Source organism: Acinetobacter sp. 12966 (assembly GCF_031196995.1).
In the GTDB taxonomy this organism is placed as follows: domain Bacteria; phylum Pseudomonadota; class Gammaproteobacteria; order Pseudomonadales; family Moraxellaceae; genus Acinetobacter; species Acinetobacter geminorum.
In genome coordinates, this window is sequence record NZ_JAVIMC010000030.1 from 1 (window position 1) to 115,343 (window position 115,343).

Consider the following 115,343-nt stretch of genomic DNA (forward strand, 5'->3'; position numbering starts at 1 on the left):
AGATCTTCATCAAGAAGTTTTCGTGCTGTCTCGACACCTGCAACTGGTAAGCCTGTTGGGTCTAATAAACCAATTTGAACAAGTACAGACGCTTGGTCCCAGTAAATATGCTCATGGCACAACTTTGACCCTCTAAACTGGATCACACCTAACATTGGAATCTCGACGTATTTACCGGTTGGTTTTACACCCGGTAATAACCAGTCAATTTCAGCGTCGTGGGTAAAGCTCATAATGAACTCGTCTACTACTTGCGTTGAGCCAACCGTACGAGAGATCGAGGTGATCTTCATATCTTTCGGGTTTTGGTGAACAAAATGATATTGATAAAAACGAGCAAGCTGGCTTTGGCCTACACCACCAGTTAAGGTTGGAATATGGTTGACATAAGGTTCTGCGACCATTGTTGCCATGGTTGCTGGGACATCACGCGTATCGAACTCATGACGAATATGCTCTTCCCATAGCGCCACTAGGTCATATTTCGGCCCAATCGTTTCATGTAGTGCTGTTACTGTACGCTCGTGAGCAAAGCGTGCTGAAGGTTTGTGGTAATGGTTGCTTTTTGGTCGTGCAAAGGCATGATCAACACCTTCGTAAACATAAGCTTGTACATTTGAATATCGGTTAGCTGCATCGACAATCGTTTGTCTCGCATCTGGCGGTGTAAATTGGTCCAGTTCTGCAATATGTAAAACCAAACGCCCTTTTACGTTAGCTAACTCATCTAAGGCTTTTTCAATACCTACACCGTAATAACCTACGGCACATGCTACTTCAGAAAGTCGACAGCCTGCCAAGTAAGCTAGCTTTCCACCTAAACAATAGCCCACCACGCCGAGACCTGTAGAGGTATCACATTCTGGTCGTGTCTTTAAAAAAGCTAAGCTGTCTTGAATATCTTCAACACCGAGGTTTTCGTCATATTGCTGATAAAGTTCAAAAGCTTTTTGAAAATCTTCTGGTGTGTAACCCAGTTCAATATTAGGTGCTACACGCCAAAATAAATCAGGTACTAAAACGGTATAGCCTTCTTCTGCAAGAAAATCTGCCTTTTCCCGCATTGCTGCATTCACCCCAAAGATTTCCTGACAAAGCACCACTCCAGGTCCTTTTCCTGTTTCTGGCGTCGCTAGATATGCACTGAACTGCTTTCCAGATGCAGTTTTAATTTGAATGGTTTGACCAGCCATATTGTCAACTCCTGACATTGTTATGGCTTTATCTTCTATCTGAAATTTTTTTTAGACTGTCCAAAAGCTGCAATCATTATCCAATCTCTGCGCAATTATCAAAATCAATCAAACTGGATAAAAATTAGAAACAAAGAAACATCTATATTTCAAAACTTAAATTAAAAAATTAAATTACTGCTTTTTATCTAATTTGGAAAATATGGATGAAGATTAGGACTTATTGGATAGTGAAGACTGGCTAAAAATAGTTCAATCAAAGATACAGGTTTTGTAACGAATACATTGAATTACTCAGGGAATTAAATAATTTTAAGAAGGAATACATATGAAAACGATAGATGCAAACACGATTATCAATCGCGAAAAACTGTCTCCATTACAGTGGATGGTTTTTATCCTAGGCTTTTTTGTCTTCTTCTGTGATGGTCTAGATACAGGAATTATTGGTTTTGTTGCTCCAGCATTGCTCGACGATTGGGGAATTACCAAGCCTCAGCTTGCTCCAGTTTTAAGTGCTGCTTTAGTTGGTATGTCGATTGGTGCAATTATTTCTGGGCCTCTATCCGATAAGTTTGGCCGTAAAGGCGTTATTGTTGTTACAAGCCTTTTATTTTCCATATTTACGATTTTGTGTGGCTTTGCTAATTCAACTCAAGACTTAATGATTTATCGCTTTATTACAGGTATTGGTTTAGGCGCAGCCATGCCCAACATCAGTACGATTGTTTCTGAGTATATGCCTGTAAAACGTAAAGCATTCCTTACAGGCCTTGCTGGCTGTGGATTTATGCTGGGTATTTCTTGTGGCGGTGTCCTGTCAGCTTATCTGTTAGAAAGCTATGGCTGGGCAAAAGTGATTATTGTTGGCGGAAGCATTCCTCTAATTTTAGTGGTTGCTTTGTTGTTTAAATTACCTGAATCAACTCAATACTTAATCACACGTCATCAACAAGACAAAGCACAGCGTATATTAGAGAATATTCAAGGTCATTCTTTTCAAGAGCCGGTAAAACTTGTTATAACTCAAGCTGAAACTGCATCAGATGAAAATCCGGTTAAAGTGGTTTTAGGAAAATATCTGTGGGGTTCAAGCATGCTTTGGCTTTGCTGCTTTACCAGTCTTTTGGTGTTCTATCTTTTAACAAGCTGGATGCCAACGATTTTAAAAACAGCAGGTTTTAGTACTCAACAGTTTAGTTTAATTGCTGCGATTTTCCCTTTTGGTGGTGTGATTGGCGCAACCATTATGGGGTGGTATATGGATAAACTGAATCCAACCACAGTCATTAAATATTCATATCTGATTGCCTTCGGCCTATTCATTGTTGCAGGTCTAGTAAGCTCAAATATTTTATTATTAGGTCTTACTATTTTCTTAATTGGTGCATTACTCGCAGGCGCTCAATCTTCATTACTGCCACTTGCAGCTATGTTCTATCCAGCAGTGTGTCGTGCAGTTGGTGTTTCATGGATGCATGGTATTGGTCGTATCGGTGCAATTTTAGGCGCTTTCTTTGGCTCGCTCATTTTCACTTTTAACTTAAGCTTAAGCGGTATTTTCTTTATTCTCGCACTACCAACCTTCATCTCATTTATTGCACTTAGCCTGAAAGTGATTTATGAGAAATCTAAAAACAAACAAGTGTTAAAGCTAGAAAAAAGTCTATAAATATCAATCGATAAATAAAAAACTGATTTAGGCAACTAAATCAGTTTTTTTAATGGGAAAATTAAATATCAGAAAATTTTGCCTTTGGTCTCACTTGGATTTTCACCAAACTCTTCACGATATTCTTGAGAAAAACGACTTAAATGGTTAAAGCCCCAGTCATAGGCAAGCTTTGAAATAGAAACCTTTCTATCTGCACCTGTTGTGCTCAGGATTTTGTAAATTTGTTGGAGGCGATATTTTTTTAAATACGACATTGGGCTGGTGCCATAGTATTGTTGAAATTCATCATACAATTTTGATTTTGAAACCCCAGCCAGACGCTGCAAGTCTTCTGCACAGATTTCTTCATGTGCATGTTCAATAATAAAATTACGAACCTTACGGATATAAGCAGGCTCATCCTGATGTGAAAGTGACTTTAAAGCTTCAGAATAGTTGTTTTCTTGAGACAACAATAACGCTTTAATTACAAAATTTTCATAGTCTTCAGATAACATCTGCAAACCATAAAAATTACTATATTGCGATTTTAGCTGTAAAAAATTCTGAATATTTTTCCACCACGCACCAATAAGTTGCTCAGAGTCTAAGTGCATTTCAGGATTAAAAATAATGGGAGCTTCTATAGGTTTATTCAGTAGATCTGCAAGAACAATCTGCATACTTCGCTCAGGAATAACCACCTGAAATTTTCTGCAATCTTTATCGATAATCAAATCTTGCTGATCGTTATTAGAAACAATAAGGCCCCTGTTTTCATCAGATTGATAATGAGCGCCACGAATATTAAGAGCTTGTCGACCTTGTATAGGTAAACTAATGCTATACGCTTTTAAATTTGAGATGTTGATGGCAACGTTTGCACCATAACTGATTGTACCGATCGCCATTTTTTTATTAGGCAAACGCATTCCGTCATAGTGAAAATCGAGAGTGTCTTTGTAAATTGTGTCTAGACGGTGTTCACCACAAATTGTGGACATCAAATTCTGCGCAAATTCAGCTTTGCGTGAATAATGATTGAGTTCCATCTGTTGGCTGAGTGATATCATATCCTTTTCACCTAGCTAAATAACTTATTGCTTAAAAAGCAACTTGTATGCCAATTAATATCCTTTAATTGACGAGTTTTCCTGAAAAATATCGAATCAAGAAAGAGAGTAAAGATTACTTTCTCATACTCTATTAAATTTTAAAAATAGAAATAAGTTAAATACCTTTAAAGTATAATTTCATACCTTAACGAATTTATTTTATTAGATTTTTTATAAGCAAATAGAGTAGAGATAAATCATTATTTTGAACAGGAGACTATCGTAAATTTTTAACGAATAAAAAAACCGCCTATTTTAAATAAGCGGCTTTTATAAAATACTTAAATTATTGGGCGGTGTAACCACCATCCATAACAACAGCTTGGCCTGTTACCCCACCTGCTTTGCTACTCGCAAGGAAAATCGCATAGTCAGCAATTTCTTCAACAGATAGCAAACGCTTTTGAGGAACCATTGCCAAAATTACATCTTCAAGTGCGCTGTCTAAACTCACATTACGGGTTTTAGCCAAATCTGCAATTTGACCACGGACCAATGGTGTATCTACATACCCCGGACATAAAGCATTTACCGTAATACCATCACGTGCACATTCCAAAGCTGCAACTTTTGTTAGGCCAATTACGCCGTGTTTAGCACTGTTATAACCTGCCTTTCCAGCGAAACCAATCAAGCCATTAATTGAAGCCATATTAATAATACGGCCATATTTTTGAGCTTTCATAATTGGAAGAACATGTTTAATTCCAATAAATGCCCCCGTTAACATGACTTGAACTAACTTTTGAAAAACAGCAGTTGGAAACTCTTCAATAGGCGCAACATGCTGGAAACCAGCATTATTAATTAAGATATCAACTGTACCAAAGGTCTTTTGAGTGAGCTCAATGGCTTGTTCATAAGCATCTTCATCGGTCACATCACATGGTGCAGATAATGCATCAAAACCTTGCTCTTTAAGTGAGTTCGCCGTTTCTTGACACTTTTCAGCATTCATATCAGAAATAACAACTTTGGCACCTTCTTGAGCAAATTTCTTAGCAATCTCTAGACCGATACCACTTGCAGAACCTGTAATAAAAGCGACCTTACCGTCTAAAAGTTTTGTCATTTATTTACTCCTTAATACTTATAACGTGCTGACTTAAACAATACCCGTTACGGTAAAGACCGTAATCACCACAAATACCGCTACCGTTTTAATTACCGTAACTGCAAAAATATCTTTATACGACTGTTTATGGGTTAAACCCGTAACAGCGAGTAAAGTGATAACAGCACCATTATGCGGTAAGGTATCCATACCACCCGATGCCATTGCAACCACACGGTGCATGACTTCTGGTGGAATACCCGCGGCTAAAATCGCGGCGTTATATTGTTCAGCCATGGCACTTAAAGCGATACTCATACCACCAGAAGCGGAACCGGTAATACCTGCTAAAACGGTTGTGGTCACAGCCCCATTCACTAAAGGATTTGTAAAGGTACTGCTCATTGCATGGCTAATCAGGGCAAAGCCTGGTAATGACGCAATAATTGCACCGAAACCATACTCAGAAGCTGTATTCATCACCGCTAAAAGTGAACCACCAATACTGGCATTAATGCCTTCTTTGAAGTTCGTCACTACACGCTGATAATCAAATAAAATTGCAGAAATAATCCCGACAATAAGCGCAAGGCCCACCGCCCAGATTGCACCAGTTTTTGCAACATCTACGGTGTAATCAGCAAGACCAACTGCGGCAAAATCAAAGCCATTTGGATACCACTCTTTGATTGCTTTAGACAAATATTTGTTCATTACAGCAACAAGAATGAGGGGTACAAATGCTAAAAACTGACGAGCCGTACTTCCATTATTTTGCAAGTTCATATCGGCTTCAATCTCTTGAGACGGCGTATTATCTATACCAAAACCAGAGTATCCCTCACCAGCTTTTACAGCTGCACGGCGACGCCATTCCAAGTAAGCCAAACCCATGCATAGAACAAAAATTGCACCGATAATTCCTAGAAAGGGTGCGGCATAAATATTGGTGCCAAAGAATGTAGTTGGAATTACGTTCTGTATTTGTGGCGTACCCGGCAAAGCATCCATGGTAAATGTAAATGCACCGAGCGCGATGGTTCCCGGAATTAAGCGTTTGGGAATGTTTGCTTGTCTAAAAAGCTGGTTAGCAAAAGGATAAATGGCAAATACAGCAACAAATAAACTTACACCGCTATATGTTAAAATTGCACCTAACAATACAACGGTTAAAATTGCTTTTTTTGCTCCAATCCATCTCACAATGGTTCGTGCAATAGACTCAGCAATTCCTGACATTTCAACAACTTTACCGAAAATTGCCCCGAGCAAAAACACAAGAAAGTAATCTTTAATAAAGTTCACCATTTTGGGCATAAATACACCCGAATAAAACGGTAAGACATTGGCTGGGTTAATGAGTAAAACAGCAAGTAAGGCACAAATGGGTGCCATGAGAATGACAGAAAAGCCCTTGTAAGCTGTATACATTAACAGCCCAAGTGAAAGTAGAATTACAAATAATTCCCACATATATTCTTTCTCCCTAAAGAATAGATATTAGGTTCAATAAAATTACCAAAAGATATTTAGGTTATCCCAAACCTATAATGATAAAAATCACAACATCTATGATTGGTAATAGGTAAATGAGCTTAAAAATAAAATATCACTAAAATATTTAAAAACAATGTAATTTATTTAAATTTTAAAATAACAATAAAATACAATGACTTATATTATTTAAATGGTAGAATACCAGCATTTTAAAAGCCATTACTTTTTAATAAAACTTATTAATTATTGAGTAAATTAAATTAATATCTCTACATTATTTAATAAAGACAATTAAATAATATATTTTTTAAAATAATTTGATAAATATAATTCATCTTATTCTTTTGAAATATTACGCAGATAATTTTCTATCTTTATTTGAATAAATCAATTTGAAGCTTAATCATCAAAAGATTAGAACAGGAATATAGAGTCGTGTTTTTTAATAGTCTCATCTTTACTCAAAAACGGCGTTTGGTTTATTAAAAGTAAAGAAAAAAGCTTATATGAAAATACAACTCTTAGCTTGTTTAATGACTATTAATGTTATCTTGCATGGAAAAGCCTATGATAGCTAATAACAAAGAGGCCTCTATAACTCTTTGACACACTTTAATGAAGCTGCCTTTAAGTCATCATCGGCTTCGTAGATCATATTTGAAGTGGAGGCACTTAAAATTGTTCTCGCTTCGAGTATATCTTTGTTAAGTAACCTAACTTCTAGAACCATACCATTTTGAATGTAAATCATATTATTTGCATACTTAACTTTGTTTAATACAATATGACCGCTAGTATCTTCACAAAGTATTCCATTACCGTCTGAGTCAAGTCTTATTGTTGATATGTTAGGGTCGATCGAAAACGTCCATATACCTGATACCGAAGGTATTGATGGTTGTACTTCACTAAATTTATTATTAATGATTTGAGTTGTTGGGGTTACACATCCACTTAATGAAAAAATTAAGCTTAATGAAATTATCTTTTTCATGAAATTACTCCTTTTAATTATGACTAAAACTTAACAGTTCAGAAAATAAAAAACTATCAGTTCATATAGCACCCTACTCCATACACACTAGAACTGATTGAACCAATATGAGATGTTTGATATGCATCAATACCTACAATAGAGACCACAAAAGATTGCACGACCTCCATAGTGATTTTCTTTACCTTATCTTCATCTTCTACTTATTTTGCCACACCAAGACTAGAACTAATCGGCTTATCCTTTTCCAGCCCACATATATCTCTGAAAAATTTAATATTTAATTGATATCCATATTCCGGAAACAAAACTAAAAATTAGATAAATAAATGCAGCAATAATTACGGAAAAAAGGACTATGATGACTCCGTTAGTGATATGGTCTCCATTGGTATCATTCTCAGTGTTTTCCTTGGGATTAATTATCATTGGGGTATTTAAAGATTTTTTTGCCTCATAGAATCCCCAGCCTATACCCAGCAAAACAATTAGTACCGCAAAACCAACTCCAATATCATAAATAACTTCCTCAGCAGCATATTTATCATTTGAAGCTGAAACACACTTTTCAAAGTATTTTTTTTCAATTTCAGACAGTGTGGAGATTGATTTTTGATCTTTAAACATATCTTTAAAATGGATATTGCATGTCTCAATAAATTCTTCTTTATCGTCAGTTCCATCTCCCTCGTAATTACTTGGACGTGAAATATATATTGAACTATGTGTAGTTGTAGCCATCTAATTACAGTAATTTATATACAAAATGATAGTTTAATTGATAGTAAAAAATATTCAATTTAGGCCTTACTCAAATGAATCAAAAACCAATGGCAATGACATGTTCAAACCTTTCATATGATTTTTATAAAGCCTTATCTCAAAATAGTAAAAATTAATATATTCTTTTGATACTTACTAACTAAATTATAAAAGTGCCGTTCACTCATTAAGGCTTAAAAGTTGCTCCTCAAGCAATCTGGTTAGGTCATTTATTTTTTCATTTAGTTGGAATGGCTCTATATTTTGCTAATAACACAGATGAGTTCTGTTGGGAAAATTTACTGAAGTAGCTCATCTTATTGCTCTTTATTTCTTTTTCTTAATTTTTTTCAAAAAACATCATATTAGACAAATTTTCGTATAAATTACCCTTCTAGATGAGTTGGGCAATCCAAAGGAAAGAAATGACGCTTAAACAATTAAAAGCTTTTTTAGCTCTTGCGCGTACCCTCAACTATGCCAATGCTTCCTTAGAGTTACATCTAAGCCAGTCTGCTTTAAGCCTCACTATCAAAAGCCTAGAAGAAGAATTAGGCGGAAAATTATTTAATCGTAATACACGCCGAGTTGAGCTTACACAGGAAGGCAAATCTCTCATTCCCTATGCTAAAAAGTTACTTGCCAATTGGGATGAAATGGAGAATGACGTTAAACAACGCTTTAAACTCAATCGAGGAACATTAAGTATTGCTTCAATGCCCTTTGTGACTCATGCAATTTTGCCTGAGGTGATTCATCAATTCTTAGAACTTCATCCCAATCTTAACTTTTCAATTCACGATATTCCCAACGAGAACATTATAGAAAAAGTACAAGATGGTATTTTCGAGCTTGGTATCTGCTTTGAACCTGATCTCACCGAAGGCTTAGAATTTAGACCTTTGTTTGAAGAAGATTTCTTAGCTCTATTACCTAAGACTCACCCACTTGCTCAATCACCTTCTATTACATGGTCGGAGCTTTGTTCAAACCCATTCGTGACCTTGCAAAAACCTTCAATTGTTCGATATTTAGTTGAACAAAATTGTTTGCGAAATAATATAACGCTCGATTTAAAAGTTGAATGTCATCAAATTTCATCACTCTCAAGTTTCGTTGCTTATGGAATTGGGGTAAGTGCGATTCCAAGGCATTTTGCTAAACACATTGATAAAGAACATAACGTCCTCATTGAATTAAAGGATGAAGCTATTCATAAAACTGTGGGAATTGTTTATAAAAAGAATTTTGAAATTTCAAATATTTCGACTCAATTTATTGAGGCTTTGGTGCAATATAAATTTTAAAAAATTAAAGACTGCATTTTAGGATGTGCTAAGCATACGCTTAAACCAAGTTTATTAATTATTATAACTTTCAATACATTAATGCAAATTCATGAAGATTTTAGCATTCTATACATCTAATTTTTTGTTGTTAATTTGATAGCATTCATTGAATATACTCATTAATCCTTTAAAAAAATTAACTTCTATAACGCAAAATGTGATGCTAAAACTAAGATTACTAAGGGATATAGGATAACAATAGAATGAATAAAGTTTATGCCAATGCAGAGGCAGCAATAAAAGACGTTATTGCAGATAATCAAACACTTGCCGTAGGCGGTTTTGGTCTATGTGGAATCCCAGAAAACCTGATTGTTGCAGTTAAACAAAGTGGTGTGACTGGTCTCACATGTATTTCAAATAACGCTGGTGTAGATGATTTTGGTTTAGGTATATTGCTTCAAACCAAACAGATCAAAAAAATGATCTCTTCTTATGTTGGTGAAAACAAAGAGTTCGAGCGCCAATATTTAAATGGTGAATTAGAAGTTGAACTAACCCCACAAGGCACCTTAGCAGAAAAGTTACGTGCTGGAGGTGCTGGAATTCCAGCATTCTACACACAAACTGGCGTAGGTACACTCATTGCTGATGGTAAGGAAGAACGTACCTTTAATGGCAAAAACTACATTTTAGAAGAATCTTTAACAGCAGATGTAGCTCTTGTTAAGGCCTATAAGGCAGACAAGGCCGGTAACTTAGTATTCCGTAAAACTGCTCAGAATTTTAACCCTGAATGTGCGATGGCTGGCAAAATTACAATCGCCGAAGTTGAACAGGTTGTTGAAATTGGTGAATTAGATCCAGATGAGATCCATTTAGCGGGTATCTATGTAAACCGCATTGTACTTAATGCGTCACCTGAAAAACGTATTGAGCATAAAACTTTAAGCACGGAGGCAGTATAAAATGGCTTGGTCACGTAATGAAATGGCACAACGTGCTGCAAAAGAACTTGAAGACGGTTTTTATGTCAATTTAGGTATTGGCTTACCTACCCTCGTTGCTAATTATATTCCTGAAAATATTAATGTTTGGCTTCAATCTGAGAATGGCCTATTAGGTATTGGTGAATTTCCGACAGAAGAAACTGTCGATGCCGATTTAATTAACGCCGGTAAACAAACTGTTACAGCTCGCCCTGGTGCTGCTTTTTTCTCAAGTTCAGAATCTTTTGCCATGATTCGCGGTGGCCATGTCAACATTGCAATTTTAGGCGCAATGGAAGTTTCCGAAAATGGTGACTTAGCGAACTGGATGATTCCGGGTAAGAAAGTCAAAGGTATGGGCGGTGCAATGGACTTGGTTGTTGGTGTCCAAAAAGTTGTAGTGCTTATGGAACACTGTGCAAAAGATGGTACGCCAAAGATCGTGAAAAACTGTAGCCTACCTTTAACAGGTAAAGGTGTGGTTCACCGCGTCATTACTGACTTAGGCGTAATGGACATTACACCTCAAGGTGTAGAGCTCATTGAACTTGCTAAAGATGTCACGCTTGAACAGATTCAAGCTGCTACAGGTGTCGAGTTTTATAAAACCTTAGTTGCGTAAATTCTAATTTTTAGTTAGCCAGATAAGACTTAAGTTACAAAGTTAGCTTAAGTCTTAGCCCTTTTAAGCACCGGATGTGCTGTTTATAAATAAGAACGAGAAGGATTTTTTCAGCTATGGAAAAACAACAAGGAATTTTTGAAAGATTTGCCCTTCGGATTAGTGACTGGTCTGAAAAATGGTTTCCTGATTCATATATTTTTGCATTACTTGGCGTCATTATCGTGTCAGTTGCCTCTTTAGGTATTGGTGCACCTATTCACGATGTCGCGACTTCCTTCGGTAACGGTTTCTGGAGTCTTATTCCCTTTACCCTGCAAATGACGATGCTCATTATTGTGGGTTATGTCGTTTCTGTATCTAAGCCCGTAAAATTCCTAATCCAAAAAATGGCACGTATTCCAAATTCTGGACGTGGTGCTATTGTTTTAGTTGCAACTGTCAGCTTGTTAATTTCATTAGTCAATTGGGCAGTAAGTACGATTCTTACTGCACTTTTAGTGATTGCATTAGCAAAACGTAAAGAGCTGAACATGGATTACCGTGCAGCAGCGGCGGCGGCAATTATTGGTATGGGAGCAACTTGGGCACTTGGAATTAGCTCTTCGGCAGCACAGCTTCAAGCGAATAAAACCAGTTTACCTGAGTCAATTTATAACCTAACAGGGGTTATTCCATTTACCGAAACGATTTTCCTTTGGCAATCAATTGCGATGACCATTATTTTGGTCATTGTATCTATCGCAATCGCTTACTGGTCAGCTCCAAAAGGCAATAATGTTAAAACAATTGATAGTTTTGATGTTCAATTTGAAGAAGACAAACCACATGAGGAAAAATCGACGCGTCCGGGTGATTGGTTAGAAAACTCGCCTATCTTAACGATTATTGTGGTCGTATTAGGCTTAATCTGGATGTTTTTTGAATTTTCAAAAAGCAATCCAATCATTGCTATTTCAAGTTTAAACACATACAACTTTGTGTTTTTAATGCTTGGGTTAGCCTTGCATGGAACACCAAGAAACTTCTTAAATGCTGTTTCAAAGGCAGTTCCAGCTGTATCAGGAATCTTAATTCAGTTTCCACTTTATGGAAGCATCGCTTTTATTATGACGCAAGCTTTAAACAGTCAAGATTTATCGCTGTCGCATTATATAGCTGAGTTTTTCGTTTCAATCGCTTCAAAAGAAACCTTTGCAATCGTGATGGGGATTTACTCTGCGATTCTTGGGTTCTTTGTACCGTCTGGTGGTGGAAAATGGATTATTGAAGCCCCATATGTTATGCAAGCAGCCAATGATTTGAAAGTTCATTTAGGCTGGTCTGTACAAATTTATAATGCAGCCGAAGCTTTACCGAACTTAATTAATCCATTCTTTATGCTTCCAATGTTAGGCATTCTAAAACTAAAAGCAAAAGATGTGATTGGTTTTACAGTCACTCAACTCGTTGTGCATTTTCCGTTAGTTTTATTTTTATTATGGTTCTTTGGAAGAACGCTTAGCTATACCCCACCTACTTTTTAATTTACCGGCGCCTTTAGTTTCGGCTAAAGGCAAATTTAGCAAATACATTAATAAGAGATATTAAGATGAGTTCAATTGTTATAGTTTCAGGTAGCCGTACTGCAATGGGCGGTTTTCAAGGCAGCCTATCGGCTTTAACTGCACCAGAACTTGGCGCTGCTGTTATCCGTGAATCGATCCAACGTGCAGGTGTTAAACCTGAACAAGTAGATGAAGTTATTTTTGGTTGCGTATTAAGTGCGGGTATTGGCCAAGGTCCTGCTCGTCAGGCGATGCGTAAAGCTGGTGTACCTGATCATGTCGGCGCTGTCACCATTAATAAACTTTGTGGCTCTGCCATGAAAGCGGTGTTAATGGCATCAGATACTCTAAAAGCAGGCAGTGCCAATATTATTGTGGCTGGTGGTATGGAATCTATGACCAATGCGCCTTATATTTTACCCAAAGCTCGTGGTGGTTACCGTATGGGTCACGGTGAGATTAAGGACCATATGTTTTTAGATGGCCTTGAAGATGCAGAAACAGGCCGTTTAATGGGTTCTTTTGCTCAAGACATGGCAAATACCAAAGGCTTTACCCGTGAGCAAATGGATAACTTTGCGATTTCTTCACTTAAAAAAGCGCAAACTGCCATTACCGAAGGTTACTTCAAAGAAGAAATTGTTCCTGTTGAAGTCAAAACACGTAAGGGTGTCGAAGTTATCGATCAAGATGAGCAACCATTAAAAGCAAATCTTGAGAAAATTCCGACTTTACGTCCTGCTTTTAGCAAGGACGGTACAATTACAGCTGCAAACTCAAGCTCAATTTCTGATGGTGCTGCTGCGTTAGTACTCACCACTGAAGAATATGCTCAAAGTCATGGTTTAAATACTTTGGCAAAAATTGTTGCAACTTCTACTCACTCACAACATCCAAGCGAATTTACCATTGCTCCGATTAGTGCAATTCAGAAAGTACTTGAGCGCGCTGGCTGGTCTGTTGATGAAGTAGATGCTTGGGAAATTAATGAAGCTTTTGCAATGGTAGCAATGGCACCGATTCATGAACTCGGCATTGATGAAGCAAAAGTAAATGTACATGGCGGTGCTTGTGCTTTAGGCCATCCAATTGGCGCAACTGGCTCAAGAATTATTCTTTCTCTTATCTATGCTTTAAAACGCCTTGGTAAAAAGAAAGGTGTTGCTGCATTATGTATCGGTGGTGGTGAAGCTACAGCTGTCGCAATTGAAGTCTAAAAATCAAACCACGCAGAAGGTGTAAGAATTTTTCTTACCCCTTCTTTTTTTAAACTTTAAAAAGTTCATAACAGGTTTGACGGAACCATTTATGGCTACTTTTATGATGGCAAGACATATGCCAATGTTGTTTAACATCATAAGTTGGGAAGTCTAGAGGTGCTGGTAAAATCTGTAAATTTTCTCTCACCAATAAGACTTGGCTTAAATAATAAGGCACGGTTGCGATCGCATCTGTTTCTTGAACGACTAATCCCACTCCAAGATAGCTCGGTAATCGAATTAAAATATTTCGATCCAATCCTTTGTTCTGTAATTCATTTTTAATATGGTAGTGCCCGATTCCCGCATCAATATCGATATGATACTCGCGCATATAATCATCTAAAGTAAAATTATTTGGGTCTAAACGAGGATGGCTCTTAGAGCTAATCACAACATAATGTTGTTTAAAAAACTTTTGTTGATAAAAGCCTTCTTCTAACTGCGGTAAAAAGCCAATTGCAAGATCAATCTCACCATTTGCCATTTGATAGCTAGTTTCTGGCGTAATCGGCCTAATATTCAAGCGAATTAAAGGGGCTTTCTCTTTTAAATAGTTTGTTAATTGCGGTAATAAAACCAGATGAGATACATCTGTCATCGCAATTGTAAAAAGCTGATCTGAAGTTAGCGGATCAAAGTTCACACTAAAGTTATTAATGCTTTCTACTTTATCAATAACTTCACTAATGAGTGGAAAAATCTCCTTTGCTAATTCAGTTGGAATCATTTCATTCCCAACACGAATAAAAAGTGGATCATTAAAATGCTGACGGATTTTGTTCAGTCCATTACTAACGCTCGGTTGTGTAAGGCCAATCGCATCAGCAGCCATTGAAACACTTTTAAACCGATAAATATGATAAAAAATATTTAGTAATCTACTATCTAGATCAAACAAAATTGTCTCCGTCTGGATCAAATAATCCATTCAAAAGGAATAAAATCAGGTACAGCATATATAAAAATGCCTACTAAATTTCTGAATTATTGATATATGGTCTAAATTAACAAAGAATCTAGACCATGAGCAATGCTTTATAAAGCCTTTCATCACAAAGACAAAGGTACGAGTTATTTAATTGATTACTTTGTATGTAAATATCTTGAAGACATCACATATCATTATAAATTTTAATCATGCTGAGTTTGGAAGCCCTTCCAGATTTGCTGAACTGATTTGTTATCACTCAAATTATTTTTAAAAATATAAATATCCTGTGGCAGACAATATTCGTTATGGTCCAACATAACCAATTTTTCGGTAGCGAGATCTTCCTCTACATTAATTTTTGGAATCCATGCCACACCTAAACCTTGTAATACAAGCTCTTTCAAGTTGGTGGCGTTGTCAGTTTCATATAAGGTTTTATAGATCAGTTTACCTTCAATCAATTGATCGACCAATTTGCGTAAATAAGCATGTTTACTATAAGCAAGTAATGAAAAGTTACTCTGAATTGTATGCTTAGGCGTATGGTCAGCCTCGGTAGCTGACACAGGAACAATTTCTGTTTCGGCGATCTTGATACCACTTAAAATATCATCACCAACTCGATTAATATTAGATCGATCTGCATAACAAATCATAAAATCGCAGGCTCCTTCTTTTAAAAGAGATAAGCCTTCTCCACTATTCGTTGCGACAATTTCGATTTTTAAATCACGCATAAATGTTGGGAATTTTTTTAAAAAAGTGGTCAAAAAACCCGATGCTAATGAATGAACAACACAGAAACGAATCGTAGATTCGGTTTCATTTTTGATATTTTTAATCAGCTTGGCTGTTTCTTCTACCTGCTTCTCAATATTTTTAGACATCACCAGCATAATTCGCCCAATGTCAGTAAATTCAATATTATTTTTATTATTTCGAATAATAACTTCAGCTCCAATCATCTCTTCTATTTGCTGAATTCTACGCGTAAACGCAGATTGACTAATAAATCGTTTTTCGGCTGCTTTTGAAATAGAACGCTCACGTTCTAGTGTTAAAAGGTCTTCTACCCAACGTACTTCTAAGTTCATTTTATGCATTCCCTTTTTATATTTATGTCCTTAATTTGTCTGGTTGGGAAGCTGAATAAATAGCTGAATCGATGAATAAAAATTATAAAACATGGGAGTACCTGCAAAAATGCGATGGAGGATTGGCAAAGCCAAACAATAAAAATAAGTATTGAATAATTCTGACATAGAAACGAGCGTAAGAGAATAAAAGACTTTGATTTAACTCAATAACTCAAACAAATATAAAATTATTGTTCTAAAAATTATTTTAAATCAAATAGTAAGGTTAATATAACTTAAGTAAATAACCAATTTCCCCTTAATAAAAAACAGAAATAATCACAAGATTTACTCAAGTTTTATTTTTAATAAAAAAAGTCCGCACCTTGGGGAAGAATACGGACTGTAAAACAGAAAAATTAATATCTTGTCTATTTCAGGACTTAAGCTCTCTGACCTAATAAATTCATTTAAATCAGAAGATATGCTTGCAGTATAGCTCAACCCAAAAAACCTGACTATTCTACTAAAGTATTTAACCTAAGACTGAATACATATGAATTTCTAATATTCACCAATGAGGTAATATAGCTTTCTTGAAATTTCAACCATCATATTAGAAGTATATTGAGTAATTTCAAAAACTTGCTTTTTCTGTGGATTGAACACCATATTGTCTTTTTCATCACTAAAAAAGATATAAGTAGTGTATTTATCCATGTGGTGAATATGCTCTTTTAAGTTTAATTTTTCCCCAGAATTGGGATCATAGGCGATAAACTTCATTCTCATGAATTTTGTCTCTATACATACAGTCTTTTACCTAAACTTAAAAAAGTCTAAGTAAAACAATATTTTGTTGAAAGATATAAAAGATTAACCTAAGAGCTGTAGCTACTTATAAGATATGGGTACAATACTATTGGCCTTATTTACAGAAGTTTCAGCAGAAGCGATAGATTGCTCTGCTTCTTTAAGCAGACGAGAAGTTTTAGACTCACTTTTCTCTTCACCATGGAAAAGTACATAGTATGTAAAACTTCCCAAGATAATTAATGCGGCTGTGACTTTTAACATAAACTTAAAACTAAAATTTTTTCATATTATAGTGGTTTTTATGTGAAATGCATCACATTTTTATGTAAATTTGTTAGATAAGCTACACTTTAAAAGCTAATAATAAAGATAATTAAGTTGATATTTCACTTAAATTAATCAGTCTTAAATTTTGTAATAGGTTTCTTCTCAAAAATTAGATGACATTTCACTGTATCAAGCAATTTTTTTAATTAACCCTATCTTAATATTAAGATATTAATTTAAATAATAAAATTTAAGTTAAATTAGGAGATGTAAGTTAAATCTCCTCGTTAGTTCTCTATAACATTAAAAATTTGATATGCAAAAAATGCATAATTAACTTGATAAATGCATTAGAAGTGAAGCATTTCGAAATCTAATATGAATTATCTTCTTTACTAATTCGAAGTTTAATGATGAACGCTGAAATTACCACCCGTATTGAGAAGGATCTTATTGGTTATAGAGAGATCAATAATAACGACTACTACGGAGTTCAAACATTACGTGCTCTAGAAAACTTTAATTTAACTCAAAGCAAGGTCGGAAATTTCCCTCACCTTATTAAAGCTTTAGCAATGGTAAAGCTTGCTTGCGCTGAAGCGAACTATAATCTCAAAAGCTTAGATCAGACTAAATTTGAAGCAATTGAATACAGCTGTAATCAGCTAATTCGCGGTAATTTTCATGACCAGTTCCCGATTGATATGATGCAAGGCGGTGCTGGTACTTCAACCAATATGAATGCAAATGAAGTATTGGCGAATGTTGCTTTAGAATATATGGGACATTCTAAAGGTCAATATCAATATCTACATCCAAATAACGACATTAACATGTCACAGTCAACAAATGACGTGTACCCTACTGCGATTCGCTTAGGTTTGTTATTAAGCTTAGATGAACTAAATCTTCCTTTTAACAATTTAATCTTAAGTTTCCGCAATAAATCTCAAGAATTTGCTCACATCCTAAAAATGGGCCGTACGCAGTTACAAGATGCGGTTCCTATGACATTAGGTCAAGAGTTTGGTGCTTTTGCAGTAACTCTACAAAAAGATCTTGAACAAATTAATACGCTTATTCCAAATGTTCTAGCTTATATGAACCTTGGTGGTACCGCGATTGGTACGGGAATAACCACTGAATATAGTTACCGTGAACTCGCTATTCAAGCACTTGCAAAAATTTCTAGTAAGAAAATTAAGTCTGCTCCTGATCTAATCGAAGCAACTTCAGATATGGGTGACTTTGTTCTTTTATCTGGTTTATTAAAACGTACTGCAACTAAACTTTCAAAAATTGCCAATGACTTACGTTTACTTTCAAGTGGTCCACGTACTGGCATTAATGAAATTAACTTAGAAGCACGTCAACCGGGTAGCTCGATCATGCCGGGTAAAGTAAACCCAGTTATTCCTGAAGCGATGAACCTTGCTTGTTTCCAAATCATTGCAAATGACTTAGCTGTAACTTTAGCTGCTGAAGCTGGCCAATTACAGTTAAATGCAATGGAACCACTTATTGCATTCAAACTGTTTGAATCTATGGATTTGCTTGGTAAGGCAATGGCAATGTTCCAAAGTAAGTGTATTGATACAATTACGGCGAACCCTGAGCATTGTAAAGCTTTGGTTGAAAACTCGATTGGTATCGTGACTGCACTTAACCCATATCTAGGTTATGAAACTACAACTCGTATTGCTAAAACTGCAAACGAAACTGGACAAAGCGTATTGGCTTTAGTTCAAAATGAAGGTTTATTATCGGCACAAGTGCTTGATGATATCTTGTCGATTAATAATATGGTTAAACCAAAAATGTCGGCTTAATTCCTGAAATAAAAAAGGAGCTTTGAAAAGCTCCTTTTTTATTTGCTCTATAACTTTTAAAAACTAAAAGTTGTAGAGAGCTGAGCTGTACGTGGATTACCTAAGAATAGATAGTCATCACCCATAAATGCGCCTACATCACGCCAATATTTCTTATTAAATAAGTTGTCAATATTGAATCTAAAAGTTGTGTCATGCCCAGCAAAATTTGTTTTATAGGCAGCACCAACATTAAAAACGCTGTAACCGCCTACTTTTACAGTTCCCTCTTTGTTTGCATATTTACTGCTACTGTATTGCATGCCACTGAGCAATCTTAATCCTTCAACTGAAGGTACTTTATAAGATAACTGTGCAGTTGCGCGTATTTTCGGTACATTTTGAGTTTGATGATCTTTGTAGCTATCACTATCAATATCAACTAGACGAGATTTGGTATAGGTAATGCCAGAGCTTACGTCAACTGTATCGGTTAATGCACCAGTTAAACCTAATTCAATACCTTGATTGTGCTGTTCACCTTGTTCAATAAAATCGAAAGTTCCATCAGCATTTACTTTGCTATATTGATTGTCTTGTTTTAAATCAAAAATAGCTGCTGTTAATAAGAAGTTTCGTATTTGTTGCTTAACACCAATTTCATATTGTTCAGAATTTCTAGGTGATAATATCTGGGGACCAGTGCCATACATGACATTGTTTGTATACCAAGGTGCTTCACCACCATCCGATAATCCTTTGGCATATGAAGCATAAAGATTAGTCTTAGCAGTTGGGCTATACATAAGCGCTAATTGTGGTAAGAACTTATTTAAATCTGTGTCTCGGCTTTGATGGCCATCTGGCTTATAGGCTTGTTCGTCAAGATGAATAAGTTTTCCACCCAATAAAGTTGACCATTGATCGTTAAACTGAACTCGGTCAGATATGGTAAAAGCAGTCTGATCGCTTTCTAGAGCTTTAAAGCGATTGCCTAATTTTTCTGGTGGCATTTTAAAATCTGATGAATCAGTATAAATATTGCCAATTTCATTCTCAATAAGTTGATTACTCGGATCATAACGCTTCAGGTTTTTACGTGTATTTTGCAATTCAAAAGCTACCTGATGCTGAATATTGCCAGTATTGAATTGACCCTCTAACCCAGCAGAAAACTGATTAGTTATACGTGTGTCATCTGGGCTACGATAGTCATAAAGATCATAGTTTCCATCTTTGTCAAATACTGCAAGTGGATTACCCGATGAATAATAACTTCCATAAGGAAACACAATATAATCATCAATCACAACACGGCTTTGAGACGCACTTAAGCTACCATTCCATTGCTCGTTAAATGCATATTGATATTTCAAACTCGCATTTACACTGTTATTTACAACAGGTTTACTCCAAGACTGGTAACCCAATAAACGGTCTTGATCTACATTTGTTGGTACTTCTTGTCCATCAAGCAGTTGATAACCTGGTACTGAACGTTGACTTTGATGCTGAGCTTCAATATCAAACAATAATTTAGAACGCTTATTAATTTTCCAGTCTAAAGCAACTGAACCAAACTCTCGTTTACCATTTGCGTGATCAACATTTGGATGGATGCTTTCATGGGCTAAATTGATTCGATAACCAAAACTATCATTAACAAAGCCGCCAACATCTGTTGCCAGTGTATAGCCGCCTTCTGAATTTGCATCTACAGTAATGTTTTTAACATCGGCTGGTCTTTTGGTGACATAGTTAACAACACCGCCTGGTGTCGACATTCCACTTTGAATTGCAGAAATGCCTTTTAAGATTTCAACTTGTTCTTTATTTTCTAGAGCCACATTTTGCTCGCCACGTATGGTATGGCCGTTAATGAGATAACTCGAACCTAAGTCAAGCGCAAAACCACGTGCTACAAAGTTTGGATAATAGCCAATAGGAGCGTAGCCATCGCCTAACGATGAATCATTTTTAATAACATCAGTTAACGTTTTTGCGTGTTGGTCTGCTATGCGCTCAGTTGTAATGGTGGTAATAGATGCAGGAACTTTCTTTATATCACCAGTTTGAAAACCAGATAAACTCACTTTTTTAGATGTATATAACGCATCACTATTTTGTGTAGCATTCACAGTAATGGTTGGGAGCTGCGAAACCTCCACTTCATTTGCATAGACGACAGATGTTATGAGTGCAATAGATGAAGCCAATGCTGTTTTAGAGCATGTCATGAAGTGAAGATTTAACGAACGTCTTTCCATTGAATAACTACCTGCCATACCGTGCATAATTCTAAAGCGCTAGAAATGAGTGCGGAGTCTATTTTTAGCCACGCAAGAATACAGCTACATATATTGAGAAACAACACATTCTGTACTTTTTCGATTAAATGAATGTGATACAACTTTTATGAACTTATCATTATATAAATTTCATTTATTTTATTAGGAATTGACACTATAACTTTTTAAGTATTACCAAATATTCAAAATAAACTTAAGCTCAAAATGGAACTTAAAAGGAGAAATAAAATAAAAAAATACCGTTGTTAAATTAGCTGATTGGTTTTCAATACAATTAATTATGAAGTTAAACGAAAGGAAGTGTTCGATCATTGGGGAAAATCTCTTTAAATCGAACAAAAGGACGTAATCTCTCTAGAATCGAATTTTAAAATTAGAAAAAATGAATGGTTAGGAATTTAAGGAAGTGCTCAGGATCGAGTGATATTTAAAGTTTCATTCATTTTCTATCCAGCATATCTATAAATTCCTCATTTTTGTCTGCAAAATGATGGAAGAAATATGACATACACTCAGGAAGAAAAACGTAGCAGAATACGTGGAATTGTAGGCGCAGCCTCTGGTAATTTAGTTGAATGGTTCGACTTTTACATCTATGCAGTATTTGCTGCCTACTTTACTCAAGCGCTAACAGCACCTGATATGGATAGTACGACCAAGTCTATTTATGTTTGGGGTGTGTTTGCTGCAAGCTTTTTTATGCGTCCTATTGGTAGTTGGGTATTTGGACGAATTGCAGACCGGCATGGTCGAAAAAAGTCGATGGTCATCTCAATTTGTCTGATGGCTTTGAGTTCTTTTCTATTTGCAGCCCTACCTACTTATGACCAAGTTGGCTTATTTGCCCCTTTCCTTTTATTGGTAGTGCGGTTACTTCAAGGCTTATCGGTTGGTGGTGAATATGGCGCTGTAGCAACCTATATGAGTGAATTAGGCTTAAAAGGTCAACGTGGTTTTTATGCATCTTTTCAATACGTCACACTCTCTGGTGGTCAATTACTCGCAAGCTTACTTGGTGTAATTTTATTAACGTTCTTAAGTGAACAACAATTACATGATGGTGGATGGCGTATTCCGTTTGTTATTGGCGGTATTGCAGCAATTTTTTCTTTGCTTGCACGTAGTCGCTTAGAAGAAACGCTTTCTCATCAAGACAGCGAACGAAAAGAGTCTGGTAGCTTAAGAGAACTCTTTAAGAAACATTGGAAAACCTTTTTATTAGTGGTTGGATATACTTCTGCTGGTTCATTAACGTTTTATGTAGAGACTGTTTATTCAAAAACCTATTTAACCAATTTAGGGATGGATGGAAAAACCGTTGGTTATATCATGACCTTCGCTCTATTTGTCTATATGTGTGCTCAACCTGTATTTGGTGCAATTTCGGACCGTATTGGGCGACGCTCTTCAATGTTGGCATTTAGCTTATTGTCTGCGATTTTTATCTATCCAGTCATGGTAATCGGAATGCGTCACTATATTGACTCACCGATCATTATCGCTTTACTGCTTATTTTTATGATGATGATACTCAGCTTCTATACTTCTATTAGTGGTCTGGTCAAAGCTGAAATGTTCCCACCTCATGTACGAGCTTTAGGCGTAGGATTTTCATATGCGGTAGGTAATGCGCTGTTTGGTGGTTCCGCGCCTTCAGTTGCCTTGCAGTTCAAAGCTGCTGGAATTGAAAACACCTTCTTTATTTATGTCATTGTCATGCTCATTATCTGTTTCTTATGTAGCCTCGCGCTTCCCAAAAAACCAGATTATTTGGAACATGATCATTAAAGAACGCCAGATAGATATTCTTCTAAAGATTTTTTAGAAGAATATCTTTTTAAAACAATAAGAAATTCATTTTTATTCTATATGTTATTGATATACGGTACATCTAACTTATTCAATTAACTAAAAATTAGTAGTTTTCAGTGTTCTTGATTCGTATGAATCAATTTTTTTGATGGCTTTCACCTACTCAAATGATTGATGGATTGGCTTGAGGTTAAATTGGCTATCTTTCTTTTAGTTATTTGCTGATTTAATTGACTCCTTAAAATCAAAATCTCTTTAAGGCCGGACAGTCATATTACTGTTCGGCTATTTATATATTAACCTGCTAACTGTGCGATTTGCGCAGCTGCATTATCTAAGGCAGCTTGACGTGCTTCTGGGCCGAAAGCGATCCCTTCCGCACGCACAAAAGTAATATCAGTAACACCAATAAAATTGAAAAACGCTTTGATATAAGTTTCTTGATAGTCTAAAACTTCGGCTGGTGAACCTTCTGAATACACACCACCACGCGAAGAAGCAATAATGACACGTTTACCTTCTACCAAACCTTGAGGCCCGTTTTCCGTATAACGGAATGTTTTCCCAGCAACAGATAAGCGGTCAAGCCACGCTTTTAACTGTGATGGAAAACTAAAATTATACATAGGTGCGCCAATTACAACGATATCTGACGATAAGAACTCATCCAAATATTGGGTGTTTTGTGCAACACGTTGCTGCGCTGTTTCATTATTAGGTTCAATTCCTTGCCATGCCAAAAACTCAGCATCAGACAAATGAGGAATTGGTTCTAAAGCAAAATCGTGATGAATAATTTCTGCATTTGGATAAGCTGTGCTGAGCTTTCCAACAACAGATGAGGTGAGTTGGCGGCTAACAGACTGCTCACCTAAAATACTTGTGTCAATTTGAAGTAGTTTCATCGTTTATACCCATAGTATAAAATTGTTACTTGAACTAATTATGTTACTACTATTATTCTTATGCACAAGAAGGCACATTTAGGGAACCAAGTAATATGACTGTAACCATACCTCATGATATCCAGAGTTCAGATTGTCAAAGAGTCAGTCAAGTCTTGGCTAGGGTTGGTGAAAAATGGAGCATCCTCATCGTAATGACACTTGCATCACGCCCACATCGTTTTTCTGAAATAAAGAGAAATATCAATGGAATATCACAACGTATGCTTACCTTATGCTTGCGTGGTTTAGAAAGAGATGGATTAGTTAAACGTACAGTTTATCCTGTAGTTCCACCTCATGTTGAATATGAATTAACTCCACTAGGCCATTCACTTACAGAACCTGTAATTGCTTTAGGCCAATGGGCGCAGCAGCATATTGCTGATATTGATGCAGCAAGAGCTGCCTTTGATGCAGCTCAGGAGAAACCAATTACATTAGACACTTAACGTAACTGCGAAGGACTCATGCCATAAAACTGTTTAAAGCGATGACTTAAATGGCTTGCTGAGCTAAACCCACATACTAGCGCAATATCTTGCAAAGAAAGCTGAGATGACTGAATTAGCCCCTTTGCCTTAGTTAAGCGTCTTTGCATGACATATTGGTGAGGCGCCATATTCGTGGACTGTTTAAACATATGGGCAAAATGATATTCGCTTAAATTCACAACATTTGCTAAGTCAGACAAAGTCAATGCTTGGTCTAGATGCCCTTCAATCCAGTCTTGAATATATTTGAGTCTATGAGGCGCCAGCCCACCTTTAATGACGGGTTGCTGCCACTTCACGTTGCTATATCTTCGAATTAAATGATTCAACAATAAACTTGCTGTTGTACTCATTTGCAAATGATTTGAAGAATCTTTCCAATCACAATCTAGCAAGAAGAATTGATATAACGCTCGAATCCGTTCATCGTCATTAAACACAACTTCGTTTAGTTCAATTTGATTGGGTTCTTTGTCCCATATTTTTTCGGCAACATCACGCAAGTGTTGGTCGGTATAATACAAGTGAACGAATTTAAGTCCACCTCGGATATCCCAAGTCGACTCCTGATGTTCAGGCAATAAGCAAAAACGACCCGGCCCGCCACCATTTTTCCAGCCTGCAGGTGTTTTTTGATAGCTTTCATAGCCATCTTGAATATAAAGACTTAGAGTGTGATGATCGCTACAGACACTTACACGATCTTGCTGATTAGACCAAAATGCAAGTTGCATATTTTCATCAAGCACCACAGTTTCGTGAAGCTTGGCTTTAGATTGCTGTAGCTGTTCTAAAGTTTGATAGACCATGCAAAATTAAAACGAATATCATTGAGCTTAAGTTAACCATATTCAGCAAAATTCAGCTAGTTCAGTCATATAAAAAACGCAAGATCTTGCATGTACAACACAAGAATATATACGTGAAAAATGAAGCATTCCTAGATACTTAAGCTTGGTAATCGAGGATGAAGTTATGAATATTTTACTCTATGTTGCGGTGGTGTTGATTTGGGGAACAACATGGATTGGAATTGCCGTTCAAAGCCATTATGCAACACCCGTTGTCGCAATTTTATGGCGTTTTGCTATTTCAGCCTTATTACTTTGGGTTGTTTTACTATTTTCAGGAAAATTACAGCGAATTGCTTTAAAAGATCATTTGTTTTGTATACTACAAGGTCTTTGTGTTTTCGGCTTAAACTTTATTTGTTTTTATACCGCAGTTAAATATGTAAACAGCGGTTTAGAGTCCGTTATTTTTTCGATGGCCGTTTTCTTTAATGCTATTAATGCGCTTATCTTTTTTAAGCAAAAACCATCACCAAATTTTGCCCCAGCTGCAATTTTAGGACTCATAGGTATTGTTTTACTGTTCTGGCATGACCTGGTTAATAGTCAGTTTAATGCACAGTTACTAATGGGTATCGGTCTATGTGCAATAGGCACTTACGGTTTTTCTTTAGGTAATATGATTAGTGTTAGACATCAAAAACGTGGCCTAAATATCTTTTCAACAAACTGTTATGCAATGACCTATGGTGCATTGGTGATGTTAAGTCTAGCGTTATTTACTGGCCAAGATTTAATGCCGCCAATGAATTTCCCATTTTTAAGCTCGGTACTTTACTTGGCTATATTTGGTACTATTATTGGGTTCTCTGCTTATTTTTCTCTGGTTGGACGAATTGGCGCAGCCAAAGCAGCATATAGCACGTTGCTCTTCCCTTTAGTTGCTTTAACAGTTTCTACTTTCTTTGAAGGATATGTATGGACTTTAAATGCTGTCTTTGGAATTTTATTAATTTTACTCGGCAACTACTTAATGTTTAGTAAGTTTGAAATTGGAAAGAAGCTATTTAATAGTCAAAAAAGTTTTGAGAAGCAGGCATAAGCCTGCTTTTTTATAAATCATGATTAATTTTTAGCAGCCCATTTTTATCATCAACTCAAAATCTTATAAAGCCGCGGCTGCTGTGGCTAAAGGTGCAGATGCCCCTCCACTTACTACAAATTCACCCATTTCTTGCGTTAACACCCGAATGCATTTATTAGAACCTTGCAGATGAGCAAAAGGGTGATTTATCGGAACTAAACGTAACTCAACACCTGTTTGAATTTGCTGATTTTTCAGATGAATAAAACCAACCAGACGAGGAATTAAATCTTCTTTTTTCCAATCACGGATATGATCGGCAGTCACATGACTGATTCCTTGTCTTGGAATATCTTGAATTTTTATATCAGCTCCCAAAACAGTATTGGCTAGTATCGTAATTTTTGCAGCAGTATCCCATCCATCTACATCGAAAGAACTGTCAGGTTCCGCAATACCTTTTGCTTGAGCTTTTTCAAGAGATTCTGCAAACGCACATTCATGTTGCAACATATCATTTAAAATAAAATTTGTGGTGCCCGTAAAAACACCTTCAACTTCTAAAATTTGGCAGCCAGCTAGGTTATATTCAAACAAATCAACAGTTGGTAAGGCCGCAGCCGTCGCACCGCTAAAAAATAGTTTTTTATTCTGCTTATTTGCCAAGTTAATTAATTTTTTGCCTTCTACGACTAAAGCACCTTTAGATACCGCAATCGCATTCATGCTATGTGTTAAAGCATAATCTAAATAAAATAGACCCTTTCCACCTGTCACATAGTCACTTGGCCCTGTCTCAATAATGACATCTGCTTGAACCTGTTCTAAAAACTTTTGCTCAGTTACTCCTTCTTGATACTGTGTTTTATCTAGCCACTTTGCAGCTTGTAAACCTTCTTGGTCAATTAAGCCTGATGATGAGTTGCAGATACCCACTAAACGGGCATCAATTTGATATTTTTGTTTATAGTATGCTGATCGATTTAAAAGAAGCTCTGCAATTTGTTGCCCAATCCGTCCAAAACCACAAATTGCCACATTAATTCGCTTCATTTCATTTTCTCAAAAATTTAAATGGTTTAAATCAATTTTCCAAAGATGGTTTTAACATCTCATCTTGGGAAAATTGCTAATTATAGAGATGGTAAAAATACTATATCTCTTAGATATTTGTTAGATTAACAATCTTAATTACCATATAAATTGCGACAGCAAAAACCATTAAAGCAAAGACTTTTTGTACAATTGCAGACGGAATAAAACGAATAGCTCGGCGTCCTAATAACATACCGAATGCACATGCGAGTGCGAACGCACTAGTGATTGCTACTGGATAGTGAAAACCCTCTGCAATATGCATAACAATACTTATGCCACTAATGAGAAAAATAATCATAAGTGAGGTTGCAACAATGCTATGCATATCCAAATTTGTGACTTTTCTAAGCGCTGGCACAATTACAAAGCCGCCACCAACACCGAGCATGCCAGTTAAAAGCCCCGCAATAATCCCGATGCTGGCAAGAACGCTTCCCGTTTTAAAATTCCAGATAAAGCGTCCCGTACTTGGATTGACCTGACACGGCGGGTTATGAAAGTCTGATACTCGATTACTAATGAGTCGATAACCCACTGTAAACATGACCAAGCTAAACATTAACATGAGCCAGACAGGTGAAATCATGTTAGCTATTAAAATGCCGATATGTGCCATAGGAGCACCAATTAAAGCAATCCAAATAGCAGCACGATAACGAACTATCTTTTTAAATAAGCCTTCAATGGTTCCAATGAGTGTAGATAGCGCAACTGCCAATAACCCAATCGGTGCAGCTTGAGCCACGCTCCAGCCTTGACTGGTCATGAGCGCAGGTACAGCAAGAATACCGCCACCCGCACCGGTAAGACCAAGTAAAAAGCCAATCACAATGCCTTCAACGACAAGTAATAACATATTAAAAGCCTAAAATTGCCTATACATCGTTTGCAGTAGACTGCTGGTTAATGAGTGAGTAGATCTCATCTTCTTACGAAGCTTTAGTCTCTTCTCAGGGTAAAGATTATTAATCTTTACTTATCCTCGCTCAGGTTTGACCATCCACTCACGTCCCTTGAGCATGCCTTGCCAGTAAATCGGCGGTAAAATCTGTTCTTTAAGCAACCATGCCAAACGAGATGGTTTTTGCCCATCAATCACCCATTTTGGAAAACTTGGAAGTAATTTTCCACCATAACCAAACTCAGCCAGAACGATTTTTCCACGCTCTACGGTGAGTGGACATGAACCATAACCGTTGTATTCACAAAAGTTTTGCTCACCTTTGAGCTGGGCTATAACATTCACAGCAACGATCGGAGCTTGTGCACGTGCGGCAGCAGCAGTTTTGGCATTAGGCGCATTCATCACATCACCTAAAGCAAAAATATTGGCATGCTGGGTGTGTTGTAAGGTTTGAGGATTCACACTCACCCAGCCTGCTTCATCAGTGAGCGTACTGGCACGAATAAAATCCGGCGCTTGTTGCGGTGGAACAACATGCAATATATCGAAATCAGTCTCGACCAATGCTGCATTTTCATCATTCATGACCTTAAACCATGCTTTTTTTGCAGGCCCATCTACTTTGACAAGTTGATGGTTAAAATGAAGTTCAGAGTCATATTTTTCGACATATTGCATTAGTGCAGGTACATATTCCTTCACACCAAATAGAACAGCACCAGTGTTATAAAAATGGATAGAGATATCTTTGAGTTTGCCTTGCTTTAACCAGTAGTCAGCAGAAAGATACATTGCTTTTTGAGGAGCACCGGCACATTTAATCGGCATAGGTGGTTGAGTAAAGATTGCCGTTCCACCATTTAGCTGTTGCACCAGTTCCCATGTATACGGCGCTAAATCATAACGATAGTTAGACGTCACTCCATTTTTACCTAAGGTTTCGACTAAACCTTCAATACCATGCCAATTCAGTTTTAAACCCGGACATACCACCAACGCTTTATATTGTATGGGTTGGCATCCTTCCAAAATAACCTGATTATGCTCAGGGTCGAATCCGGCAACAGCTGCTTTCATCCATTTCACTTTTGAAGGAATCACACTTGCCATTGACCGTGCGGTTACTTGTGGTTTGAAAATACCGCCACCGACCATGGTCCAGCCCGGTTGATAATAATGTGTGTCTGCCGGATCAATAATGACAATATCTAAATGAGGTTCACGACATAAAAGACTAGACGCTACAGAAATTCCTGCTGCTCCAGCGCCCACAATCACAACGCTATAACAAGGAATAGTGGCTGGTTCATGGTCACGTTTTAAAATACGTGGCACTAAGCCTTTTAAGTTGAACCCAAGCTTATTACCCGATTCAACTAACAGTGTTGCATCTTTTGGGTCAATTTCAGCCAAAGCCCATAAACTGATTGCACGCATACCAGTACGGCAATACGCTAAAACAGGTTTCTGAGCATTCTGATAAAGATGTTTAAACTCAGCAACTTGTTGATCGGTAATTTTGCCACTGGTAACAGGTTGATAGATTACGTTTAGGCCATATTGTTGAGCTGCTTCTTCAATTTCAATTACATTGGGTTGATCTGCACCTTCTCCATCTGGACGGTTACATATCAGTGTTTTTATTCCTTGGCCTGCAATTTTTACGACATCATCGGCAGTAATCTGGCCCGCAACATAAAATTCTTGATTAACTCGTTTAAGTTCCATATTGCCACCTTATAATTGTGAAATTGAGCCGCAAGCCTGATTGGCAGGAAGTGCTTTATCGATTTGTTTTGGGTATGGCAGATTTAAATTATTCATTAATTCAATAAAATCGTCTCTTGAACGATTCTGACCTAAACGTGAGTTATTTAAACGTTCATTGCCAATCGTTGAAGATAAACGACCTTTGTAGTCGTGTCCCGGGTACACAATAGTATCGTCAGGCAAGCTAAATAGTTGTTTATGAATACTATCATAAAGTGTGCCGGCATTACCTTGCTGGAAGTCAGTTCGACCACAACCATCAATTAACAATGCATCACCAGTAAAAACCATATTTCCCACCAAATAACTCGTACAAGCATTGGTATGGCCTGGTGTATAATGGGCTTCAATACTGAAATTTCCCAGTTTAAGCATGCAACCATCAGTGATTAAAATATCTCCACAACTTACGTCTGAGTTTCTATGTAAAACCGATTTACAATGGAAACGTTCACGAAGTAAATTTGCAGCGGTAATATGGTCTGCATGAACATGAGTATCTAAGGTATAGATGAGCGTAAATTGATGCTGCTCTAATTCTTTTGCATAAATTTCTATATCTGATGCAACTGGGTCAATTAAAACGGCCTCTCGTGTTTCTTCACATGCAAGCATATATGTATAAGTCGAACTTTCTTGCTCAAAAAACTGTTTAAAGAACATGGTTTATATCCCCAATAATTTATTTCTTTCCTATATTTTGCAAATAAGATGCCAATTATTTAAAATTAAATAATAAATATAAAAATCAAAAATTTAAAAGAATAATTAAAATTAAAGTTAGAAAACAAACTCAGCTTGATGTTCCTTTGAAACTCAAGTATGTTTCAATGAAACTATTATGAAACACAGACAATGGCAAACTTAAATTTTGAGTCAGAACAGGATTTCTTTATTTTATTCGAGCAATTAAAAGCTTTATTCCCACATGCGAGTCTGTTTTTAGCAGACACAACGACTCAAGCAATTCACTATAAATTTAATACAGATGACATTTCTGTTGAGAGCATGGCAGCGCTTATTCAAGATCATCATAACCAGTATCTTGAAATTAATACTCCTAAAATGAGAAAGCGATTTATCTATCAGGAAAATGATATTTACATTGCCGAGCATCGCATTATCGGGAAACTACATATTTTACAACCCGTTAGCATAGATAATGATATTGCTGATCAAGTAGAGCTAACAGAACAATTGCAAGACTTGGCTAAAGTTTTTAATAACTGTTCACCAGAAATGGCTCGTATGTTTTCAATTATTCAGAGAGTAGCAATTACTGAGTTTCCAGTGCTCGTACGCGGCGAATCTGGTAGCGGTAAAGAACTTGTGGCAAAAGCAATTCATGATTATAGCCAACGTAAAAACAAGATTTTTGTAGCGATTAACTGTGCAGCTTTAAATTCTAATATTTTAGAAAGCGAACTCTTTGGACATGTGAAAGGTGCTTTTACAGGAGCAATTCGTGACCATAAAGGCGTGTTTGAACGTGCCGTTGGTGGAACGCTGTTTCTGGATGAAATTGCCGAGATTCCTTTAGAACTTCAAGCTAAATTATTACGGGTGTTAGAAACAGGTGAGTTTACTCCTGTAGGTGGTGAAAAACCTATTCAAGCCAATGTCCGCATTATTACAGCAACACATAAAGCTTTACGCGAAGAAGCTAAGGCTGGACGTTTCCGCCATGATCTACTCTATCGCTTGCGTGTGATTCCAATTTTTATACCACCACTCAGAGAACGAAAGGTCGATATTCCTCTTATTGTCGATCAGATTTTAAAGGAAAGTACAACTCAACTCGACACGATGCCTCGCCATGTTAATCAAAAAGCCATGCAAGTTTTATTAAACTATGACTGGCCAGGAAATGTTCGTGAGCTTAAAAACACCCTGCTTTATGCGTTAACCATGGCAAATGGTAAGGATGAAATTGAAGTCGAAGACTTACCGAATGAGCTCTTAAATGCAGAGGATTATGTTAAATTACCCGAGACAAATACAGAACTTAGTCCAGAAAATGTGCAAGCCGCTTTAGAAAAATATAACCATAACCTGAATATGGTCGCGAATATTTTTGGTATTAGCCGTACAACGCTTTGGCGATTCAGACAAAAGCATAAGCTTTAGCTAGGTATTTAGCTCGTCTAAGGCGTATCATATTGCACTTGGTTAGGTTCATTAGTTCAAAGGCTTTATATGATTGTTCGCGATAAAAGCAATGTATTTAAATTATTATTTGCTTGGAAAGGAACAATTTTGCCGAAGGTTTTACCTGCACTGACTTTTGTTGTACTTATTTCAGGATGTGTGGTTTGGCTCTCTTATTATCATTGGATTCAAATTCCTACCGTACCTGCGATCGGATTTACCATCTTTGGCGTGATTCTTTCCATTTGTACAGGCTTTAGAAATAACGCATGTTATGACCGATGGTGGGAAGGCCGCAAGCTCTGGGGCGCTTTAATTGCAAATGCCAGACATATTGTTAGAGACAGCCATGTTCTATCTAATGAGCAACGTGAACATTTGATTCATCAGGTCTTAATTTTTAGTAATTTATTGCGTGATCGTTTACGTCAACAAACAGTCGAACCCACAAAATTTCTTGAACATGCCTATTTAAATAATTCTTCACTTAATTATTTAAATGAGCATATTAATGCACCACAGTTTGTACTCGAAAATATTCAAAAAGATTTAGTCAAAGCTTTAAAAGATGGCGAAATTAGCGACATTATCTACAGCACATTGACGCGCCATATTGTTGAGCTAGGCAATATTCAAGCAGGTTGTGACCGTATTGCTGGGACACCTTTACCCTACTCATATTCAGTACTTTTACATCGTGCCGTTTATTGTTTCTGTTTCATATTACCGTTTAGCCTTGAAGCAGCTTTAGGCATTTGGACACCGCTTATTGTGGGTTTAATTGCTTATATGTTTTTAGGTTTAGATGCTTTAAGTGCTCAAATTGAAGAACCTTTCGGTTTGCAAGAAAATGATTTACCGCTTGATTCAATTGTTCGTTTGATTGAACGAGAGTCGTTAAGTTCTTTAGGGCAGCCATTACCCCCTATTATTGAAGCTCAAAACAACAATTTACTTTAATAAAAAAGAGCGAATTATCGCTCTTTTTTATAGGTTTAAGTGTCTGTTTATGGATGTACAATAATCTTAACGGCTGACTCATTGTTATGAATTAAGGTTTCAAAACCTTGTAAAATCAAATCATCAAGTTGAATACGCTGGGTAATAAAAGGTTCAAGATTTATTTTACCTTCTTCAACCAGCTTAATGGTTTCCTGATGGTCATTGACGTAGGCAATTGTACCTCGTACATCCAGCTCTTTCATCACCACACTATGCACATTAATTGATGCTGGATGGCTCCAGATCGAAACAATCACTATCACGCCTGTTGGTTTCACGGCCGCAACCAAAGTATCTAGAACTTTGTTAACACTACTACATTCAAATGCAACATCGACGCCATCACCATTGGTGATTTTCATAACCTCAGAAACCACATCAACTTCTGATGGATCTAAAATATAATCTGCGACTCCCGACTCTTTGGCTTTTTCTTTACGTTTTGCACTCAGCTCAGTAATGATGACTTTAAGTCCTTTCGCTTTTAAAATTGCCGAAAGCAATAAACCAATTGGCCCTGCACCACCAACCAGTGCAATATCACCAGCCTTTGCACCACTACGTACGAAAGCATGATGCCCAACCGATAACGGTTCAATTAAGGCTGCCTGATCGAGTGGGATTTTATTGGAAATTGGATGTACCCAACGGCGTTTAACTGCAATTTTTTCCGACAAACCACCGCCACGACCGCCTAAACCAATAAAGTTCATATTTTTGGAAAGATGATAATTATCGCCCGGTCCAGTTGGTACATCATCGGCCACAATATAAGGCTCTACGACCACATGCTGACCAATTTCAATATCATCAACACCTTCACCTACGGCATAGACCACACCTGAAAATTCATGTCCCATGGTAATCGGCGCAGATTCACCTGAAATAGGATGCGGATGTCCACACGGTGGAATAAAAATTGGCCCTTCCATAAACTCATGCAAATCTGTACCACAAATTCCACACCAAGCCACCTTAATACCTACAGTGCCGGGAGTGACTTCTGGTTCAGGGATATCTTCAATACGAATATCGCCTCTGTCATAAAAACGCGCTGCTTTCATTATTATCTCCCTCAAATCAGGATGTTGTTTTAGCGATAGACAATTCCGCCGTCCGTTAAAATGGATTGACCCGTAATATAGTCCGAATCTTCACTTGCCAGAAAAGCAACTAATGCGGCTACATCATCTGGCGTTTGGGCTCTACCTAAGGCAATGCCTTCCACATACTTTTTATAAGTTTCACCAATTGCGGCACCAGTAATTTCAGCAAAACGTTTATCAATTTCAACCCACATGTCCGTTCCGACAATTCCAGGACAATATCCATTTACCGTAATACCGTGACTGGCATATTCTTTTGCCGCAGCTTGGGTGAGTGCTCGTACTGCAAATTTGGTTGCCGAGTAAATACCAAGTAAAGCAAACCCATCGTGGCCTGCAATTGAGCAAGCATTAATGATTTTACCTTTATGTTGACGTTGCTTAAATTTTTCGGCGGCAGCCTGTATTCCCCACAGTACACCACCAATATTGATATCAACAATTTTTTGGAATTCATCTGGTGTTGAATTTGCAATAGCCTGAACCTGAGCAATTCCAGCATTATTAATCATGACATCAAACCCACCAAGTGTCTGCTCAGCATGATTTATAGCAGCATATACTTGCTCGCGGTCACTTACATCAGCAATAAATGTACTCGCATTTACACCTAAAGCTTGAATTTCCTGCTGCACATCGTTCAGTCGATCTTGTTTCATATCAAATAATGCAATATGTGCCCCTTCTTGCGCCAAGCGCAGGGCAATCCCACGGCCAATGCCTTGAGCTGCCCCAGTCACTAAAGCGACTTTATTTTTTAATCCCTTAACCATGTTCAACTCCTGTAAATGTAGAATTTCTACATATGAATCGCTCGTTGCATTGAAGCCAAAATGGATTCATGCATGGCTTCTGATAATGTTGGATGTGGGAAAATCACTTGAGCTAAACTTTCATCAGTTGCTTCTAGGTATTTGGCAATAGCAAAGCCTTGGATATGTTCGGTCACTTCATGACCCACCATATGTGCACCAAGTAATTCACCCGTTTCTGCATGTATCACCGTTTTAACGAAACCTGATGCATCTCCAATTGCTAAAGCTTTACCATTTGCAGTTAAAGAAAACTTACCGATTCGTATAGGTAGATTCTTAGCTTTTGCTGCATTTTCCGTTAAACCAATACTAGCCACTTGTGGATGCGTAAAAATACAACCGGGTATCTGGCTACGATCGAGTGAATGGACGTTTTTCACACCAGCAATTTTCTCGACACATATCATGGCTTCATGGCTTGCTTTATGGGCAAGACACGGTGCACCAGCCACATCACCAATCGCATAAAGCCCTGCTACGTTGGTTTTACAATAGTCATCAATTGCCACAAAACCTTGTGGATTGAGTTCTACACCTAAACGTTCTAATCCTAGCCCCGTGGTATTCGGCTGCACACCAATTGCCGAAAGCACGCGGTCAAAAACAAGCATTTGAATGTCATTCGCCGTTTCAACCACACAGTGAACTTGACCATTTTCAATTTGAATACTTTGAACGACAGCATCGGTTAAGACTTTCATTCCTTTTTGTTCAAACTGTTTTCTGACAAATTGAGCAACTTCCGCATCTTCAGTTGGTAAAATCTGCTTGGCTAAATCAATAAGCGTGACCTGACAACCCAAGTCTTGATAAAAGCTAGCAAACTCACTACCAATTGCACCTGAACCTACAACCAGTAAACTTTTCGGTAACTGCTCTGGCACAAGCGCTTCTTTATAGCTCCAGACATATGTTCCATCGACAGGAAGCTGAGGAACATGTCGAGCTTTAGCTCCAGTTGCCAAAATAATATGAGGTGCGCTCAAAGCCTGACTTTTACCTTGAGCATCGGTCACTTCAATTTTTTCTTTAGCCGTAAGCTGAGCACGACCATTAAAAACAGTGACCTGATTCTTTTTCAGCAAGTAATCAATACCTTGTACAAGCTGAGCTGACACTTGTCGGCTATGTTGCACAAGCTTTTGAATATCAAAATCGAGTTGAGATACTTGAAAACCAAACTGTCCGGCATGTTTAAACTGGGTTGCGAGCTCTGCCCCTGCAAGCAAAGCTTTAGTTGGAATACAGCCCCAATTTAGACAAATTCCGCCTAAATGTTGCTCTTCTACAATTGCGGTTTTTAACCCGAGCTGGGCTGCACGAATTGCAGCCACATACCCACCCGGTCCCGCGCCAATCACAATTAAATCAAATTGAGCTTCTGACATGCGGGTTCTCCTACACCAAAATTAAAGCAGGGTTTTCAACAAACTGCTTAAAGCTGGCCAAGAATTTCGCCCCAACCGCACCGTCAATGACGCGGTGATCGCATGACAACGTTGCTGTGACAATCTCACGAACCACGACATTACCATTTTCAACAACAGCACGTGATTCAGAAGCACCTAATGCCATAATTGCACCTTGCGGTGGATTAATAATGGCGTCGAACTGCTTAATGCCTAACATTCCTAAATTTGAAATGCTAAAGCTGCCGCCCTGAAACTCGTCAGGTTGTAACTTGCCAGTCTTGGCACGGGTTGCCAAATCACGCATGTCATCGGAAATTTGTGCTAAAGACTTCTGATTGGCGGCTTTCACAATTGGTGTAATTAAACCGTTTGGAATCGCCACAGCCACTGAAATATCTGCTTGTGAAAATTGCAGAATCGATTGTGTAGCTTCATCAAACTGAACATTCACTTCAGGTACTTTAATCAGTGCCGCAGCAGCTGCTTTAATGAGCATGTCATTAATAGAAAGTTTCACTTGTGGAACAGTCTCATTAATCTGCTTACGTAGTTTTTGCAAAGCCTCTACGTTGAGATCGACTACTAAGCGGAAATGCGGTGCGTTACGTTTTGCAGCCTGTAACCGTGAGGCAATCGCTTTACGCATCCCATTCATCGCCACAGTCGTAATTCTCGATTGTGGTTGAGCTGCACATTGCACAGGTTGTTCATTTACCGATGTTGGGTTATTACGATAGTAAACTGCCTCAACATCTTCTTTACAGACACGGCCACGAGTACCTGAAACACGGCAGTCATTTAGGTTAATGCCCCACTGCTTTGCTAAACGACGTGCTACAGGCGTTGCTAGAACTTGGCTATCATCGGCTGTAGATTTAACTACTTTAGTCTGGGTTTGCTGCTTAACATCAGGCCACTGACCACCAGCAGCTTGTACAGCCTTCTGGATGTCTTGAACACTAATACGTCCTTCACGACCAGAACCTGTGACTTTTGCCAAGTTTACATTGTGCTTTTCTGCAAGCTTTAACGCATGTGGTGTTGCAAACAAATCATCAGATGTTTGATAGCCTTGTAATGACTCCGGTACAACGTAGTCACCTTTCGCTACCTTTGCAGGGGCTGAAACACTAGCTACTACAGTCTGTGGTTGTTCTGCTTTTTCAGCAACAGGTGCAGATGTTTCTGCTTTACTTTGCTCCAAAGGTGCTTCAGGGGCTTTAGCTGCTGAACCGCCTAGTGATGCGATAAACTTTTCAATTTCTGCATCAGAAACTTCACTATCAGCACATACGGCAATAAGACCCCCAACAGGTAAAGTATCACCATCTTTCGCTAAAATTTTACGGAGCGTTCCAGCAAAAGGCGCTTCTAATACATTGACGATTTTTGTGGTTTCAATTTCACAAATTTCATCGCCTTTATTAAAGCCATCACCCTCTTTAATCAACCATTGGGCAATCGTGCCTTCTTCCATGGATAATCCCCATTTCGGGATCTCCAGCGTTTTAATTTCGCTCATCCTAAGCCTCCAATGTTTTTCGCACAGCTTGCTCAATACGCTCTACACTTGGAATCCATTCTTTTTCTAAAACTGGTGAGAATGGAACAGGCGTATGTGGTGGCGTTACGAGTTCAACAGGTGCTTTTAAATAATGGAAACCTTTCTGTGCAACCAATGCAGCAACATCATGACCGAAACCACAGCGTGCTGCTGATTCATCCACAATGACCACGCGTCCAGTTGATGCCACAGACTCTAAAATTCCTTCTTCATCAAGAGGAGAAATTGTTCGAGGGTCTACAACTTCAACCGAAATACTATCTTTTGCTAGTTTATCTGCTACTTCATTAGCGCGGTGTACCATCAAACCTAAAGCAATAATGGTTACGTCTGTACCTTCACGGGTGTAATTTGCTACCCCAAAAGGAATGGTATAGGCTTCATCAGGAACGTCACCTTTAATGTCATAAAGCATTTTATGCTCACAGAACACTACAGGATCGTCATCTCGAATAGCCTGAATTAATAGTCCTTTCACATCATATGGGCTAGATGGAACTACAACTTTTAAGCCCGGAACCGCAGCAAATACGTTATACGGTGACTGAGAATGCTGAGCTGCCGCAGAAAAACCTGCGCCGATCATGCCACGTACAACCATTGGCGCTTTTGCTTTTCCACCAAACATATAACGGAATTTAGCGGCTTGGTTATAGAGCATGTCATGACACACGCCGTAGAAATCCATAAACATTAGATCTGCAACAGGACGTAAACCTGTTGCAGCAGCACCGGCGGCCATACCGATAATTGCAGACTCAGTAATTGGGGTATCAATAACACGTTCCGAACCAAACTCTGTCCATAAACCTTTGGTTACGCCCAATACACCACCGAAACCTTCTAACTGATTTTCTTCAGTGTTTTTACCGCCGTGCCCACCACGAACATCTTCACCAACAACAAATACGGTTGGATCACGGCGCATTTCTGATTCAATGGCTTCTTTAATTGCATTACGAAAACTTTTATTTGGCATCTTTACTATTCCTTTAGTAAGAGACATAGACGTCAGTAAGGAGTTGTTCTGGTTTTGGGTATGCCGCAGCACGGGCTTTAGCAACGGCGTCATCAACATTTGCCTTTGAAGCTGCATCAATCTCGTCTAGTTTGGCTTCATCAATTTTGCCTTTGACTTTTTCACGGAAAACTTTCAAAGGATCTTTGTTTTCTTTAATGAACTCGACTTCTTCTTTAGAACGAATCAAGCCAGGGTCACCTTCGAAGTGGCCATAAAAACGGTTTGTGATGGTTTCAATCACGCTTGGACCTTCACCTCGACGCGCGCGTTCAATGGCAGTTTGAGCGGCTTCATAGACGGCAAAGAAGTCTGTACCGTCAACTTTAACTGCCGGTAAACCAAAACCTGCTGCACGACCAGCAATGTCTTTGCTTCCTACTGCGTAATCATGACCAGTACCTTCACCGAAACCGTTATTTTCGAAAACGAAAATTACTGGAAGTTTAAGCACAACAGCCATATTCATCGCTTCAAAAGTAAGGCCTTGGTTTGAACCACCATCGCCTGTAAAAGACAGTCCGACGCCACCAGTCTTTAAGGTTTTTGCTGTCAAAGCTGCACCAATTGCTAAAGGAGGTCCACCACCCACAATCCCGTTGGCACCGAGCATACCTTTATCTAAATCGGCAATATGCATAGAACCGCCTTTTCCACGGCATAGCCCGTCATCTTTACCGAAAATTTCCAGCATCATAGCGTGAATGTCACAGCCTTTTGCAATACAGTGTCCATGTCCACGGTGTGTTGAAGTGATATAGTCTTTGTCGGTTAAATTTTCGCAAATCCCGACTGCTACAGCTTCTTCACCACTGTATAAGTGAATAAAGCCAGGAATATCACCATTGGTATTTTCTTCGTGAAGTCGATCCTCAAATTCACGAATATCGCGCATGCGTTTATATGCTGCGAGTAATTGCTCTTCCGTTAATTGCATATCCTTTTCCTTTATTATCTTGATTATTAAAAATCAACCAAGTTTCAGCGAGAGTTATATATTTCGCTATAAATAATAAAGCTCAATTTAATTTAATATACTATTAGACTAAAAAGTTTTAAGTGGTTTTTATGGCTATTATTTTTTATTTTTCAAAAACTTGCACAGCAAAAATAAAATTAAAAAATTTTAATACATTTCATTAGCTTGCGAAACAAACCTTTAACCAACCTTTATTAATTTATAATATTAGCTGTGTACTACGCTCATTAATAGACTCCATGTCCCTTATTTAAATTATAAGGATTTTTATTATATAGAGTCTAGTTAAAAGTTATTTAATATAAAATGGAATTTTATATATGGACTTAAAAAGGCAAATAGAAACTGGTATTAAATTAAGAGGAGCGGATAAAGTTGCTCGCATTCCGATTAAAATTTTACCTACAGAAGAGTTACCGACTAAACCTGACTGGATTAGAGCCAAAATAACCGATTTTGAAGAAATTAATCGCATAAAAAATTTGCTACGCCAACAGAAGTTACACAGTGTTTGCGAAGAAGCGGCGTGTCCAAATCTACCTGAATGTTTTGGCGGTGGTACGGCAACATTCATGATTATGGGCGATATCTGTACTCGTCGCTGCCCATTTTGTGATGTCGCTCATGGTCGCCCAAAACCGCTAGATGAAGATGAACCTAAACATCTGGCAGAAACAGTCGCTAACCTAAACTTAAAATATGTTGTGATTACATCTGTAGACCGCGACGATCTACATGATGGCGGCGCTGCACATTTTGTAAAGTGTATAGAAGAAATTAGGAAACGTTGTCCAGAAACATTGATTGAGATTTTAGTACCAGATTTTCGCGGTCGTTTAGAGACAGCGCTTTCGACTCTGAGCTTATCTCCTCCAGATGTGTTTAATCATAATATTGAGACGGTTCCTCGTTTATATAAAGCGATGCGCCCCGGTTCAGATTATCAACATTCACTAGAGTTACTTAAACGCTTTAAAGCATATTGTCCCGATATCAAAACTAAGTCTGGTCTGATGGTTGGATTAGGAGAAATAGAGGCTGAAGTGCTTGCCCTACTCAACGATTTAAAAGACTATCAAGTCGATCTTGTCACGATTGGTCAATATCTTCAGCCTTCAAAATCACATGCGCTGATTCATCGGTTTGTAAATTTACAAGAATTTGAACGATATACCCGACACGGTAAGCGATTAGGTTTTAATAATATTTGGAGTGCACCTATGGTTCGTTCTAGCTATTTTGCTGATCGACAATATTTCGGAGAAGAAGTGCCAAAGCCTTTCAGCCGACAAGATGTCTTATCTTAATGATTAGGCAATTAACAAAACTTATCCAATAGGATAATGGTCAAGACTTATAAAATTATTTAAGGTAAGGAGATAACTAGGAAATAGTCACAATAAGAAAGTTATAGATGTTGAGCGGCTACGGATACGCCATTTCAATGATAAAGGAATTTCGATATGGATATGTCAGAACAATTATCATCGCCTTTAATAGACACTACTCTGTCCTTATTTCGTCCAGAGTCCTCATCTCATTCTACACAATTAGGAAAAAAGCCGTCACTTGACCTTGAAGCAGCACCTTTATTTGATCTGGGTGAGGAATGGGAACATTCATTATTTGGTCGTTCGATTCATGAATGCCATCGCAACTTAATGCATATTGCTGAAGATGCCGATATGGCCATTGGGGTAACCGACCCACATGGCACTCTACTTTGGACATGGAGTAGTCACCCTATGCGCTCATCGGCTGAGCAAGTACACTTTGTTGAGGGTGGTCAGTGGTCTACTCAGGCAGTAGGTCAAAATGCCATTGGTCTAGCATTAAATACACATTCTGCAAGCTGTGTTTACTCACACGAAAACCAGATGAATAGTGTCAGAGATTGGGTCTGTTATGCAGCACCGATTACCGATGCGAATACAGGTCAGTTTTATGGAATTATGAATTTATCGACCAAATATCAAAAACATAATTCACTTGGAGTTTTAGCAGTAGAGCGTTGTGCTGACATTGTTAAACAAGCAATTCAGCTTCATCAGAAAAATATCTTATATATTAAAGCCTTCGGCACTCCTAAAGTTCAATATAACCAACACAGCCTTACATTGACTCAACGCCAAATTGAAATTCTGTGCATTCTAACCCTTTGTCCCGAAGGGATTAATCTTGAAGAACTTCACTATGCTTTATATGGTGATCGGCCTGTAAGTACCACCACTTTAAAAGCAGAACTTTCTCAACTCAGAAACTTAATACCTGATGTTATCGAGTCACGACCATATAGACTTAACTGCGAAATTCAATGTGATTTTTTAATGGCTGAACAAGCATTAAACCTAGGTTTTACATCAACTACGCTTACACTTTATAGAGGAAGTTTCTTAGCCAAATCAGAAAGTCCTTTTTTATGCGCATGGAGAGATTGTTTTGACGCTCGTTTGAGCCATGTGATTTATCAAATTGAAGATATTGATCAATTATTGCGAGTAGTCAGTCGTGTACCAGACCGTGTAGATGCTGTGGAACGTTTACTTGAATTATTACCCGAAGAAATACCTTATCGAACTAAACTCTTAAAGTTGCTCGAATAAAATAAAAGGGAGAATATCCATACGATATCCTCCCTTTTTTTAAGATAAGATCAAGCAGAGGCTTTAAGCTGTACCTTATAGCAATCGTCTAAAGCTAACTCATAATACCGCAGTCCTTCTTCAGCAGCATGAAATGCTTTTTGCTGCCAGTCAGGACGATCATTGCATAAGCGCTTAATCAGTTCCATGGCTTCATAAGGATGAAGATCATCATAATGTGCATGTGCACGTAACCAAGCTAAAGAACGCTTATCAATAGTTACTTCAGGATGATCAGTATAAGTATGAATCCCTTTATACACCTGAATAGACCAATCTCCAGTTGCCCATTCAATCGCCAAATTTGTTGCAGCTAGACATTCTGCCAAATTCCCTCGATGACTCATATTCCATAGAAAATGGTTTACCGCGTTCATAGCAGCTGGTGGACGTACATGGTCAAGTTCTTCAACTGTTAAGCCAAAACCTCCAGCCCAATCGCGATACCATTTTAAGTGTCGCTCTTCTACCTTAATATTTTGGATTAACCAATCTCGTGCTTCTGTTACTCCTGGTTCAGAAAACCCAGTCGCTTTCCCTAGTGCTCCAGCCATATATGACGGGAAGTGGGCAACCAATGGATAGAAATTAAGTAAAGCATAACGAAAACTATCTAGGCTCAATCCCCCATTGGCCATTTCCGTAAAAAATGGATGTTTGCTCACCCGTTCTTTCGCTGGTAACAGGTCGTCCCAGAACCGTTGTGACCATTCATTATGCGGTGTAATTTCTAAATTCATTCCATATTGATTTAGAGCAGTCATTGCTAATTTTCCTATTTATATGACAGCAATCATCTGTGTTTCACGCTATAAGTCTATCCGAAAATGATAAAGATACAATCGTTAATCGACCATTTGTAACTTTTTTCGATGGATTGAAGAGCTTTAGATAATTATTACGCTAATCATTGAAATGTCGTGATTTTTATCACATTTAACACTGATAAAAATAATTACTTTTTTAAAAAAACTGTATTATTATTTTGAATAAACCACACATTATATAATCAATATTTTTAGATGGAACTTTACTTAAAATAAGTCTCATTTTATGACAACTTCCAATATAGAGAGCATTAATTATGAAGTTGCAAGGTTCCAATATATTGGGACAAGAACAAATAGATTTATTAACCACACGAGGATTAAATTTCGTGTGGTTTCCAAAACAGCTTGAAACGATTTATCGTTTTCAATACCAAAACGGTGCTGCCTATGAGTTTCGCTATAGGGCACCTATTATTTTAATATTATATATATTTTTAAGCTTTGGTATATACCAAGTTTTACCAACTGAGCAAGTTTTACCCTGGTTTAGTTATTATTCTTGGGTAGGTGTGATTGTTCTTATTGCTTGGATTTTATCATTTATTAAAAAATTAAATCAGTATTTTGATTATTATGTAGGCATTGGTTCAGCTTTAGCAGTAGCAATTACTTTTATTTTAATTAACGTTATTGAAAATGGACAAGATAATGTCCTTTTTCATGCTGCGATGATGTATGCAATCGTCATTATTTATGGTGCAGTAGGTATGCGTTTCTATACCGCCATATTTGCTGGATGGATGGGCGGATTGGTTGGAATTTTAGTAAGTAACTACTTGAATGGCGTGATTGACTGGACCTTTTTAAACCGTACTTATACCTTCAGTAGTTTTTTAGGGATGACGCTTGCCTACGCAACTGATCGTCAACATCGAGAAAATTATCTACAAAACTGTATGATTGAGCTGAATCGTATTGAGCTTATGCAACAAGCACAGCAGTTATCCTTACTTTCACAGCAAGATGCGCTCACGGGTTTAGCGAACCGACGCTATCTAGATGAAACTCTTGATAATGAATGGCGCCGTGCATTACGACATGAAACACCACTCACCATTATGATGGTCGATATCGATTATTTTAAAGCATACAATGATACGCTAGGACATCTCAAAGGTGATGAATGTTTAAAAGAAATCGCAATTGCTATTTCTTCTATTGCTGCTCGTAGTGGCGATTTAGTTGCTCGTTATGGTGGTGAAGAGTTTTTATTACTATTCCCTATGACGAATGCTCAGCAAGCTTTGATACAAGTCGAGCGCTTAATGAGTGCGATTAAAAAGATTGCGATTAAGCATCCATGTAGTGATGTTTCACCACATGTCACTATTAGCGTAGGTGTGGCGACCACAACTCCCCGTCTAAATGATTCAATTTCCGCTTTTGTTGCACGAGCTGATCATGCTTTATATAAAGCAAAAACTAATGGACGTAATCAATATAAAATTGCTGTAAACGAAGAACAAATAGTAGATTTAACTTAAAGTTAAATTACTTTGTAATACTACTTACATCGTTTGTCTTCTTTTTTTTTATAGCTCCTTTCAAATTAATATGACAAGCAATCTATAATTAGCTTTTCCATCCATGGTAAAAGCTAAAATATAATTTAGAGCCAATAATTGAGTTCCTTTTTAATTTATCTTCAAGTTAAAGCCTAAAATAAATTTTATAAAAGCAATGAACCAAATTATAAATTTATCTAAATTCACAAAACACTTTACCTTTAAACACAGAAATTTCTTTAAATAAATTAACAAATATATTTGCTAATATAAAAGCATTACAATTTATTAGAGTTATCTTTTTAACTTTCTCCACAATTTATTTATAAAATAAAATAATAGATTTTGACCTCCCTTTTTTTGTCTAACTGAGGTTGCTTCAGTTTTAAATGGGAGTATGGAAACAACATTTTCATGTATCGTTTCATAGTTTGGATAAGCCTCTTTTTTAATAATCTCTATTGTTCTTTGTATCTCATCTACAGATAAGTTTAAGAACCTCTTAATTTCTTGTGCTGTTTTTGATTCAATAGATAATAAATTACAAACTCTAGTTACGTTAACAATCTGCTCGGCATGAATTTTTTTAAAATTTGGATAACAAACGAGTTTATATAAAATTTTTGTTTCAGAAGAATTTCTATAAACTATATTTTTATGATTAACTATGCGCTCTTGGTAAGTCTTCTGAAAATATTCATTATTTTCAATTTCTAATAAAATTTTTAAAAGCTCCTGATATCTTAATGGTCTCTTTAACCCATATTGATAACCTTTTAAAAGGTTAGGGTTATTACTCAATACAATTTTAATTTTTTTTGGAATAAGAACATTGGTATAGCCACTGTCTAAATCAATAATATGTATATCTGGATCATTATCACTATATATCCAGTTTCCAGATAGCTCAGATGACAAGGATAGGTCATAAATAACTCTTATCATTGCCTGTAAATTTTTAGGCAATAGCTTATCTTTTGACATACAGGCAATTCTATATGTACATTGATTCATTGATATTTCCCCAATTTCAATGATGACTTAAAAAAGTATTTGCTAAAGTAATAAAATTTAAAATGTAAAAAAGTCATATAAAACTAATTTTACTAAAATCAGTTTTAAGAAATAATATAGATATCTGATGTACTAAGTAAATTAATAAAGCTTTAATTTTAAAAGCCAAAAGATAAATATATTCAAAAATAAATCGCCGGTATTATATTTATATAGAGATTATAAGACAAGAAAATAATTTAAAATTTAATAGATCATAATCTAATAAAAAATTAAAGCCCCATATTTAACTTAAATTTGGGGCTTTATTTACTATAGTCATAAATTATGACTAGGGTTCAATCGGAGCAAATGGAGGAACAACATCTGCATTTTGAGCACGATGACGTAAAAAATGATCCATTAAGACAATTGCTAACATTGCTTCAGCAATTGGAGTTGCTCGAACACCTACACACGGATCATGACGGCCTTTAGTTAACACATCAGTATCTTCACGATTTAAATTAATCGTTTTACCTGGTGTTGTAATGCTTGCAGTAGGTTTTAATGCAATGGCGACTCGAATCGTCTGACCACTTGAAATACCACCTAAAATACCACCCGCATGATTTGCTAAGAAACCATGACTAGTTAGCTCATCACGTGTTTCATGACCAAACTGCCCAGCAACTGCGAAACCATCACCAATTTCAACACCTTTAACTGCATTAATGCTCATCATCGCATGTGCAATATCAGCATCTAGGCGGTCAAAAACGGGTTCCCCCCAACCTACAGGGACTTTTTCAGCTAAAATTTCTAGCTTTGCGCCGCAGCTTGTTCCTTGTTCACGCAAAGAAGTCACCAAAGCTTCAAAACGCGAAACAGCGTCTACATCACCACAGAAAAATGGATTATTTGCAACTTCATTCCAATCCAGTTTTTCGGCAACTTCATTACCAATTTGTGTCACATGACCGCGAATCAATACACCAAATTTTTCTGCTAAATATTTTTTCGCAATAGCACCCGCTGCAACACGCATAGCAGTTTCACGTGCACTCGAACGACCGCCACCACGGTAATCACGGAAACCATACTTTTGTGTATAGGTGTAGTCCGCATGACCCGGTCTAAAAGTCTGAGCAATATTGCCGTAATCTTTCGATTTTTGGTCAGTATTACGAATGAGTAAACCAATTGGCGTACCAGTAGTTTTGCCCTCAAACACACCAGAAATAATTTCAACCTGATCAGGTTCTTTGCGCTGAGTCGCAAATTTTGATGTACCCGGCTTACGGCGGTCCAGATCTTTTTGTAGATCTTCTTCGGTTAACTCAAGACCAGGTGGCACACCATCAACAATTGCCATTAAGCCAACGCCATGAGACTCGCCACATGTCGTTACACGAAAGAGTTGTCCAATACTGTTCCCTGCCATATGTACAACTCCTTATGCTTGTTGCTGTTCAAATAGTTTTCTATAACGACGACATTGTTCTGCGGTTAAAGCAAAAATGCCAGAACCACCTTTTTGGAAAGTAAGCCAGTTGAAATCAATAGTATTGAAGTTCTGACGCATAGCCCATTCAGAGTTACCCACTTCAATGACAATTAAACCATCTTCAGTTAAATAATCTGCCGCTTGAGCAAGCATTTTACGCACGAGATCTAAACCGTCTTGGCCTGCTGCCAATGCAAGTTCAGGTTCATGTAAAAACTCTTCTGGTAAGTCAGCCATATCTTCAGCATCAACATACGGAGGATTACTTACAATTAAATCGTACTGGTTTTCAGCTGGAATCTTGGCAAATAAATCAGATTCAAGTAACGCAACTTGATATTGCTTATTGTGGTGTTCAACATTAATCGATGCTACTTCTAAAGCTTCTTTAGAGATGTCCGTTGCATCCACTTCCGCATCTGGATATGCATAAGCCAAAGCAACAGCAATACAACCAGAACCTGTACACATATCTAAAATACGCTGTGGAGTTTTAGGTTTTGCATTTTCTGGCAGGTTGTTAAGTGCTTCACGCATTTGACCATTTTCATCCAAGCAATATGGTGCAAAACGTTGTTCAATTAATTCTGCAATTGGTGAACGCGGAATAAGTACACGCTCATCCACATAAAATGGCTTATTAAAGAAGTAAGCTAAATTTAATAAATAAGAAGTCGGTATACGGTCATTAATACGACGTTCTAACAAACTTAAGAATTCTGCTTTTTCACTTGGCAAAAGCTTAGCATCTAAAATCTCTGAGTCTGCTGACCATTCAAGAGATAAGGTTTGTAAAACTAATGCAGAACTTTCTGCAAAATAATCTTCAGTACCTTGTCCTAAATGTGCATCATGTTGACGTAATGCTGATACCCCAAAGCGAATAAAATCTCGAATTGTAGATAAATTTTCAGCAGCTTCCTGTAAATGTTCAGGGCTAATCGTCGGTCGCTCCACTTAGGCGTCTCCAAAGGCAAATTTTGCAAAGTGACTATTCTACTGAGTGAGACAAAGCAACGCAACGCTTTGCCTTGTGAAGCAGTGTTTTACACACCTATCTCTAACAATCACAGCTTAAAAATCAGAATACTTTGTTTTAATTAAGAAATAATGAACTTTTAACAAGGGATAGATTTCGTCTACGAAATAAAAAAAGCGGTCTTTAAATATTGACCGCTTTTTGTGTTTAGTTGGTTTAAAGCTTAAGTTTTTCTGCCACATAATCCGAATCTTTGTCTCCACGACCAGAAAGATTAACCACAATCATGGTTTCTTTCGACAGCTTTGGTGCTTCTCGTATTGCCCATGCGACAGCGTGTGAGCTTTCAAGCGCAGGAACAATTCCTTCTACACGAGATAAGGTCATAAAAGCATCCAAACATTCCTGGTCAGTTGCAGTGCTATATTCCACACGACCTAAATCTTTTAAGAAACTATGCTGTGGCCCAACACCCGGATAGTCCAATCCTGAAGCAATAGAATGCACTGGCAATGGTTCACCAGCTTCATTTTCAAGCACGTAACACGCCATACCATGAATTTGGCTTGGCTTACCTAAAGTTAAGGTTGCCGAATGCATGTGAGTTTCTAAACCATGTCCTGCTGGTTCAACCCCAACCAACTTCACATCTGAATCATTTAAAAATGCTGTAAACGCACCGATTGCATTTGAACCGCCACCAACACATGCGACAACATAATCCGGATTTTTCCCAAAACGATGATGGGTCTGCTCTTTAATTTCATTGCCAATAATCGATTGAAAATCTCGAACCATTTTTGGAAATGGATGTGGTCCAACCACAGAACCTATCGCATAAATAAAGTTTTTAGGATCTTTTAAATATTCTTCAAAAGCGCTATCAACTGCATCTTTTAAGGTTGCTGTACCACGTGTTACTGAAACTAAATGAGCGCCCAAAATTTTCATTTTAACGACATTTGGATGCTCTTTTTCAATATCTACTTGACCCATGTGAATTTCACATGGAATACCAACTAAAGCACAAGCCGTTGCTAGAGCGACACCATGCTGTCCTGCACCAGTCTCAGCAATTACTTTCTTTTTACCCATATATTTAGCAAGTAGAGCCTCACCTAAACAGTGATTGATCTTATGAGCACCTGTATGATTTAAGTCTTCACGTTTTAAATAAATTTGCGCACCGCCTAACTGATCAGAAAGACGTTTTGCATGAAATAAGGGACTTGGACGACCTACATAATTTGAAAAGAGGTCCGATAATTCATTTTGAAATTCAGGTGTATGGCGAATTTCTTCATAAGCAACATTAATTTCATCCATTGCTTCTTTTAAATGCGGAGGAATAAATTGGCCTCCATATTCACCAAAAAATCCCTGTTCATTTGGCAAAGCAATACCATTAATTTGATGTTGCATATCATCCCTCTTTTTAAATTATTAAAGTTATCAAGTTTATCGAGAAAGGTATCGCGTCATATCCTCAATGCCTTTTAGAGTCATCGGGTACATATGATTTTCAAAAAGCTCTTTAATCCAACCAATGGTTTGAGTGTAATGCCAATACCCTTCTGTTTCAGGGTTTAACCATGCTGTTTTATCAAAATGTTGACGTAAGCGACGTAACCAAACTTCACCAGCCTCATCATTCATATATTCCACAGAACCACCTACCGATTTTAATTCATAAGGTGCCATACTGGCATCACCTACGACAATTACGCGATAGTCTCGTCCATAAGTATGAAATAGATCCCATGTGTTCATGCGTGTAGCTGTTCTTCGATGGTTATCTTTCCAAACATAGTCATAAAGACAGTTATGAAAATAAAAGTATTCGAGTGTCTTAAACTCACTTTTAGCAGCACTAAAGAGTTTTTCGCATTGAGCAATATGAGCATCCATCGAACCGCCCACATCGAACAACATCAGCACTTTTATTCGGTTTCTACGTTCAGGTACCATCTGAACATCCAAAATACCTTGTTTGGCTGTTTCACGAATAGTTCCGTCAACATCTAACTCTTCAGCTGCACCTTGGCGAGCAAATTTGCGTAAACGTCGTAAAGCAATTTGCATCTGGCGAGTACCAAGAACTTGATCATCATCTAAATTTTGATATTTCCGCTGTTCCCAGACTTTAACTGCCGAACGTTTACGGCCCGGTCCACCAATTCGCACACCTTCTGGATGGTCACCAAAAGCACCAAAAGGTGAAGTTCCACCTGTGCCAACCATACGGTTACCACCTTGGTGTTTCTTATGCTGCTCACGTAAACGCTCTTCCAGCATTTTCATTAGTTCTTCTAAAGAACCCGCTTTTTGAAGTTCAGCTCTTTGCTCTGGAGTTAAATGTTTTTCGAGAAGTTCTAAATCGAACCAGTCTTTTGGTAATTTATGAACTTGTTTAAGCAACTCATCGATATCAAAAGTTTCAATGCCATCAAAGTAATCTTTCATAGCACGGTCAAACTTATCAAAAAAGCGCTCATCTTTAACTAAAATAGTTTTAGCAAGTTGATAAAACTCATCTTGGTCAGCAAAAACCAAGCCTTCACTCACCGCACTGTTTAAGTCAATGAGTTCACGCGTGGTAACTGGAACACCATATTTACGTAAGGTGTAAAATAACCGCACAAACATGGGTTATTCCCTCCTTTAACGTCGCGACATGAAAGCCAAGCGTTCGAGAAGTTGTACATCTTGCTCGTTTTTGATGAGAGCCCCATATAAAGGTGGAATAGCTTTAGATGTATCTCGATTACGTAATACATCTTCAGGCATATCATCTGCCATGAGTAAGCTTAACCAATCAATTAACTCAGAGGTTGATGGTGGTTTCTTCAAATTAGGAATTTCACGTAGTTTAAAGAAAACTTGTAAAGCTTCGTTCACCAATGTTGCGGAGATATTTGGGAAATGAACCGCAATGATTTCTCGCATTGTGGCTTCATCTGGAAACTCAATATAGTGGAAGAAGCAACGACGCAAGAAAGCATCTGGTAATTCTTTTTCATTATTTGAAGTAATAATTACAATTGGGCGTTGCGTTGCCGTAATTGTTTCATTCGTTTCATAAACATAAAAAGACATTTTATCGAGTTCATGCAATAAGTCATTTGGAAACTCAATATCGGCCTTATCAATTTCATCAATTAATAATACGCAACGCTCTTCACTGGTGAAAGCTTCCCACAGTTTACCGGGTTTAATGTAGTTCTTAATATCGTAGACTCGGTCATCACCTAACTGGCTGTCTCTTAAACGAGAAACTGCATCATATTCATACAACCCTTGCTGCGCTTTAGTTGTAGACTTGATATGCCAAGTAATCAGTTTTAAACCCAAACTTTGTGCTACTTGTTCAGCAAGTAAAGTTTTACCCGTGCCCGGCTCACCCTTAATCAGTAAAGGCTTTTGCAAAGCACGAGCTGCTTTTACAGCAAGCTTAAGACTATCAGTCGCAATATATTGATCTGTACCGGTAAAATGTTGGGTATCAGCAGACATGTAAAGACCTTATTTTTCTATTTCAATGGTTAGATGGAACGCATGTTTTTGTTTGTTGAATATTTTGACCAACAATATCCAATCACCAAACCTAGACCAACTACAAACAGAATTAAAGATAAATTTGACCAAATTAACGGACTGTCTTTAGTTAAAACACCAAAAAGAAGTCCAAAAATAGCAGGTGCTACAGATGCATTCGGTCCTTCAGATACTGTTGGTGTAACTAAAATAGCAAATACAATCAGCCAGCTAATTGCACCCAAAGTAGTAGGAAGACGGCGCATTAATCGCCACCAACACCACAAAGCAATAATAGCGCCTATTCCATAAGCTGTTAAAGCAATAACGCCTTCAGGAATAACATCCAAAAAAGAAAATAATTGATTCATTATTCCAGTTTGATCTTCATGCACCACGTAAGCCCTCTGGTTCAACTGCATTCGGGTTAATTAACCCTTCTGGCGGCATCTGAATAAAGAAACCTTTTGTTTGTAATGAGTCTAAAACATGTAAAACATTAACACGCGCCAATTTACGTGTTGGAGCTAACTCTAAATGCATGACAAACGTTGCACGACCAAACGCTTGTAAAACAGCTTCAGGAACATTTTCAAACGGATCAGCTTGCTCCGCATTGTCAGGATAGTTTGGACGAGCAATATACATGTACATTTCATCTTTTTTGCTCGATCTATAAATATCACAGTGCATTTCAAATCAACTCTTGAACTAAGGACAGCATACATGAAAAAAAACGACTCACACACGCAGGTTTGTTTACGCATCAGTCGTTTTTTTTATTCTTGAGAAATATTAACCTACAACATTGATTAAGGTCGATAATAACTTTGTTCCTGTTAAAAACAAGGTTCCATATAAAATTAATAAATATTTGATTTTAAATAATTAAACATAATTTTCAACTTTAATAAAATAAAACAATTTTTAGGAAAAAAGAAAAAATGTTCGTTACTGAGTACTTTTTGTGATCTATCTTTAATAATTTCACGATTTAATTCTATGAAATTTATCATATTACAATCAGGTATTACCTTTTCAAATTCACATTTGAGTAAAATTTCTAAGCACTTAATACACATTGGGAGACATTACTGAACTGGTTTAAATTCTCAACATGTTTAAATATTAAGTATCTTGTTCATAGATATGGAGGATGAAATTATGCCTCGTGGTGATAAAACTGCTTATACAACCAAGCAAAAACGTCAGGCCAAACATATTGTTGAGAGTGAAGTAGATAGAGGCCATTCTCAAGAAGAAGCCGAACGAATTGCATGGTCTACCGTCAATAAACAAGATGGTGGCGGTAAGAAAAAGTCCCATTAATATATTAGAATAAATACTTCTTTAGCCCAAACTAAAGAAGTATTTTTTATTTAAGGACGTGTTAATTTTTTTCTAGAAAACGCGAGAGCTTTTAATATAATCATGGCTTACTTGATTTAAGGCATTCAAAATAGCGCTATCATCTTGACTTAATAATGCCTCATTAAGACTTTCCATATAAGCGATGAGTTGAGTTTTAGAGGTATGAGAAAATTCGGTCGTTACGGCTTCATCTTCATATAAGATTACATAACTACGTGCGAAACCATAAATTAGGTAAACTGCTACTTTTTCTTTTGTATCTTGAGATTCTTTAAGAGACTGTTCACAAGCATTTTTTAAAGCTTTAAATGCGTCTGTACCAGTAGATTGATTTTTGAAAGAGAAAAGTATTGTTTGGAAGTTCATATCCATATTCCACTCAAAAAGTAAAGCTACAGAACAAGATAGAACCTGTCAAATAATATCCTGATTAATATAAATTTAATTGTAAATAAATTTATATTTAACTTCTTTTAGCTCACGATAAATCATGCAATAAAAGAACCACTCTTTTTAAGAGTGGTTTAGTTAAAACACTCATTCACTAGAAGCTTATTTCAATTGTGATCGTGGTACCGGAGTGCTCAATATCAGTTGACACATTAAAACCTCTGCTTCTAAGCTCCTCTTCAACCAGAGTAAGATGATCAGGACTTATAGCATCAACAGGAAACCAGAAAGTTGCTTTTCGTTTCCCCTCCTTAGATTCAGACTCAGTACCAGTTAAAATTTTTTCCAATATGACGTCTTGATTTATTTTAAAGTTTTTAGCATTTTGACGAGCTTGTTCAGCATTAAAGTTGTTTAGCATATTTATCTCTCTAATTATTAATCTATATAATTTTATAGCATAAAAAGACGTTATAAGTTTTAGAGTTGTGTACTTGTGTCTAAACAACTTACTGATTCATATAGATAACATCTGTAGATTTTTATATTCATTTTTAAATTTAAAAAATTAAGACATTTCAACTAAGCTATATCACTAAAAAATAAAAAAGCCTACCTTATTGGGTAGGCTTTTCATTTCTGCACCGAAACAAACTTATAGTTATATATTATATAAGTTGAAATTGTTTTTCTTAAATCCAAGAATATACAGACCTGTATGTTTAATCAATTGAATTTTTCTCACGATATAAGTTAATTTAATTCATTATTGAATTTTCAAATTATATTTACTTTATTACATTATTTTATGAATTTTATCAGACTAAATAATTATTTAGATAATCTACAAAAAATCTTATTTTTATATACTTAAATATTGAAATTAACTCCTTTTTTAAATAAAAACTTAACACAACGATTATTCTTTATTTAAAAGACTCATCGCATGATGAGCCTCTAAATTTCTAATTATCTATTCATTTTAAATAGATAAACTTTGTTTTTCTTCTTGAAACAACTGGATTAATGGTTGAGTTAATAACTCATAACGCCATCCTAACAGATAGTCAGGTAAATCCTGTTCATCCCCTCGAGATAGAACATGTTGATGAATGGCGTTTAACCATTTTTTTCTCAGCAACACTTCTTTAGGAATAGAAGTCTCATTTATTGCATGAGCAAGCACCATATCCATTTTATTTAAAGTTTCTTTAGACGTAACCTTAAATGGTTTTGCAATCTTTGATGGCCACTTACTTTCGACTGGTAAATCTTTAAGAAGTTCTAAAATCGTTTTGCCGTACTCGCGAACTACATTTGGACGAATATCTTTCACTTGCGAAAGTTGAAAGCTATTACGCGGGTTCTTTTCAACCATATCAATCATGGTTGAATTTCTAAGAATAAAACTGCGTGGCTGATTCGTTGCTTTTACAATATATTCACGCCACTCGCTTAAATTTTGCAACTGCATTAACTGACGACGTGAATGACGATAATTTCCCACATCGGTATATAGTAATTCGGTCGGTGTTTCACTAATGATTTCTTTAGTTAGACTACTACAGTCCTCAAGAACATAGTTATAAAGCCCTTTCTGCTTAAGCTGTTCTTGAATATGACTAGCTAACTTCATTAGATACAAAACATCGTTAGCAGCATAACAAAGTTGCTGAGGCGATAAAGGTCTAGCCAACCAATCAGATCTGGTTTGATCTTTTTCAATATCAATATCAAGACAAAGTTTTAAAGCACCTTGGTAACTCACTTGCAGGCCATGACCTAAAAAAGACAGACCTACTTGAGTATCAAATACATTAAGGAGATCTTCTTGATCAGCGTAATGATAGATTAAATCAATATCTTCTCCACATGCATGAAAAATATTTTGCTGCGCGTGGAAAATCTTTTTCCAAAACTGACTTAGATCTAATGAAACACCATCCAACAGATAGACATCACCATTTACATTGACTTGGCATACTCCAAGTTTAGGCCAGAGTGTGTCAACCTTAATAAATTCTGTATCAAGTCCATATATTGAACATTGATCCATTTTTTGAAGAACATCAACCAATTCGGTTTGCTGTTGGATAAACTGAAACATGCTTTCTCAAGTATTGCAAAGAGTGCTTTAAACTCTGGTATATATAACATAGAAGCAGAAAAATGCCACTTAAACCTTTATGAATACTCTATTTTTGAACAATTTTTCGAAAATAGATAATTTTTTGATCTTTTATTTGTACTTTTTAAATTTATCTCCAAATGTTCTTTATTTAAAATTTATAAGATCTTTTTCATGCTTATATTCATATTTTATTTAAACTATCTTTAATAATAAAAGACAAAATAATATTTATGTTTAATAACTGAATTTAATTAATAAATTTAATCAAATTGATACTGCATTCATTAATGAAATAAGCATCGAAATGCTTATTTCATTCTCATGCGATTATGTACTGCCTGACTTAAAGTATGGCTATCTACGTATTCGAGTTCACCACCCTGAGGTACACCTTGAGCAATACGCGTCATTTGTATTGGTAAATGTTTAGTCGCCTCTACCAAATAATGAGCTGTCGCTTGTCCTTCTACAGTCGCATTAGTTGCCAAAATGACTTCTTCAATAGTACCTTGGCTTAGACGCTGAATTAGGTAAGGAATACCAATTTCTTCTGGACCAATACCATCTAATGGAGAAAGGTGACCACCTAAAACATGATATTTCCCACGAAAGCTACCGCTTTGCTCAATCGCCATCACATCAGCTGGTGATTCAACTACACACAATAACTGATCATCTCGGTCAGTTGAGGCGCAAATATCACAAACTTCATTTTCAGTCAAAGAATGGCAGACACTACATTCATGTATATAACTTGAAGCCTCATGTAAAGCATGAGCTAATGCAAATGCCCCTTCTCGATTTTTCATCAAAAGATGTAAAGCCATACGTTGAGCCGACTTCGGACCAACGCTTGGTAATATACGTAAAGCTTGAACGAGTTGTTCAAATCTATCGCTAAACACTGAATTTCCTTAGAACATGCCCGCTAAGCCAGGTGGTAAACCCATACCAGAATTTGCTTTTTGCATTTTTTCTTCAGAAATCACTTCTGCTTGACGTACAGCATCATTTACTGCAGCAGCAATTAAGTCTTCAATCATGTCTGGTTCATCTTGAAGTAATTCTGGATTAATTTCGATACGTTTTACGATATAACGGCCAGTCATTGTGACTTTAACCAAACCACCGCCCGCTTCAGCATGTACTTCAGTTTGAGCAAGCTCTTCTTTAGCCTTTTTTATATTTGATTCCATATCTTTTTGCATGCGCTGCGCTTGCTGCATAAGCATATTGATATTCATAAACCTAACTCCGTATCTCTATCAAATATTTCAAGTATTATTGATAGTCACATAACACTGCAAAACTTAAACTCTTTCTACTCCCCATATAGATCATCAAGATCATTGAGGCTAGTACGTTTAAATCAAAATTAATCCGTAATTCTGACACAATAAATCAATGTTTTCTATTGGTATCTATGAAACTATTTTCTATGGTCAATCTACTAAAAGCGTTTATATAGAAAACTTTTGATGAGTAGAAAAAGTAAAATTTAGAAAAGTTACTGGGCAGCCTGTAGACTTTTATTGTTTGGTTTATATTCACTTAAAGGAACATTCTTGAAAGAAGTATTGGCTTTTTCTATTGAAAGATCAGCGTTTTGAACTGATTTGTTTGCATCATTAATTAATAATACAGTTTCACTCATCTGTGTTGGTTCATCTTTTTGAGCAAATACTCTATATCCAACTAGACCAATTGCCCCTATCGCAACTAAAATAATTATTGGTTTAAGCATGACTAAAGACTCTCTTTGTTATTTTTATTAAATTTAGAGCTTTTATACGTTGAAATTTTAGACTGTTTTATAACAAAACGTAGACTTTTTATTGCTATTGTTGCTTATAAGTAACAAAAAAAGCCACATTAAAATGAATGTGACTTTTCCATAACAAACATAACTTAATTAGATTAAATCTAACCCACGTGAGATATCACCAATAATGTCATTAATATCTTCTAGACCCACAGAAACACGAATTAGACCTTCTTGAATACCAGCAGCTTCTTTTGCTTCAACAGAAAGTTTGCCATGAGTTGTGGTTGCTGGGTGGGTAATCGTCGATTTCACATCACCTAGATTACCGGTAATCGAGATAAACTTAGTATTATCAATAACCTTCCAAGCACCTTCACGCTCGCCTTTAACAACGAAGGATACAATACCGCCAAAGCCATTTTGCTGTTTAGCAGCAAGTTCATGACCTTCATGAGCTGGTAAACCAGCGTAGTAAACCCTCTCTACCTTTTCATGACTAGATAACCATTCTGCAAGAATTTGAGCACTCTCACAGTGTGCTTTCATACGTAAACGTAAAGTTTCTAGACCTTTTAAGAAAACCCATGCATTAAATGGGCTCATTGATGGTCCAAGCGTACGAACAACACCGAAAACTTCTTCTAACAACTGATGATTACCAACAACAGCACCGCCTAATGCACGGCCTTGGCCATCTAAGTATTTAGTCGCAGAGTAAATCACAAGATCCGCACCAAACTTTAGTGGTTGCTGCAAAACAGGTGTACAGAAACTGTTATCAACCGCAAGTAATGCGCCATTCGCATGGGCGATATCTGCTAGAGCTTGTATATCTGCAATCTCAGCTAGAGGGTTAGACGGTGACTCAACAAAGAAAAGTTTGGTTTCAGGACGTACGGCATTTTTCCATTCGTCTAAATCACATAAATCAACAAATGTAATATCTACGCCAAACTTGGCTATATATTTTTCAAATAAGGCAACAACTGAACCAAAAACTGCTCTTGAGCAAATAACATGATCACCCGCTTTTAGATATGCCATAGCAACTGACAAAATCGCGCCCATTCCCGAGCTTGTCGCAACAGCTCTTTCAGCTCCATCTAAAGCAGCTAAGCGTTTTTCGAACATCGATACAGTCGGATTGGTAAAACGAGAATAGATATTTCCTTGAACCTGACCAGAAAATTTTGCAGCCGCTTCAGCAGCGTTTTCATATACAAATGATGAAGTCAAAAAAATCGGTTCGCCATGCTCACCTTCAAAACTACGAGTATGTCCGGTACGAATGGCTAAAGTATCAAGTTGGTATTCTAAATCATCAGACTGGTTCATTAAATGTTCGCCTTTACTGGTCATGTACTAAAAAAACTATCATCATTTTGAGTGTCTAGGGTATTTAAGGTCAAGGTAAACCTTAAAATTATCGCTTAGACTTTATTCAACTTTAGTAAATAGTTGGTAAAAGAAAGATGAAACGCTTAAAGTCCATTGTCTCTGAACAAAGTCAAATCAAGCACCTCTCTACCCGACTATTTCGCCCAAAAACATTGGTTTTGTCACAAAGCACTCCTTATGAAGTGATTGGTGAATTCAATCAAACTCGTATTCGTTATTACGCAGCTACTCAAAAACAATTTAAAGAACCGTTAGTATTTGTTGCACCACTCGCTATTAATATGGCGATATATGATTTATATCCATATCGCTCTCTTATTAAATACTTCCAAAATGTAGGTTTTGACGTATATCTTGTGGATTGGGGCCGCTTAAATTTTAAAGATAGACATCTTAATTTTTTATCATTTATTGAAGGGTTTATTCCTCAAGCAATACAACTTGTCCGAACACATTCTGGAAGTGAACAAATCTCGCTTCATGGCTGGAGTATGGCTGGCATATTTGTCACTTTATATACCGCTTTAAATCAACCCAATTATGTTAAAAACCTTATCGTACTTGGTAGTCCAATAGACAGTTATGCTTCTGGTTATATTGGAAAACTCTACCGAGCTATAAACAACGCGATTGGTCGCAATAAAAAAATTCAAGACCGTATTTACTCTGGACTACCAAAACGTTTGATTCATAGTCCTGGAATTTTAAACTCTTTAGGTTTCAAAATTCTTGATCCTAAAGGCTGGTTTGATGGACATATTCAACTACTAAAGAATCTTGATGACCTACAATTTGTGCAAGAGCATGCCACTTTAAGTAACTTTTTAAATAATATGATTGATTACCCGGGCGGAATTAATCAGGACATGTTGTTCAATGTTTGGTTGCAAAATCCATTGAAGCGCGGCTTTATCCAGTTAAAAAATAAAAAAATAGAATTAAAAAATATTGACTGTTCTCTCTTAGTGGGCGCTGGTCGTAGTGATCAACTGGTTACCGCTGATGCAGCTCAACCATTAAGCCAATTAACCAGTAGCCAAGATGTTACGTTTACTCTCATCCCTGGCGGTCATTTGGGCCTCATGTCGAGTCAGGCAAGTGCATTGGAGTTCTGGCCACAACTAGCAAAATGGCTCACTGAACGATCAACACAAATTTAAAAATACGCTCATGATTCAATCTATTGCTTTTATTCGCTTGGATGGAATAAACCATCGCATAACGGTGCATTTACCAATAATATTATTGTTTTAATAGAAAATTATTATTTTCACTATGAAGGCACTTTATTAACTTTTTTATAATCGGATGATTTAAAGTAATTTACAATCATCTGTGCACTTTTTTCAGAAGAGTCCTTTGCCTGCTCTAGTTTTGTTACATAAGGATTAGTCACTATACAGCTCGGTAGTAAACTATTTGTAAGCGGTGGAAGCTTTTCTCTTCCACCTAGAGTAATTTTTTCGATAAAACTCGCTAACCACATAATGTACTCACTTTTATTCTTATAAATTGGCATTAAGCTGATATCGAGTTTAACTGAACATTCCTTTGCAGGTTTATTTAAACATTCTTCAAAATCAATAAAGTTATATTTTAGTTTGTATGAAGTGTCTTTTATCTCTTGCCGGATAATACTGACTAAGCTATTCAAGTGTCCAATTACATCCTCGGAGAAAAGCTTTTCTTCTTCGAACTTTTTATAAACTTTTTCAGCAATTAGTAAAAATTGTGACATCACCTATTCCTTCAATATTTAGTCTGAACGAACGACTAGATCCTTTAAAGAAGTATGATGAATATACTATTACTATGTGTAAGGGTATGAGGGTAGAAAGTAACTACCAGATCAATTGTGAAAGTGCCATGTCAAGTCGATCACAAAAAATAAAATATAGTGTAAAATTTATATCATTCTAAACCGCTTATTTTTCATGATTAGAAATAACTTTAAATAAAAAAAGCCCATTTCATTTGGAGAAATGGGCTATAAAAACAAAAACTATCAAACGCAGCAATTAAGGGCACTATAATAGAAGTTAAAATATGCAAAATCAATACATCTTTCATTTAAAACATAATAATTATCACATTTCATACTTTTGATAATGTTATTAATAACTGGTTTTTTCGTTGTCCAGATTACATGCTAAAAGGCTTCTATAGTAGTAAACAAAAACCCTGAGCCCTTCCATCAAATTTTAGATCATTACAACAAAACACAAGTATTTTATATCGGCCAAAACTGTGAGTCATAAGGGGCTAGATAAGAATCAGATTATTGAAAAATATATAAATAACCACTTAAGCTTATGTTTTATTTGATATTTTTTAAATTATTGATATTTAATAACTTTATTCAATCTCTGAACAAATTCTAAACCAAAATGACACTTGAGTAATTAATAGTCATTGAAATATTGGTAAGAAACCTTATATTGAGTACAGGTTCATACCTTTAACTGAGGAAAAGCTCATGAATAAATTTATGGTTGCAGTCTTTACTGGCATGGTGAGCATTGCTAGTTTAGGCGTACAAGCTGCAACACCTGAGCAAGAATGTCAAAAATTGCAAGATGATTACAATTTGATTTATGCGTCAAAAGGCTTTTGTTTTAAAGATCCTGATGCTAAAGAAAAATATGGTAATGAAAACTGTCATACGACAAAACCAAAGTTTTCTGACAAAGAACAACAACGTCTTGACGCGATTAAAGAACGTCAAAAAGAATTGAAATGTAAATAATTTTAAAGGAATAATACATGGCATACGATGATCAAAATATCTTCGCAAAAATTTTACGTGGAGAACTTCCAGCGATAAAAGTCTATGAAGATGATCAAGTTCTAGCTTTTATGGATATTATGCCTCAAGCCGATGGTCATACATTAGTTATTCCAAAAACACCTGCTGTAACACTGCTAGACTTACCTGCTGAAGCAGCAGCCTATACTATACAAATTGTTCAAAAGATTGCTAAGGCAATGGAAAAAGCGCTCAATTTGGAAGGTATTGTATTGATGCAACTTTCTGGAGCAGCAGCAGGACAAACTGTTCCACATGTTCATTTTCACCTAATTCCAACAAATGTGCATCATCTTGGACGCCATGCTGTTGAATTAGGAGATCAAGAAAAAATTAAAGAATTAGCTGAAAAAATTAAAGCAGCTCTTTGATTTTTAAATGGTTAAAGCGGAGTTTAGGCTCCGCTTTTTTTCATCTTCAAACTATAAAAATGCAAAGAAACTAATTTATTACTAAATTTTAAACGTCATAAAACTGTCATTTATTCTTCACTTCCCTGTCACAAAGTTTACCGATACTGCTTAGCAAGTTGGTGAGCTTCTGTAATTTTTTGTACACAAGTCAACTACAAAATAAATAGTTAGCTAGGCATACGCCATTTTTAAAATAGTTTTGGAGAAATCTCAATGAAGAAATTGCTACTCGCTGCCGCAGTTGCAACTTTGAGCGTAAACGCGGTGCAAGCAGCGCCAACTTTGTATGGCAAACTAAATGTTTCTATTAACCAAGTTGATAATAAAAATTTCGATGGTAAAAGTGACGTTACCGAAGTTAACTCAAACTCTTCTCGTATTGGGGTAAAAGGCGAAGAGAAATTAACTGACAAGTTATCTGCTGTTTATTTAGCTGAATGGGCAATTTCTACTGATGGTTCAGGTTCTGATACTGACCTTAGTGCTCGTAACCGTTTTATCGGTTTAAAAACTGAAGGTGTTGGTACCTTAAAAGTAGGTAAGTATGATTCTTACTTCAAAACTGCTGCTGGTGGTAACCAAGACATCTTTAATGACGATACACGTTTAGATATTACTAATATCATGTATGGTGAAAACCGTTTAGATAACGTAATCGGTTTTGAATTAGACCCTAAATTATTAGCTGGTTTAAAGTTCAACATCATGGCTCAAACTGGTGAAAGCACCTCTGATAGCAAACAAGGGGAAACTGGTAAAGACAGCAAAAATGATAGCTTTGACTCTGTATCAACTTCAATTGGCTACGAGAACAAAGACCTTGGTTTAGCAATTGCTGCAGCTGGTGACTTTGGTATTAAAGGTAAATATGCAGCTTACGGTCTAAAAGATGTCTATACAGATGCTTACCGTGTAACTGGTTCTTATGATATTGCTAAATCTGGTTTTGTAGTAGGTGCTTTATGGCAACATGCTGAACCTACTGATGACTTGACTGCTTATAAAACGTCAAAAACTACGCGTGTAGATGGTGTTGATAAAACTACAGATACTTATACAAACTACAAAGGTTTAGAAGAAGAAGCATATGCAGTAACAGCTGCTTATAAAATTCCAAACACTAAACTTAAAGTAAAAGCAGAATACGCTTCTGCTGAAACACAAGTAAGTGGCAAACAAGATCGTAAAATCGACTTGTACGGTTTAGGTCTTGATTACCAAATCAACAAACAAGCTCGCTTCTACGGTATTGTTGCTCAACAAAAACGCGACTGGATTAAAGAAGACGACAAACAAACTGTTGTAGGTACTGGTATCGAATATAACTTCTAATAAGTTAAGTTTGATTCAAATCTAAAATAAAAGGGCTAACGCCCTTTTATTTTATTATTCAGTTTTAAAAAGCCAATATTTTTATATCGGCTTTTTTTACCTTGTAGCTTACTTTAAGAAACCACTTACCAGATTCATAACGTTTTGAATATCTTGGTTGGCTTCTTGATGGTCAGTACTATCACCTTGAGGTGTTAACGAGTCAATGACTTGAGGTAAAACGGAAGCAATTGCACTATAAACCTGTTCTTTTGGCGCTTGAGCTTGAGCAGCAACTTGCTCGATGTCGGCGGGATTAAATAAACTCTGCAATTGTTGAGTTGGAACTTCGCTATTAGTCTGATTTGGGTCAACCCAACTTTGAACTTGGCTACCTAAACCAGCACCTTTTAGCTTTTCCAAAGCAGACTGCAAACCGCCTTGTTGCTGTACCCAGCCCAAAATTAAAGGCACAACTGCAATCAATAAACTTTGTACGCCGCCACCTGCTTGAGGTATACTGTTATTATTACCTGTCACTTGCCCTAATACAGAACCTAATACTCCTCCAAGGCCACCTTGAGCGCCAGAAGAAGTATTGCTCCCCATTTGTCCTAGTACTGAACCTAAAATTCCACCTAAACCGCCTTGACCTGATGCTTGCTGATTTCCACCTAAAGCCTGTTTAGCCAAAACTTCTACAATGTTGCTTAAATTTGTCATGAGTAACTCTTATGTATGGTTTATACATGAGCATACGCGGATTCTTGTTAAGACAGCAAAAGCCAAATTGTTAAATTTTGAAAGAGATTTAAAGCCCTTTTACCAGCGGAATTTATTCCAATTTTCCGGGTTTGCCCAGAACTTTGAATTAAACCAATCTGGTACATGTTTATAGGTCAAGATGTTAAATTGCCATAAAGCGAAATCACTATCATGTGATGTCTTATCAATCAATTGCGTAAAACCCAAAGAACGCAAAAGCTGCTCATCACTACGCTTGCTTACTACAACAATTCTTTTTGCTAATAAATCTCTTAGCTTTACTAATAATTGTGATTTTTGCACATCGCTGATGTTCTGCATTTCATCAGTATCAAACAGTACAAAACCTAAATCATAACGCTGAGTAAAAGGCAGACTTAAAAGCTCAGTTACGGTAAAATAGTGCCATTGAATTGCGTTATTCTGGTCAATTTTCTGGCCAATACAAAGTGCAGTATGAATGGGCTGTTCATTTGATAAATCGTCTAGCATAGAAGTGATGACATTTTGTTCAGCCATAACTGCAACCCTTAATTGAAAGATGTGAGTTTAAACTTTATGGAACTACAAGGCATTTGCCATAAAATGCATGCAGGCCTAAAAGATGCTAGTGTAACTGATCAACAGACAACCAAGGCAAATGTTGAATACAAATTTGTATTAGACCGTTCAGAAATTGATCTTCCTTTTAATTTAGGACAAGAACTAGAAATCGAATGGACAGGTAATATTTATTGCACCTCTTGTGGCGCTAAAACACCGAAGTCTTATTCTCAAGGTCACTGCTTCAAATGTTTTAAAACTAAAGCGGAATGTGACCTTTGTATTATGAAGCCAGAAACATGTCACTATCATTTGGGCACATGTCGTGAAGATGATTTTGCCCATAGCGTTTGTTTCCAACCTCATATTGTATATTTGGCAAATTCAAGTGCTTTAAAAGTGGGTATTACTCGTGTTAGCCATATGCCAGGTCGTTGGTTAGATCAAGGTGCAACTCAAGCCTTACCTATTTTAAAAGTTGGATCACGCCGTTTATCTGGTCAGCTTGAAACCATGTTTGGTTCTTTAATTGCTGATAAAACAGATTGGCGTAAACTCCTCAAGGGTGAAGCTGAACCTTTAAATATGGTTGAACAACGTGATCAGTTAATCAAAGAGTTCGCCCCTAAAATTCAATCTATTCGTGAAGAATTTAGTCAAAACCTTGAATTTAACGAAACGGTTGAGCTATTAGAAAGTGAATTGCCACGTGAGTTTGTTTATCCAGTTGAACAATATCCTGAAAAAATTAAGTCTCTAAACCTCGATAAAACACCGAAAATTCGCGGTGTTTTACAAGGTATTAAAGGTCAATATCTAATTTTTGATATTGGTGTTATCAACATTCGTAAATATACGGGTTACGAGCTGATTGTACGTGCTTAAGTAGATCTAAAAAGCCCCTAAAAATGGGGTTTTTTTTACTTTCCAAGTACTTTTAGGATTGCTTGAACTGGATCTTCTGTATTTCCAGAAATAAGCTGTTTATGCATGGTTAAATGTTGCATCACTTGAATTTGAGCGGTTTCTACATTCATCAATTTTTCTATTTCAGCTGCTAAATTTTCAGGTGTTGCATCAGCTTGAATCAGCTCCTGAATCACTTTTTTACCCGCAATAATATTAGGCAAAGAGTAATAAGGAATTTTCACCAAGAATTTAGCAATTAAATAAGTTAACCAGTGCAATTTATAGAAAGTGACCATTGGTCGATGCATCAGCATTGCTTCTAATGTTGCAGTCCCAGAAGCTAAAGCGATAATATCACTTGCGTTCATGACCATACGACCGATTTTTGATTCACTATCCGTATTTTCTAAAATATGAATTTTTGCTTTTAACTGAGGCGCTAATTGTTCAACACCCTGCTCAATCTGTTGTTTACGAGCATCATTAATTGCCGGAATTAAAAATTGAATGTCAGGATATTTGGTATGCAAAATATTAGCAGCACCCAACAGCATAGGAAGAAGTCTCTCTACTTCACCCTTTCGACTCCCTGGCAACAAGGCAATATGTTTCTGATTTTCATTAATACCCAATTGTTGCTTAGCAATTTGAATTGGGTTCTCAAGTGGCAATTGTTTAGCTAATGGGTGGCCTACAAATGCTGCTGGAACTTCATATTGTTCATAAAAAACTTTTTCAAAAGGAAATAAGCAAAGTACTAAATCTATACTTTGCTTGATGCCATGTACTCGCCCTTGACGCCATGCCCAAACCGATGGGCTCACATATTGAACTGTTTTTATTGGAAGATTCTTTTCTTTAATACTTTTAGAAAGTCTGAGGTTAAAGTCTGGTGCATCAATTCCAATAAAAATATCAACTGGTTTTTGAGTCCATTGACTGATTAAACCATCCCTCACGGCGAATAATTTTTTTAAGTCTTTTAAGACCTCAACAATGCCCATCACAGACAGAGTTTCCATTGGGTAATAACCGTTAAAACCTTCAGCAATCATTTGAGGACCACCGATTCCTTCAAATTCGGCATCGATTCCCTGTTCTCGAAAACTACGCATAAGCTTCACACCAAGCGTATCTCCAGAAACTTCCCCAACTACAATGCCTATTTTAAGTTTTCGGTTTGCCAAGGTGATTTACCCAAGAATTTGAAATAATGCATTCTAGCATAGAGATTTATCAATCTTGAACTTGATCTATATGTACTTACCAAGAGCAGCCACAGCACAGGCTATCTAAAATTACACTCATTCACCATCTTTTAATCTAAATTAACAATGCAATTTGAATTGTAGCTTACATTTACAAACAATAAAATAAATGAGAATTATTTACATTATCTTTAATCTTATGAATATCCCACCTCGACCATTTAAGCTTACCGTAATCGCCTGCGCGATTTGTTATGCAAACCTCTCTTATGCTCAAGACTCAGAGGTACAAGCTTTACAGACGATTCAAGTTAAAGCATCAAATGCTGAACAGGCTTCTGAACAAACCAAAGCATATAATGTTAAAAATTCGAGTAGCGCAACCAAGCTTAATATTGAGGCTAAAGAAACTCCTCAAACCATTAATGTCGTTACTCGTCAGCAAATAGAAGATTTTGGTCTTACTAGTACTCGCGATGTTTTAAAAAACACCCCAGGTGTAACCGTCTCTAGTCAAGAAACCGAGCGAACTACTTATATGGCTCGTGGCTTTGAGATTTCAAATATTTTAACTGACGGCGTAGGCTTTCCCCTCTCAGGTTATAACTATAACAATACGAATCCTGATACTTACTTTTATGATCGTGTAGAAGTTGTTAAAGGTGCTGATTCTTTAACTAACGCCTTCGGCGACCCAAGTGCAACCATCAATAATATTCGAAAACGTCCAACTCAAGAATTCCAGGCAAGTGGCGGCCTAAGTTATGGCTCTTGGGATACGCAGCGTTATGAAGCTGATGTCTCTGGCGCAATTATACCGAGTGGAAAAGTACGTGGCCGTATTATGGGCTATGAGCAAACGGGTGATTCTTACATTGACCGATATTCTTCAGAAAAAAATGGTTTCGCAGGTATTGTTGAAGCTGACTTAACAGATACTACTTTACTCACCGCAGGCTATAACCAAGAACAAAATAAACCGAATGCGAATAACTGGGGTGCTCTGCCCTTACTCGATGCAAATGGCAAACAAATTTCATATGACCGCTCATATAATCCAAACCCTGACTGGGCGCACTGGGATAATGAGACACAAAATGCTTTTGTTGAATTAAAACAAAAAATTAATGACCTATGGACGGCTAAACTGACTTATAACTATCTTGATACCAAGCATAATAGTCGTCTTCTTTATTATTATGGATATCCCAAAGCTGATGGTTCTGATGTTGCTTTAACAGCTTGGGGAGGACAAGAACATCAAGAAAAACATGCTGTCGATTTTAATCTTGAAGGGAGCTATAAGCTTTTTAACCAAGAACATGAGGCAACTTTAGGCTACAGCTACGTACGTAACCATCAGCAAGATAAACAATCTTCAGGTTTTATTAACGATGCTGATATTTTGAATGATTACTCTCAAGGATATTTACGCCAGCTCACGACAAATTGGGCAAGCTGGACACCGCAATCTATAACTTGGTCAGATTTTACAGAAGCTGCAAACTATAAACAGAATATTAACTCCATCTATGCTGCGACGCGCTTACATCTTAATGAAGATTTAAAACTTTTACTTGGTGCAAACTATGTACAGGCTGAAAGTAAAGGTGAAAGTTATGGTTCTCCAATGTCATATAGTGAAAGTAAAGTCTCACCATATGTTGGACTAACCTATAACTTTACACCTGAATATACAGGTTATATGAGTTATACCTCAATTTTCCGTCCTCAAACTGGTATTGATAAAAATACCAATCAAGCTTTAAAACCTATTGATGGTAAAAGCTATGAAATGGGCGTAAAAAGCTCATGGCTAGATGACCGTTTAACAGGAACACTTTCAGTATTTAAAACTGAACAAAATAATTACCCACTACGCAGTTCAGATGGAAATCCACTTAATCGAAAAGTACCAACTAGTGATTTAGAGTCACAAGGTGTAGAAGTTGGTCTATCAGGTCAAATCACAGATAATGTGAATCTTTCTTTCGGTTATGCTCAATTTAGTATTAAAGATACCAAAAATGGTGGCGAGGCAAGAACTTATAATCCAAACCAGACGCTTAATTTGCTAACCACCTACACTCTGCCAGCTTTACCTAAGCTGAAAGTTGGTGCAGGTTTACAATGGCAAGATGGGATAAAGTTATATGATTCAAATGTAAACAGTACGATCAAACAAGATGCATATGCTTTAGTCAATTTAATGGCGAGCTATGAAGTCAATGATCATATTACGCTTCAAGCAAATGGTAATAATATTTTTGACAAGAAATATTTAAATAGTTTCCCCGATGGGCAAGCTTTTTATGGAGCTCCAGCCAACTATACAGTTGCTGTAAAATTTAAATATTAATACTGTAGCCAATCTCAATTTAGGGATTGGCTTTACTTATTATTCTTTGTTTATGTGCCAATAAAGATGTCCAAAACTGTAAATCTCCCAGTGTCATATCGTATAAAAGTTTTCTATCGTTTCTTGCTAGTTTTCGGTATGGGCTTTGCCTGTATGACGTATTTAAGTCTTGGACTCACTGGAATTTTCCTTTTGAATCTGGACAAAGCTGAGGCTATCTATCTTTCAGCATTTATAGCGATTTTATTTTACGTAGTCTTTGTGATTGTTGGGTTCTGCATTCAATCATTATTGCGACTGACCATTCTATCAATCGCGCTATTAGCCCTTTTCTTTATTGTGACACGGACGGTAGGTTATGCATAAAGGTATACGTCAATCTATGGCATGGCTACACTCATGGACTGGCTTAATTTTTGGATGGCTTGTGTTTGCCATTTTCTTAATGGGAAGTTTGTCCTACTACCGCCATGAAATTAATTTATGGATGCAACCGGCGCTTGCGCAATATGAAGTAAAGCAAGATATTGCTATTAAAACAGCCTATCAATATTTACAAGAAAACGCTCCAGACGCTAAATCTTGGTATTTAACTGTTGCAACGCCAGAAAGTCCGGTCAACACCATGTATTGGGAAAAAGCTGACGGCAGTTATGGCAATGCCACACTTGATGCTAACACGGGAAAAGAGCTTCAACTTTCGGCGACCCTAGGCGGCGATTTTTTTTACCGCTTCCATTACCAACTTTTTGGAATTCCAATCATAGTTGGGCGATTAGTCGTATGTCTTGCCGCATTTATTATGCTGATTGCTTTGGTTTCAGGCATTATTACTCATAAAAAAATATTCACTGACTTTTTTACTTTACGTACATTTAAGTCTCAGCGTTCATGGTTAGACTTTCATAATATTTCTTCAGTCGTTGCTCTGCCCTTCTTTTTAACTATTACATTTACAGGCTTAGCTATTTTCTCTTATTTATATCTGCCTTGGGGAATGCAAAAGCTTTACCCTGAAAACCCTTATCAATATTTTACCGAAATCCGCACAAAGACTGTGCTTGAGAATCAATCGATTCAACCTGCTCAAAACTTAGCTATTGAGAAGATGCTGAGCCAAGTTCAACAAAGTTGGGGTAACCAACCTTTATCAACAATGAGTGTAAAAAATCCAAATACGAACCAAGCTCAAATTACCTTTATTCAAAAAGAAGATCACTCTATTACCCGGAATCAGGCTCAAATTACATTGAATGCTTCAACAGGCAAAGTCTTAGCAGACACACGTAATAATAGTGCTATTGCAATGCTGAATGCAGGAGTTTACGGTCTACACATGGCAACATTTGCCCAGCCTTTACTTCGCTTAGGTTTGTTCTTTTCTGGCATTTTAGGCTGCGTCATGATTGCCTCTGGTTTACTACTCTGGAGCCTTAAACGCCAAATTCAAAATAAGAACAGTAAGTTTCACTTTGGACACTATTTAGTTGACCGTTTAAATATTGCAACGTTTGTTGGCTTACCTTGTGCAACTGTCGCCTACTTAAGCGCTAATCGATTATTTACAATCACTTCAAGCACAATCAATTATGAAATTTATAGTTTTTTCTTCGTTTGGCTAATCAGCTTAATCATTGCATTAATCACTAAAAAACAGCATTTGTGGCGAACTCAACTTAGCGTTTTTATTATGCTATGTATTGCACTTCCAATCTTAAATCTAAGTTATTTACTTAAACATGAGTATGTTCAAAGCCTCAGAGATTATTGGACGTTTGCACGTGTAGATGTATTTTTGTGGGTCTTTGCAACTTTAGCCATTTTTATATTCTGCAAAATTCAACCTATCCAGCATAAAGCTGTCGCAAAAATTCAAAAAAAGCTGAATAAACTAAATACTGAGGTGAGCTCATGATTCTTATAGCGTTCATCTTAATTTTATTAGGTATGTACTTGTTATTTATGGCGAGCGAAAAATATCGATCGCCGAAATCGACAGGTCATTTCAAATCGTTAGCACAAAAGTATTACCGACATTTCAAAATAGCCGCATTTATATTATTTGGTTTGTGTGCATTTATTCTTATTCAACAATATAAATTTTCAATTGGTTTTGTCAGTTGGTGGATCTTTGCAACGCCATTAACTTTTCTTCTTATACTTTTAATTAACCCACTAAAGTCATCAAAATAATCATTTTCTTAAAAAAATGATGAAAAATAGTACAAGCTAAGCAAAATTTTCGTTGCTTAGCTTTTTTTTGCATAAGTAAATCATTATTCATGACAACTGTTTATCTCTAAAAGGAATAAGATATCTGCGTTTCGTGATAAGTGGCGATAAAGATGTCTGGTGCTTTTGAATTTATCTTAGCGGGTATGTTAGTTGGTTTCTGTGTAGGGATTACAGGAGTTGGTGGTGGATCATTAATGACACCAATTTTAATTGGTCTTTTTAGAATTGAACCTCATATCGCGATTGGTACCGATTTACTTTATGCTGCAATCTCAAAATTTTGTGGATCAATGGTTCACGCAAGAAAGCTCAATATTGTCTGGCCAATTGTTTTATGGTTGGCTGTAGGTAGTATTCCTGCATCTTTTGGCACCGCATGGGTACTTGAGCATTATTTAAGCCAGTCAACACACTATAAAGCTGTATTAACTATGGTACTAGGCTTTATGTTGACCTTAACTGGTGTTTCCATCATTTTCCGTACTCGTATTGAGAAATTCTTTAATAAATTCAGGAATAAAGAAGTCGCTCAAACTGAAAATGAACAGTTGGCAATCCATAAAAAACGTAGCTTTATCGTGATTATGGGCATCATTTTAGGTGTATTCGTAACCCTTTCATCAGTTGGTGCGGGTGCATTTGGGATCATGGCACTTGTGATTATGTTCCCGAACTTGCCAATGATCCGAATTATTGGGTCGGATGTTGTACATGCAGTATTACTTACCTTAGTAGCTGGCCTTGGGCACATGAGTGCTGGTAACGTCGACTTTACCCTTCTGATGTGGTTATTGGTGGGTTCGATTCCAGCAATTATTATTGGAACATTAATTAGCTCTCGTATGCCTGAACGTTTAATCCGAAAAATTCTAGGGATTACCCTATTTGCCCTCGGTGTTAACTTTATGGTTCATCCAGTCAAAGCAAAACCGAAAGCACCTGTGGTACAACAACAAGCAGTAGTTGCCGAAAAAACAGGCAACTCGACTGAAAGATAGTAAAATCAATAGGATTTTTCCAATCTGAAATACTATGAGATGTAGTATTTTCATAATTATTTCATGGTATATTCAGTACACAAAACAACCTTTAGTATGATCGAACCAGTGACAGCAATGACTACACATTCAAATTCCGTTTCAAAGCCAGATATCGACGACGTTAATATTAAAAGCATTCAAACTCTTGTAACACCAGCTGAGCTTAAGTCAGAACTTCCTTTATCTGACGTTGCTTCGCAAACTGTTCTAAAAGGCCGCGAAACTATCCGTAATATTTTAGATGGTTCAGATAAACGTTTGTTTGTCGTTATTGGTCCTTGCTCTATTCACGACCCCAAAGCTGCTCACGAATATGCTGATCGCTTAAAAGTACTTAGTGAAAAAGTTAAAGATTCATTGTATTTAGTTATGCGCGTTTATTTTGAAAAACCACGTACAACTATTGGTTGGAAAGGCCTAATCAATGACCCTGATATGAATGACTCATTTAATATCGAAAAAGGTTTACGTATTGGCCGTAAACTCTTGCTTGAGTTAAATGAAAAAGGTTTGCCATGTGCAACTGAAGCACTCGACCCGAACTCTCCACAGTACTACCAAGACTTAATTTCATGGTCTGCGATTGGTGCACGTACAACAGAGAGCCAAACTCACCGTGAAATGTCTTCTGGTTTATCATCACCAGTTGGTTTTAAAAATGGTACAGATGGTGGTTTAACTGTTGCAACCAATGCGATGCAATCTGTTAAATATGGCCATAGTTTCTTAGGTCTAAATGAAGACGGCCAAGTTTCAATTATTAATACAAATGGTAACCCTTATGCACACGTTGTATTACGTGGTGGTAACGGTAAACCGAACTATGACGCAGGCTCGGTTGCAGAAGCAGAAAATGCTTTAGCAAAAGCTAAAGTGAGCAACAAAATCATGATTGATGCGAGCCATGCTAATTCAAATAAAGACCCGTACTTACAACCACTTGTTCTTAAAAATATTACTGAACAAATTTTAGATGGTAATAAGTCAATCGTAGGTATTATGGTTGAAAGTCACCTGAAAGGCGGCCGCCAAGATATTCCGGATAATCTTTGTGATTTAGAATATGGTAAATCAGTAACTGATGGTTGTATCGATTGGGAAACTACTGAAAAGACATTGCTTGAAATGCATGAAGCTTTAAAAGATGTTTTACCAAACCGTTAATTCATCTTTTTAAGATTGAAAATTAAGCCCTCATTTTTTGAGGGTTTTTTTATTTTTTTGGGTGAAATTCAATATCAAACTAAATAAAAATAACTTACGACAAAACTAAAAAGCAGTACAGTTTCACTAAGCTCAATCGCTGCCCCGACTGTATCACCTGTAATACCGCCAATTCTTTTAATAAACAGATATCTTAAATAAACCAGACTGATTAAAAAGCCAATAATGGCGATGAGCCCTTGCCATTCCCAATATAAAGCCAATAACAAAACTACCGCAGCTATTATCCATGAAGCAGTTTTGGGTAAATGGTCTGTCAAAGAACGGCCTAAGCCTTTTTCACGGACATATAGTGTAGTTAAAAACAAAATAGATGGCACAATACGTCCAAGGATAGGAACAAAGACTAAAAATAAAGATTGATGCTGTTCAATCAATACATAAACCAGTGCAAATTTGAGCAAACAAATAATAACTAAGCTGAGGACTCCAATTGGGCCACAACTTGGATCCTTCATGATTTGTAAAGTACGTAGTTTGTCTCCAAAACCACCTACCCACGCATCTGCAGTATCTGCTAGCCCATCTAAATGTAATCCGCCTGTCAGCCAAATCCATAAAGTCATTATGATGGCAGCAAGCAAAAGAACGGGTAATTTAGCTAAAAGACATGAGATAAGAAAAAGAATGCCGCCAATAATCAGCCCGACCAAAGGATAAAACAAAATAGCTCGACCATTTTGTTGCGCCGTTGGTATTGTCTTTAACTCAATAGGCAGAACAGTTAAAAATTGCAATGCTATCCAAAAAGGTGTCATATCCAAGTCTCTAACTGATCTATATCTAAAAACAAATTGAATTATGAAGAAATAAAAATGGGAATAGCAATCCCTATTCCCATTAAAGACTTCAAAAACTGAAAATCTATTGCATTTGATAGCACTGTTTCAATTTCATGTAGTCATAGTAAAAACTGGTTGGTGTGTAACGTGCATAATCACATGCAGATTTAAATAAAGTTTCCTTTTCGTTATAAAGCATTTTTACCAAAGTAGAGCCTTGACTATTTTGGTAAATATCCCACTGTACATTTGCCGCCATAGGTGAAACTACTTCACCACGCCATGCACTTGTCGAGTAATTATAAGTCTGGCGTAGTGGTAACGGCTGCATCATATTATGCAAATCTAAGCTAGTTGCCAGAGGAATAATAATTTCAGCATGGGCAAACCGTAAAACTGCTTTGTAAGGCTGAGCTTTATTCACCACAGCGTCAACTTGTTGGAACAGATCCTGTTTGAGTCCTTGGGCAATTTCACTTGTGACTTGATTTGACTCTGTAAAACTTGGACCTTTTTCGTAAAAATCGTTTGCATCATTAAATTCAGCGTAGAATTTCGCAGCATCTAATGGCATATATTTATCAAAATCGACACCTTTTAACTCATCTTTCATACCACCAGAAATTGAATAGAGTTCATAAATATAAGCTGCTGCATCAACTGCGCTGGCAATTGTGTTTTTACCCTTACCTTTTTCTGTAATTTGCTCACCTTTAGGTGAGGTTACCGTGAAAGATCCGGTATTGCTAAAGCTATAACCTGTTGTACCCAGTTTTTTAATAAAGTCTGCTTTAAAAATCGGACTGAGCACTGTTTGAGCTGTTTTTTCAGCCTCAGTATTTTTTGATAACTCATCTAACTTTTGTGCTAAATCTTTATTATTTTCTTCAAAATCTTGATAGGCCTGACTAGCATCATAAATTTTTTGTTGGCTAGCACTCAGGGGTTGAGCTAAGTCTTCGTCTGCATTCAAACTATGAAAATAGAGTTTGAAACGATCTACGCCGCCATCTTCAACACTCGCCACGCTCTCACTTGATAAATTGGTATAAGACAATGGAAAAATTTTATCTTTCAGTTGCGGTTGTTGTTTTATAAGTTCAGCAGTGAAAAATTTAGCACTATCTACCGCACGATCCACCCCAGAACTTTGTACCAATATAGAGGCCTGCGTATTTAAAAGAGTTGGTAAGCGCTGTAATAAGCGATCTGCAATGCCACGGTGTTCTAAGATACCAGTCATGGTTTCGTTTCCATAACCGTACTGGCGGATCCCTTCCACGCCATAACCTAATAAGATATTTGCCTTCATCATGGCTTCTAAATCAGCACCTAATTGCTCACCTAAAGGTGTTAAGGCATTTTCTGATTTTGCCTGTTTCCATAAATTATAAAGTGCCAAATCATATTTCAGACTTGAGAGGCCTCTTGAACCGTGACGCGCCACTAGCTCTGTAAAAACTGGCTGGAATCCATTCGGTACTTGTTCATAGTTTTTTATTTCTTGTTGAGGTTGGTAAGGTGTTTTTGTTTGATAATATTTTGATTGGTTTGTAGATGGTGCAGTTTGAGCTTCTTGATCATCATTGTTATTACAAGCCGCGAGCAATAATGATGCTGCAAGCACAGTTGTTTTAAATAAAATATTCATAAGCCAGATGTGTGATTAATAAGAAATGCCAATAGCTTAGATACTAGCAATGACAGTTCTATTACACAGGCTAAAATAACATTTTAAAAATAATAACTTACAAGTGTATAAAAATATAAAACTACTATCTTAACTTAAAAGTTAATTGACCATCTGTTTCAGAAAATTCGAGTGAATATAATTTTCCAAGCTCTGCTGGCATTTTAAGTAAGTCATCTAGAGGCTGTTGTCTGGCTAAACAAGTCAATAGCTTAATTACACCACCATGAGTAACAACTAAAGCATGCTGTAAGTTTTGCTTTTGCATATGTTCTAGCAAATCCTGAAAGCCTTTAAGAACCCTTATTTGAAACTGGTTTAATGTTTCTGCGCGAGGTGGACAATATTGACTCGGTTTTTGCCAAAAGTTTGCAAGTAATTCGGGTGAAGTTCCATAAATTTGCTGAGTTGAGACGCCTTCCCAATCACCAAAATACATTTCCTTTAAGTCATGATTCAGAATTAAAGGCAGCTGAGTTGTCTTCGCAAGTTGCTCAGCAAAACAAGCACAACGCTTTAATGATGAACTTATAATCACATCCCATGTCTGATTAGCCACTTGCTCAAAGGTTGACTGCATTTGCTGCCAACCTTTTGCTGTTAACTCATCATCTAAATGACCACGCAGAGTATGGCTATATTGACTTTCGCCATGTCTGAGTAAATCAATTCTAAATTTACCCAATTTTATCCCCGCTTACAGCAGCTTGAGCGAAGGTAGCCATTTGGTTATGTAAAGCGCAAGCCATTTTAACCAATGCTAAGGCAGCGCCAGCCCCACTACCTTCACCTAAACGCAAATTCATTTTTAAAATTGGCTCAGCATTGAGTTCTTGCAAAATACGTTGGTGGCCATATTCTGCCGATTGATGGCCAAAAAGCATCCAGTCACGTACTTTAGGATTCATTCGTACTGCGCATAAAGCAGCGACCGAACTAATAAAACCATCGACAATGATAGGTAAGCCCACTTGCGCACAGCGAATGTAAGCACCGACAATTGCTGCAATTTCCAAACCACCTACAACACAAAGTGTTTTGAATACATCACCAATGACATGTTTATGGTGAAGTTCAATTGCCTTTTCAATCACTTCAATTTTATGTCTTAACTGATCGGCACCAATTCCCGTACCAACGCCAGTTAATTGCTCGGCAGTATCATTTAATAAAAGACATGCTAAGGCAGAAGCAGAACAGGTATTTCCAATTCCCATTTCACCCGCAATATAAATATCTGCACCTTTAGATTTGGCCGTGTCTACACTGTTTTTTCCTAACTCTAAAGCAGCACGACATTCATCTGCATTCATTGCGGCTTGTTTGGCAAAATTTGCAGTGCCGGCACGAATACAATGACGTTCAACTCCGGTATATTCGTATGCTTCACCTACGGTACCGCAATCAATCACTTGCAAATGAGCTTGATGATATTTAGCAAGTACACTAATTGCTGCACCACCAGTCGTGAAGTTTTGCAACATTTGACGGGTAACAGCTTGAGGATACGCAGAGATATTTTCTTCAACTACGCCATGATCTCCAGCAAAAACTGTGATCCATGGATGGTTAACTTGTGGGTGAGCATTTGACTGTAAACTGGCAAGTTTAACTGCTATCAGTTCTAAATCACCTAAAGCACCTGTAGGTTTGGTGAGTTGGAGTTGGTGTTGCTCAGCTTGTTGTTTTGCCTCCAAATCAGGTTGCTGTACAGATTCTAACCACCATTTCATTTTTACTTCTCACCCTTTAAAATCATTGGAAAACCAGCCACACAAAACACAACCTTATCTGCAATTTGTCCTAAAGCCTGATGTAATCTGCCTGCTTCATCGACAAAACGGCGACTAATCTCACCGAGTGGCACAACGCCTAACCCTGTTTCATTACTTACTAAAATAATTTCGGACTGAAGTGTAGGTAAAACTTTTAATAGTTGTTCACACTCAAGTTGTTGAACACTCTGATCTTCTAACAGTAACAAATTGGTTAGCCATAGCGTTAAACAATCCACCAGAATAATTTGATTAGGTCGATCAATTTTTTGCAAAGTTTTTGCTAAATATAAAGGTTCTTCAACCAAAGACCAGTGAGAAGGACGCTGCTTTTGATGATGGGCTATTCGACTTTGCATTTCAGGATCAAGTGCTTGCGCCGTTGCAACATAAGTGACAGCTAATTGCCTATCTATTGCCGTTTGTTCAGCCAGTCGGCTTTTGCCAGAACGGGCACCACCTAAAATCAATTGCAACATGAATCACCTAAAAACAAATGCTGAGATGGATATAACTTACCTTGTAAAATTTGAGCTTGATAATAGCCAAAGCTTAAATGCTCAACTTTAAGATCAAATTCAGCCTGTGTGTATTGTACAGGTAATTGAGAAATTTTTTGTAAAATCAAATTACTACTATAGTCTTTCTTATACAAACCCAATGTAATGTGCGGGCAATAATCTAAAGCGGCAATTTCATTAGAAACTATACCTAATTTTTGCCGTATGAGAGATAAGTTATTTTCGGTGTCTTGGACTTCTACAAATAAAGCGCTACTAAAGCTATCAACTGAACCAATTTTTAATTGAAATGGTGCAATATCTTCTTTTCTTAAAATTTCCCTTTGCTGCACAAAGCCACTAAAACAAAAGTCATCATCATGAACTTTATTTTCATGGGTCAAGAATCCACATATAAACAGCGTGACATGATATTGACGGTGATTAGGTTCTACTAGATATTCTGAAAAATGCGCACGCAATTGATCTAGATAATGAACTAATTTCTGATCATTAATTTCTAGATACCACAATGCGTAATTTTGACGCCCAAGGTGCCATTCGGGATAATCCCGTATAGGTGTTGGCACCATGAGTGTGGAGGGTTTTAACAGCACAGTTTTAATTCAAAATTATTCAAATTTTGTATTAAAACATGTTTGTCTTTCAATTGTTGAGGTTAATTCAATAAGCAAACTCAAACATATTGATTTGATGTAGTTTTGGTATTGTTCAGCTTAATGTCCAAAGGTTGTTTACCTTGTTCAGAAAACAAATATTGGATAAGTTGAACCAATTCAGCTTCAAACTGTCTTCTTTGAGTTGTACTCAAGTCTAGGTTCTGAATTTGCTGCTGCAGATGTTCAACTGCTTTAGTCTCTTCAACTTCTAAGAATTGAATCGCATAGGCATAACCTAAAGCAGCGCCTTTTAATAAGTTTTTATAAGGCAAATCATGACGAATATTCACAGCAATTGAAGCCATGACACGTTCATTATGATTGAGTTTGCGTAGTGGATCTCTAGCTACGCGTTGACAAGGATCTTTAAATGCATATTCACATGAGTCTAGAAAACTTTGTGACATTCGATCCAGATCTTTTGCATAGTTAGGTAATACAATAGCAAGTCCCTGTTTCACTTCTGCAATTAAGTTCTCTGCAAATGCTTTAACTGAATGATCACCCATGGCAACACCAATAGATTCATAACCCATTAAAGATGCATACCAAGCAAGCATCGCATGTACACCATTCCATAAACGATTTTTAATGAGTTGAATGTCAGTAATTTGGTCAACCAATACCACCTGACGCAACTTTTCAAGTAAAGGACTGCCTTTCTCTACATAGATTGGCATATCAGTTTCACTATGGAACAAGATTAAATCCATGCTTTGTAAGATATGTCCCGGCTGGAAATTACGGCGCATGTTATCAACATAGATAGAAGCCTGATTTAGTTGATCTGGAGTTAGTTTATTACAGTCTTCAATTTCGATTTGGTCTTCTTGCTCCACATCTTCTAAATGCTGTTCAAGAAAATTATGCTTAATACGAAGTTGACGATATAAATTCTGATTAGAAAGTTTTGAAACCATACGGTTTACAACGGTGTCGCAAAAGTAATGCTCTTTTAAAATATGCTCGGTTACATCTTCATCGTTGGTTAACTCTAGTAGAGCTTCTTTAAGATGCTTCATAACCAAATATTTCGCACCAACCTTATTTAAAATAATTAGAAAGGTTAAAGGTTTTATACATGTTTCAAGTTGCGAATTAAAACGCGCATATAACCCTTTTGCAATTATCTTTGATTCAGGTTCGATCGCTTGCTCAGGCAAACATAATGCAATCAAACTTGAATGAGTATACATCTCTAACATTTGTTGTTCATTGTCAGAATCAACAATGGTCATATTCTCAATACGTTCATCATAAGAAAATTGCCCATAGCGAATACTATAGGTTCCAAACGCATTTACAGCTTCGCGGAAAAGACTATTTCGTGTTGATGCAATAATACGTTTTGGTTTTGTATATCCATCCCAATGTGACAAAATTTGCGCTATGTAACCACCGCCAATCGCACCGAAACCATGTATTCCAACTGTTAATTGGTTGAGACTTTGTGGAAAAGGTTCCTGCATTTCCGGCATGTCCATAACAGGGATAAATTGATCGAGATCGGTTAAAAAGTCATACATTTGTTCATAATAAAAATGTGCTTTTTCCAACATTTCGTCATTTGGTTCTTTAATATCTTTTAATAAAATCGTTAAACCTTTTGAAGTGTGAGCTGAAGTTAAACCATTTTCAGAATCTTCAAACATTAAACATTGGTTAGCGTCCAAGTGAAGTTGACTAGCAGCTTTTAAAAAGATTTCTGGATGCGGTTTACCTTGTTCTACTTCATCACCACAGGTAATCACATCAAAAAATTTATAAACATTCGCATTAATTAAATATTCTTCGGCAATTGCCCTACGGCTTGAAGTCGCAACAGCCATTCTTAAACCAGATTTTCGCAAACGCTCTAGAACTTGAACCAAACCTTTTTTAATAGGCACGCCGTGTTTTCGAATATATTCGAGTTCCATCTCATCAGCTTTTTTTCGAATTTCTTTATATGGAACATTTACGCCATATAGACGTTGCGCTAATTGCTCAGCAGTAGTTGCACTTAAACCTAGACATTGCATTAAATATTCGTGTGAAAATTCCTGTCCAATGAGTTCTTGAGATGCCTGTTGCAATGTTTGAAACCGCAAGCGCTCAGTATCAAACATTGTCCCATCCATATCGAAGATAGCTCCGTGAACAGGTTTTCCATGAAAAATAAGCACGTTTTTACCTCTTTTTTTGATCATGTTTTATTCAGGGTATACAAAAAAATAGCTAAAAAGACAGAATGTTAATAAATGAAACATTAGTGGTTATTTTTTAATCAAAAAACACATTTGATCTGTGACTGTGGCGAGTTAAATAACTAAAAGAGTTGAAATATATAAATAACTGTGAAATTAATTTTAACTACAAAAGCAGCAGGCCATCCTCGCCTACTGCTTTTGATTAGTTCTTTTTGTTGCGCTGATCATGTTTATTTTTCTTTGTTCCATTTACCGCTAGTTGAACCTGCCTATTTTTATAATGTCCTGCAGGCGCTCACATACCAGAAATCAACTCATCTTTTTCAACATCATTGTTATTGGAGTCTCTGGTATAACTTTAAATCGTCTTAAAACTTAGTCTTACAGTAGTAGGCGTTAAATTTAATTACTAGAACGTTCCTCAACTTTCAATATGTATAATGATAATCATTTTCATTTGTTGATGCAAGCATATTTTATTATTTTTCAAAATCTATTAAGGAATACCTATGATTTATAGATATTCCCTATCTCACTTCACATTAATAATTAAATGTATAACTGAGGCCGTAAGTACGTCCTTCGGCTGGTATGCTTTCTACAAGACCGTATACTTTTTCTGCTTGTTGACTATAGACAGTTCGATAATCTCTATTCCAAACATTATATACACCAAAATCTATACGTCCTTTCCAAGCTGGAAAATGTGCCAAAACATCCATCGTGCTATAGCCTTTAATTTTTACAGCTGAAAGTGAGCCATCTTTTACGGCTTCATTTGTACCTTTTATAGCAAGCATTTGCACACGAGCACCATATCCTTCATCACTGTTCCACTCGGCAAAAATCGTACCTTTAATTGGTGAGACTTGAAAAGCATTCAACTCTTTCCATTTACCATCCGTATCTTTATATTGACCACGCGTATAACCCAGTGTTCCCCCAACTTTAAACTCTTCCATAAATGGGTAGGTCGCCGTTAGTTCAGCACCATATACACGCTGGTCTTTGTCCATAACCTCAGCAACAGTTTCTTTATTACTGTTCTTGTAGAATTGAACAACTTTGTCTGAGGTATTATAGAAACCTGTTATACCTAGATTTAGACTCTGCTCTCCTTGTAAACGCCAGCCTAATTCATAGCTGTTTACACTAATAGGTTGGATATTCGCTGTTGAGATATTAAATGCATCTCGCATCATCCGTTGTACATCTGGAAAACTAAAACCTTGAGAGAAATTAGCAAATATTTGCTGCTCATCTGTTAATTTATATATCGCTCCCAAATTAAATAAAACAGCATCGTCATTTACAGATCCGCTTGGCTGTATCCCATTTTTAGTCGAGTACTGTTCTGTTTCAGCTTTAATATATTGATAACGAGTACCAGCCTGGACATTCATACGGTCTGTTAAAGCGTAATCACCTTGTATAAAAACGCCAGCACTTTGAATTGTTGTATTTGGACCGGCATCGGAAGTTTTACCTGTAGGTTTATAGGTCAAACCTGTATTAAATGCTGTGAAATGCTCGTAGTGTTGTTGATCTTTTTCATGTTCATAATCTAAGCCATAAGTTAGATTAAGATCACGATTCATAATATTTAAATCACTTTGTATTGTTGAACGCAGACCAGCAACTTCGATTTCAGATTGAGATTGTTTTGCTTCTGTACCTTCTCCTCCTAAAAAGACTGGAAAGAAACGAGCATCTTCTTTACGGTAATATCCTTCTAAATTTAAGACCTGACCTAAAATATCTTTATTTTGGTATTGAGTGTTGAATGCATAGCGCTCTGTAAAAGGCTGATTAGGTATTTCTAAACCCTTCTTCCCAATATATGAGTTAGGCGCTCCTCCATAAATATAATTTTTCCCATAATCAGGACCATAACTCGTATCTTGTTCATCTTTATAATATTGCGCACCCAAACTTAGTGATTGGTTATCAGTTAAACCTATATTTATACGACTATTAATATCAATTGTATCAGTATCAGGACGGCTACCTTGCATAGGTGCTATAGCAATACGATCATCATGGCTATCGAACTGAGATCCGCGACTAGTGAAATTAGCCCCTAAGAAACCATTTACATTATCTTTATTAAATGAAATAGATTGGCCAATTTCATAAGCTAGACTATCACTCCGAAATGTATCGGAAGACGTAATACCAAGTTTAGTTTCAAAACTTACTGGTTTAGTCGAATCAGCACGTTTCGTAATAATATTAATAATCCCGCCGGTAGAACCTGATCCATAAATACTTGTAGCTCCTGAAAGAACTTCAATACGTTCAATCATGCCTGGACTAATACTATTTAGCTGCCGAGCAACATCGCGTGATCCATTTTGTGATACGCCGTCAATCATAATCATGACATCACGACCACGCATTGTTTGCCCATAGTTGGTAGTCGTTCCACTACTCACCCCGAGTGATGGAACCAACTGAGCCAGTATATCGGCAATTTTCCGTCCAGCAGTTGCCTGTTGTTCAATTTGCCGCTTTTCAATCGTTTGAACTGTGCCTGCAATTTCAGCAATATTTTTTGGCGTCCTTGTCGCCGTCACTATAATTTTTTGCAATTGAGCTACAGGCTTTTGTGCCGGTTGATCATTAAGGGCTGCCTTTTCAATATTTGTATTTGCATAACCCTGCTGCGCAAATACTGCTGCAAGAGCAATACAACAAGGTTTTAATTTAAAATACCGTGATTCAGCACACATCAGATGATTCGAGTTAACCCCAACCTTTTTGTAGTGATGCATTTTCCCTTTCTCCAAACCCAAAAGTTATTAGATAGTTATAAGGCTCGGAATAATACTAAATATAAATAATAATGAGAATTGTTTTTATTAAAAAATTTGATTTAATACTACCTATCTTAAAATTAGTTAATTTAATGACATAAGAAAGAGATTTATTTTACTAATCTAGTACATCAACAAATTGAGCATTTAAGAGTTGAGCTAGATCTTTAGGGTTTAAGCCAATATCTAGTCCCCGTTTCCCTCCACTCACATAGATTTTGCTGAACTCTTGTGCAGATGCATCAATAACGGTTTTTAAGCGCTTCTTTTGACCTAACGGACTAATCCCTCCAACCAAATACCCTGTTAAACGTTCTGCGTCTTTTGGATTGGCCATTTGCAATTTTTTACAGCCAAACGCCGTAGCCACTTTTTTTAAATTTAATTGGTGATTAACTGGCAATACTGCAACAAAAAAATTCTTATCATCACTCACCATTAAGGTTTTGAATACTTCCCTTACATCTAAATTTAGTTTTTCAGCTGCCTCTAATCCAAAACTTTTGGCATTTGAATCATGTTCATATTCATGAATAGAAAATTCGATTTTATTACTTTTTAACAGTCTACATGCAGGAGTCATAATAAGTAGTGTTATAGATGAAATTATTTGGATTATAGTTTTTTTAGAAAAATTTTTAAATTTGCTTAGGCTATTTACAAGAATTACATAAAAAATCAAACAGCAACTGAATAAAAAATAATCTCAACTTGATATTCATGGCTCGACTCCATATATTTTATTTAAATTTAAGTCTGAGCTGACAATTTTATGAGTTATAAACACAACAATCTGATGGCTATGCGTCACCGTTTTTGGGATGAATCTTCAGATTATGTCTTAAATGAAAAGCAGTTTTTACAGCAGACGTTAATTGAACAAGGCATCTTTAATAACGCAACACTCGAGGATGTTAAGTATTTTTTCTATACCTTACCCAGCATTATTATTGTAAAAGCTCATGCACTTGGTTTTATGCATGATTCAGTCAAACAAATGTTATTACAGCATATTCAGTCCAATCGCCTTCACTTAATGCAGAAGTCTGAATTAAAGATCCAATTTAAAATGTAATTTAAGTTTTTGTGAAAGATCCGTTTTTTACCCTAGTTTTACTCACCTGAACGCTGTAAGTTTCTTAAATTTTAAAATTGCTTAGGCTATTTTAAAGTTAATGAAATAAAGATAGCCATTTCGACTGATCATTCAGTCTGAGAGAACTATTTTAATACGCTCAAAACATGTAATATTCGTTACAATTTTAGATCACCAGCGTTTGGCTGCATGATGCGCATAGGATTCTATTTTCATGTCAAATCAGAAAGATAAGCTTAAGAGTTTAAAAACTTCTTCCATGGATCGACGCTTATCAATCGCGAAAGCTTCTTTACTTGCAGGAACACGTTGGGCAACTGCAAGTGCCTCTTCTTTATTTTCTAATGAGGAAGAAAAAGAAAAGAAACGCAAAAAAGCGATGAGCGAGCAAGCTAATTATCTGGTTTCTGAAATAGGTAAACTTAAGGGTTCTATTGTTAAGATTGGCCAAATGATGGCCCTTTATGGTGAACATTTTTTACCTGAAGAAATTACACAAGCATTAAACACCTTAAATAACCAGACAGTTGCTTTAGATTGGCCTGCAATTAAGCCGCACCTTCAAGAGCAATTGGGCGCTAAATTAAATGATTTAACAATTGATCATGAGCCAATTGGTACGGCCTCTCTCGCACAAGTACACCGTGCAACGCGTAAATCAGATGGTTTAGAGTTAGTTTTAAAGATTCAATATCCGGGCGTTGCAAATGCTATTGACTCCGATATGAGCTTGTTTAAAAACATGCTTAAACTGACGCGTATGGTTCCACAAACTCGTGAATTTGATCAGTGGTTTGATGAAGTACGTGAAATGATGCATCGCGAAGTTGACTATGATGTAGAAGCTGCCACTACTCGTCGCTTTGGTGAACGCTTAAAAGATGATGAGCGCTATATTGTTCCTACAATTGTAGATGAATATTGCACAAATCAAGTACTCTGCATGACTTTTGAACGTGGTGTGCCAATTAATAGCCCTGTGATGTTGTCATTACCTCAAGAACGTCGTAATCAACTCGGTGAAGCATCATTAGAGATTGCGGTTCGTGAAATTTTTGAATGGGGCGAAATGCAGACTGACCCTAACTTTGGTAATTACCTTGTGCGTTTAGGTAATGGCCAAGATATTCAGGACAAAATTGTATTATTAGATTTTGGTGCTATTCGCCAGTTTGATGAACACTTGCTATCAGTTGCCCGTCAACTCATTCAGGCAGGTTATCAACATAATAAAGATGCGATGGTAAAGGCCATGACTGGTTACGAGTTCTTTGATGCAATGCCTGAAAGTATTAAACCAGGTATGGCTGATGTCTTTTTACTTGCGACGGAAGCATTCAGTACTCCTGGAAATAACCCAGATATGCCTGCTGGTCTTATGGATGAACACGAACGTTATGACTGGAAGAAAAGCCAGCTCCATAGCCGTGTTATGCAACAAGCCAGTAAATCAATGGCTTCACGTTATTTTTCAGTCCCGCCAAAAGAATTTATGTTTATTAGCCGTAAATTCATTGGAGCCTACACATTTATGACGGTTATTGATGCAAAAACCAATGTGCGACGTATGATTCGTAACTTTGCTTGATTTAATGAATGACTAGAATGATTCCATGTCATTCTAGTCAATCCTTCTCGACTCGCCCAATATTGAAATTACTTTAAATAAATAAAATCAAAAACTTATATTTTTATTATTTTGTATTTACCATTTATCTACTCATTTTTCTAATGTCAGTAACGACATAGTTTTTTAATATAAGGCGTGTCAGCATAAAACAATAACAATGTGTTAGGACACCATAATCATGACAAGTATGATCAATAAAGCTCAGGGTTTGGGTTTATCGCTGATTACAAGATTGGCTGGAAGCGATGTACTTGATCAACTCAAGTTGCGTAAATTTGTTGAAAAATCTCTTTATCAAGGTTCAAAAGCTGGCTTTAGAGCATTAACGCAGACTCAAAAAGCATTTAAGCCCAAGCAAATTTCACAACAACGTTTACCTCGCCAACAAAAAAATTTATTTGATTTAAGTCTAACTGAAGAACAACAAATGACTGCTGAGGCAATGTCTCAATTTGCTAAAGAAGTTTTATTAGGGTTGGCTCATGATGCTGATCAGGAAGCTCAATTTCCTGAAAGTCTTTGGCAATATGTTGAAGATTTAGGACTTAACTACTATGCACTTCCAGAGGCATTAGGTGGTGTCGCAACCGAACAAAATATTGTTAGTAACTTATTAATTGCTGAGAAACTAGCTGAAGGTGATTTTAGCCTTACAGCAGGATTACTCAGTACGTTTAGCGTTATCAATGCAATCACACGTTGGGGGTCTGCCGAAGTTCAGTCGATGTATCTAGCATGTTTTGCGGAAGACTCCGACATTACAGCAACCTTTGCTGTACAAGAAGCAACTCCAGCATTTAATCCTTACACTTTAAAAACCAAAGCATCACTTGAAAATAATCAATTTTTTATTGATGGTGAAAAAACATTAGTGATTTTAGGTGATTTAGCTGATGTATTTTTAGTAAGTGCAGACTTTAATGGTAAGCCAGATGTATTTGTCGTGCAGAGCAACGAAACTATTTCTATTAAAAACACTTCAGCCATGGGGCTTAAAGCCACAGAAACAGCAACACTTCACTTTAATCACACACCTGCTCTACGATTAGGTGCAACAGACTTTGATTACACAGCCTTTGTAGATTTAGGCAACTTAATGTGGTGTGCAATGGCTGTAGGTACATGTGAAGCTGTAAAAGCTTACTGTATTAAATATGCCAATGAACGAACTGCGTTCGGTGAACCTATTTCTCATCGACAAAGTGTCGCTTTCATGATTGCAGATATGGCTATTGAAATTGATGCAATGCGTATGTTGGTTTTAAATGCCGCAAGCCTTGCTGAGTCAGGCAAACCATTTCACCGCGAAGCTTACTTAGCACAGATACTTTGTGCTGAAAAATCCATGAAAATTGGTACAGATGGTGTACAAATTCTTGGTGGACATGGCTTCACAAAAGAGCATCCAGTTGAACGTTGGTACCGCGATTTACGGGCTACTGCAATTTTACAATCTGGCTTACATGCTTAAATGATCAATCAGAGGATACTTTAATGAATTTACAAAATCCTAAAAAATTCAAAATGATGATTGATCAAGCACATGATGTTGCGATCAATGTTTTACGCCCTATTTCTCGTAAATATGATAAAGCTGAGCATGCATATCCAAAAGAACTTGATATGCTTGCCTCTCTCATTGATGGCATGAATGAAGGTGGCGAAGGTATTAATGCTGGAGCTGCAGGAGCTGGAAAGCGCGGTGATACCGACAATGAAGGTATTCGTAACGGAACCAACATGTCGACCGCTCTTGGAATTATTGAGATGTGTTATGGCGATACAGGCTTATTACTGAGTATGCCTCGTCAGGGTCTTGGAAACTCAGCTATTGCTGCTGTTGCAAATGATGAGCAATTAGAGCGGTTCAACGGAACATGGGCAGCAATGGCAATTACTGAACCAGGATGCGGCTCTGACTCTGCCGCGATCCGCACCACTGCAACCAAAGATGGTAATGACTACATTCTAAATGGTGAAAAGATTTTTGTGACCTCTGGTGAACGTGCTGATTCTGTTGTTGTTTGGGCCACGCTTGATCGTAAACTTGGGCGAGCAGCTATTAAATCATTTGTCGTACCCAAAGGTACGCCTGGAATGAAGGTTGAGCGCCTTGAACATAAATTAGGAATTAAAGCATCAGATACGGCTGTGATTAGTTTTATTGACTGCCGTGTACCTGCAGAGAACCTTTTGGGCAATGCTGAAGTAGATGTTGCTAAAGGTTTTGCTGGAGTAATGGAAACTTTTGACAATACTCGTCCTTTGGTCGCAGCAATGGCAATCGGTTGCGCTAAAGCTTCACTAGAACGTATTAAAGAGATCTTTAAAGATCAGCTTGACCCTGACTATTCTACCCCCTATCTGCATGCTTCTAACCTTGCAGCACAAATCTATCGCATGGAAGCTGAATGGGAAGCTGCTCGCCTACTCATGTTAAAAGCAACATGGATGGCTGATAACAAAAAGCCAAACTCTAAAGAAGCTTCTATTGCAAAAGCAAAAGCAGGTCGTGTTGGTAACGAGATCACTTTAAAATGTGTCGAGTTAGCAGCAAGTGTTGGCTATAACGAAGATGAGTTACTTGAAAAATGGGCACGTGATTCAAAAATCCTTGATATTTTTGAAGGTACTCAGCAGATTCAACAATTGATTATTGCACGTCGTGAGCTTGGCAAATCATCGAGTGAGTTAAAATAATAGCTAAAGGGAGTTTCAAAGCTCCCTTTATTTTCTATATAAGTCAAAATTTAAAAAGCCCTCTAGTCAAAATACTAAAGGGCTTTTACTTTTAAGAAATAAACTTTCTATTTATTCAGTAGATGTTGATTCTAATGATTTATCAACCACACCAAATTTCTTAAAAATTTTTGCACGTCGTTTTGATGAAATATTCGCTTTGTTCAAATCACCTTTATAGTGATCAAAAACTCGTTTATCCATCATTTTGAACCACAACGAAGGAATTAACGCAGGCAGTAACATACTTGCATAACCACTTGGTAATTCTGGCGCCTCATCAAAATGACGCAATGCTTGGAATGGACGAGTCGGATAAGCATGATGATCTGAGTGACGTTGCAATTGGTACAAGAATAAGTTTGTTACAACGTTGTTATTATTCCAGCTATGCTCTGGCATTGTACGTTCATATTGACCATTTTCTTTTTTCTGACGTAGTAAACCATAATGTTCAATGTAGTTAATAATTTCAAAAAGACTAATGCCATAAAATGCTTGTGTCGCTAAATATGGAATTGTGCTTTTACCAAAAATTCCCACCATAGAAGCATGGAAAGCAGCGCTCATTCCCCAGCCCTGTAATAATTCATTATCTGCTGACCAGAACTCTTTTCCTTTACGTTTTAAACGATTTTTCTCGATTTCAATTGCAGATTTAAAAGACCCTACAACTGTACGTGGCCAGAACTCATAAAATGTTTCGCCCATACGTGAAGAAGCAGGATCTTCAGGAGTTGCTGCACGTTTATGGTGTCCATAAGGATGTTCGATACGGAAATGGTTATAACCAGTAGGAACCAAAGCAAGATGAGATAAAATATGATCAATACGATCATGTTTGTGGCTTAATTCATGGGCTGTATTAATCGCAATACCATTAATCGCCCCCATCGAAACACCGAGCAAAATTTTATCAATAAATGACGTGCTTTTGCGGCTTGTTAAATAACATGCATAAACATTTGCAGCATATTGCAGTGGAATAAAACTCTTCACAAGACGTGAGTAATACGGATCTTTTTCAAGGAGTTTAATTTCTTCATCAGTTGGATTACGTGCATCCTTCCCAATAATCGTATCAATTGCTGGAATCACCACATGTAATAATAGTGGACCACCTAAAGCGAAAACTTTTTTTAATGGGCGTGGACCAAAATGGTAACCAGCTAAAATACCTAAACCAATTACAGGTAGAGCTGGACTAATCATCCATAAATAGCGCTTACGATCTATCTCACGCATAGACGCTAGCACTGGCATAAGTTCTTGCTGAACATTTACTGGTGCATTCATAGTCATATTTCCTTTTTCTATATATCTATATAGTTAAAGAAATACTAATTACTTAACAGTAGTAACCGTCCAAAAAACCTATTTCAAAGTCTTTGGCATTTTCTTCCACTTTTTTGTCCTAAAAACACATGTTGATCTATTCTTATAGCTCACTATAATTTTAATAAAATAATGATTGATCATATAAACATGGATGCACTAAGTAAGTTTTTTGATGATATTCACCTCAATAAGTCTGAATACATCTATTTAAAAGCTCAAGGAGAATGGGCTTTTAAAACACAAGATCAATCTGCTTTACTTGCCTATATTGTTTTAACTGGTTCAGTATATATTCAACTTAATGCTTCAGAAAAAATAATTGCGACAGCAGGAGATATTATTTTAATACCTTCTGGAAAAGCACATAGTGCCACTGACTCAAAATCAACAGCGAATAAACTAGTAGATTCAATAGATATTACTTCGTTTTTTAATGGTCATAGACAAGACGCTATTGAGTTTGGCACCTCCTCTCAAGATACAACCTTATTGCTCTGTTTGCGCTGTCAGATTGATACTCATATGGCAGGCCCTTTGATTAATGCATTGCCTTCTATCATGCATATTCAACATGAAAATCAAACCAACCCACCCGAATGGCTACAAATTGGGCTTTATTTTTTAGCGATTGAAACTCAAAAAATCAGGCCGGGACATGACAAAATTATTGATCATTTAGTCAGTATTCTTCTCATTGAATGCATTCGTGATCATGTTCAACAAATGACAGATCAACAAAACTGGCTAAGTGCATTAACCCACCCTGAATTGAGTAATGCCCTATCTGCTATTCACAGCCAACCAGAAGTTGCTTGGACAGTTGAGTCTTTAGCAGAACAATGCTGTATGTCCCGTTCAAAATTTGCAAATCTATTTAATAGTATTATTGGGGAACCACCTCTCACTTATTTGCAACATTACCGTTTCCGCTTAGCTAGCCAATATCTACGCACAAGTAATTTTTCAATTCAGCAAATATCAAACAAAGTCGGCTATTCATCCGAGACTGCTTTTAGTCAGGCCTTTAAAAGAATTTTTGATTTATCACCTAAACAATATCGACAGCAATATATCGAACATCATCTCGATTAATAGAAAATAAAAAAAGCGCCGAAGCGCTTTTTTTATTTGATCAAATTATTATTTAATTTTTGCATGTGATTTTAAATATTGGCTGTAATCTTCCAATATTTGTTGACCACGTGATTGGCGATAAAGTTGTTTTAACTGTTGTAACTGATCGGCAGGAATGGCATTTACAGCTGATGAATTTACATTTGAAACTGCAACTACTACAAGCTCATTTGGTAAGTTTGCTGTTGTAACAGACCACATACCTGGCTTAGGTGTAGCCAAACTAAATGCAGCACGTTCAATTTCGCGTTTTAAACCTTGTGATCGAGTAAACACACCAGCTGACTCAAATGCGACTTTGTTTTTAGCAACCACCTGGTCTGCAGGTTGAGTTTTAAACTCAGTCAACATAGTAGCAATTTTTGCTTGAGCAGCCTTACGCGCTTTTTCATCGATAACTTTTGCTTTTGCTTCATTCATCGCTTGCGCTAATGGTTTTACACCAGCTGCGTGGTAATCACGTACTTTAACCCATACCGTATCACCATTCGCTAACTGAATATTAGAGGAAGTATTACGGTCACCATTCTTCACATCATCATTAAATAATTTAATTTTGACGCTTGGATCACTTAAATATGGATTTTGAGTAGCTAAAGTTACACCATTTAATGATTCAACTTTTGTACCTTTTACTTCTTGGACAACAGCTTCTAAAGAATCATTGCCAACAATCGTTTCATTCAAACTATTTACGGTATCTGAATAAACGGTCGCAACTTTATTCTTCTCAACCTCAGCAGTTAAACGAGCCTTCTCAGCTTCAAATGAAGGGATTTGGTTAGCTTGAGTTTCTGCTTCAATAATATGATAACCATATTGTGTTTTTACTGGCTGTGAAACTTGTCCATTTTTCAAACTTAAAACAGTTTTATCAAATGCATCCGAGAAAACACCTGGTGCATATGCTTCAACTAAACCGCCTTTTGCTTTTGAACTAGGATCTTCAGAGAACTGTGCCGCAGCTTGTGCAAATAAAAGACCACCCTGAATTTTCGCATAAACTTCTTTTGCCAGTTTTTGAGCCGCTGCATCATCACGAGCATCAGTAGTAATTAAAATATGCTTCACAGTTCGCTTAGCATCTTTTTTCTGAGTTTCAACAAACTTAGCATATGCTTGCTGAAGTTCAGCCTCAGTTGCAGGGGCTGGTTTCGCTATCATTGAAGGAGACAATACAACATAATCAACATCAACCGAAGCCTGTTGCTTAAACTCACCTTGATGCTTGTTATAATAATCTGTAGCTTCTTGATTAGAAGCAGTTAAACCTGTTTTGTAAGCATCTAATTTAATGCTAGCTAAATGTAATGTACGTTGTTCAGTTTGCAAATTCGCAATTTGCATGAGATCAACTTTGCTTACTAATGAGTAGTCAGTAAATGTTGATGTTAACATTTTCAAAGCATGATCTTGACGTAGGCTTGATATCAACCCCTGACTCGTCATGCCAATCGAACGTAAGTAGTTTTCATAAAGTTTTTGTGAAAATTGACCATTCTCTTGCAAACTAGGCTGTTGAGCTAACATTTGCTCAATTTGAGCATCACTCAGAGAGATACCTAATTTTTCAGCTTGCTGTATCAATAAATTACGTGACACTAAAATATCGAGTGCCTTAGCCTGAATAACAGGCAAATTGAGTAAACTCTCATCCCCTTTAACAGCAGCTAAATATTGTTCTTTGTAAGACTGAGTTAAAGTTTCAAGGTCTTTTTTAGATATTTCTTGGCCATTTACTGTCTTAGCAACATCAGCCTTGTTTCCCCTATTAAAATATCCTTCAATACCTACAAGTGCTAAAGGGGTCAAAAACAAAATTAGAAGGACTTTGCCGAGCCAACCCTTAATGACTGTACGAAACGATTCCATAAGTATTCCAATATTTTATTTCGAGGAGAATTTTAACTGAAAAACCACAATCAATGAATGAGCAATATTGGTCAATTCAGATATTTAATAAAAAACGCGCCTATTCTGGCGCGTTTATTCATCTTAAAAGATTAAGCTACTGAATCTTTAAGACCTTTACCAGCTTTAAAGCTAGGTACTTTTGTTGCTTTAATTTGAAGCTCTTCACCAGTTTTTGGGTTACGACCAGTACGTGCAGCACGTTCTTTAACACTGAAAGTACCAAAACCAACTAAAGTTACTGTGTCACCTTTTTTAAGTGCTTCAGTAATTGACGCAATTGTCGCATCGAGTGCCTTGCCTGCATCAGTCTTAGATACTCCCCCTTTTTCAGCAATTGCATCGATTAATTCTGATTTATTCATGAATAAAACATCCTCTTAATATCGTTTGTTTAAGGTCCAAGGCTATAGTTTAAAAGGCCATGACGCCTTTATAGCAATGCTTTAGGGGAAAACGCAATACTAGAGCAGGGCTTTTAGCAAAAATAAATGCTAAAAAACTGTTATATATTTGCTAAATCCCAACATTTTTTTACTTTTTATTCAATTTTGCTTTCAACTGTTGATTTTCTTCTATTAAAGCATCCACCTTAATATGCAGTTGTACAAGCAACTGTTCGATATGTTGTAAATCCTTCGGTGTCACCAATCCAATACGATTTAAAGAGTGATTAACACTCGTATCAAGAATCTTTTCTACTCTGTCTTTTGTTTCAGATACAGACTCTTTTGCCTTTTCTGTGACCTTACCGACAGTATTGTCTGCTAAGTCTCCAGTTTTTGATTCTAGCTCCTCACCTACTTTAACTAAGGAATCAAACAGCTTATTTCCTTCTTCTTCCGCACGAGAAAAAGCGCCTAATCCAGCTAACCAAATTTGCTTAGTATACTTCCTAAAATCCAAAGCTGATTTTCTTGAACTTTTTGATTTTAATTTATTTTTTTCTTCCGACTCTTCTATCTGGGTATCTATATTTGCATTATCCATTAATCTAAACTCCTAATCAGATGAGAGAAATGATGACTGATTTGACCACAAAATATTTCTATAATATCAAAGTAAAGACTTGATCCATTTACAAAACTGTTCTACAAAGCAAATAAGTCATGTAAATATATTTAACACGACATTGTGTTAAGTTTGGGATAGGATGTCCCATTCTTCAGTTAATTGCTATTTCTAAGGATAAACTTTTATGAGTGAAACGCAACAAAGACAAAAACATCCGCGTCTGTTGCTAAATATTGTTCTAATTATCTTAGAAACTTTTTTTTCATTTATTCTCACCCACGATGGTGCCCTTCGCTTGCAAGCGAAAAAGTTTATTTTGAACAAAACAACGATTCGTATTAATAGCTATTTACCTTTCTTTGATTTCTATGTTCAATTTACAGAAAAAGGTTTGTTATTCGATATTCACTCTTTTGATAGACGTATTGATCTTGAGATCAATAGTACGCTTATTGATCTAATTAAAATTTTCGGATTTTCTAATCAACGCAGTCTAAAAAATATGCGTATTGATGGTGATGAGGAAACGAAAAAGGAACTTTTAGATTTAATTTCTCATGTGACTCTTCCAAAATTGCTAGTTGACTGGAAGCAGTGGTTTAACACCCCAGATGATGAAGCTGAAACCCTTGCTTCACGTAAACGAATCGCCCCATTACTTGAGAAAATTGATCAACAAAGATCAGAGATCAACTCCCTTCACGTGGAAATTAAACAATATCAAAATCGAATTAATCGCTTACAACGACGTCAACGAAATATTAACTTCTCCTTTGGTATAATTAGCCTAATATTTATTGTTTATTTCATATATAATTTGTGGGTTGCCTAATTTATTTTTCTATTTTGTTCCTACACTTGAATTAAAAATAAAAAAACTTGACTATTTTAGTCGGGATTCATAAAATCCTATTATCTAGTCTTAACATGTGTATCGAATCATGCGCCTTACAACTCGCGGTCGCTACGCAGTGACTGCTCTACTTGATTTAGCTTTGCAGCCAACTGAACAAACGATCACGCTCGCCGAAATTGCCGCACGCCAATCCATTTCAGTTGCTTATTTAGAACAGTTATTCGCAAAACTTAAGCGTCATGGGTTAGTTTCTAGTGTTCGTGGTGCAAATGGTGGTTACCATTTGGCTCGAAATGCTGATGAAATTACTGTGTTAGAAATTATTGAAGCTGTAAATGAAACGGTTGATGCAACACGTTGTGACCATAAAGGTAATTGCCAAAATGGTGCAATGTGTCTCACTCATGATTTATGGCAAGAACTCTCTCATCATATTGCCGACTATTTAGCAAAAATCTCTCTTGCCGACCTCATTAGCCGAGACAACGTTCAAACTGTTGCATTACGCCAAAATGTAACTGGCACAGATTCAGCTCTTTTATCGGGTACAGGTATTTGATATGAAACGTCCAATTTATCTTGATTACGCAGCAACCACTCCAGTAGATCCGCAAGTTGCAGAACGTATGATGGAGTGTTTAACTTTCGACGGTACCTTTGGTAATGCTGCGTCTCGTTCACACGCTTATGGCTGGCAGGCAGAAGAAAAAGTTGAATATGCACGTGAGCAAGTAGCAAATTTAATTAAAGCTGATCCACGTGAAATCGTTTGGACTTCTGGTGCAACTGAATCAGATAACCTTGCCCTTAAAGGTGTAGCTCAATTCTATGCATCTAAAGGCAAACATATTATTACAAGTAAAATTGAACACAAAGCTGTTCTGGATCCTTGTCGTGAATTAGAAGAACAAGGTTTTGAAATTACTTATTTAGAGCCAGAACCACAAACAGGTTTAATTACTCCTGAAATGGTTAAGGCTTCCCTTCGCCCAGATACTATTCTTGTTTCTCTTATGATGGTAAACAATGAAATTGGTACAGTTACAGATGTAGCGGCGATTGGTGAATTAACACGTGCCAACAAAACATTTTTCCACGTAGATGCAGCGCAAGCAGCTGGTAAAGTTGATATCGACTTATCTACGATGAAAATTGACCTTATGAGTTTCTCTGCTCATAAAATTTATGGTCCAAAAGGTATCGGCGCATTATATGTACGTCGTAGCCCACGTGTTCGCCTAAAAGCACAAATCCATGGTGGTGGTCATGAACGTGGTATGCGTTCTGGTACTTTGGCTACTCACCAAATCGTTGGTATGGGTGAAGCTTTTGAGATTGCAGGCAAAACAATGCATGCAGAACAAGAGCGTCTCCGTAAACTTCGTGACAAACTTTGGAACGGTTTACAAGACCTTGAACAAGTGTTCTTAAATGGTCACCCAACTCAAAACGTTGCAAACTATTTAAATGTTAGCTTCAACTTTGTTGAAGGTGAATCTTTAATGATGTCGCTTAAAGATGCTGCAGTATCAAGTGGTTCTGCTTGTACTTCTGCAACTTTAGAGCCTTCATATGTTCTTCGCGCATTAGGTTTATCTGATGAGCTAGCACACAGCTCAATCCGCTTTAGTTTTGGTAAATACACAACTGAAGAAGACATTGACCACGTGCTTACAATTACCAAAGCCGCTGTTGAGAAATTACGTGAACTTTCTCCGCTTTGGGATATGTACAAAGAAGGTATCGATCTTTCTACAGTTGAATGGGCAGAACACTAATTATTGAAATTAGTGTTTTAACCCTCATATTAATATTAGGCTGACCCCGAGGTTTGGAGAAGCGAAATGGCTTATAGCGAAAAGGTAATTGATCATTACGAAAACCCACGTAATGTTGGTGTTTTAGATAAAAACTCTGAAAATGTTGGTACAGGCATGGTGGGTGCACCTGCATGTGGCGACGTGATGCGTTTGCAAATTCAGGTAAATGATAGTGGTGTGATTGAAGAAGCACGCTTCAAAACTTATGGTTGTGGTTCTGCAATTGCATCAAGCTCACTTGTAACTGAATGGTTAAAAGGTAAGACTCTTGATGAAGCTCAAGCGATCAAAAATATTGATATCGCAACTGAGCTTGCTCTTCCTCCAGTAAAAGTTCACTGCTCTGTACTAGCTGAAGATGCAATTAAAGCTGCGATTGATGATTACCGCAGTAAAAAATCTAAAGCTTAATTTGTTACCATTGTAAACGTTGGAGTTTTCATGATTCATTTAACTGAAAATGCTGCGACTCATATTAACAATTACCTTAAAAATCGAGGTAAGGGTGAAGGCATTCGCGTGGGTGTGAAAACTTCTGGTTGTTCTGGGTTGGCTTATGTTCTCGAATTTGTTGATTCTGTCGATGAACATGACCAAGTTTTCGAACAATTTGGCGTTAAGGTTTTTGTAGATCCAAAAAGTCTTGTCTATTTAGAAGGCTTAGAAATGGATTACGTAAAGAATGGCCTTAACGAAGGGTTCGAATTTAACAATCCCAACAAAAAAGGTGAATGTGGTTGCGGTGAGTCTTTCACTGTATAACTCCCTCTCTCCTTCCATCCTTTTCATTAAAACAGTGACTTTTTATAGCACTGTTTTAATGTATTTAATTAATGTGGACCTCCTTTCTAATGAATCATTTTGAGTTGTTCAATTTACCCGTAGAACTCGATATCGATTTGGCGAGCTTAAAATCTAGTTTCTTAAGTTTGCAGCAGCAATATCACCCAGATAAAGCAGAAGATAAAGATCAGGCATTGATCAAATCAAGTGAAATCAATCAAGCTTTTAAAATACTTTCGCAAGTAGATAGCCGCGCTGCTTATCTATTAGCGTTAAAAAAGCAAGATCACCACCTTGATCAATCCATTAGCGATTTTGAGTTCCTACAATCAGCTCTAGAGCTTCGTGAGCAACTTGATGAAGCAACTTCACAAGAGCATTTAAGTACTCTTAAGCAAGAAGTTTTTCAGTGGATTGAGGGCTTAGTTCGCGAATTTAAAATTGACTACTCAGATGAAGATTGGGGCGAAGCTCGAGATACTGTACGTAAATTACGTTTCTTTCAGCGCGTTCTTAACGATATTGAAAAAGCAGAAGATCAAATGTTGGATGATGAAGACAACTTTGATTTAGATGATGATTTTTAATTTGCTTTTTCCAATTTATATTCAAAGGATTTAACTCATGGCACTTTTGCAAATTGCTGAACCGGGTCAATCCAGTGCCCCACATGAACACCGCATTGCGATTGGTATCGACCTAGGAACAACACATTCTTTAGTTGCGACAGTGTTATCAGGCAAACCAAAAGTCCTTAACGACGAAAAAGAAAGAAGACTTCTTCCTTCTATTGTGCATTATGGAAATGATGTCACTCATTATGGTGAAGAAGCGAAACCTTTCATTATTGCTGATCCAAAAAATACAATTGTTTCTGTAAAGCGTTTTATGGGACGCTCAAAAGCAGATATCAAATTTCAACACCCGTATGAATTAGTGGGTTCTGAAAATGAGATGCCAGCTTTCGAGACACGCTCTGGCCGCAAAACACCTGTTGAAATTTCAGCTGAAATTTTAAAACAACTAAAAGAACGTGCTGAATCAAGCTTACAAAACCCAGTAAATGGAGCGGTAATTACTGTTCCAGCCTATTTTGATGAAGCACAACGTCAAGCAACACGCGATGCTGCACAGCTGGCTGGTTTGAATGTATTACGCCTATTAAATGAGCCAACTGCTGCTGCTGTGGCTTATGGTTTAGATCAAGAAACAAATTTAGCTACAGATCATAACTATGTGATTTATGATCTAGGTGGTGGTACTTTCGACGTATCAATCCTACGTTTTTCACAAGGTGTCTTTGAAGTATTAGCTACAGGTGGTCATACTGCTTTAGGTGGTGATGATTTAGATCGTCTCATTGTTAAATGGGCTAAAAAACAATTAAATATTGATACGCTAAGTGATGAGAGCTATGCAGTATTTATTGTTGCTGCTCGCCAAGCGAAAGAACAACTTTCTACACAAGAATCAGTTCAATTAAAACTAGTTGAAAATGTACTAACACTTGATCGCTCAACCTTTGAGAGCATTATTCAAGTTGCTTTAGACAAAACAATCAGTGTTTGCAAACGTGTTTTACGTGATGCAAAACTTGAATTATCAGATATTCAAAATGTTGTTTTAGTTGGTGGCTCTACCCGTTCGTATGCTGTTCAGCAAGCAGTTCGTAATGTGTTTAACCAAGAACCACTTTGCACGATTAATCCTGATGAAGTAGTTGCAATTGGTGCTTCTATTACAGCAAATCAATTAATTGGAAACAGCCAAGACGGTTCGCTACTTTTAGATGTTACTCCTCTTTCCCTTGGCTTAGAAACCATGGGTGGATTAGTAGAGCGTCTTATTTCTCGTAATACAGCTATTCCGGTTGCTCGCCGCCAAGAGTTTACTACTTATCAAGATGGCCAAACTGCCATGCTGATTCATGTAGTTCAAGGTGAAAGAGATTTAGTCGAACACTGTCGATCGTTAGGAAGATTCGTTCTTCATGGCATTCCCCCAATGACTGCTGGTCAAGCACGTATTGAAGTTACCTTTCAGGTAGATGCAGACGGCTTGCTTACCGTTTCAGCTCGTGAAACAACTTCAGGTGTACAAGCTCAAATTGATATTAAACCATCTTATGGTTTATCAGAGTCTGACACTGAACGCTTATTAATTGAAGGTTTCCAACACGCAGAAGAAGACAAAAATCTGCGTCATTTAAAAGAAACCAAAGTTGAAGCTCAACGTGAGCTTGAAGCATTAGAACAAGCTTTGAAAGTTGATGCTGATTTACTCAATGCTGAGCAGCTCGAAGCACTTAAAACCGCTGAAAATATGCTTAAAGTACAACTTGATGGCAATGATATTCAAGCGATTGAAAAATCTGTAGAACAACTTAAAGTACATAGTGATGCTTTTGCTGCACTACGTATGAATCGACATATTGACCACGCCTTAAAAGGTACAAAACTTGAAGATTGGTCAAATTCAAACTAAAGGTATAGGTGATCAATATGCCCCGCATTAAAGTACTTCCTCACGCTCAATTTTGTCCTGAAGGTGCAGAATTTGAAGTTGAACAGAATGCAAATCTTTGTCAAAGTTTGCTGGATCGAGGAATTAAAATCGAACATGCATGTGACATGTCATGCGCTTGTACAACATGTCACGTAGTAGTTCGTAAAGGTTTTGATAGCCTAGAAGAAATGGATGATGTTGAAGCAGATCTTTTAGATCGAGCTTGGGGTCTTGAACCAGATTCTCGCCTTTCATGCCAAGTAAAAGTTGTGGATGAAGATTTAGAAATTGAGATTCCTAAATATACAATTAACCATGCTTCAGAAAATCATTAATCGTGTTAATAAAAAAGCTGCTTTAAAAGCAGCTTTTTTATATTTTATAAACTCTAAACTTAATCTTGTTGGTCTATTTGTAAAGGCTTAACTTCATCTTCAAGTCTTAACTGCGCTATACCTTGAGTATTCACTAAAGTTTGTTGAACTTTAATTCGTTGAATCATTTTCTCAAGCACTTCTACTAATTCAGGATATTCATAGTTTTGTACTTCTTCTAAGTTAAGTACCAAATGAAAGCCTTTATACTCATAATCAAACCATTGCTGATGATCTGACTTATTCCCTGTATATTTCTCCATCACTTGCCATGTCTTTACCGCACCTTGAATACCTTTTAGATAAATCGGTGTTTTTGGAGCACAGAGGAAATCACTTTTGATTAATTGATAAGTATCGTCTGAAATTAAGATTTCATCTATTTCAGCAGCATATTGCAGACGAGCCGCTAAATTTACATCACGACCCACAATCGTATAAGCCATACGATGGGTTGCCCCATAATTTCCTACGTGGCAATAACCAGTACTAATACCCATTCGGATATGCAATGCTGAGTAACCCATCTTTTTCCAGCGCTCGCGCAACAATTTCATTTGCTGACGCATAGCGATTGCCATTTCTACACATGCTTTGGCATCTTGTTCCACACCTTGTGAATTTGGATCACCAAAAAATATCAGGATGGCATCTCCCATAAATTTATCGACTGTGGCTTCATACTGTTTAGCGATTTCCGTCATATGACTTAAATAATCATTAAGCAAGAATGCTAAATCATCTGGAATTAAAGTTTCTGATAACTCTGTAAAACCCTGAATATCAGAAAAAAACACTGTCATTTTTTTACGCTTATATTCAATCTTTGCTTCAGCCTCACCGCGCATAATAGACTGCCATAACTGTAATGGCGCATAACGGCTTAATTGATTAGCAAAAGCAATATAGCGGGTCATTTGGTCATAGTAATGTTGACGCTGCTGACTGATTTTTTTTACCCAACGATGCTGGTAGTAGTTTCCGATGGTAATAAACATAACCAAGCCAAGAAGTGTAATTACAGTCAACTCTTGGCTAGTAGGCTCAAAATATGTATAAAAACCAAATAAAAAGAATGTACTTAAATAAAAAATAATCGCGCCTAACAAGCTGGTCAAACAAATGACTGCGAAAGAAATACGGCTATTAATTGCTGAATAAAATAATGCAAAAAGTGCAATAAATGTAGGCACCAAATTGAGATGCAGACCTGCTAAGGTAACAGCTACAACAATTGCATCGATTGCAAAGAAAACACTTTTTTGAGTTTTTTTATCGAATTGGTACTGAAGCCAATGTTCTAACTTCGAACTAATAAAAAGCAAGAATAGGAAAAAAGGTGGAACATAGATCTGATAATTTGTATTAGGTGAGGTAAAAGCATAGATCACTAAAATTAAGGACAGAATTGAATATCCCATCAAACGATGAAAATATGCAAACTGCTTGGGCTCTCTATCGATAAACCTCTCTAATTGCACCCTATCCTCCACACCTCAATGTAGCCACATTCATATAAATGTGGCATTGCATTGATTTAGTCCATGCGCCAATCAAATGGCATATCACCTTGACCACGTAACGCAAGCATAAGAGTTTGACGCATATGAGCCAGCACATCATTTGTATAAGGAACCACAGGTGTACCCCATACTGGTTTAGGCCATGCAACATCATTCTGATAACGTACCACATGATGGAAATGCAATTGAGGCACCATATTTCCCAAAGCGGCAACATTCATTTTATCAGCGCGGAATACACGAGATAGCTGGCTAGATAACCAACTTGATTCACGTAAAAACTGTTCTTGGTCAGCTTGGCTCAACTCATATAATTCTGTGATTCCCGGCACACGAGGGATTAAAATCAGCCAAGGGAATTGCATATCATTCATTAAACGACATGTTGAAAGCGGGAAATCGCCTACAAAAAAAGTATCTTGAGCAAGTTGTGGATGCAAACTAAACATATCTTTTATAAATGACAATAAACAATAATGGCTAATACTATCACATCAGTTTTGATGTGAGTATTGCTAGTGTCTGGTTTGATTACAAATAACAATGATTTTATGCACTTATTACCCCAACAGACCGAGAAATCGTGCATAAAACTCTGTTATCAACATACAAAGAATTTATATGGAATGAAAATCACTTTAAAACACTATTTAAGCATGTAATTCATTCAATAATTTCGCTAACAAATCATTAATAAATTGGATCCGTTTTTCCTGTTCTTCAAGCTGAACCATAACCTTTAAACGTTGACCACCTTCCATACGATAATAGGTTGGATGCTTTTGCATGAGTTGAATAATACTAATGGCCTGAACAGGTGTATCAGGCGAGAATTCAATATTGCCACCTTGCGTATTAATATCGATCTTAGTAATCCCTAGCTGTTCAGCTTTCAGTCGAATTTGGTGAACACTAAATAAGTGTTTAACTGATTGCGGTGGAACTCCAAAACGGTCAATAAGCTCCATACGGATATTGTCGAGCTTTTCTTGGGTATCTGTATTACTAATACGCTTATAGAATAATAAACGCTGATGCACGTCACCTAGATACTCATCTGGAATCAGTGCAGGAATGTGTAAATTAATTTCTGCAGTTAATGATAAAGGCGCATCAAAATTCGGTGTTTTACCTTGCTGAATCGCTTTAGTAGCTTTTTCCAGCATTTCCATATATAGGCTATATCCAATTGCCTGCATTGAGCCACTTTGCTGCTCACCTAAAAGCTCACCTGCGCCTCGAATTTCTAAATCTTCTGTAGCCAGCATGAAACCAGCACCAAGAGTTGAAGCACGTTGAATTGCATCTAGACGTTTTTCAGCATCACCTTTTAAATGCTTTATGGAAGGAACCAATAAGTAGGCATAAGCTTGGTGGTGTGAACGTCCTACACGGCCACGTAGTTGGTGTAATTGAGCTAAACCAAGTTTGTCAGCCCTTTCTATCAAAATAGTGTTGGCATTTGGAACATCAATTCCGGTTTCAATAATGGTTGAGCATACCAATACATTGTATTCTTTGTGGTAGAACTGTTGCATGACTTGCTCAAGTTCTCTTTCCCTCATTTGTCCATGTGCGACGGCTACACGAGCTTCAGGGACAAGCACACGAATATTTTCAGCTGCTCTCTCAATCGTATCAACTTCATTGTGCAAGAAGTATACTTGACCACCACGTAGTAACTCACGCAAGATCGCTTCTTTAATAGATGCTTCGGTATGTTCTTGTACAAAGGTTTTAACAGCTAAACGACGGGCTGGCGGTGTAGCAATGATAGATAAATCACGCATTCCCGAAAAAGCCATATTAAGCGTACGTGGAATTGGTGTAGCTGTAAGCGTTAACATATCTACATCTGCACGTAATGCTTTAATACGCTCTTTATCACGCACCCCAAAACGGTGCTCTTCGTCGACCACCATTAAGCCTAAATCTTTAAACTGTACATTTTCTTGTAAAAGTTTATGGGTGCCCACCACAATATCGACTTTGCCTTCAGCAAGGTCTTCAATATTTTTCGTATGGGTTTTATTTGAACCAAAGCGTGATAGTACTTCGATACGAACAGGCCAATCGGCAAAACGGTCTTTAAAAGATTCATAATGCTGTTGAGCAAGTAATGTCGTCGGTACTAATACAGCGACTTGCTTACCATTTTGCACCGCAACAAATGCCGCACGCATCGCAACTTCTGTTTTACCAAAACCAACGTCCCCACAAACAAGTCGATCCATCGGTTTAGCTTGTTGCATATCATAAAGCGTCGCTTCAATAGCATTGGCTTGATCAAGTGTTTCTTCGTACGCAAATCCACTCGCAAATTGCATATAAAGCGACTGATCGACTTCAAAGCCAAAACCAGGTTTCGACTGACGACGTGCTTGTATATGTAGCAACTCTGCTGCAACATCATGAATTTGTTCTAAAGCTTTACGTTTAGCCTTACTCCATGCGTCAGTTCCAATTTTATGTAATGGAGCTAAATCTGGATCCCCGCCACTATAGCGGCTAATCAGATGCAAGTTGGTCACAGGCACATAAACTTTTGCCTCTTCAGCATAGTCTAGTTGCAAGAATTCATAATCTTGGCCTTCAATTGCCAAAGTAATTAATCCAGCATAACGCCCAACACCATGATCGATATGAACAACAGGAGCGCCTATACTTAATTCGGTCAAACTACGAATTAGAAACTCTTCTGAAACTTCTTGCTGACGTTTACGACGACGTTGAACTACGCGATGCTCATATAACTGATTTTCCGAAATAACCGACAATTGATCGGTTAAAAGCAAACCACGGTCTAATGGCGCATTCGTAATCGCAATCGCAAACTGACTTTTCTGGAATTGCTCAAAACTATCTACACTAGGAATATCTCCCAGACTGGCACGCAAACCATCTCTTAAACTTTCTCGTCGACCAGCACTTTCTGCAACCAATAAAACAGGATGATTTGCTTCATCAATATATTTTTTAACTACCGCAAATGGTTTGTCTTTTTTCGGATCAACTGGCAACTTAGGTGGTTGCTCAACCTTAAGATTTAGAGCCCCAACTTTTTCTTCAACTGCTTCAGCGCTCACAAGCATACGTGGGAACTGATTTAAGGCACTTAGTAAGTTATTTGGTGCAATAAATAACTCATCAGGAGGGAGAATTGGCTGGTCTGCGTTATGGCGCCTATCTTCATAGCGACGAAAAACTTCTTTCCAAAAACTGGTTAAATCAGTATCCACATCATTATTTGTAATTACAATGCAATTCTTTGGAAAGTACGTTGTAAGTGTACTTTGAGATTGCATTTGAGTTTTATCAAAAAATAACGGTAAATAAAACTCGATTCCCGGAGATGCGATTCCATCAAGAACATCTTGGTAAATTGGGTTTTTCTTAGGATTTGCGGTCGGAAAAAGTTCAGAATAACGATCTCTGAAAATGGAACGAGCTTCTTTTAATGGGAACTCTTTCGCGGGAAGAACTGTAAAACTTTTTAAAGTTGTGGTGGTTCTTTGTGTTTCTGGATCAAAGAATTTTAATGTATCAATTTCATCATCAAACAGGTCAATACGGATAGGTGCATCCTGACCAGATGAAAAAATATCCATAATGCTGCCACGTACAGCAAACTCACCATGGTCGTAAACTGTATCTACTAAATGATACCCAGCTTGTACTAAACGTAGCTTCTGTTGTTCTAAATCAAATTTTTGCCCCACACGTATATCAAAATGCTCACCTAAAACCCAAGAATAGGGTGCAACTCTTTGAGCTAAAGTACTTGCTGAAATGAGCAATACACCTTTTTGCGGCATATTGGATAAAATCGCGAGACGTTCTGAAACAATATCTTGATGAGGTGACAAACGGTCATACGGCAAAATCTCCCAATCAGGGAAAATTGTCGGTTTTATGCCATAAAATTCAAGTTCACTTTCTAACTGAGCAACATGTTGGTTATTTCGAGCTACTATAACGAGCAAAGATGAATGCTGAATTGCAATTTCTTTGAATAATAATGCAGCAGATGAACCTAATAACGACCCTACCCAACGCTTTTCACCGGCTTTGAGCTGTTGTAAATTCAATTGAGAGATTTCTTGTTGAAACATGTATATGGCTTTTATCAGCTAAGAAGATATGAGCTCAATAGTAGCATGATGTTTTTAGTGAAATGAGTTATTTTTTTGAAAATCAAACTACTAGTTGGCCCTACTTTTTATATTTTTTAATCAATCAACTATGATTATTTATCACGCAAAAACAAAACGTAATATTGATTCAATATTTGTATAATCGCTTTGAGTTGAAGTAGTTTTTCTTGAGTATTTTCTAATCTTGCAACATAACGCTGTGTTGCAATTTCTAGATCAATCTTTTCATTAATTTGTGGCGTAATTTGAAATAACTTTTGAAGATTATCAAAATTCTGTAATTTACGGTTTGAGAAATATTCCAGATGCTCTGACCATTTCTGATTAATCAATACATCATTAATGATAGGCCCACGTTCAGAATCAAATTTTAATTGGTTCTCTTGCAAGTAAATTTGTTCAGGTGTCTCTTTCGAGCCTTGAAAAAGCTGCGTTATCTTTTTAAACATTTCATCACATCATATTTATTTCAATTTAAATGATGGAAGTATCTAGTCCCTTCCATCATTTAAGTCTTCTAAATTAACGACTATTCATCGCCCAAATCATCAAGAAAATCTACAGTCGGTACAAAAAATAAAGTACCTGTTTGAGCAGTACTAAAGTCAAGTAACCGATCTAGGTTACCATGCTCGTTGCCTAGAAACATGTTCTCAAGCATTTGTCGGGTTGTACTAAATTTACGCGAGTAGCCAATAAAGAATGTGCCATATTCATTTCTAGAAGGATTTGAAAAAGGCATATTAGCTCGCATAATTTTAAGTTCATTACCTTCCGCATCATGAGCTTTACTAACCACATTATGAGCAGTTAAAGGTTTTTCATCATCGCCGAGCTCAACATCATTGAACTTTTTACGGCCAATCACTTTTTCTTGCTCTTCGTCAGTTAATGAACGCCATTTGTCCATATCGTGTGTATATTTCTGGATAAAAGCATAACTTCCCCCGATAAAATCAGGATCTTCATCGCCTACTAACGCCCACTGCGCTGCAATAACAGGTTCAGGATTCTCAGTCCCATCCACAAAGCCAATAATTGCACGCCCATCAAAATAACGAAAACCATGAACTTCATCAATTGGATAAGTTACCTTACCAAGCTGTTGATTAATTATATTGCCCAGCTCGTAACATAAAGTCTGACGATCAGCACGTATATGAAAAAATAAATCACCTGGAGTTGAGACAGCCGTGTATTTCGGACCTCTAATTTCTTGAAATGGTTGTAACTCTTGAGGCTTGGATTGCTCTGGAAATAATATATCCCATGCATTGGAGCTAAAACCTAAAGTAGCATTAAATTTACTATCTGGATAACGGTTAGTTAAACTTCTGGTTAGTGCTGAAAAATTAGCAGCAAAATCTTTTACTTTTTCTATTACAGAATCACCTTGAGCTAGTCCCAATACAATAAATAATGCATTTTCACCAGCAGCACTCGTTACAGGTTGAATTCTCATACATTCCATAAAATATGCCTTGTTAGGTATTTAAGCTTATTAATTTAGCATACTCATATTTTTTTCATACAAGCTGTTAAGAAATCTGATGTTAATAAGAGTTTAAGTAAAACGCCTTAAACTCTTACTCAAATTAACCTCACTCAACGTCCATATTGCTTTTTTAAATACTTTACGATTTGAGCTGACTCAAACATCTTCACTCCCGTATTTGGATCTACCAAATACGGCACCTGCATTTTATCCTGCATAATCGGTAATAGCTTTTCCCTTTTTCCACCTTCTAAAGGTATATATTTACCCGGTTTTAAGCGAAGAATAGCAGGTCCCATATCTTGCCATCTCTCTTTTGCCACATTATGCAAAATATATGGTAGCTCAAGTTCAGAGAGTAGACTTCTTACAATTCGTGAATACGGACTTGCTTCAAAACTCCATAACTCAAGTTTTTGTTCAGGTGAAGCTCTATTAACAATTTTTTTATTTATCCATATTCCACGAGCTCCATTTAATATAGTTCCTGCAACTGCAACATAAGGCATGTTTGGGTAACTCGAAAATTTCTGCGGTGTTTTCCCGGTCTTACCATAATGTTTAAATAAATGATGAATAATATCCTGTGATTCATATAGCTGATCGCCAGTATTTTCATCAATTAAAAATGGAAACTGTAATTTACCGCCTTTTTCTTTTACAACTGAACGATACTTTGTTCCACCTTTAGGACATGGATAAATTTCAACGTCCAGATTCAAAAGTGTAATCACTTCACGAACGCGACGACAAAATGGTGAACCTTCAAATTCATATAATTTCAAAGCCTTTACAGGCTGTTGCGGAAATGCTGTTCCTGAAACACCTCTACCACCTTCAGCAATTGCAGATACAACTGCTTGAAGTACTTTAATTTGATGAATCACCATCGTGCCTTCCTTTATATTAGAGAATTAGACTAATTTTTCTTTTGCTATCACAATCCCATTATTATCAGCATAGATAAAATCACCAGATTGAATTGTGACTCCACCAAAATACAAATTAATATCTACCTCACCAATGCCCTTACGATTACTTTTTTGCGGAATTGCAGCCAATGCATGTACTCCCAAATCTAAGGTCGCAATTGCATCAACATCTCGTACACAACCGTAAATCACTACACCATTCCAGTTGTTTTTAACTGCTGACTCAGCAATCAAATCACCCATAAGTGCACAGCGCATAGATGCACCACCATCAACAACTAATACTTTACCTGTACCATCTGTTGCCAATAACTCTTTTACACGTGAGTTATCTTCAAAGCACTTTACTGTTACAACCTGCCCCCCAAAAGTTTTACGTGCTCCATAACTTTGAAAGAACTTGCCATCCATTGATGGGATTACAACCTGTAAGTCTTTTTCAGGGTTATCATCTAATAAATCACATGTTACAAATGGTACTGTTGACACTTTAATACTCCCTTATCGAGTTTGTTGTATGCTCAGATTATCATATCGTTTAAAGGCTTCAATTTGCGTTAGCGCCGCTACGACCATCGTATGAGCCAATTGCTCCGCAGTTACTGGCTTATATTTGAATGGCTTTTGAAATTTATTCTCGATAAGTTTAAATAGACTTTGTCCTAAGTCTTCAATAAACCGTACATCGCTGCGTTTACCAATCAGTAAAGACGGTCTAAAAATTGATAGTTTTTCGAGTTCTAAACTCTCAATATAATCTTCTAACTGTCCTTTCACTTTATTATAGAAAATTGGAGAATTTGCATTTGCTCCAAGGGCACTCACTAGCAATAGATGAATATGTTTATCTTGTACTAAATCTGCTAAATGAGCATTGATTTCATAATCCACAGCGTAAAAAGCCTGTTTTGAGCCTGCCAATTTTAATGTCGTTCCAAGACAGCTAAATGCATGGGTATGGCCATTCACATCTTCATCATTGAGCAATAAAAAATCCTCTATAACGAGTTGAGTAACTTTTTTATATGTATTAAGTAGTTGTGATTCTTTTCTCACCACAACAGTAATCGCTTCAAATTCTGGTGTTTGCTCAAGCTGTTCGACAAGCGCTAAACCCACAAGCCCCGTAGCACCTATCACAATTGCTTTTTTAGTACTTATAGTCATTTTTTATCCAACCCTCTTTAAGTTTGTATCAAATTTAACCTTTTCTTACCGTTTTAGCAGCCCCTAAAACCGCTTAAAATGCTCGCAAGGCTTGACTTCACGGTGTTGATTCATCACAATATGGCACTTGTTTACGGGCTGGTGATGGTTACACCAGTTTACTGAATTGACCACAGCCCGCCCAGACCAACTTATTTTCAAGGAGTGCAAGAGTGGCAAACTCTGCTCAAGCTAAAAAACGTGCGCGTCAAAACGTTACAGCGCGTAAACACAACGCAAGCTTGCGTTCTATGGTTCGTACCTACATCAAACGTACTTTAAGTGCAATCGCTGGTGGTGATTATGCTGTTGCTACAGAAGCTTACAAAAAAGCTGTTCCTGTAATCGACCGCATGGCTGATAAAGGCATCATCCACAAAAATAAAGCTGCTCGTCATAAGAGCCGTTTAAATGCTCAAGTTAAAGCGTTAGCTAACTAATTTGAACATGTAAAAAAAGCCCAATAGGGCTTTTTTTATTATCTATCGTTTTTGAGCTTATAGCACTTTATGAAATTTAGCTACATTCAGCTCATAGGCCTTTCCTCTCCAAATCCACTTTAATTTACAATTTGGAAACTCTTCACCTTCAAACCAGACAAATAATCCTTCCATCATTTCCGGCCAGTCTTCTTTCTTAATTTTATTCTCGCCAGAAATTACAGCAACAATTGCTGCAATAATCGTGTCATGACTCACGGCTAAACTAAGACCGCCTTTAGTTTTTGGATGAGTCCGGTAAATAAGCTCTAGTACATCTAAAACACCAGTAATGGGATGTTTCATACCAGGTAATGCATTATTTACAAAACTATTAATAAAACCTAAAGCGCCCTGCTTTTTAAAATAAGGAGCAGCTTGTTGTATATCCAACACAAAGCTACCCGGTTCAACAAGTAGCCCTTGCTCAATAATTTCAATCGTATGAGTATTTGATTGAGGACTTACATCGTCAGCCCCTTCAATCATGAGTGCCGCCGTATCGACACAGCGTTGTATTGGACTTGAAATACAATGCTGAATAACACGATCTGTATTTTTGATTAAGTAATTACCCCATGCCTGCGCAAGCTCACGTCCTTGAGGAGTAAGTTGGAGATCATAACCAGCCAAGCCCTGCCCATCTACAAGTTCTCTTAAAGAATGGCGCGTAAATAAGGTTACAGGAGTTGAAGCATCGGGCAATAAATCAATTGCTTCAAACATACTTTTAGGCAATAAATCGAGTGCCATCTTTATCTTGTCATCTTTTTTCAATACTTTGCCACTATAACATGTCTGGCATAACTCTCAATCGATAACACCTGATTGGGCTAATGCTTCAAATGCTATTTTTTTGCTTTCCTGATCACGAAAAGCGATAAAGCCCTTATTTAAAACCGTGCTTCTTTGGTTATATTCAAAAGGTTTTCCATCAAGAGTAAGTAAACCACCGCCTATACTTTCTAACAGACCTTGACCAGAACTGGTATCCCATTCAGAAGTAGGATGAAAGCGTGGGTAAATATCAATTTCACCTTCTAACATCATACAAAACTTATAGGCACTCCCAGCTTCTCGTCGAATAATACGATGTTCTTTTTCAATAGGTTGAATAAATTTTTGGTATTTTGGATTTTTACTACCGTGACTAAGTCCTATTTGTATAGGTGCATCTAGCGAAGTTGAACTAACCTGATATTGATACCATTGTTGTTGGCTAAAGCTATATTTAAAAGGTAAATCTTGCAGATATCCTAAGTACACAACTTGTTCACATGGCACAGCAATAACGGAGAAAACTGTTTCTTTGCCGTTGATCAAGCTTAGATTGATCGTAAATTCATCACGTTCATGTATAAACTCTTTCGTACCATCAAGCGGATCTAACATCCAACAAGTAGACCAGTCATGACGGGCACTATAATCACTTTCTTCAGACAATACAGGCAAATCTGGAGTAATCTCGGCCAGATGCTTTAATAAAAATCTATTTACCTTTAGATCTGCTTGGGTTACAGGTGAATCATCTTGCTTTTCATGAATAGTAAACTCATAACCCGCTGAATAGTTTTGATATTCTTCTAGTAAAATCTGACTCGCCTGTTCCAAAATCGGCAGAAGTTGATTAATTAAATTATCTTGTGGGCGCGTAGTTGTTATAAACATAAATATGCTCTACATAGTTTCATTTCTATTATAGGTGAATTATGAACAATTCTATATTCGCCAACAGTTTGATTTACTAAAATAGTCATTTATCCTAATCATTAGCATCGTTACTTTCCGCCTATGCTATTGAGGTAATATGAATAATTTTAATATTTATAAAAGTCTTTATTCCGTACAAAAAACAATCTATAAGTTATGAAAAATAAACAACTTAAATCAGATTTATCCATTTCCTTTTCATATATTTCTTGGTATGTTCAAGGACACAATAACAAGATGGAAGAAAGTGCACATGATGCTATATGGATATCATTTCTCAACAATAGAACATAACTGGGAAGACCTTAAGCCCTTAAATGAGTTTCTACAAACATTTGCAGATGATGATGGTGATGTTTCAACACGAGATAAAGAATCTCTCAAAGAAATCATAGCGAAATCTGATACAGCTTTGGCTCTCGCTAGAGAAATGGGTTGGGATGGTAGTTATACAGGCTGCCCTTATCTATTCTGGTTACCAAGTAAAAATAGCCAATCTTTTGAATATGGCTTTGTATTTAAACAGACCTCAGATAATACAACTTTTGTGATTTCACCGATTGAATTGAGCTATTTAGCTGAAGATTCTGAAGTACAAACATTAAGTAAAAATATTGAATAAGTGATATAGGTTATTGATTCAAATTTGACATCAATAACCTCATCTTAATTTTAGATAGATTAGTCAAACATACTTAACTGTGGTGTCGGTTTTATAACTTTTTCTTTTGGGACATGAGAGCATTCAAACTCTTCAACTGGAAAACCTTCAATGAAGCTGGAAATATCTGGTGTTTCTAAACTTAACCACTCTTCTAGTCGATCATGTGGAATCACAATAACTGATCGTTTAACATCGCCTGGTTCGTGAAAGTCTTTCATCATGGGATGGTCTATGCCGTCCATAGTTAACATGCTTGCAGAACGAATAACCGTCTCATTAATTTTGCAAATTTCATAGATTGCTGCGATGAAAAAAGCCTGCCCATCTTTACGGCGAACACCCCACCGCTCAGGTTTATCATTTATATACTTACTTTCATAAAATTCGTTCACTGGAATCACACCGAATTTACATTTAAGTGCGGCTTCTTGAAAGCTAGGTTTTTGAAAAATAGTCTCATGACGGGCATTGTAGGTATGTTTTGCTATGTTTGTATCTTCAGCCCATTTTGGAACCAATCCAAACATCACTTCGCGCCACTCAAGCCCTTGTGATGATTTGAATAATAGTGGCATTGTTCCAGCAGGATAAACCTCTTCGGCATAGCTAAAGCCGACCACAGGCAACTGAAGTTGCTGTAATTGGGCAAGCGTTGAAGGTTTAAAATTAGCGCACATAACAAGAATAAAATACTCTACATTTACTTCTTTTTTATTTTATAAGCATTTACCACATAAACCAAATAAAAAGGCACTCGAAAGTGCCCTTAACGACATAACTTTACGCTTATGAAACGTGTTGAATCCCTTGAGGAATCGCCTGTAATAGTCGTTTAGTATAATCATGTTGAGGATGTGCATAGAGTTCATCTGAATTAGCTATTTCAACAACCTCGCCATGATTCATGACCATAACCTGATCAGAGATATATTTCACGACCGATAAATCATGTGAAATAAAGATATAACTCAGCCCAAACTCATCTTGTAAGTCTTGCAATAAATTAAGTACTTGTGCCTGAACTGAAACATCGAGCGCAGAAACAGATTCATCACAAATTAAAATTTCAGGCTTTAGCGTTAAACAGCGTGCAATGGCAATACGTTGACGTTGTCCACCTGAAAACTCATGTGGATATCGGTAGTAAGCTTGTTCAGGTAAATTGACTCGCTCAAGCAAACTAAGCGCAATTTGTTTGCGCTCAGCATCATCTTTACCAATACCATGAATTTGCATAGGCTCTAGTAATATCTGCCCGATGGTAAAGCGTGGATTAAGAGACGCATAAGGATTTTGAAAGATGATCTGGATTTTCCGTTGATATTTAGCAAACTCTTTTTCAGTTAATGAAAGAATATCTTTACCTTCGATAAAAGCCTGCCCACCAGATGCCTGATGTAAGCGCATGAGTAATAGCCCAATGGTCGTTTTACCTGAACCTGACTCACCGACTAAACCCAAGGTTTTTCCTTTAGCAAGTTTAAAAGAAACTCCTTTAACGGCCTGAAACTCTTCTTTGCCAAATAGGCCTTTACGGCTATAAAAACTTTTTTTCAGGTCTTTT

112 protein-coding genes and 1 pseudogene (1 of these 113 running past the window's edge) are annotated in these 115,343 nt (G+C 36.9%); 42 read left to right on the forward strand and 71 right to left on the reverse strand.

Going from position 1 to position 115,343, the window contains the following annotated elements:
- Nucleotides 1-1,193 (reverse strand): dienelactone hydrolase family protein (locus RFW85_RS05675; protein WP_309171236.1); only part of this gene is annotated, 1,193 nt, incomplete at its 3' end.
- 328 nt (nucleotides 1,194-1,521) lie between these two features.
- Between RFW85_RS05675 and RFW85_RS05680 the strand changes: the two genes are divergently transcribed.
- Nucleotides 1,522-2,865 (forward strand): MFS transporter, encoded by a 1,344-nt coding sequence (locus RFW85_RS05680; RefSeq protein ID WP_170248559.1) that lies wholly within the window; start codon nucleotides 1,522-1,524, stop codon nucleotides 2,863-2,865.
- A 68-nt stretch (nucleotides 2,866-2,933) separates the two neighbouring features.
- Here RFW85_RS05680 and RFW85_RS05685 read toward each other — a convergent pair whose 3' ends face one another.
- The 7 genes and pseudogenes from RFW85_RS05685 to RFW85_RS05715 all read right to left on the reverse strand — a co-directional run bounded on the left by RFW85_RS05685 (nucleotide 2,934) and on the right by RFW85_RS05715 (nucleotide 8,134).
- Nucleotides 2,934-3,920 carry an AraC family transcriptional regulator gene (locus tag RFW85_RS05685; RefSeq protein ID WP_069036033.1) on the reverse strand — a complete coding sequence of 329 codons (987 nt, stop codon included), beginning with the start codon at nucleotides 3,918-3,920 and terminating at the stop codon, nucleotides 2,934-2,936.
- A gap of 328 nt (nucleotides 3,921-4,248) precedes the next feature.
- Nucleotides 4,249-5,034, reverse strand: a complete 786-nt coding sequence (locus RFW85_RS05690; protein WP_170248557.1) for a 3-hydroxybutyrate dehydrogenase — start codon at nucleotides 5,032-5,034, stop codon at nucleotides 4,249-4,251.
- Between the two features lie 33 nt (nucleotides 5,035-5,067).
- Nucleotides 5,068-6,489, reverse strand: a complete 1,422-nt coding sequence (locus RFW85_RS05695; protein WP_216076545.1) for a GntP family permease — start codon at nucleotides 6,487-6,489, stop codon at nucleotides 5,068-5,070.
- 398 nt (nucleotides 6,490-6,887) lie between these two features.
- Nucleotides 6,888-6,996, reverse strand: a pseudogene (locus tag RFW85_RS05700) (hypothetical protein).
- 109 nt (nucleotides 6,997-7,105) lie between these two features.
- A complete protein-coding gene (locus RFW85_RS20045) occupies nucleotides 7,106-7,507 on the reverse strand; it encodes a J517_1871 family lipoprotein (RefSeq protein ID WP_328704528.1) in 402 nt (133 codons plus the stop codon).
- A 56-nt stretch (nucleotides 7,508-7,563) separates the two neighbouring features.
- Entirely contained in the window at nucleotides 7,564-7,677 is a 114-nt protein-coding gene (locus tag RFW85_RS05710; protein WP_170248556.1) for a hypothetical protein, read from the reverse strand.
- Between the two features lie 103 nt (nucleotides 7,678-7,780).
- Nucleotides 7,781-8,134 carry a hypothetical protein gene (locus RFW85_RS05715; protein WP_081037755.1) on the reverse strand — a complete coding sequence of 118 codons (354 nt, stop codon included), beginning with the start codon at nucleotides 8,132-8,134 and terminating at the stop codon, nucleotides 7,781-7,783.
- A 560-nt stretch (nucleotides 8,135-8,694) separates the two neighbouring features.
- Between RFW85_RS05715 and RFW85_RS05720 the strand changes: the two genes are divergently transcribed.
- The 5 genes from RFW85_RS05720 to RFW85_RS05740 all read left to right on the forward strand — a co-directional run bounded on the left by RFW85_RS05720 (nucleotide 8,695) and on the right by RFW85_RS05740 (nucleotide 13,933).
- Nucleotides 8,695-9,576 carry a LysR family transcriptional regulator gene (locus RFW85_RS05720; protein ID WP_170248555.1) on the forward strand — a complete coding sequence of 294 codons (882 nt, stop codon included), beginning with the start codon at nucleotides 8,695-8,697 and terminating at the stop codon, nucleotides 9,574-9,576.
- A 245-nt stretch (nucleotides 9,577-9,821) separates the two neighbouring features.
- On the forward strand, nucleotides 9,822-10,526 hold the full coding sequence (locus RFW85_RS05725) for a CoA transferase subunit A (protein WP_170248554.1): 705 nt from the start codon (nucleotides 9,822-9,824) through the stop codon (nucleotides 10,524-10,526).
- A gap of 1 nt (nucleotide 10,527) precedes the next feature.
- Nucleotides 10,528-11,169: a 3-oxoacid CoA-transferase subunit B gene (locus RFW85_RS05730; protein WP_014206696.1), complete on the forward strand. Its 642-nt coding sequence runs from the start codon at nucleotides 10,528-10,530 to the stop codon at nucleotides 11,167-11,169.
- Nucleotides 11,170-11,285: 116 nt separating this feature from the next.
- A complete protein-coding gene (locus tag RFW85_RS05735) occupies nucleotides 11,286-12,695 on the forward strand; it encodes a TIGR00366 family protein (RefSeq protein WP_309171237.1) in 1,410 nt (469 codons plus the stop codon).
- A 65-nt stretch (nucleotides 12,696-12,760) separates the two neighbouring features.
- Complete coding sequence (locus RFW85_RS05740; protein WP_170248552.1) at nucleotides 12,761-13,933, forward strand: thiolase family protein; 1,173 nt, start codon at nucleotides 12,761-12,763, stop codon at nucleotides 13,931-13,933.
- Between the two features lie 49 nt (nucleotides 13,934-13,982).
- On the opposite strand, the gene RFW85_RS05745 is transcribed toward RFW85_RS05740, so the two are convergent.
- The 4 genes from RFW85_RS05745 to RFW85_RS05760 form a co-directional block, all read right to left on the reverse strand.
- Nucleotides 13,983-14,876, reverse strand: a complete 894-nt coding sequence (locus RFW85_RS05745; protein ID WP_003651675.1) for a LysR family transcriptional regulator — start codon at nucleotides 14,874-14,876, stop codon at nucleotides 13,983-13,985.
- 233 nt (nucleotides 14,877-15,109) lie between these two features.
- A complete protein-coding gene (locus RFW85_RS05750; protein ID WP_170248551.1) occupies nucleotides 15,110-16,003 on the reverse strand; it encodes a LysR substrate-binding domain-containing protein in 894 nt (297 codons plus the stop codon).
- Nucleotides 16,004-16,549: 546 nt separating this feature from the next.
- Nucleotides 16,550-16,771, reverse strand: a complete 222-nt coding sequence (locus tag RFW85_RS05755) for a hypothetical protein (RefSeq protein WP_080649678.1) — start codon at nucleotides 16,769-16,771, stop codon at nucleotides 16,550-16,552.
- 108 nt (nucleotides 16,772-16,879) lie between these two features.
- Nucleotides 16,880-17,062 (reverse strand): hypothetical protein, encoded by a 183-nt coding sequence (locus tag RFW85_RS05760; RefSeq protein ID WP_002113649.1) that lies wholly within the window; start codon nucleotides 17,060-17,062, stop codon nucleotides 16,880-16,882.
- A 416-nt stretch (nucleotides 17,063-17,478) separates the two neighbouring features.
- On the opposite strand from RFW85_RS05760, the gene RFW85_RS05765 reads away from it, so the two are divergent.
- A complete protein-coding gene (locus tag RFW85_RS05765; RefSeq protein ID WP_170248550.1) occupies nucleotides 17,479-18,897 on the forward strand; it encodes an aspartate ammonia-lyase in 1,419 nt (472 codons plus the stop codon).
- Between the two features lie 56 nt (nucleotides 18,898-18,953).
- On the opposite strand, the gene RFW85_RS05770 is transcribed toward RFW85_RS05765, so the two are convergent.
- Nucleotides 18,954-21,170 carry a TonB-dependent siderophore receptor gene (locus RFW85_RS05770; RefSeq protein WP_309171238.1) on the reverse strand — a complete coding sequence of 739 codons (2,217 nt, stop codon included), beginning with the start codon at nucleotides 21,168-21,170 and terminating at the stop codon, nucleotides 18,954-18,956.
- Nucleotides 21,171-21,686: 516 nt separating this feature from the next.
- On the opposite strand from RFW85_RS05770, the gene RFW85_RS05775 reads away from it, so the two are divergent.
- A complete protein-coding gene (locus RFW85_RS05775) occupies nucleotides 21,687-22,973 on the forward strand; it encodes an MFS transporter (protein ID WP_309171239.1) in 1,287 nt (428 codons plus the stop codon).
- 320 nt (nucleotides 22,974-23,293) lie between these two features.
- On the opposite strand, the gene RFW85_RS05780 is transcribed toward RFW85_RS05775, so the two are convergent.
- The gene (locus tag RFW85_RS05780) at nucleotides 23,294-23,902 is read right to left on the reverse strand and encodes an FMN-dependent NADH-azoreductase (protein WP_199976818.1); all 609 of its coding nucleotides are present in this window, start codon (nucleotides 23,900-23,902) and stop codon (nucleotides 23,294-23,296) included.
- Nucleotides 23,903-23,997: 95 nt separating this feature from the next.
- Between RFW85_RS05780 and RFW85_RS05785 the strand changes: the two genes are divergently transcribed.
- Nucleotides 23,998-24,393, forward strand: a complete 396-nt coding sequence (locus RFW85_RS05785) for a helix-turn-helix domain-containing protein (RefSeq protein ID WP_086264635.1) — start codon at nucleotides 23,998-24,000, stop codon at nucleotides 24,391-24,393.
- Here the strand turns inward: RFW85_RS05785 and RFW85_RS05790 are convergent.
- Nucleotides 24,390-25,244: an AraC family transcriptional regulator gene (locus tag RFW85_RS05790; protein WP_309171240.1), complete on the reverse strand. Its 855-nt coding sequence runs from the start codon at nucleotides 25,242-25,244 to the stop codon at nucleotides 24,390-24,392. The genes RFW85_RS05785 and RFW85_RS05790 overlap by 4 nt on opposite strands.
- Before the next feature lie 166 nt (nucleotides 25,245-25,410).
- On the opposite strand from RFW85_RS05790, the gene RFW85_RS05795 reads away from it, so the two are divergent.
- Nucleotides 25,411-26,328, forward strand: coding sequence for a DMT family transporter (locus RFW85_RS05795; RefSeq protein WP_170248545.1), 918 nt, complete (start codon nucleotides 25,411-25,413; stop codon nucleotides 26,326-26,328).
- 63 nt (nucleotides 26,329-26,391) lie between these two features.
- Here the strand turns inward: RFW85_RS05795 and RFW85_RS05800 are convergent, their stop codons facing one another.
- The 4 genes from RFW85_RS05800 to RFW85_RS05820 all read right to left on the reverse strand — a co-directional run bounded on the left by RFW85_RS05800 (nucleotide 26,392) and on the right by RFW85_RS05820 (nucleotide 30,745).
- Nucleotides 26,392-27,363: a homoserine dehydrogenase gene (locus tag RFW85_RS05800; protein ID WP_170248544.1), complete on the reverse strand. Its 972-nt coding sequence runs from the start codon at nucleotides 27,361-27,363 to the stop codon at nucleotides 26,392-26,394.
- Nucleotides 27,364-27,472: 109 nt separating this feature from the next.
- Complete coding sequence (locus tag RFW85_RS05805; protein WP_086264631.1) at nucleotides 27,473-28,264, reverse strand: sulfite exporter TauE/SafE family protein; 792 nt, start codon at nucleotides 28,262-28,264, stop codon at nucleotides 27,473-27,475.
- Nucleotides 28,265-28,384: 120 nt separating this feature from the next.
- Entirely contained in the window at nucleotides 28,385-30,040 is a 1,656-nt protein-coding gene (locus tag RFW85_RS05810) for a TIGR01244 family sulfur transferase (RefSeq protein ID WP_170248543.1), read from the reverse strand.
- A 9-nt stretch (nucleotides 30,041-30,049) separates the two neighbouring features.
- The gene (locus tag RFW85_RS05820; protein WP_170248542.1) at nucleotides 30,050-30,745 is read right to left on the reverse strand and encodes an MBL fold metallo-hydrolase; all 696 of its coding nucleotides are present in this window, start codon (nucleotides 30,743-30,745) and stop codon (nucleotides 30,050-30,052) included.
- A gap of 192 nt (nucleotides 30,746-30,937) precedes the next feature.
- On the opposite strand from RFW85_RS05820, the gene RFW85_RS05825 reads away from it, so the two are divergent.
- Together RFW85_RS05825 and RFW85_RS05830 are read left to right on the forward strand one after the other, a co-directional pair.
- Nucleotides 30,938-32,209, forward strand: coding sequence for a sigma-54 dependent transcriptional regulator (locus RFW85_RS05825; RefSeq protein WP_309171241.1), 1,272 nt, complete (start codon nucleotides 30,938-30,940; stop codon nucleotides 32,207-32,209).
- Between the two features lie 69 nt (nucleotides 32,210-32,278).
- Nucleotides 32,279-33,190, forward strand: coding sequence for a bestrophin family protein (locus RFW85_RS05830; RefSeq protein WP_170248540.1), 912 nt, complete (start codon nucleotides 32,279-32,281; stop codon nucleotides 33,188-33,190).
- Between the two features lie 47 nt (nucleotides 33,191-33,237).
- On the opposite strand, the gene RFW85_RS05835 is transcribed toward RFW85_RS05830, so the two are convergent.
- The 6 genes from RFW85_RS05835 to RFW85_RS05860 are packed head-to-tail and all read right to left on the reverse strand — an operon-like array spanning nucleotide 33,238 to nucleotide 40,084.
- Nucleotides 33,238-34,296: a 2,3-butanediol dehydrogenase gene (locus tag RFW85_RS05835; protein ID WP_170248539.1), complete on the reverse strand. Its 1,059-nt coding sequence runs from the start codon at nucleotides 34,294-34,296 to the stop codon at nucleotides 33,238-33,240.
- Nucleotides 34,297-34,325: 29 nt separating this feature from the next.
- Nucleotides 34,326-35,111 (reverse strand): acetoin reductase, encoded by a 786-nt coding sequence (locus tag RFW85_RS05840; protein ID WP_170248538.1) that lies wholly within the window; start codon nucleotides 35,109-35,111, stop codon nucleotides 34,326-34,328.
- A gap of 26 nt (nucleotides 35,112-35,137) precedes the next feature.
- Nucleotides 35,138-36,541, reverse strand: coding sequence for a dihydrolipoyl dehydrogenase (lpdA, locus tag RFW85_RS05845; protein WP_170248537.1), 1,404 nt, complete (start codon nucleotides 36,539-36,541; stop codon nucleotides 35,138-35,140).
- 10 nt (nucleotides 36,542-36,551) lie between these two features.
- A complete protein-coding gene (locus RFW85_RS05850) occupies nucleotides 36,552-38,087 on the reverse strand; it encodes a 2-oxo acid dehydrogenase subunit E2 (RefSeq protein WP_170248536.1) in 1,536 nt (511 codons plus the stop codon).
- Between the two features lies 1 nt (nucleotide 38,088).
- Nucleotides 38,089-39,108 carry an alpha-ketoacid dehydrogenase subunit beta gene (locus RFW85_RS05855; protein ID WP_170248535.1) on the reverse strand — a complete coding sequence of 340 codons (1,020 nt, stop codon included), beginning with the start codon at nucleotides 39,106-39,108 and terminating at the stop codon, nucleotides 38,089-38,091.
- A 13-nt stretch (nucleotides 39,109-39,121) separates the two neighbouring features.
- Entirely contained in the window at nucleotides 39,122-40,084 is a 963-nt protein-coding gene (locus RFW85_RS05860; protein WP_170248534.1) for a thiamine pyrophosphate-dependent dehydrogenase E1 component subunit alpha, read from the reverse strand.
- Nucleotides 40,085-40,446: 362 nt separating this feature from the next.
- Between RFW85_RS05860 and lipA the strand changes: the two genes are divergently transcribed.
- Nucleotides 40,447-41,433 carry a lipoyl synthase gene (lipA, locus tag RFW85_RS05865; protein ID WP_170248533.1) on the forward strand — a complete coding sequence of 329 codons (987 nt, stop codon included), beginning with the start codon at nucleotides 40,447-40,449 and terminating at the stop codon, nucleotides 41,431-41,433.
- A gap of 156 nt (nucleotides 41,434-41,589) precedes the next feature.
- Complete coding sequence (locus RFW85_RS05870; RefSeq protein WP_309171242.1) at nucleotides 41,590-42,729, forward strand: transcriptional regulator; 1,140 nt, start codon at nucleotides 41,590-41,592, stop codon at nucleotides 42,727-42,729.
- Nucleotides 42,730-42,779: 50 nt separating this feature from the next.
- Here the strand turns inward: RFW85_RS05870 and RFW85_RS05875 are convergent, their stop codons facing one another.
- On the reverse strand, nucleotides 42,780-43,532 hold the full coding sequence (locus RFW85_RS05875; RefSeq protein ID WP_170248531.1) for a TenA family transcriptional regulator: 753 nt from the start codon (nucleotides 43,530-43,532) through the stop codon (nucleotides 42,780-42,782).
- 320 nt (nucleotides 43,533-43,852) lie between these two features.
- Here RFW85_RS05875 and RFW85_RS05880 point away from each other — a divergent pair, with 320 nt between their 5' ends.
- Nucleotides 43,853-45,082, forward strand: coding sequence for a diguanylate cyclase (locus tag RFW85_RS05880; RefSeq protein ID WP_086264619.1), 1,230 nt, complete (start codon nucleotides 43,853-43,855; stop codon nucleotides 45,080-45,082).
- A 315-nt stretch (nucleotides 45,083-45,397) separates the two neighbouring features.
- Here RFW85_RS05880 and RFW85_RS05885 read toward each other — a convergent pair whose 3' ends face one another.
- From RFW85_RS05885 to RFW85_RS05920, 8 genes are all read right to left on the reverse strand, one after another.
- Nucleotides 45,398-46,117 (reverse strand): hypothetical protein, encoded by a 720-nt coding sequence (locus tag RFW85_RS05885; RefSeq protein WP_170248530.1) that lies wholly within the window; start codon nucleotides 46,115-46,117, stop codon nucleotides 45,398-45,400.
- Nucleotides 46,118-46,448: 331 nt separating this feature from the next.
- Complete coding sequence (gene aroC, locus RFW85_RS05890) at nucleotides 46,449-47,540, reverse strand: chorismate synthase (RefSeq protein WP_309171244.1); 1,092 nt, start codon at nucleotides 47,538-47,540, stop codon at nucleotides 46,449-46,451.
- 12 nt (nucleotides 47,541-47,552) lie between these two features.
- Entirely contained in the window at nucleotides 47,553-48,560 is a 1,008-nt protein-coding gene (prmB, locus tag RFW85_RS05895) for a 50S ribosomal protein L3 N(5)-glutamine methyltransferase (protein ID WP_002113580.1), read from the reverse strand.
- Nucleotides 48,561-48,798: 238 nt separating this feature from the next.
- Nucleotides 48,799-50,004: a tryptophan synthase subunit beta gene (gene trpB, locus RFW85_RS05900; RefSeq protein WP_170248528.1), complete on the reverse strand. Its 1,206-nt coding sequence runs from the start codon at nucleotides 50,002-50,004 to the stop codon at nucleotides 48,799-48,801.
- Nucleotides 50,005-50,040: 36 nt separating this feature from the next.
- Nucleotides 50,041-51,228, reverse strand: coding sequence for a VWA domain-containing protein (locus RFW85_RS05905; protein WP_170248527.1), 1,188 nt, complete (start codon nucleotides 51,226-51,228; stop codon nucleotides 50,041-50,043).
- Nucleotides 51,229-51,243: 15 nt separating this feature from the next.
- Nucleotides 51,244-52,095 carry a MoxR family ATPase gene (locus RFW85_RS05910; protein WP_002113662.1) on the reverse strand — a complete coding sequence of 284 codons (852 nt, stop codon included), beginning with the start codon at nucleotides 52,093-52,095 and terminating at the stop codon, nucleotides 51,244-51,246.
- 29 nt (nucleotides 52,096-52,124) lie between these two features.
- Complete coding sequence (locus RFW85_RS05915; RefSeq protein WP_170248611.1) at nucleotides 52,125-52,511, reverse strand: hypothetical protein; 387 nt, start codon at nucleotides 52,509-52,511, stop codon at nucleotides 52,125-52,127.
- Complete coding sequence (locus RFW85_RS05920; RefSeq protein WP_032062314.1) at nucleotides 52,504-52,809, reverse strand: YcgL domain-containing protein; 306 nt, start codon at nucleotides 52,807-52,809, stop codon at nucleotides 52,504-52,506. Before RFW85_RS05920 ends, RFW85_RS05915 begins: the two co-directional genes overlap by 8 nt.
- A gap of 471 nt (nucleotides 52,810-53,280) precedes the next feature.
- Here RFW85_RS05920 and RFW85_RS05925 point away from each other — a divergent pair, with 471 nt between their 5' ends.
- Nucleotides 53,281-53,445: a hypothetical protein gene (locus tag RFW85_RS05925; protein WP_016138216.1), complete on the forward strand. Its 165-nt coding sequence runs from the start codon at nucleotides 53,281-53,283 to the stop codon at nucleotides 53,443-53,445.
- 72 nt (nucleotides 53,446-53,517) lie between these two features.
- Here RFW85_RS05925 and RFW85_RS05930 read toward each other — a convergent pair whose 3' ends face one another.
- From RFW85_RS05930 to RFW85_RS05960, 7 genes are all read right to left on the reverse strand, one after another.
- On the reverse strand, nucleotides 53,518-53,853 hold the full coding sequence (locus tag RFW85_RS05930) for a hypothetical protein (protein ID WP_170248526.1): 336 nt from the start codon (nucleotides 53,851-53,853) through the stop codon (nucleotides 53,518-53,520).
- Between the two features lie 178 nt (nucleotides 53,854-54,031).
- A complete protein-coding gene (locus RFW85_RS05935; protein WP_014206661.1) occupies nucleotides 54,032-54,298 on the reverse strand; it encodes a hypothetical protein in 267 nt (88 codons plus the stop codon).
- A 561-nt stretch (nucleotides 54,299-54,859) separates the two neighbouring features.
- Nucleotides 54,860-55,984, reverse strand: a complete 1,125-nt coding sequence (locus tag RFW85_RS05940) for an HRDC domain-containing protein (protein ID WP_309171246.1) — start codon at nucleotides 55,982-55,984, stop codon at nucleotides 54,860-54,862.
- Between the two features lie 332 nt (nucleotides 55,985-56,316).
- The gene (gene recR / locus RFW85_RS05945; RefSeq protein WP_130119142.1) at nucleotides 56,317-56,913 is read right to left on the reverse strand and encodes a recombination mediator RecR; all 597 of its coding nucleotides are present in this window, start codon (nucleotides 56,911-56,913) and stop codon (nucleotides 56,317-56,319) included.
- A gap of 9 nt (nucleotides 56,914-56,922) precedes the next feature.
- The gene (locus tag RFW85_RS05950) at nucleotides 56,923-57,252 is read right to left on the reverse strand and encodes a YbaB/EbfC family nucleoid-associated protein (protein WP_002113538.1); all 330 of its coding nucleotides are present in this window, start codon (nucleotides 57,250-57,252) and stop codon (nucleotides 56,923-56,925) included.
- Nucleotides 57,253-57,515: 263 nt separating this feature from the next.
- Entirely contained in the window at nucleotides 57,516-57,752 is a 237-nt protein-coding gene (locus RFW85_RS05955) for a hypothetical protein (protein WP_086398986.1), read from the reverse strand.
- Nucleotides 57,753-57,920: 168 nt separating this feature from the next.
- Nucleotides 57,921-59,108, reverse strand: a complete 1,188-nt coding sequence (locus RFW85_RS05960) for an O-succinylhomoserine sulfhydrylase (protein WP_216076544.1) — start codon at nucleotides 59,106-59,108, stop codon at nucleotides 57,921-57,923.
- A gap of 137 nt (nucleotides 59,109-59,245) precedes the next feature.
- Between RFW85_RS05960 and RFW85_RS05965 the strand changes: the two genes are divergently transcribed.
- Nucleotides 59,246-60,331 (forward strand): alpha/beta fold hydrolase, encoded by a 1,086-nt coding sequence (locus RFW85_RS05965; protein ID WP_170248523.1) that lies wholly within the window; start codon nucleotides 59,246-59,248, stop codon nucleotides 60,329-60,331.
- Nucleotides 60,332-60,444: 113 nt separating this feature from the next.
- Here RFW85_RS05965 and RFW85_RS05970 read toward each other — a convergent pair whose 3' ends face one another.
- Entirely contained in the window at nucleotides 60,445-60,909 is a 465-nt protein-coding gene (locus RFW85_RS05970) for a hypothetical protein (protein ID WP_170248522.1), read from the reverse strand.
- A gap of 738 nt (nucleotides 60,910-61,647) precedes the next feature.
- Between RFW85_RS05970 and RFW85_RS05975 the strand changes: the two genes are divergently transcribed.
- From RFW85_RS05975 to RFW85_RS05985, 3 genes are all read left to right on the forward strand, one after another.
- Nucleotides 61,648-61,917 (forward strand): YARHG domain-containing protein, encoded by a 270-nt coding sequence (locus tag RFW85_RS05975; protein ID WP_002122146.1) that lies wholly within the window; start codon nucleotides 61,648-61,650, stop codon nucleotides 61,915-61,917.
- A 17-nt stretch (nucleotides 61,918-61,934) separates the two neighbouring features.
- A complete protein-coding gene (locus RFW85_RS05980; protein ID WP_005069390.1) occupies nucleotides 61,935-62,348 on the forward strand; it encodes an HIT family protein in 414 nt (137 codons plus the stop codon).
- A 255-nt stretch (nucleotides 62,349-62,603) separates the two neighbouring features.
- A complete protein-coding gene (locus RFW85_RS05985) occupies nucleotides 62,604-63,722 on the forward strand; it encodes a porin (protein WP_170248521.1) in 1,119 nt (372 codons plus the stop codon).
- A gap of 108 nt (nucleotides 63,723-63,830) precedes the next feature.
- Here RFW85_RS05985 and RFW85_RS05990 read toward each other — a convergent pair whose 3' ends face one another.
- Both RFW85_RS05990 and RFW85_RS05995 read right to left on the reverse strand, forming a co-directional pair.
- On the reverse strand, nucleotides 63,831-64,424 hold the full coding sequence (locus RFW85_RS05990) for a YidB family protein (protein WP_170248520.1): 594 nt from the start codon (nucleotides 64,422-64,424) through the stop codon (nucleotides 63,831-63,833).
- A gap of 99 nt (nucleotides 64,425-64,523) precedes the next feature.
- The gene (locus RFW85_RS05995) at nucleotides 64,524-64,985 is read right to left on the reverse strand and encodes a DUF6231 family protein (protein ID WP_005069394.1); all 462 of its coding nucleotides are present in this window, start codon (nucleotides 64,983-64,985) and stop codon (nucleotides 64,524-64,526) included.
- Between the two features lie 39 nt (nucleotides 64,986-65,024).
- Here RFW85_RS05995 and RFW85_RS06000 point away from each other — a divergent pair, with 39 nt between their 5' ends.
- Entirely contained in the window at nucleotides 65,025-65,894 is an 870-nt protein-coding gene (locus RFW85_RS06000; protein WP_216076543.1) for a DUF2797 domain-containing protein, read from the forward strand.
- A gap of 35 nt (nucleotides 65,895-65,929) precedes the next feature.
- On the opposite strand, the gene lpxB is transcribed toward RFW85_RS06000, so the two are convergent.
- Entirely contained in the window at nucleotides 65,930-67,105 is a 1,176-nt protein-coding gene (lpxB, locus tag RFW85_RS06005; protein WP_170248518.1) for a lipid-A-disaccharide synthase, read from the reverse strand.
- A 220-nt stretch (nucleotides 67,106-67,325) separates the two neighbouring features.
- On the opposite strand from lpxB, the gene RFW85_RS06010 reads away from it, so the two are divergent.
- The 4 genes from RFW85_RS06010 to RFW85_RS06025 all read left to right on the forward strand — a co-directional run bounded on the left by RFW85_RS06010 (nucleotide 67,326) and on the right by RFW85_RS06025 (nucleotide 71,678).
- The gene (locus RFW85_RS06010; protein WP_170248517.1) at nucleotides 67,326-69,485 is read left to right on the forward strand and encodes a TonB-dependent siderophore receptor; all 2,160 of its coding nucleotides are present in this window, start codon (nucleotides 67,326-67,328) and stop codon (nucleotides 69,483-69,485) included.
- 66 nt (nucleotides 69,486-69,551) lie between these two features.
- Nucleotides 69,552-69,851 carry a hypothetical protein gene (locus RFW85_RS06015; protein WP_174730491.1) on the forward strand — a complete coding sequence of 100 codons (300 nt, stop codon included), beginning with the start codon at nucleotides 69,552-69,554 and terminating at the stop codon, nucleotides 69,849-69,851.
- Nucleotides 69,844-71,400, forward strand: a complete 1,557-nt coding sequence (locus RFW85_RS06020) for a PepSY domain-containing protein (RefSeq protein ID WP_216076542.1) — start codon at nucleotides 69,844-69,846, stop codon at nucleotides 71,398-71,400. Before RFW85_RS06015 ends, RFW85_RS06020 begins: the two co-directional genes overlap by 8 nt.
- Nucleotides 71,397-71,678, forward strand: coding sequence for a hypothetical protein (locus RFW85_RS06025; RefSeq protein ID WP_033849947.1), 282 nt, complete (start codon nucleotides 71,397-71,399; stop codon nucleotides 71,676-71,678). Before RFW85_RS06020 ends, RFW85_RS06025 begins: the two co-directional genes overlap by 4 nt.
- Here RFW85_RS06025 and RFW85_RS06030 read toward each other — a convergent pair.
- Nucleotides 71,653-71,769, reverse strand: a complete 117-nt coding sequence (locus RFW85_RS06030; RefSeq protein WP_170248516.1) for a hypothetical protein — start codon at nucleotides 71,767-71,769, stop codon at nucleotides 71,653-71,655. The two genes, RFW85_RS06025 and RFW85_RS06030, sit on opposite strands and share 26 nt — an antisense overlap.
- Before the next feature lie 61 nt (nucleotides 71,770-71,830).
- Between RFW85_RS06030 and RFW85_RS06035 the strand changes: the two genes are divergently transcribed.
- Together RFW85_RS06035 and RFW85_RS06040 are read left to right on the forward strand one after the other, a co-directional pair.
- Nucleotides 71,831-72,718, forward strand: coding sequence for a sulfite exporter TauE/SafE family protein (locus tag RFW85_RS06035; protein ID WP_033849945.1), 888 nt, complete (start codon nucleotides 71,831-71,833; stop codon nucleotides 72,716-72,718).
- 96 nt (nucleotides 72,719-72,814) lie between these two features.
- The gene (locus RFW85_RS06040; RefSeq protein WP_081404725.1) at nucleotides 72,815-73,924 is read left to right on the forward strand and encodes a 3-deoxy-7-phosphoheptulonate synthase; all 1,110 of its coding nucleotides are present in this window, start codon (nucleotides 72,815-72,817) and stop codon (nucleotides 73,922-73,924) included.
- A 74-nt stretch (nucleotides 73,925-73,998) separates the two neighbouring features.
- On the opposite strand, the gene RFW85_RS06045 is transcribed toward RFW85_RS06040, so the two are convergent.
- From RFW85_RS06045 to ybaK, 9 genes are all read right to left on the reverse strand, one after another.
- Complete coding sequence (locus RFW85_RS06045; protein ID WP_108010442.1) at nucleotides 73,999-74,742, reverse strand: adenosylcobinamide-GDP ribazoletransferase; 744 nt, start codon at nucleotides 74,740-74,742, stop codon at nucleotides 73,999-74,001.
- A 106-nt stretch (nucleotides 74,743-74,848) separates the two neighbouring features.
- Nucleotides 74,849-76,417 (reverse strand): histidine-type phosphatase, encoded by a 1,569-nt coding sequence (locus RFW85_RS06050; protein ID WP_170248515.1) that lies wholly within the window; start codon nucleotides 76,415-76,417, stop codon nucleotides 74,849-74,851.
- Nucleotides 76,418-76,541: 124 nt separating this feature from the next.
- A complete protein-coding gene (locus RFW85_RS06055; protein ID WP_170248514.1) occupies nucleotides 76,542-77,141 on the reverse strand; it encodes a histidine phosphatase family protein in 600 nt (199 codons plus the stop codon).
- Nucleotides 77,134-78,189 (reverse strand): nicotinate-nucleotide--dimethylbenzimidazole phosphoribosyltransferase, encoded by a 1,056-nt coding sequence (gene cobT / locus RFW85_RS06060; protein WP_170248513.1) that lies wholly within the window; start codon nucleotides 78,187-78,189, stop codon nucleotides 77,134-77,136. The genes RFW85_RS06055 and cobT overlap by 8 nt, the downstream gene beginning before the upstream one ends.
- Nucleotides 78,190-78,191: 2 nt before the next feature.
- Nucleotides 78,192-78,710: a bifunctional adenosylcobinamide kinase/adenosylcobinamide-phosphate guanylyltransferase gene (cobU, locus tag RFW85_RS06065; RefSeq protein ID WP_170248512.1), complete on the reverse strand. Its 519-nt coding sequence runs from the start codon at nucleotides 78,708-78,710 to the stop codon at nucleotides 78,192-78,194.
- Nucleotides 78,698-79,324, reverse strand: a complete 627-nt coding sequence (locus tag RFW85_RS06070) for a 2'-5' RNA ligase family protein (protein ID WP_170248511.1) — start codon at nucleotides 79,322-79,324, stop codon at nucleotides 78,698-78,700. The genes cobU and RFW85_RS06070 overlap by 13 nt, the downstream gene beginning before the upstream one ends.
- 104 nt (nucleotides 79,325-79,428) lie before the next feature.
- Nucleotides 79,429-81,576: a bifunctional mannitol-1-phosphate dehydrogenase/phosphatase gene (mtlD, locus tag RFW85_RS06075; protein WP_309171247.1), complete on the reverse strand. Its 2,148-nt coding sequence runs from the start codon at nucleotides 81,574-81,576 to the stop codon at nucleotides 79,429-79,431.
- 566 nt (nucleotides 81,577-82,142) lie between these two features.
- Entirely contained in the window at nucleotides 82,143-84,374 is a 2,232-nt protein-coding gene (locus RFW85_RS06080) for a TonB-dependent receptor (protein WP_170248510.1), read from the reverse strand.
- A gap of 160 nt (nucleotides 84,375-84,534) precedes the next feature.
- Complete coding sequence (gene ybaK, locus RFW85_RS06085) at nucleotides 84,535-84,999, reverse strand: Cys-tRNA(Pro) deacylase (protein ID WP_046812631.1); 465 nt, start codon at nucleotides 84,997-84,999, stop codon at nucleotides 84,535-84,537.
- Nucleotides 85,000-85,188: 189 nt separating this feature from the next.
- Between ybaK and RFW85_RS06090 the strand changes: the two genes are divergently transcribed.
- The 4 genes from RFW85_RS06090 (at nucleotide 85,189) to RFW85_RS06105 (ending at nucleotide 89,842) form a co-directional block, all read left to right on the forward strand.
- Nucleotides 85,189-85,491, forward strand: a complete 303-nt coding sequence (locus RFW85_RS06090) for a hypothetical protein (protein ID WP_005076193.1) — start codon at nucleotides 85,189-85,191, stop codon at nucleotides 85,489-85,491.
- 235 nt (nucleotides 85,492-85,726) lie between these two features.
- The gene (locus RFW85_RS06095) at nucleotides 85,727-87,100 is read left to right on the forward strand and encodes an AarF/ABC1/UbiB kinase family protein (RefSeq protein ID WP_170248509.1); all 1,374 of its coding nucleotides are present in this window, start codon (nucleotides 85,727-85,729) and stop codon (nucleotides 87,098-87,100) included.
- A gap of 229 nt (nucleotides 87,101-87,329) precedes the next feature.
- A complete protein-coding gene (locus RFW85_RS06100) occupies nucleotides 87,330-88,613 on the forward strand; it encodes an acyl-CoA dehydrogenase family protein (RefSeq protein ID WP_170248607.1) in 1,284 nt (427 codons plus the stop codon).
- A gap of 23 nt (nucleotides 88,614-88,636) precedes the next feature.
- Nucleotides 88,637-89,842 (forward strand): acyl-CoA dehydrogenase family protein, encoded by a 1,206-nt coding sequence (locus RFW85_RS06105; RefSeq protein WP_033849928.1) that lies wholly within the window; start codon nucleotides 88,637-88,639, stop codon nucleotides 89,840-89,842.
- 111 nt (nucleotides 89,843-89,953) lie between these two features.
- Here the strand turns inward: RFW85_RS06105 and RFW85_RS06110 are convergent, their stop codons facing one another.
- Nucleotides 89,954-91,177, reverse strand: coding sequence for an alkane 1-monooxygenase (locus RFW85_RS06110; RefSeq protein WP_170248508.1), 1,224 nt, complete (start codon nucleotides 91,175-91,177; stop codon nucleotides 89,954-89,956).
- 171 nt (nucleotides 91,178-91,348) lie between these two features.
- Here RFW85_RS06110 and RFW85_RS06115 point away from each other — a divergent pair, with 171 nt between their 5' ends.
- Complete coding sequence (locus tag RFW85_RS06115) at nucleotides 91,349-92,311, forward strand: AraC family transcriptional regulator (protein WP_126645214.1); 963 nt, start codon at nucleotides 91,349-91,351, stop codon at nucleotides 92,309-92,311.
- Nucleotides 92,312-92,359: 48 nt separating this feature from the next.
- Here the strand turns inward: RFW85_RS06115 and RFW85_RS06120 are convergent, their stop codons facing one another.
- The 3 genes from RFW85_RS06120 to RFW85_RS06130 form a co-directional block, all read right to left on the reverse strand.
- Nucleotides 92,360-94,225: a SurA N-terminal domain-containing protein gene (locus RFW85_RS06120; protein ID WP_309171248.1), complete on the reverse strand. Its 1,866-nt coding sequence runs from the start codon at nucleotides 94,223-94,225 to the stop codon at nucleotides 92,360-92,362.
- A 131-nt stretch (nucleotides 94,226-94,356) separates the two neighbouring features.
- Complete coding sequence (locus RFW85_RS06125) at nucleotides 94,357-94,629, reverse strand: HU family DNA-binding protein (protein ID WP_001043034.1); 273 nt, start codon at nucleotides 94,627-94,629, stop codon at nucleotides 94,357-94,359.
- A 169-nt stretch (nucleotides 94,630-94,798) separates the two neighbouring features.
- Nucleotides 94,799-95,254, reverse strand: coding sequence for a phasin family protein (locus RFW85_RS06130; protein WP_086264586.1), 456 nt, complete (start codon nucleotides 95,252-95,254; stop codon nucleotides 94,799-94,801).
- 208 nt (nucleotides 95,255-95,462) lie between these two features.
- On the opposite strand from RFW85_RS06130, the gene RFW85_RS06135 reads away from it, so the two are divergent.
- From RFW85_RS06135 to fdx, 8 genes are all read left to right on the forward strand, one after another.
- Nucleotides 95,463-96,110: a hypothetical protein gene (locus RFW85_RS06135; RefSeq protein WP_170248507.1), complete on the forward strand. Its 648-nt coding sequence runs from the start codon at nucleotides 95,463-95,465 to the stop codon at nucleotides 96,108-96,110.
- Nucleotides 96,111-96,219: 109 nt separating this feature from the next.
- The gene (locus RFW85_RS06140) at nucleotides 96,220-96,693 is read left to right on the forward strand and encodes an Rrf2 family transcriptional regulator (protein WP_002117915.1); all 474 of its coding nucleotides are present in this window, start codon (nucleotides 96,220-96,222) and stop codon (nucleotides 96,691-96,693) included.
- A 1-nt stretch (nucleotide 96,694) separates the two neighbouring features.
- Nucleotides 96,695-97,912, forward strand: a complete 1,218-nt coding sequence (locus tag RFW85_RS06145) for an IscS subfamily cysteine desulfurase (RefSeq protein WP_170248506.1) — start codon at nucleotides 96,695-96,697, stop codon at nucleotides 97,910-97,912.
- 66 nt (nucleotides 97,913-97,978) lie between these two features.
- The gene (iscU, locus tag RFW85_RS06150) at nucleotides 97,979-98,365 is read left to right on the forward strand and encodes a Fe-S cluster assembly scaffold IscU (RefSeq protein WP_002117907.1); all 387 of its coding nucleotides are present in this window, start codon (nucleotides 97,979-97,981) and stop codon (nucleotides 98,363-98,365) included.
- Between the two features lie 30 nt (nucleotides 98,366-98,395).
- On the forward strand, nucleotides 98,396-98,716 hold the full coding sequence (gene iscA, locus RFW85_RS06155; RefSeq protein WP_017386859.1) for an iron-sulfur cluster assembly protein IscA: 321 nt from the start codon (nucleotides 98,396-98,398) through the stop codon (nucleotides 98,714-98,716).
- An 89-nt stretch (nucleotides 98,717-98,805) separates the two neighbouring features.
- Nucleotides 98,806-99,324, forward strand: coding sequence for a Fe-S protein assembly co-chaperone HscB (gene hscB, locus RFW85_RS06160; protein ID WP_170248505.1), 519 nt, complete (start codon nucleotides 98,806-98,808; stop codon nucleotides 99,322-99,324).
- A gap of 37 nt (nucleotides 99,325-99,361) precedes the next feature.
- Nucleotides 99,362-101,221, forward strand: coding sequence for a Fe-S protein assembly chaperone HscA (hscA, locus tag RFW85_RS06165; protein WP_170248504.1), 1,860 nt, complete (start codon nucleotides 99,362-99,364; stop codon nucleotides 101,219-101,221).
- Between the two features lie 17 nt (nucleotides 101,222-101,238).
- Nucleotides 101,239-101,577 (forward strand): ISC system 2Fe-2S type ferredoxin, encoded by a 339-nt coding sequence (fdx, locus tag RFW85_RS06170; protein WP_002117947.1) that lies wholly within the window; start codon nucleotides 101,239-101,241, stop codon nucleotides 101,575-101,577.
- Between the two features lie 59 nt (nucleotides 101,578-101,636).
- On the opposite strand, the gene RFW85_RS06175 is transcribed toward fdx, so the two are convergent.
- From RFW85_RS06175 to RFW85_RS06210, 8 genes are all read right to left on the reverse strand, one after another.
- Nucleotides 101,637-103,097, reverse strand: a complete 1,461-nt coding sequence (locus RFW85_RS06175) for an adenylate/guanylate cyclase domain-containing protein (RefSeq protein WP_170248503.1) — start codon at nucleotides 103,095-103,097, stop codon at nucleotides 101,637-101,639.
- Between the two features lie 56 nt (nucleotides 103,098-103,153).
- Nucleotides 103,154-103,588 carry an HIT domain-containing protein gene (locus tag RFW85_RS06180; protein WP_170248502.1) on the reverse strand — a complete coding sequence of 145 codons (435 nt, stop codon included), beginning with the start codon at nucleotides 103,586-103,588 and terminating at the stop codon, nucleotides 103,154-103,156.
- Nucleotides 103,589-103,789: 201 nt separating this feature from the next.
- A complete protein-coding gene (gene mfd, locus RFW85_RS06185) occupies nucleotides 103,790-107,251 on the reverse strand; it encodes a transcription-repair coupling factor (RefSeq protein WP_170248501.1) in 3,462 nt (1,153 codons plus the stop codon).
- A 134-nt stretch (nucleotides 107,252-107,385) separates the two neighbouring features.
- A complete protein-coding gene (locus RFW85_RS06190; RefSeq protein ID WP_086264580.1) occupies nucleotides 107,386-107,742 on the reverse strand; it encodes a hypothetical protein in 357 nt (118 codons plus the stop codon).
- 80 nt (nucleotides 107,743-107,822) lie between these two features.
- Nucleotides 107,823-108,755 (reverse strand): Dyp-type peroxidase, encoded by a 933-nt coding sequence (locus RFW85_RS06195; RefSeq protein ID WP_309171253.1) that lies wholly within the window; start codon nucleotides 108,753-108,755, stop codon nucleotides 107,823-107,825.
- A 143-nt stretch (nucleotides 108,756-108,898) separates the two neighbouring features.
- Entirely contained in the window at nucleotides 108,899-109,678 is a 780-nt protein-coding gene (locus RFW85_RS06200) for a glutathione S-transferase N-terminal domain-containing protein (RefSeq protein ID WP_170248500.1), read from the reverse strand.
- Between the two features lie 24 nt (nucleotides 109,679-109,702).
- Nucleotides 109,703-110,209, reverse strand: a complete 507-nt coding sequence (gene rraA / locus RFW85_RS06205) for a ribonuclease E activity regulator RraA (protein ID WP_060465720.1) — start codon at nucleotides 110,207-110,209, stop codon at nucleotides 109,703-109,705.
- A gap of 12 nt (nucleotides 110,210-110,221) precedes the next feature.
- Nucleotides 110,222-110,887: an NAD(P)H-binding protein gene (locus RFW85_RS06210; RefSeq protein ID WP_032034910.1), complete on the reverse strand. Its 666-nt coding sequence runs from the start codon at nucleotides 110,885-110,887 to the stop codon at nucleotides 110,222-110,224.
- Between the two features lie 212 nt (nucleotides 110,888-111,099).
- Between RFW85_RS06210 and rpsT the strand changes: the two genes are divergently transcribed.
- The gene (rpsT, locus tag RFW85_RS06215) at nucleotides 111,100-111,366 is read left to right on the forward strand and encodes a 30S ribosomal protein S20 (protein ID WP_002117906.1); all 267 of its coding nucleotides are present in this window, start codon (nucleotides 111,100-111,102) and stop codon (nucleotides 111,364-111,366) included.
- 57 nt (nucleotides 111,367-111,423) lie between these two features.
- Here the strand turns inward: rpsT and RFW85_RS06220 are convergent, their stop codons facing one another.
- Complete coding sequence (locus RFW85_RS06220; RefSeq protein ID WP_002117975.1) at nucleotides 111,424-112,158, reverse strand: histidine phosphatase family protein; 735 nt, start codon at nucleotides 112,156-112,158, stop codon at nucleotides 111,424-111,426.
- A 57-nt stretch (nucleotides 112,159-112,215) separates the two neighbouring features.
- Nucleotides 112,216-113,073 carry a 3'(2'),5'-bisphosphate nucleotidase CysQ gene (locus RFW85_RS06225; RefSeq protein ID WP_170248499.1) on the reverse strand — a complete coding sequence of 286 codons (858 nt, stop codon included), beginning with the start codon at nucleotides 113,071-113,073 and terminating at the stop codon, nucleotides 112,216-112,218.
- A gap of 295 nt (nucleotides 113,074-113,368) precedes the next feature.
- On the opposite strand from RFW85_RS06225, the gene RFW85_RS06230 reads away from it, so the two are divergent.
- Nucleotides 113,369-113,737: a hypothetical protein gene (locus RFW85_RS06230; RefSeq protein ID WP_005069482.1), complete on the forward strand. Its 369-nt coding sequence runs from the start codon at nucleotides 113,369-113,371 to the stop codon at nucleotides 113,735-113,737.
- Nucleotides 113,738-113,796: 59 nt separating this feature from the next.
- Here the strand turns inward: RFW85_RS06230 and RFW85_RS06235 are convergent, their stop codons facing one another.
- Nucleotides 113,797-114,456 carry an SOS response-associated peptidase family protein gene (locus RFW85_RS06235; protein WP_170248498.1) on the reverse strand — a complete coding sequence of 220 codons (660 nt, stop codon included), beginning with the start codon at nucleotides 114,454-114,456 and terminating at the stop codon, nucleotides 113,797-113,799.
- Nucleotides 114,457-114,565: 109 nt separating this feature from the next.
- Nucleotides 114,566-115,343, reverse strand: the final stretch of a protein-coding gene (locus RFW85_RS06240) for an ABC transporter ATP-binding protein (protein WP_170248497.1). The gene runs 956 nt beyond the window's last position; the window shows 778 of its 1,734 coding nt (coding positions 957-1,734); its start codon lies off the right edge, out of view — the gene reads right to left on this strand; its stop codon occupies nucleotides 114,566-114,568.

Excerpts from the sequence above, each read along its gene's own strand:
- RFW85_RS05680 (WP_170248559.1), top strand. The coding sequence starts at position 1,522 with ATGAAAACGATAGATGCAAACACGATTATCAATCGCGAAAAACTGTCT.
- RFW85_RS05685 (WP_069036033.1), bottom strand. The coding sequence starts at position 3,920 with ATGATATCACTCAGCCAACAGATGGAACTCAATCATTATTCACGCAAA.
- RFW85_RS05690 (WP_170248557.1), bottom strand. The coding sequence starts at position 5,034 with ATGACAAAACTTTTAGACGGTAAGGTCGCTTTTATTACAGGTTCTGCA.
- RFW85_RS05695 (WP_216076545.1), bottom strand. The coding sequence starts at position 6,489 with ATGTGGGAATTATTTGTAATTCTACTTTCACTTGGGCTGTTAATGTAT.
- RFW85_RS20045 (WP_328704528.1), bottom strand. The coding sequence starts at position 7,507 with ATGAAAAAGATAATTTCATTAAGCTTAATTTTTTCATTAAGTGGATGT.
- RFW85_RS05710 (WP_170248556.1), bottom strand. The coding sequence starts at position 7,677 with ATGGAGGTCGTGCAATCTTTTGTGGTCTCTATTGTAGGTATTGATGCA.
- RFW85_RS05715 (WP_081037755.1), bottom strand. The coding sequence starts at position 8,134 with ATGTTTAAAGATCAAAAATCAATCTCCACACTGTCTGAAATTGAAAAA.
- RFW85_RS05720 (WP_170248555.1), top strand. The coding sequence starts at position 8,695 with ATGACGCTTAAACAATTAAAAGCTTTTTTAGCTCTTGCGCGTACCCTC.
- RFW85_RS05725 (WP_170248554.1), top strand. The coding sequence starts at position 9,822 with ATGAATAAAGTTTATGCCAATGCAGAGGCAGCAATAAAAGACGTTATT.
- RFW85_RS05730 (WP_014206696.1), top strand. The coding sequence starts at position 10,528 with ATGGCTTGGTCACGTAATGAAATGGCACAACGTGCTGCAAAAGAACTT.
- RFW85_RS05735 (WP_309171237.1), top strand. The coding sequence starts at position 11,286 with ATGGAAAAACAACAAGGAATTTTTGAAAGATTTGCCCTTCGGATTAGT.
- RFW85_RS05740 (WP_170248552.1), top strand. The coding sequence starts at position 12,761 with ATGAGTTCAATTGTTATAGTTTCAGGTAGCCGTACTGCAATGGGCGGT.
- RFW85_RS05750 (WP_170248551.1), bottom strand. The coding sequence starts at position 16,003 with ATGAACTTAGAAGTACGTTGGGTAGAAGACCTTTTAACACTAGAACGT.
- RFW85_RS05755 (WP_080649678.1), bottom strand. The coding sequence starts at position 16,771 with ATGAAGTTTATCGCCTATGATCCCAATTCTGGGGAAAAATTAAACTTA.
- RFW85_RS05760 (WP_002113649.1), bottom strand. The coding sequence starts at position 17,062 with ATGTTAAAAGTCACAGCCGCATTAATTATCTTGGGAAGTTTTACATAC.
- RFW85_RS05765 (WP_170248550.1), top strand. The coding sequence starts at position 17,479 with ATGATGAACGCTGAAATTACCACCCGTATTGAGAAGGATCTTATTGGT.
- RFW85_RS05770 (WP_309171238.1), bottom strand. The coding sequence starts at position 21,170 with ATGCACGGTATGGCAGGTAGTTATTCAATGGAAAGACGTTCGTTAAAT.
- RFW85_RS05775 (WP_309171239.1), top strand. The coding sequence starts at position 21,687 with ATGACATACACTCAGGAAGAAAAACGTAGCAGAATACGTGGAATTGTA.
- RFW85_RS05780 (WP_199976818.1), bottom strand. The coding sequence starts at position 23,902 with ATGAAACTACTTCAAATTGACACAAGTATTTTAGGTGAGCAGTCTGTT.
- RFW85_RS05785 (WP_086264635.1), top strand. The coding sequence starts at position 23,998 with ATGACTGTAACCATACCTCATGATATCCAGAGTTCAGATTGTCAAAGA.
- RFW85_RS05790 (WP_309171240.1), bottom strand. The coding sequence starts at position 25,244 with ATGGTCTATCAAACTTTAGAACAGCTACAGCAATCTAAAGCCAAGCTT.
- RFW85_RS05795 (WP_170248545.1), top strand. The coding sequence starts at position 25,411 with ATGAATATTTTACTCTATGTTGCGGTGGTGTTGATTTGGGGAACAACA.
- RFW85_RS05800 (WP_170248544.1), bottom strand. The coding sequence starts at position 27,363 with ATGAAGCGAATTAATGTGGCAATTTGTGGTTTTGGACGGATTGGGCAA.
- RFW85_RS05805 (WP_086264631.1), bottom strand. The coding sequence starts at position 28,264 with ATGTTATTACTTGTCGTTGAAGGCATTGTGATTGGCTTTTTACTTGGT.
- RFW85_RS05810 (WP_170248543.1), bottom strand. The coding sequence starts at position 30,040 with ATGGAACTTAAACGAGTTAATCAAGAATTTTATGTTGCGGGCCAGATT.
- RFW85_RS05820 (WP_170248542.1), bottom strand. The coding sequence starts at position 30,745 with ATGTTCTTTAAACAGTTTTTTGAGCAAGAAAGTTCGACTTATACATAT.
- RFW85_RS05825 (WP_309171241.1), top strand. The coding sequence starts at position 30,938 with ATGGCAAACTTAAATTTTGAGTCAGAACAGGATTTCTTTATTTTATTC.
- RFW85_RS05830 (WP_170248540.1), top strand. The coding sequence starts at position 32,279 with ATGATTGTTCGCGATAAAAGCAATGTATTTAAATTATTATTTGCTTGG.
- RFW85_RS05835 (WP_170248539.1), bottom strand. The coding sequence starts at position 34,296 with ATGAAAGCAGCGCGTTTTTATGACAGAGGCGATATTCGTATTGAAGAT.
- RFW85_RS05840 (WP_170248538.1), bottom strand. The coding sequence starts at position 35,111 with ATGGTTAAGGGATTAAAAAATAAAGTCGCTTTAGTGACTGGGGCAGCT.
- lpdA (WP_170248537.1), bottom strand. The coding sequence starts at position 36,541 with ATGTCAGAAGCTCAATTTGATTTAATTGTGATTGGCGCGGGACCGGGT.
- RFW85_RS05850 (WP_170248536.1), bottom strand. The coding sequence starts at position 38,087 with ATGAGCGAAATTAAAACGCTGGAGATCCCGAAATGGGGATTATCCATG.
- RFW85_RS05855 (WP_170248535.1), bottom strand. The coding sequence starts at position 39,108 with ATGCCAAATAAAAGTTTTCGTAATGCAATTAAAGAAGCCATTGAATCA.
- RFW85_RS05860 (WP_170248534.1), bottom strand. The coding sequence starts at position 40,084 with ATGCAATTAACGGAAGAGCAATTACTCGCAGCATATAAACGCATGCGC.
- lipA (WP_170248533.1), top strand. The coding sequence starts at position 40,447 with ATGGACTTAAAAAGGCAAATAGAAACTGGTATTAAATTAAGAGGAGCG.
- RFW85_RS05870 (WP_309171242.1), top strand. The coding sequence starts at position 41,590 with ATGGATATGTCAGAACAATTATCATCGCCTTTAATAGACACTACTCTG.
- RFW85_RS05875 (WP_170248531.1), bottom strand. The coding sequence starts at position 43,532 with ATGACTGCTCTAAATCAATATGGAATGAATTTAGAAATTACACCGCAT.
- RFW85_RS05880 (WP_086264619.1), top strand. The coding sequence starts at position 43,853 with ATGAAGTTGCAAGGTTCCAATATATTGGGACAAGAACAAATAGATTTA.
- RFW85_RS05885 (WP_170248530.1), bottom strand. The coding sequence starts at position 46,117 with ATGAATCAATGTACATATAGAATTGCCTGTATGTCAAAAGATAAGCTA.
- aroC (WP_309171244.1), bottom strand. The coding sequence starts at position 47,540 with ATGGCAGGGAACAGTATTGGACAACTCTTTCGTGTAACGACATGTGGC.
- trpB (WP_170248528.1), bottom strand. The coding sequence starts at position 50,004 with ATGCAACATCAAATTAATGGTATTGCTTTGCCAAATGAACAGGGATTT.
- RFW85_RS05905 (WP_170248527.1), bottom strand. The coding sequence starts at position 51,228 with ATGTTTGTGCGGTTATTTTACACCTTACGTAAATATGGTGTTCCAGTT.
- RFW85_RS05910 (WP_002113662.1), bottom strand. The coding sequence starts at position 52,095 with ATGTCTGCTGATACCCAACATTTTACCGGTACAGATCAATATATTGCG.
- RFW85_RS05920 (WP_032062314.1), bottom strand. The coding sequence starts at position 52,809 with ATGCACTGTGATATTTATAGATCGAGCAAAAAAGATGAAATGTACATG.
- RFW85_RS05925 (WP_016138216.1), top strand. The coding sequence starts at position 53,281 with ATGCCTCGTGGTGATAAAACTGCTTATACAACCAAGCAAAAACGTCAG.
- RFW85_RS05930 (WP_170248526.1), bottom strand. The coding sequence starts at position 53,853 with ATGAACTTCCAAACAATACTTTTCTCTTTCAAAAATCAATCTACTGGT.
- RFW85_RS05935 (WP_014206661.1), bottom strand. The coding sequence starts at position 54,298 with ATGCTAAACAACTTTAATGCTGAACAAGCTCGTCAAAATGCTAAAAAC.
- RFW85_RS05940 (WP_309171246.1), bottom strand. The coding sequence starts at position 55,984 with ATGTTTCAGTTTATCCAACAGCAAACCGAATTGGTTGATGTTCTTCAA.
- RFW85_RS05950 (WP_002113538.1), bottom strand. The coding sequence starts at position 57,252 with ATGAATATCAATATGCTTATGCAGCAAGCGCAGCGCATGCAAAAAGAT.
- RFW85_RS05955 (WP_086398986.1), bottom strand. The coding sequence starts at position 57,752 with ATGCTTAAACCAATAATTATTTTAGTTGCGATAGGGGCAATTGGTCTA.
- RFW85_RS05960 (WP_216076544.1), bottom strand. The coding sequence starts at position 59,108 with ATGAACCAGTCTGATGATTTAGAATACCAACTTGATACTTTAGCCATT.
- RFW85_RS05965 (WP_170248523.1), top strand. The coding sequence starts at position 59,246 with ATGAAACGCTTAAAGTCCATTGTCTCTGAACAAAGTCAAATCAAGCAC.
- RFW85_RS05970 (WP_170248522.1), bottom strand. The coding sequence starts at position 60,909 with ATGTCACAATTTTTACTAATTGCTGAAAAAGTTTATAAAAAGTTCGAA.
- RFW85_RS05975 (WP_002122146.1), top strand. The coding sequence starts at position 61,648 with ATGAATAAATTTATGGTTGCAGTCTTTACTGGCATGGTGAGCATTGCT.
- RFW85_RS05980 (WP_005069390.1), top strand. The coding sequence starts at position 61,935 with ATGGCATACGATGATCAAAATATCTTCGCAAAAATTTTACGTGGAGAA.
- RFW85_RS05985 (WP_170248521.1), top strand. The coding sequence starts at position 62,604 with ATGAAGAAATTGCTACTCGCTGCCGCAGTTGCAACTTTGAGCGTAAAC.
- RFW85_RS05990 (WP_170248520.1), bottom strand. The coding sequence starts at position 64,424 with ATGACAAATTTAAGCAACATTGTAGAAGTTTTGGCTAAACAGGCTTTA.
- RFW85_RS05995 (WP_005069394.1), bottom strand. The coding sequence starts at position 64,985 with ATGGCTGAACAAAATGTCATCACTTCTATGCTAGACGATTTATCAAAT.
- RFW85_RS06000 (WP_216076543.1), top strand. The coding sequence starts at position 65,025 with ATGGAACTACAAGGCATTTGCCATAAAATGCATGCAGGCCTAAAAGAT.
- RFW85_RS06010 (WP_170248517.1), top strand. The coding sequence starts at position 67,326 with ATGAATATCCCACCTCGACCATTTAAGCTTACCGTAATCGCCTGCGCG.
- RFW85_RS06015 (WP_174730491.1), top strand. The coding sequence starts at position 69,552 with ATGTCCAAAACTGTAAATCTCCCAGTGTCATATCGTATAAAAGTTTTC.
- RFW85_RS06020 (WP_216076542.1), top strand. The coding sequence starts at position 69,844 with ATGCATAAAGGTATACGTCAATCTATGGCATGGCTACACTCATGGACT.
- RFW85_RS06025 (WP_033849947.1), top strand. The coding sequence starts at position 71,397 with ATGATTCTTATAGCGTTCATCTTAATTTTATTAGGTATGTACTTGTTA.
- RFW85_RS06030 (WP_170248516.1), bottom strand. The coding sequence starts at position 71,769 with ATGAATAATGATTTACTTATGCAAAAAAAAGCTAAGCAACGAAAATTT.
- RFW85_RS06035 (WP_033849945.1), top strand. The coding sequence starts at position 71,831 with ATGTCTGGTGCTTTTGAATTTATCTTAGCGGGTATGTTAGTTGGTTTC.
- RFW85_RS06040 (WP_081404725.1), top strand. The coding sequence starts at position 72,815 with ATGATCGAACCAGTGACAGCAATGACTACACATTCAAATTCCGTTTCA.
- RFW85_RS06045 (WP_108010442.1), bottom strand. The coding sequence starts at position 74,742 with ATGACACCTTTTTGGATAGCATTGCAATTTTTAACTGTTCTGCCTATT.
- RFW85_RS06050 (WP_170248515.1), bottom strand. The coding sequence starts at position 76,417 with ATGAATATTTTATTTAAAACAACTGTGCTTGCAGCATCATTATTGCTC.
- cobT (WP_170248513.1), bottom strand. The coding sequence starts at position 78,189 with ATGAAATGGTGGTTAGAATCTGTACAGCAACCTGATTTGGAGGCAAAA.
- cobU (WP_170248512.1), bottom strand. The coding sequence starts at position 78,710 with ATGTTGCAATTGATTTTAGGTGGTGCCCGTTCTGGCAAAAGCCGACTG.
- RFW85_RS06070 (WP_170248511.1), bottom strand. The coding sequence starts at position 79,324 with ATGGTGCCAACACCTATACGGGATTATCCCGAATGGCACCTTGGGCGT.
- RFW85_RS06080 (WP_170248510.1), bottom strand. The coding sequence starts at position 84,374 with ATGCATCACTACAAAAAGGTTGGGGTTAACTCGAATCATCTGATGTGT.
- ybaK (WP_046812631.1), bottom strand. The coding sequence starts at position 84,999 with ATGACTCCTGCATGTAGACTGTTAAAAAGTAATAAAATCGAATTTTCT.
- RFW85_RS06090 (WP_005076193.1), top strand. The coding sequence starts at position 85,189 with ATGAGTTATAAACACAACAATCTGATGGCTATGCGTCACCGTTTTTGG.
- RFW85_RS06095 (WP_170248509.1), top strand. The coding sequence starts at position 85,727 with ATGTCAAATCAGAAAGATAAGCTTAAGAGTTTAAAAACTTCTTCCATG.
- RFW85_RS06100 (WP_170248607.1), top strand. The coding sequence starts at position 87,330 with ATGATCAATAAAGCTCAGGGTTTGGGTTTATCGCTGATTACAAGATTG.
- RFW85_RS06105 (WP_033849928.1), top strand. The coding sequence starts at position 88,637 with ATGAATTTACAAAATCCTAAAAAATTCAAAATGATGATTGATCAAGCA.
- RFW85_RS06110 (WP_170248508.1), bottom strand. The coding sequence starts at position 91,177 with ATGAATGCACCAGTAAATGTTCAGCAAGAACTTATGCCAGTGCTAGCG.
- RFW85_RS06115 (WP_126645214.1), top strand. The coding sequence starts at position 91,349 with ATGATTGATCATATAAACATGGATGCACTAAGTAAGTTTTTTGATGAT.
- RFW85_RS06120 (WP_309171248.1), bottom strand. The coding sequence starts at position 94,225 with ATGGAATCGTTTCGTACAGTCATTAAGGGTTGGCTCGGCAAAGTCCTT.
- RFW85_RS06125 (WP_001043034.1), bottom strand. The coding sequence starts at position 94,629 with ATGAATAAATCAGAATTAATCGATGCAATTGCTGAAAAAGGGGGAGTA.
- RFW85_RS06130 (WP_086264586.1), bottom strand. The coding sequence starts at position 95,254 with ATGGATAATGCAAATATAGATACCCAGATAGAAGAGTCGGAAGAAAAA.
- RFW85_RS06135 (WP_170248507.1), top strand. The coding sequence starts at position 95,463 with ATGAGTGAAACGCAACAAAGACAAAAACATCCGCGTCTGTTGCTAAAT.
- RFW85_RS06140 (WP_002117915.1), top strand. The coding sequence starts at position 96,220 with ATGCGCCTTACAACTCGCGGTCGCTACGCAGTGACTGCTCTACTTGAT.
- RFW85_RS06145 (WP_170248506.1), top strand. The coding sequence starts at position 96,695 with ATGAAACGTCCAATTTATCTTGATTACGCAGCAACCACTCCAGTAGAT.
- iscU (WP_002117907.1), top strand. The coding sequence starts at position 97,979 with ATGGCTTATAGCGAAAAGGTAATTGATCATTACGAAAACCCACGTAAT.
- iscA (WP_017386859.1), top strand. The coding sequence starts at position 98,396 with ATGATTCATTTAACTGAAAATGCTGCGACTCATATTAACAATTACCTT.
- hscB (WP_170248505.1), top strand. The coding sequence starts at position 98,806 with ATGAATCATTTTGAGTTGTTCAATTTACCCGTAGAACTCGATATCGAT.
- hscA (WP_170248504.1), top strand. The coding sequence starts at position 99,362 with ATGGCACTTTTGCAAATTGCTGAACCGGGTCAATCCAGTGCCCCACAT.
- fdx (WP_002117947.1), top strand. The coding sequence starts at position 101,239 with ATGCCCCGCATTAAAGTACTTCCTCACGCTCAATTTTGTCCTGAAGGT.
- RFW85_RS06180 (WP_170248502.1), bottom strand. The coding sequence starts at position 103,588 with ATGTTTAGTTTGCATCCACAACTTGCTCAAGATACTTTTTTTGTAGGC.
- mfd (WP_170248501.1), bottom strand. The coding sequence starts at position 107,251 with ATGTTTCAACAAGAAATCTCTCAATTGAATTTACAACAGCTCAAAGCC.
- RFW85_RS06190 (WP_086264580.1), bottom strand. The coding sequence starts at position 107,742 with ATGTTTAAAAAGATAACGCAGCTTTTTCAAGGCTCGAAAGAGACACCT.
- RFW85_RS06195 (WP_309171253.1), bottom strand. The coding sequence starts at position 108,755 with ATGAGAATTCAACCTGTAACGAGTGCTGCTGGTGAAAATGCATTATTT.
- RFW85_RS06200 (WP_170248500.1), bottom strand. The coding sequence starts at position 109,678 with ATGGTGATTCATCAAATTAAAGTACTTCAAGCAGTTGTATCTGCAATT.
- RFW85_RS06210 (WP_032034910.1), bottom strand. The coding sequence starts at position 110,887 with ATGACTATAAGTACTAAAAAAGCAATTGTGATAGGTGCTACGGGGCTT.
- RFW85_RS06220 (WP_002117975.1), bottom strand. The coding sequence starts at position 112,158 with ATGGCACTCGATTTATTGCCTAAAAGTATGTTTGAAGCAATTGATTTA.
- RFW85_RS06225 (WP_170248499.1), bottom strand. The coding sequence starts at position 113,073 with ATGTTTATAACAACTACGCGCCCACAAGATAATTTAATTAATCAACTT.
- RFW85_RS06230 (WP_005069482.1), top strand. The coding sequence starts at position 113,369 with ATGATGCTATATGGATATCATTTCTCAACAATAGAACATAACTGGGAA.
- RFW85_RS06235 (WP_170248498.1), bottom strand. The coding sequence starts at position 114,456 with ATGTGCGCTAATTTTAAACCTTCAACGCTTGCCCAATTACAGCAACTT.